The organism is Thermonema lapsum, from assembly GCF_011761635.1.
Classification (GTDB): Bacteria; Bacteroidota; Bacteroidia; order Cytophagales; family Thermonemataceae; genus Thermonema; species Thermonema lapsum.
In genome coordinates this window covers 346029-461371 of record NZ_JAASRN010000001.1, presented here as the reverse complement: position 1 = coordinate 461371, position 115343 = coordinate 346029, and the positions used below count along the sequence as shown (strand labels likewise).

Genomic DNA, 115343 nt, shown 5'->3' with positions numbered 1-115343 from the left:
CTTGTTAGGCAGAACCTATTACTACCGGGTGTATGCCTATAACGACACAAAGGGTATTCGGTCAGACTATACGCCCGTGCAACAAGTAAGAGTATCGGAAACAGTTACGGGTGTTGAAGACGAACTGTCTGCTAAAGTGCAGCTGTATCCCAATCCTAACAATGGTACTTTTACTGTTACTTTACCACAAGCACAAAATGCGACCTTGCGGGTGTTGAACCAACTGGGACAAGTAGTATGGCATGGCACCATGGCAGAAAAGCAACGGGAGCTTCTGCTTGATTTGTCGCGAGGGGTTTACTTTTTGCAGATACAACTAAAAGAAAGTGTGGAAACCATGCGTTTGGTGATTGAATAGTCCAACTATTCTTTTCTCTAAAAAAAGGAGGCGGGGTTTAGTCCTGTCTCCTTTTTTTTTTTTATTTATTGAAAACATCGATAGGCACACGTTTACAGAAGCTTTCGATTAGCTGCTTGTAAAAAGGAGAAAGGCAAAGGATGGAGGCTGCCCCCAGCAATATAAACTGCTCTTTTGCCCTGCTTATGGCTACGTTCAGTTTTCTGTCCACTGTGCCGTGTATATCCAACGCTTCGATGCTCTGCAGATGGCGTGGATGATTGACCGCCGCACTCATGATGATAAGGCGTCGTTCACTTCCTTGGAAACGCTCTACAGTATCGATGGTAATATGGCTTGCCAGCGACGTCGGCAGTTTGCTTTTGATATGAGCAATTTGTGCTCGAAAAGGAGCAATTACTCCGATGTCTTCAGGTAGGCAATCGGGATGTAGGCGCAAGTAGTCCTCAATCAAGCGTACTGTCAGAGTAGCCTCTTGTTCATGTACTTTGGGCTGCTCTTCGGCATCGGTGGGGATGAACACCAAGCGACCGCTGTCAAAAATTGGGTGCCCTGTGGCAGGCAATGGTGTCTTCTGTTGGGAAGTGGCAGCCTTGAGCTGTTTGTAGAAAAGCGTATTGAATGCGTGCATGATGTCTTCATGACAACGGAAGTGTTCTTTTAACATGCCGTAAGCCTCTGTCCAGCCTTTTTGTTGTGCATTGTAAAGCAGCCGCTCAAACAGAGAGAGGTGTAGGGGATAAAGACCGTTTTCTTGGAGTAGTTCTTTATCTTTGTTTTTTGATTTACTTTGTTTTTCAAAGTTAGTATCCTCTTCTTGTGTTTCTTGCATTACTACAGCCGGCAGTTGTTTTTCATCTCCAATTAGTATGAAGCGTTTGCAATGGGCAATCAGTCCACAGAGATGAGCTTCTAAAAGCTGAGAGGCTTCATCGACAATGAGGGTGTCGATGTTGCCACAAAGAGGCTTGTATCGGGCAAAGGAGCTGACAGTGGATACCCATACTCTGCAGTGGCGCAAACGTTCAAGCAATGCGTGTGCGTCTTCTTCTTTTTGATGTAGCCGATAGGGTATCAACTTTTCTTCATTAGAACCCATGCCCAGCCGTACAAAGGGGATTTCTGCTTGATGCAGCTTGAGAGCAATCTCATCGGTTGCCCGATTGGTGAAGGCTATGAGTGCAATGGTTTCTGTTGTGTAGTGATATAAATATTCAGCCATTTTGCGAAGCAGGGCTGAGGTCTTACCTGTGCCGGGTGGTCCTTGAAGCAGATAATAATCTTGGGCAGCGAGTGCTCGTTGCAGCTCCGCTTTTTGTGTGGAAGTAAGTTCTTGAAAACGCTCACTTAATTGAGGTAGAGGAGCGAAGCGGGGGCGTTCCTGTCCGTAAATCAAGGCTTTTTTGCGTGCATCGGCTTGCAAGAAAGCGCCAAGTGATTGGAATAAAGGCGTAAAGGTGGTTTCAATCCAATCGCTTTCCATGCACCAATAAGGGCGTTGTTTGAAGATAGCGGGGTCCACAAAGCGGTTTCGTAATTTGACTACAAACTGTCCAGCATCGACCTTGTCCAACATGCCACGCAAGATGGGGTGCCCGGTGGGGTTGTCTCGGTAGTCTTCGGGATAAAGCAATACTATATCCCCTTCTCGAAAAGCTACGGTGTTGTGTTTATCTTGGCGACTTTGTAAGCAAAGGCGAGCGGTAGCAAGCTCCCATTGTTTGACCATCAGCCCTTCGGCAAAATTGAAATCGTTGGTTTTGCTACTGGCAGGTTCCTGCCATAATGCAGCGAAACCTTTTGAGGTATGGTTAGAAGCAAAGCTTCCAATTTTGGCAGTACGCAGTTCGCGCGCAAGAAAAGCGCTGTGGGCGGCAATGTATGCTTGGTCGAGAGTAGAAGCTGCCTGCCATGTATGGATAAAATTGCGTATTGGTTCCTGTAAAAAATTTGGCAGGCTGCTATTGCGGATTTGCTCCAGCATGCGCCCCATAGTGTCCGAAGTCATTCTACACAAAAGACGCTCATAAAAAACAATGTGATTGCGTATTTGCAAAAGCAGTTGCTTTTCATAGAGTAGGTCGCCGCAGTCGCGTAGTCCTTCCTTATCCATGCGTACATAGAATACGGCACTATTGCCACGCCGTTGGGGGGTGGCATCTTCAAGCAGCAAATTGTAAGCCGATACTTGCAACAAGTGATTATCCCAAATGTGGTATGAGGGAGGTTTTCCGCTTTTGAGCTCTATGATGTTTTGATGCTGTGGTGTTTTTTTGTCTATCAAAAGCAGGTCTATGCGTCCCTGAAGTCCATAAAAAGGGGCGTAAAAGTGCGGTTCGGTGAGGGTATGCCATTTGCCGGAGGTATATTGGGGGATGATATTTTTTATATTTTTAAAATATCTTTGGAGTTCAGAGTAAATATGTGCTTCTGTTATTTCTTCTTCCTTTAATTGCCTCTGCAAAAGCACGAGTTCGGTTTTTTTGCTGTCAAGTACTTGCCGAATGGCATCATTTTCTTCTATATCTGGATTGCTTATGAATAAATCGAAGAGTTCGTTGGTAAGGTTTCCTAAAAAAGCAGCCAATGAGGGCGGTTGATTAAGGAAACGGTTTACAAGTGCAAGAAGGGGTAGTGTGCTAAAGCGGTGATAGCATTGCGCAATGGTGGATACATCTACGAGGTAATCGGGCTCTACAATAAGCAGGGATTCGTCAGTGGTTTGCCAGCCTTCGGGGCTGTGTATCAGCTGCGTGAGGTGAATGGATTGGTTGGGAGAAACAAATTTAATGGTTTCGGTGAGTTTGAATGTGTAGCGGCGGGTGCCGTCGGGAGATGAGTAGGGTATGTCTCTTATTAGAATGCTTGTTTCGCCAAGTTCCGGACTGATGCCTTCTACTTTCCAGAAGGTGTTGTTGTAAGGGGTAGGGCTTTTGGTTACGAGCAAGCGCACTTTTGACGAGTGTTCATGTGAGCTGGGGAGTTGTGGTGATAGTACATGCTCCTTAAGCTGCTCTTGCAGCTTAGGAGGTACAGGAGTGCCAGAACAGGTTTTTATCCATTGGGTAATGATAAAGAGAGCATCTTGCCAGTCTTCGGTGGAGATGCGCTGCCCGCTTGTTGCTTTGAGAAAAAGGTATTTTAGTCGATTGAAATGACGGTGCCATATTTGGGGTAGCCGGCACGCTTCGATGATAAAATTGAGGCGGTCGTAGAAATGGTAGAAGAAGCGCCTGTTTTCCATGTTTCGACATAGGGTAATGGCAAGCTCTTCGCTGATGTTTTTGTAGTCCCATAATTTTTGTGCGTCGGAGGTGGTGGTATTTCGGATTACTTCGTGGCAACTTTCGTAAAAATATTGGGCATCTACGGGGCTAAGCATAGAATGTTTTGGAGTTTGTTTTTGTTTTACCAATAATAGCAATAAAATAAAGCGCTTTCATCATGTGTGGGATTCATTTTAGAGTGGACCAATTTGAAAACCGCTGCACACGCTGTGGCAAGTTGCTTATGGGGGAAAATACTTATTTTGAAGAGGAGCAGTTGTGTGAAAATTGTATGTTGCTGGAAGGGGAGGAGATTATCGAAAATGTAGATAATGTAGAGCGTGAAGATGAAACTAAAACAAAGCCGGAAAAATAATTTCCGGCTTATTCGGCTTTCTTTTCAGAGGTGTTTTGCTTTTGCTTGTTTTTGCGGGGACGGCTTACGCCATAGGTTCCACGCCAAATTTTACCTCTTTTAGTTCTTCTATCGCCTTTTCCCATGATGAAAATTGGTTTTAGAAGTAAAAGCTACGGCAAAGATAAGCTTTATTTTTGGGTTTGTCAATCTTATTTATTTAAAAATACTTTGACTTTAAAAGTAAATAAACAATAAAACACAAAACAACACAATCACAAGCCAACGAATTTTTTTAATATTGCATAAAAAGCAGTTGTATGCTACAAATCATAGAATGCCCACGCGATGCTATGCAAGGGATAAAAACTTTTATTCCTACAGAAAAGAAAGTTCAGTACCTTAATTTGCTGTTAAAAGTAGGGTTTCATACGTTAGACTTCGGCAGCTTTGTTTCTCCGAAGGCAATTCCTCAAATGAGCGATACACACGAAGTGGTCAAGCAGCTGGAGGGTGGAAGCAATACCAAGTTGTTGGCTATTGTAGCAAATGAGCGAGGGGCAATTGAAGCCTGTCAGTATCCCCAAATACAATATTTAGGCTTTCCTTTGTCGGCTTCGGAGACGTTTCAGCAGCGCAATACCAACAAATCAATTCAAGAAGCTCTGCAAACTGTTGCGCGTATCCAACAATTATGTGAGGAACACGGGAAAAAAGCTGTGATTTACATATCTATGGGTTTTGGCAATCCCTATGGTGACCCTTACAGTCCGGAGTTGGTATGTGCGCTCATCGAGAAAATTAAAGTCATGCAAATAGATACAGTATCACTGGCAGATACTGTAGGTAGCGCTTCTGTAAAAGACATAGAAGAGCTTTATAGCTTGGCAGCCCGTTTGTTTCCCAGTATGACCTTAGGTATACATTTACATTCGCGTCGTGAAGAAGTAAAAGAGAAGGTACATGCAGCTTATGCAGCCGGCTGCCGCCGCTTCGACGCCGCGCTCCGTGGATTTGGTGGCTGCCCCATGGCTAAAGACGAACTGGTGGGAAATCTGGACACAGAATTGTTGATAGAAGCACTTCGGGAGGTAAAAGCGCCTTTACCACCGATTGATGAGGAAGCTTTGGCAGAGGCAAAACGCTATTCCTTAGAAATTTTTTAACTTTTTTGTAGCTTTATTTTTTGAATATTGAGTATTATGCAAGTAAGTGTTGATTTATTTATTCCTTGTTTTGTGGACCAAATAGCCCCCGATATTGGGTTTAGCATGATTAAAATACTGGAAAAAGTGGGATGTTCTGTGCACTACAATCCCAATCAGACTTGTTGCGGACAACCTGCTTTCAATGCTGGTTTTTTTTCAGAGGCAGAAGAGGTAGCCTCAAAATTTGTAGCTGATTTCCGTCAGGCATTAGAGCGTGAGCATCATTATATAGTAGCGCCGTCGGCTTCATGCGTGGGTATGGTGCGTAACCAGTATGAGCGGCTGTTGGCAGGCAGCTTACAAAAAGAATATCTTTTTGCCCTTGAAAATAAGATATTTGAATTGTGCGAATTTCTGGTAGATGTATTGGAAATAGACCGTGTACCCGGAGCCTATTATAAGGCAAAAGCCGTTTATCACGACAGCTGCAGTGCTTTGCGGGAGTGTATGATTTATGATGCGCCTCGTAAGCTGCTTGCTAATGTGGAAGGGCTCGAGCTTTACTCCTTGGAGTACGCTCAGGAGTGCTGTGGTTTCGGCGGCACATTCTCTGCCAAATTTCCCGCTATCGCTGCCGGAATGGCTATGCAAAAGGTAGAAGATGCTCTAAAGCAAGGCGCAGATGTAATTATTTCTTCTGATTTTTCCTGCCTTCTTCATCTTGACGGCTATATTCAAAAACATCAAAAGAATATACAAACGAGACATATTGCCGATATTTTGGCTTCTGGATGGTGATAGCAGTTGCGCAATAAGCACAAAATTGTGTATCTTCAAAGAAGGAAGCCCGAGACTTTAATTTCTGTAATGATGATATCTGGCAAAACAGTCCTGCCCTTTTTAGCAAACATGAAAATAGAGCAAGTGATTCTCTATTTTCATGGGAAATTGAGCAATGAAATGCTTCAATATTTCATTAAAATCATGGATTTGGAGCTTATAGCGCGAGATGTGCAAAAAAACCAAAGGAAGCGTATTATCTCTGTGATGATTGAGAGTTTGCAAAATGTCATTCACTATAATTCCAGATTACATCAAGAGGGGCAAAATATAGAAAAAGATACTTATTTTGTGTTTTTTGAACCAGTACAGGGGAGTACAGACTATTTTCTGTTGGTGGCAAATCCGATAAAAATAGGTGATGCTTCAGAGCTAAAGCAACGCTTGGATACTATTAAAAACAAGACAGAGGAGAGTCTGCATGAAGAACAGCTACGCATACTGGAAGAAAAGAGCGTGCCAGCAGATGGAAACCAAAAGCAGGGAGCCGGCATAGGTTTGATAGATATGGCTCGAAGATGCAATGGTAATTTTGATTATCATTTTTATGATTTTAAAGATAATTTTAAGTATTTTACTATACAATTTGTGTTTAACGAGCGGTAAAAAAACTAATAGCCTATGGAAGACTTATACTTCGAAGCTACCAATAAAACTCCCAAAGTGAGCTTCTGTGCATCTGATGGAAAGCTGGCAATCATAGGGCGTTCAATCCCTGAAAACTCGTATAAGTTTTATGAGCCTATACTTCAATGGCTGGATGAGTATATGGACAATCCTGCCAAAGAAACAGAGCTTACGTTTAAGTTGGATTACTTCAATACCAGCTCTTCGATGTACATCCTAGGTATATTGAAAAAGCTGGAGTTTCTGTATGAAAAGGGGCACCCTGTACAGGTGAAATGGTATTACGATATTGAAGACGAAGATATGATGCAAACAGGGGAAGACCTCAAGCAAATCGTCAAGCTGCCTATAGAAATACTGGAGATAGACCAGAAGGAGGTATAATCACTTTTGATAAAGAGCTTTCATTCCTTTTGCAAAGGGTGCTCGAGGGTTGGGGTAGTGTATCCATCCATATGCCGAATTCTGTTCCATCAAGTAGTCGTTCATTATTTTCTGTGCCAAAGGTACGTTGCCTTGCTCCATGGCAATGATAGCCAGAAAAAGGTCTTTGTGCATCGATTGCAGAATGATTTGGTAGTCTTTTATAAAAGGGCTGCTAACGGGTGTTTGCTTCTTGTGAAGTAACCATACGGTGGTGGAATCAAATTTATTTAGTTCAATGGCATATCTATCTGGGTGTCCGGGTGCAGGCAAGTATATTCGTTGCTTGTCGCTTATATAAAGCAAATCACCGTCTGCAAACTTGGCTTGTTGTTCTTTCCATTCTTTTTCCTTGCTTTTTTTGTCTAACAAGTAAATGAAGGGGCTACATATGATGAGATTGAGCAAAATGATAATTAGTGCCAAAAAACCCATTTGTTCGCCATACTGCCTTCTGACCTTTTCTTGATTTGCTTGTTTTTCAAAGAAAGCACGCCATGCTTTTTGTTTGTTTTGACGTTCTTGTTCTATAATGTGTGCCCATTGAACGTATAAGAAATCCTGCTGGTAATTATATTGTGCACGTAAATGCTCATTAGAGAGTACTTTGTATGCCTCGTTTATTTTTTTGAACTGTTCTGTCCCTTGCGGGTTGACATCTGGATGATACTTTTTTGCCAGCTTTCTGTATGCTTGTTTGATTTCTTCCGGGGTGGCATCGCGTCTTACTCCTAATATTTTGTAATAATCGTCCATTGATAGATAAGGCTTTAAGCAAAAAGATACGCAATACAGCGATAATAAAAAAGGAGACCGAAGTAAAAAACGGTCTCCTTTGGAGTTGAAATGTGCTGTGTGTATGTTTAATGGGAAAGAAGAAGCTTCTTTATCTTGTGATAAATTTCGGTGTTGTGGTAAAAGCCTTGAAACTCCTCAGCACCGGGACCAAAAGCGAATACAGGTACTGGCTCTGCCGTATGTTCAGTAGTGATGAATTTACCTTCGACGGTTCTTTTCTCCAGAGAACCATTGACCAAAGCAAAGCCCCCTGTTTCATGGTCGGCAGTAATAATCACTAATGTATTACCGTCTTTTTCAGCAAAATCGAGCACAGCCTCTATTGTATTGTCAAAATCAAGCATTTCTTCTACAATATATTGCGTGTCGTTATTATGACCGCCCCAGTCTATTTGAGAGCCTTCTATCATTAAAAAAAAGCCTTTGGGGTTTCTATTCAGTGTTTCAATGGCTATTAAGGCAGCTTTTTTCAGTAGGTCGCCTCGTCCTTGGCTGTATCGAGGCAAGCTGTTTTCTGCCAGTAGCGCTGCCAAGGGCTGTGGCGCACGATATTTAAGCAAATCTTCTTTGCTTAAAGCTACAAAGTAACCCTTCGCTTTTAGAGAGTCGATGAGATTGCGCCCATCTTTGCGTTTCATAAAAAACTTTTGCCCGCCGCCAATGAATACATCCACCGGGGTTTTCAAAAAATCGAGTGCTATTTCTTCTTCCATCTTGCGGGATTTTTGATGGGCAATGAAAGCAGCGGGGGTGGCATGCGTAACGCTGGAAGTGGCTACCAGTCCGGTTGCCAATCCTTGTGCTTCGGCTTCTTCAAGGATGGTTTTTACGGGTTTTCCTGTGCTGTCAACGCCTATGGCGCCATTAAAGGTTTTTTGTCCTATAGAGAAGGCAGTGGCACCAGCAGCTGAGTCTGTTACATAGTCATCAGCAGAGTTGGTCTTTGATAAACCAATTATGGGGCATCGTTCTAAGGCAAGATGACCACCTTTTGCTGTCATGCCCGCATATATTTGGGCAAGCCCCATGCCGTCGCCAATCATAAGAATTACCTTGCGTGGCTTTTGCTGTGCATAGGTATTGAGGAGTGTAAAAAGAAACAAAAAGGGTAGTAATCGTTTCATAAGGTTTTTGTTTTGATTACCGTTGCAATTTTAAGAAATAAAGTTAAGAATCAAAGGAGATAACGTTTAAGCATTGGCAGCCATTGTGGTATAATTTGATAATAATTTCCAGCCTGTACTTGCACGATGCCTTTGACTTCCAATTGCAACAGTGCAGTATAGAGTTCTGGCAGTGCACATTCGGCATGTATGTTAAAAGCTTCCATGTTCATCCGGTAGTCTGTTGCTTCCAGTAATAACTTGACAATATGGCGTTCAATTGTCGATAATTCTGGCAGATTTGTTTCTCTATGTGCAGCAGTAGCCTCGTCCCATCCCATGAGACGGACCAAGTCGCTGGCTTCTTCAATTAAGTGAGCTTGTTGTGTTTTAATCAGAAAGTGGCAACCTTGTGAAGTGTCGTGAAAGATAGAGCCTGGCACCGCCATCACTTCTCTATTGTAGTCATTTGCTAAGCGGGCAGTAATCAGTGCCCCGCCTTTTCTTCTTGCTTCGACCACTACCACTACATCGGCAAGACCGGCTATGATGCGGTTACGGGCAGGGAACAAAGCTGGGTGTATTGAGGTATGGGGAGGAGATTCACTGAGCAGTAAACCGCCATTTTTTAAAATAGCTTTGGCTATTTTCACATGTTCGGGAGGATATATTTTGTCCAATCCGCCTGCCAGAACTGCTACCGTTGGTATACCGTTTTCAATAGACTTTTGATGTGCATAAACATCAATGCCATAGGCAAGCCCACTTAACGAGACAAAAGAATATTTTTGTAAATCTTTAAAAAAAGAATCTATGAAGTAATACCCATACGTGGTCGGTTTTCGAGTGCCTACTACTGCTATGGCGGGGCGGTTCAGTACATCAATGGCGCCGATGTAGTATAAGACCAAAGGAGCATCAGGGATTTCCTTTAGTCGATAGGGGTAAGCAGGCGAAGTGATGGTAGTGATTTGAATGTTTAGCTTTTGGCAATGCTTTATGATTTCATTTGCTTGATGCAACCATTTTTCTTTATGACGTAGCTCGGCTACTATACGATTGCCTATGCCTTGTACACTCTTTACTTTGCCTGGAGGAACTGAGAATACATTTTCTGCGCTTCCAAATGCTTGGATTAGCAGGCGTCCCAAAATATTCCCTACCTTTGGAATGAGAGTTAAAGCAACTTCATAGATTTTAGGGGAGTTCATTGCGCAGCATTTGAAGGAAAGACTTTACTTTCTTCAATGACTCAATAGCCTCTGCTTTTTTCTTTAGCTCGTTTTTGTGCTCACACAAATACTTGTTAGCACCCTCTATAGTAAAGCCTTTGTGCTTAAGCAGATAGTAAATAAGTTGCAAGTCTTTGATATCACCCTCGGTGAAACGACGCTCACCGTTGGCGTTTCTTTTGATTTGCAAAAAGGGGAACTCTGATTCCCAGTAACGAATCACAGAAGTGTCTACCCCTAAGAAGGAAGCTACTTCTCCAATGGAGTAGTAATGTTTCCTCGGTAAAGAAGAGGTGCTTTTGAACAAATGTTCATCTGCATTTATAGGGGAAGACATGATGAGGATTTTTAAAATCTTTTGAATAGATGCTTAAACAAAGCTAATAAAAACTTAGTATAACAACAAATATATTGCAATATTTTTTTAGGAAGGCATTCGCCTTCCTAAAGTCTATAAAACAGAATGTAAATAAATTCTATTGAATCTTTTCTATGAGCATAAGTGTAGATTCTCCTTCTCTATACTTATATCCGATACCAAAGGGCAAGGGCTTTACCTTTTCGTTACTATGGTACAAGTCGTAGAGGTCTTTTTGATACCAGTCTTTAAATAAAGCAATGGGGCGGGTATAGCTTCCGTACAGTTGAATGTGCCAATGTCCGTCAGTAAAGAAGCGCAACGGTATGCCTGAGTCATCTTGAAGTACAAATTGTGACTTCTCTAAAATAAAACTGCGTATATGGGAAAAGTAGTTTTTGTGCATTAAATAAGAAGCTGACTTAAGGAAAGTGGTAGAGATGGGCTGTTTTTGCAGCCACTTGTAAAGGGGAGCATTTGGGGTGAAGTGGCTGTCGGATAAGTCAGCTGAAAAATAAAACAATTCTTTTTCGGCTTGTGCATTGCCCTGCGGAGCAAATACGATGCGCACTGCTTGGGTATTGAAAGTGTCAGAGGGAGTGAGTGTACCATCCGAAGTGAGTACCATCGGTTGTATATCCTTGATTTTATAATCAAGCTGTTTGAGAAAGACCAGTAATAGGTGTATGGTACCATTTAGCTCTTCGACACGCTTGCCGGTCAGGTCTACTTTCATGCTAAGTGTGCGAAAGAAACTAAGATTCAAAATATGATACATGGACTTTTCCAAAGAAATGAAGTACTCCTTCATCTCTTCCTCACTCATCTGTGAAAAAGGAGGTAGAGAACCCACTGGTTCAAGCCCTATCATATAGTAGCTTTCAAAAGCAGGGAAGAAAAGTGCCGCATGAAGGATGTCTGCGCCGGCAAAAGGATAAAAACATCCACCATCTATTTGATTGGCTTTTTTTAGCTCCTCTTTTGCCCATTCTTTTAAGATATAGAATTTGCTGCTTTTATCTTGCCATGTTTTTTGTATGTTCTTACTGTATGTTTGCCATGCTTGTGATTGGATAACTTCTTTAAGTGTATCGTTAGTTGGCGTAATACCCGACATGACGGAAGCTAAGGCGTCATAATAAGTATTTTTGTATTCTTTTTTTTCCTCTTTTTTGATTTTTACTGTGTCTTTTTGAACGTTTAGTTCTTTTTCATCCTTTTTAGAGTTATCGCATGACACTAATAGCACTAAAGAGGTAAGAAACAAATAAACAATCTTCTTCATCATAGTTTATTTTTTTTACTAAAACGATAGACAATATACCCTATAAATAACCATAATAATGAAGCCATAGACTCATAAGTACGGCTCTTGAGTAAGAAATACATGGTCCAGCCGGTGCCAGCGAGAAATATAAGCGGCACAAAAGGGTAACCCCATGTTTTGTACGTAGGAGTATGGTCATAAAGACCTTTGCTTTTGGCGAGTATCAGTCCCAGTACTGTAAGAAAGGTGAATGTGTCTAATATAAAAGCAATTGCATAAAGTATGGATTCGAAAGATGCTGAAAGAATCAAAATCAATGCAACACTTGATTGAAAGAGAATTGCATAGGTGGGTACTCCCCCTGGGTTTTTGTAGGCAAAGAAATGAAATAATTGTAAGTCTTCACCAATTACTTGGGATACTCTCGGACCTGCCCACGTCATGGCACTGATAGAAGAAACCAAAATGATGGCTATCATGAAAGCCATCATTTTGGCACCTGCGTCGCCTAAAAAAACCTTGGCAGAGAGGTAGCCTACATCTATGGGTTCTGGGTTGGCTGCTTGCATGCTTGCCAGTTCCTCTAAATTGAGTGTCGTTAGGAATACTATATGCAAAAGAAGGTACAGTGTGGCAACCAAACCGGCACCGATAAGCAGAGAACGCGACACGTTGATATGTGGCTTGTTTACCTCATTGGCAATGTAAGCACTGGCGTTCCAGCCCGAATAGGCAAATGACACAAAGGCAAGCGAGATAGCAAAGCCACCGCTAAATACCAAATCCCAATCGCCGTTTCGAATTTTTAGGGTATGGATAAGTGGCGCCGGTGCCAGCCAAAATCCAAGCCCTATAAAAAACAATAAGAAGCCTACTTTGATGCCGGTAGAGTAATTTTGAAAGATGCCGCTCAGCTCCACACTGCGCAAATGGATGAGGGTTATGAAAATAAGTACAACTACTGCATAGGTTTGTATGCTTGCCCAGGGAAAGACACTAAAAAAATAGGTTCCAAAAGCTACGGCACTTAAAGCCACTGGTGCGGCAAAGCCCACTGTCATAGATACCCAACCGGATAAGAAACCGATTACCGGATGATAAATTCTTGATAAGTAGTGATATTCGCCGCCGGAACGCGGAAAACGGCTTGCCAATTCTCCGTAAGAGAGGGCTCCACACAATGCAACAATACCTCCTACCAGCCACAACATGAGGATGGGAAAGGCTGAAGGCGTTGCTTTAGCTTGGTATCCTAAGCTGGTAAAAACGCCGGTGCCAATCATGTTGGCAACTACTACAGCAATAGCTGTCTGCAAACTGACTTTTGCTTTTTTGATTTGATGGGGTGGATTTGTGTCTTTCATGTAGAGTTTGCCTTATTCCAAAGATTGGTTCTCTATGGATGCAAGTTCTAAAATTTTATTGTATTCTTCATCGCTAAGTTCGCTAAAGAAGTAGTAAACAGGATTCACGGGTTCACCTTTGTAGTGCACCTCATAGTGCAGGTGAGGAGCTGTGGACAATCCTGTGCTTCCTACATAGCCAATACATTGCCCTCGCTTTACTTTTTGCCCGGGCTTGACATTAAAGCGCGACAGATGCGCGTAAAGTGTTACGTATCCGTATCCATGGTCTATACGCACCTCTTTGCCGTATCCTCCGTAGGAGCTTGCTACTACCGACACGACCCCATCGGCAGTAGCATAGATGGGAGTACCTGTAGGAGCGGCGAAGTCTATGCCACTGTGAAACTGAAGTACCTTATAGATGGGATGATAACGATAACCGAAGCCGGAGGTTAAGCGCGTGAGCTGTTTGTTGGATATTGGCTGTATGGCAGGGATATGCGCCAACATTTTATCCTTCTCTTTGGCAAGCTTTACAAGTTCATCATACGATTTGCTTTGTATGTAAACCATTCTCTTGAGGCGGTCCACTTTTTTGCGCAATTCCAAAACGCTCTCTGTCGTAGGAGTTTTGCGGCTAAATAGCTCTTTGTAATGGTCTGTGCCACCAAAGCCTGCTTGTCGCACAGTAGAAGGTATGGTATCAACAGCAAAGATAACTCGATATATTTTGTTGTCTCTTTCTTCGAGGCTTGCCAGCACCTTATGCAATTGTTCCACCTCTTTATGAAGGGCTTCAAACTGCACGCGCAGCTCTTCGTTTTCTTGTTCTAACTGACCTTCTCGGAAGGTTTTATAGTATTTACTGTAAAAAATGGATATGAAAATGCCAAGTACAAAGGCAAGTGCCAAAAAGCCTAAGGCGTTCAGTATGTAATCAATAGGTCTTGTTCTTACACGCTCATACTTGCAGGTTTGAGTGTCGTAATAGTACTTAATCTTTGCCATACAGCTTTTTTCTGTTAATTTATTCTATCGCAAAAGTATAAAATATTACACTGTCCCTAAAGTAGATTTGCTTTATATCATACGCAAAAGCCATCCGGCAGTTGTTGATAGGTGCTTTATCTGCTAATTTTACATAAAATTGCGCTTTCATTGAAAGAAACTAAATTTGCATATTCAACTTTCATAACTGATTGAAAAAATGATGAATGCTAACGAAATCAGAGATAAGTTTTTAAAGTTTTTCGAGTCGAAAGGACACTTGATTGTGCCTTCTGCCCCCATTGTAATGAAAGACGACCCTACTTTGATGTTTATGAACTCGGGCATGGCTCAGTTCAAAGATTATTTTCTCGGATATAAAACTCCACCAGCACCACGTATCGCCGATACTCAAAAGTGCCTGCGTGTAACAGGCAAACACAATGACCTTGAAGACGTAGGGCACGATACCTACCATCATACCTTCTTCGAGATGCTCGGCAACTGGTCTTTTGGTGACTACTTCAAAAAGGAAGCCATAGAATGGGCATGGGAATTACTTACGGAAGTGTATCATCTGCCCAAAGAGCGTCTTTATGTAACTGTTTTCGGAGGCGACCCGGAAGAAGGGCTGGAGGCAGATGAAGAAGCCAGAGCACTATGGAAAAACATTGTACCAGAAGATAGAATACTATACGGGTCAAAAAAAGATAATTTTTGGGAGATGGGAGACACCGGTCCTTGTGGTCCCTGCTCGGAGATACACATAGACCTGCGTGATGAAGAAGAAATAGCACAGCTGCCCGGTAAAGCGTTGGTCAATAAAGACCATCCGCTGGTTATAGAAATATGGAACCTTGTATTCATGGAATATGAACGCATGAGCAACGGGGAGCTGCGCCGCTTACCTGCCAAACATATAGATACAGGCATGGGCTTTGAACGCTTATGTATGGTTGTGCAAGGCAAGAAGTCAAATTATGATACTGACCTCTTCCAGCCCGTCATTCAAGCAGTAGCAAAAAAATCAGGCTTTGTCTATGGCAGCGATGCTAAAATAGATGTTGCCATGCGTGTGATTGCTGACCACGTGCGGGCAATTACCTTCACCATTGCCGATGGGCAATTGCCCGGAAGTACCGGTGCTGGTTATGTCATTCGTCGTATCTTGCGTCGTGCAGTGCGTTATGGTTATACTTTCCTTGGCTTCCAAGAACCTTTCTTGTTTGAGCTGGTGGATGTCCTCGCCAGTATGTTCAAGGATGTATTCCCTGAGGTGATGCAACAAAAAGAGTTTGTCAGCAATGTGATAAAAGAAGAAGAGCGCTCTTTCTTACGCACACTGGATACCGGCTTGAAGCGTTTGGAACAGTATTTTGAAGCTCATGCCAATGAGCAGGTAGTAGATGGCAAAACCGCTTTTGAACTGTATGATACCTTTGGATTCCCTATTGACCTTACCGCCCTTATAGCCAGAGAACGCAATTTTAGGGTAGATATGGAGGGCTTTGAAAAAGAAATGCAAAAGCAAAAAGAGCGTTCGCGCAATGCTACCGCTTTAGAAACTGGCGATTGGGTGGTGCTTCACCCCGGCAACGAGGTCGATTTTGTAGGCTATGATACGCTATCCTGCGAAACTAAATTACTGAAATATAGAAAAATAAAAGAAGGCAAAAAAACTTTTTACCAATTAGTGTTCAGCCGAACACCTTTTTACCCCGAGGGGGGAGGACAAGTAGGCGACCGTGGTGTAGCCCGCATTATGGGAGAAAATATCCAAATCCCTATCATCAATACCAAAAAGGAAAATGACCTTATCGTGCATTTTACAGATGATGAGCAATGGTTGTCACTTGACGATATCGCCGGAAAGTTGTTTGTATTGGAAGTAAATAAAGAAAAACGTTTGGCTGCCCAGCGCAATCATTCGGCTACTCACTTACTGCACGCTGCCCTCAAAAAAGTGCTGGGCGAGCACGTGGCACAACGTGGTTCGTTGGTTTCTGACGAGGTATTGCGCTTTGACTTCTCTCATTTCTCTGCGCTCACTCAAGAAGAAATTATAACTATAGAAAAAATTGTAAACGAAAAAATTAGAGAAAATATACCGCTTGATGAACGCAGAAATGTGCCCATTCAAGAAGCATTGGCAATGGGTGCTACTGCACTCTTTGGCGAAAAATACGGTGATTATGTGCGGGTGATTACCTTTGATGCAAACTACTCCAGAGAACTTTGTGGAGGAACGCATGTACAAGCTACCGGTGAAATAGGCTACTTTGTCATTGTTTCGGAAAGCTCGGTGGCAGCCGGAGTACGCCGTATAGAAGCCTACACTGGTGGTCAAGCGGTTATTTATGCCCGTCAGCATATAGATGCCGTACAGGAAGCTAAGCGTATGCTCAAAGCCAAAGAGCTGAAAAAAGCAGTTGAGCAGCTCTTTACTGAAAAACAAAACCTAAGTAAAGAAATTGAGCGCCTCAAGGCGGAGAAAGTAAGCACTATCAAGAAAACGCTTTTAGATAAAAAACAAGAAGTTGATGGTGTTAATTATATAGTAGCAAAAGTGGAACTTCCCGATGAAAATGCCCTAAAACAACTGGCTTTTGAGTTGCGCAATCAAGTGGAGAACTTAGCATTGGTCCTTGGTGCCATTGTAGGAAGTAAAGCATTGTTGGCTATCATGCTTTCGGATAGCTTAGTGAAAGACAAGGGGTGGCATGCCGGTAACATAGTAAAAGAAGCTGCCAAAGAAATCAATGGTGGAGGTGGGGGACAACCGTTCTTTGCTACCGCTGGTGGTTCTAAAAAAGAAGGGTTGGAGCAAGCCATTCAAAAGGCTAAAGATTTGTTGAAATAAGCAACCAAAACAGACTTTGAAATGATGAGCTTAGAAGAAGTATTAAAAAAATATGAACCAGTGATTGGGCTTGAAGTACATGCCCAGCTCAAAACCCAAAGTAAAGCTTTCGCACCGGAAGAAGCGATTTATGGCGCGCTGCCTAACACCAGCGTCAGCGTGATAACCTTAGCGCATCCGGGGGTACTGCCCAAAGTAAACAAACGCGCCTTCGATTTTGCTATTAAGATGGGTTTAGCCTGTGGATGCCGTATTACCGAATACAATTATTTTGACCGTAAGAACTACTTTTATCCTGACTTACCCAAAGGGTACCAGATATCGCAAGATAAAACCCCCATTTGCCGTGGGGGAAGCCTTCGTATTAAACTGCAAGACGGCTCAACCAAAAACATTGGCATTACACGCATCCATATAGAAGAAGATGCGGGGAAATCCATGCACATCGAAGGTGAAGAAGAGAGCTTTGTGGATTTCAACCGCGCAGGTGTCCCCCTCATTGAAATTGTGAGTGAGCCGGACATCAGAAGCGCCGAAGAAGCCTATGCTTATTTGGTAGAGATAAGAAAGCTGGTCCGTTACCTCGACATCTGTGACGGCAATATGGAAGAAGGTTCTTTGCGTTGCGACGTAAACGTATCTATTCGACCAAAAGGAACTGAACGCTTCGGTACTCGTGTAGAGGTAAAAAACCTAAACTCTTTTGGTAATGTAAAGAGAGCCATTGAGTTTGAGATTGTCCGGCAGGCAGAACTCATAGAAAAGGGTGAGTCTTTTACACAAGAGACACGCATGTTCAATGCCGAGACAGGACAAACTTACAGCCTGCGCACCAAAGAGTCGCTGAACGATTATCGCTATTTTCCGGAGCCAGACTTAACACCAGTGTATGTTACTCAAGAATGGATTGAGCGTATCAAACGGGAAATGCCGCCATTGCCTTGGGAGCTATTCGAAAAATTTACCAAGCAATACGGCTTGTCGGAATATGATGCAGAAGTATTGACTTCCGAAAGAGATATTGCTCTCTACTACGATGAGGCATGCCAATACACTAAAGAATATAAAGCAGTAGCCAACTGGGTAAGTGTACAGGTGAAGGCTTATCTAAATGAACTGGCATATACGATTGAGGAATTTCCGCTGAAACCCAAAGCTATAGCAGAGCTGGTCAACCTCATTGCAGAAGGGAAAATTACTCATAACATAGCATCCAAACAGTTATATCCTCTGATGCTTGAAAATCCACAAATAGCACCCGAGGTTTTAGCACAACAACATCAGTTGATAGTAAATGCCAATACAGATGAGCTGCTTGGAATTGTAAAGGAAGTAATTGCTCGTTTCCCTGACAAGGTAGAGGAATATAAAAGCGGAAAAAAAGGCTTATTAGGTATGTTCATGGGACATGTGATGCGTGCCACACAAGGGAAGGCAGACCCCAAGTTGGCAACGCGCCTGCTGCAAGAAGCTCTGGAACGCTCGTAATCACTAAATAAAAAAATATTATGTTAAGTAATATAAAACCCATAGCCCTATACATCCTTCTAGGAAGCGTAGCGGCTTGCTCTTCGAAAGAAGGAGCAGAAGCGCCGAACAAAGTGCAAATTACAGGGAAGGTAATTACCGGGCGCTCACAAGATACTTTGCGACGAGTAATTTTAGATGTCGTAAAAAATAATGAATACAAAGCCGTAGATACCGCCGATATTGATAAAGAAGGGTACTTTGCTTTTGATGTGGAACGTGTAGAGGACTTCGGAAGGCTCAGATTTGAAAACAGTGCTACCATTCCTGTGTATATCGACAGCTCTTTACACTTGGAAAAGATAGACCCCTATGCTCCCATCGTTTCCTATTCTATAAAGGGAGCTTCGAAGGTCAACCGCGAGATTGCGCTCTTCCTTGATATCCTACGAGAATTTAATGTGGCGAATGACTCTTTAAGTAAAGCATACATAGAGGCAGAGCAGGCGGGAGATGAAGCCCGTAAAATGGTATTAGAAGAGATATTTCGCGAATCCTATTTTACTTCTGTAAATAAAACCAAGGAACTCATCAATACTTTGGTGCCTTCTGTATCTGTGATTTATGCAGCTAGCTTGCTCAACATGGCAGATGATGCTCTTTTCTTAAAAGAGCTGGCGGAAAAAATCAAAAAAGCTTATCAAGATAAACCAATGCCTTCTGCTACCAAGCGTTTCGTCGAGTATATGTCGCAAGTAATCTTGCCAGAGGAAATGTCAAGCGGGGGACCAGAAATAGGAAGTACAGCCCCTGATTTTACACTTCCACAACCAGACGGCAATCTGTTGAGTCTCTCACAGTTAAAAGGTAAATATGTGCTTGTTGACTTTTGGGCAAGCTGGTGTGGTCCTTGCAGGAAAGAGAACCCACAAGTAGTGTCTTTGTATCAAAAATACAAAGGCAAGGGGTTTGAAATACTTGGTGTTTCACTCGATGATAAGAGAGAAGCTTGGTTGCAGGCTATAGAAAAAGATGGACTCGGCTGGCGGCATGTATCAGACCTGAAAGGATGGCAAAACGAAGCGGCACAGCTTTATGGTGTCAATGCCATACCGATGACCTACCTTTTAGACCCCAACGGTACCATCATTGCCAAAGGGCTGCGTGGTCCTTCACTCGAAGCGAAGCTCGAAGAGCTTTTCGGGAAGAAATAAGTTTCTCTTTTTTACTTCAATAACTCCTTAAGCGCCTTCCAAAAAAGGCGCTTTTTTTCTGCATCCTCGTAGATATCGCTTAGAGCGTCTGCCCATAATAGGCTCACTCCCTCCACTTTCTGCACTTGATATTTGGTTGTGGTGGGTAGGTTGGAAAAGTGTGTCGCCGGAGAAATGCCAAAGAAAATGGTCCATCGATTATGCAAGTCGTAAATACAGTCTTCCGGCAGGTCTTCGATATGCAGAAAGGTTACTTCACTTTGTGGCAAGCCATGAGGGAGTAATTGCCCCATGGCTTGAACTATTTTTGTAACGAAAAGTCCTTCTTGGTCCATCAATTTAAAATTGGCTTGTTTACCAACAAAAACCATCGGTTTTTCAAAGGTAACAAGCGTGCTTAAGCGTACCCTGTTTCTTATTAAATAAATAGGGGTGCCATCAAAAAACAGCTTCAACCATTCTTGTTGTTTCGTCATTTTATTCGGCTGTGGGGTATAAATTTTTAGAAAGCAGTTCTTTCAGCTCAGTAGCGTCTTGAATTTGCATCCTGCCGCTTAGTATTAAACGTAACTCACGGCGATGTATGGCACTTTCATAGAGTCGTTTCTCTTCTTCTGTCTCTGGTATTACCTCAGGCACGTCGATAGGGCGTCCTGTTTGGTCCACAGCAACAAAGGTATAAAACGCTTCATTGGTTTTATGCTTGGTTTGTGCAGGAATGTCTTCTGCCCATACCTCGAGATGTACTTCCATGGAAGAGTTGAAGGCTCGGGTTACCTGTGCTTTTATGGTTACTACATTTCCCAGTTTGATAGGGTGTCGAAAGGATACATTATCGACAGACGCTGTTACTACAATCCTGTTAGAATGTTTCTGAGCTGCTATAGCAGCAGCTATGTCCATAAAATACATCAACCTTCCTCCCATGAGATTGCCCAAAGTGTTGGTATCGTTGGGCAGTACCATCTCGGTCATAGTAGTAAGTGATTCCTTTGCAGCTTTTGCTTTTCTTGCCATTGCTTAGTTATTTTTCCATCCGTGTTTACCTAAGAGAGGTACAAATTTAAATAAATCCCCTGCTACTTCTTCGAAAGTGTTTTCACTTTTGCGTATGATACAGTACATGCGTTGGATACGTAAGTCTCCAATAGGAGCTACAAGGCGTCCCCCTATGGTCAACTGTTGTTTTAGCTCTTCGGGTATGGAAGGCGCAGCGGCGGTAATCAATATACGGTCGAAAGGTGAATGCTGGAGCATTCCTCGGCTGCCATCGCCACAAAAAGCTTTTATTTGCTTGTCGAGTCCTAACAGGACAAACATTTTTTGGGCTTTACTGTATAGTTTACTGTGATATTCTATTGTAAACACTCTTGCGCCCATCGCTGCCAACACACAAGCTTGATAACCAGAGCCTGTACCTATCTCCAATACCTTCATCCCGGGAGCAACTTGCAAGAGTTCCGTCTGATAAGCAACTGTATAAGGCTGTGATATGGTCTGCCCCTCATCTATGGGGAAGGCTTTATCTTGATAGGCATGCTCAAGAAATACTGAATCTAAAAACCAGTGGCGGGGAATTAGCTCTATAGCCTGTAATACACGCTCATCCCGAATACCCTTTTTACGCAGCTGGTTTACCAATCGACGGCGCATGCCTTTATGTCTGTAGCTATCTTCATACATCGCAGAGGTGATGCTTTTTTTAATAAAACAAAAATACTACTTTGTGGCGTTAAATCACCAAAATGTGCATTCAACTATGTTTACAGGCATTGTCGAAGCTGTTGGAAAAATCATTTCGATAAATAAGCAGGGTAATAATCTTTTATTCACAGTAGAAGCGCCTTTTGCACAAGAGTTAAAGATAAACCAGAGTGTAGCTCACGATGGCGCTTGTTTGACGGTTATAGAAGTAAACAAAAGCAACTATGTAGTAGAAGCAATCCAAGAAACTCTTGATAAGACAAATTTAAGTACATGGAAGAAAGATTACATCGTCAACTTAGAGAGGTGCTTGCCTGTCAATGGACGATTTGACGGGCATATTGTGCAAGGACACGTCGATACAACTGCCGTATGTGTGCAAAAAAAAGAGGAAAATGGAAGCTGGCGTTTTTGGTTCGAGTATCCTGCTGAAAAAGGAATTACCGTAAGTAAAGGTTCTATTACCGTAAACGGTATCAGTCTGACGGTAGTGGATTCGGAAGAAGGGGCTTTCTCAGTAGCCATTATTCCCTATACATATGAACACACCAATTTTAAATACATGGAAGAGGGGAGTAAGGTAAATATAGAATTTGATATTATCGGCAAGTATGTTCAGCGTCTTATAAAAGGGTATCAATAAAAAAGAGCGCGAACTTGTTTAGCTTTTCTTGTCCGCGCTCACTTACTATTCGAGTGATAGCCAATCTATTCCTTTCTTTAAAAGGGCTTGTGTGTCTGCTTCGAGGCTACCCGGTTCGGGCTGATAATTATACTTCCATGCAGCCAAAGGAGGCATGCTCATGAGTATTGATTCTATGCGTCCTTGAGTTTCGAGTCCAAATTTGGTGCCCGCATCATACACGAGATTGAATTCTGCGTAACGACTTCTTCGGATGAGTTGCCACTCTTTTTGTCTTTCTCCAAAGGGCAATTGGCGTTTACTTGATACAAGCAACTTGTAAGCAGGTACAAATGTGTGTCCTACCTCTTTGACAAACTCCCACAAAGCCACCTTACTCATTTGCTCATCTTCGGTCAGGCGGTCAAAGAATATGCCGCCAATGCCACGAGTTTCTTGTCTATGGGGAATAAAGAAATAGTTGTCTGCCCAGTCTTTAAATTTAACATAATAATCTTTATTGTGTTTATCACAGCAGGCTTTTAGCATGCTATGGAAGGCGGCAGCGTCTTTCTTATCGATATAATGAGGGGTGGCATCGATGCCACCACCAAACCAGTATTGACCATTAGAAGCTTCAAAATAACGCACATTCATATGGATGATGGGAACCCATGGATTGAAAGGATGCAGCACTATTGAAACACCGGTAGCAAAAAATTCTCCTTCTGGCAATACACCCTTCTTTACCAAAGGAGAGGGGGCACTGCCATACACCGCTGAAAAATTAACACCTCCTTTTTCTATCAATTGCCCGTTCTGAATGATTCTTGTTCTTCCACCTCCACCGCCCGGGCGCTCCCAAAGTTCCTCCTCAAATGTTGATTTACCATCTAAAATTTCCAGTTCTTGACATATGTGGTCTTGTAGTCCACGAAACCAATCAGCAATTATTTTTTTGTCTAATTCATTCATACAAGTTGATATTTTAAACTTTTGTTTAAATCAAGACTAAAATGGATAGCCTATACCTATGTTTAAAAGAGCAGCGTTGCTTCCACTGAAAGGTTTTCTGATAGACAATTCATTTAGTACCCATCGATTACCGATGGGGCGAGCTGGGTCTATTGCTTTAATACCTAAATCTAAACGAAGTAACAGAAAAGTAAAATCGAAACGAAGTCCAAAGCCAGTACCTACGGCTATTTCCTGCCAGAACTTTTCTGTAAACTGAGCACCGGGGCGGTCAGGGTCTTTACTTAGCGTCCATACGTTGCCCATATCTACAAATAAGGCACCATTGACAATCCACCAAATTTTAAATCTATACTCTACGCCACCTTCTAAAATGATATTTCCCGGTTCTTCAAAGCGGTATGAAATGTTGCCATTGTTATCTATATGATTGTAACTACCGGGACCCAGACGTCTTGGAGGCCATGCCCTTATACTGTTGCTCCCACCGGCAAAAAAGAATTTTTCGTAAGGAACCGTAGTAGAAGTTCCATAAGGCCACACTGCTCCTCCAAGAAAACGCATGGCAAGTGTTGTTTCTTTAGATAGCGGATAGTGATAACGAAGGTCTGTGTAGAATTTTAAATACTTAAAATAGTTTAACCCAAAGAAAGTATTGTCTCTTTTTAGTATTGTATTGTTAAATAAGTTCAGTATAGCACCACCTGATTCGCCATAAAATCGAACAAAGCGAGATATGGTGTTGTCACTTGAAATATCGTTGTAAGTCCAGCTTCCGTGTGAGCTGGTGATGAATGCATTTCGAAAACTTTGTTGTATAGTTGGCGATGACAACTGTGCTAAAAAAGCATCGAGGGCAGCGGTTTTTTCTGTGTTTACAATATTGATATCAAGCGGAGAAAAATCATAACGGTAATAAGGAATTCTGCGCCATTGGTAGTTGATATACAAGTTTGAGTTTCTTCTGGTATATTCTGGACGGTTGGTAAAGTTAAACGATAAACCAATAATTGTTTTGGGCTGCTTTTGAAGGAATTTGTATTGCCACTTCTTTGGTAAAAGAAAATGAGGGATACTAAGACTGCTGCTGTAGTTCACTTCCGTAGTAGAATACACCTGTGATTGGTCGGTAAGGCTGGTTTGTCCATCTATAGCGAAGCGAAAGCTATTTTCAAATACTTCAATGCCCCCAAATGGGTTTCTGTTTTTTAAGCTGAAGTTAACAAAAGGACCGGGTAAACCTTGCACTACGTTTAAGCCGGTTTCACTGGTAAACGAGAACTTTTCCATAGGGGCAGCACTAATGATGGGAGTCAAGTTGGTGGAGTCGTTATCTTGCAAAGTAATGTTGACGAACTTAAACATATCAAGGGAGGAGAGAGCTTGTTGCGTCTTGCGTATGCTTGATTCTTGAAACCAATCGCCTTCATGGAGATAAATCTGCTGTGCCAATATATTGGAATTGAACTTCCTGTCAGCGAGGTATATACGCACATGCCTGCCGTCGTATGTTTGTAAATACTGGGCTCTGGCTGTGTCTATGCGACCACCGTTCTTGTTAGAGGGTACGACCAGAAAATAAGGTGCCGTGAGTTTATAGCGTAGATGCTTCCCTTGTAAGTTATCAGGGGCTATTTGCCCTAACTCCCTGCCCAAAATCTTTACATTTAGCTTGCTGGTGTCTATCCGGCTGGGGACATTGATGACAAAGCGTATGGCTGCACTTTTCCGGCTTTGAGAAGTATCTACTTCTATGGTAATGTAGTCGCGGGTAAAGCGAAAATATCCATTTTCACGCAAATAAGATTCGATACTTGCTCGCATGTTGTCCAAACGGTCTCTGTCATAGTGATGCAGCACTTTGCTTTGCCGCTGTATGAATGATGAAAGAAGGGTGTTAAGGTCTTCTTGTGCACTGATTACTTCTATGCTGTCCACCCTGTAGGCGACGCCTTCATGAATTATGTATGTAACCTTGGTCAAACGCCCCTGTTTAGAAATGGTATCTGTTTTGAAAGTTACTTCGCATTCAAAAAAACCCTTAGTATGTAAAAAATTGCGCAGGTTTCGTACCGACTCGTATGTTTTACTTTGGTTTAGAATAACTGGAGGTTCCCCCACCACACGCATGAGAAAGTTGCCTTCTTTTAGCTTTGTTTCTAGCTTTTTTAGTTTCTTGTCCCGTTTGTAAATCAGCTTATTTACCTTTGTATTGTTGCCGACATGTTTTTCTATCTTTTTTTGGTATTTTTCCCTGTTTTGGTTGATTTGCTGCTTTACACGTTCGGGATTGAAAAACTGTTTTCCCAGATAGTAAATCTCCACATAAGGCATGAAACCAAAAATTTTCCGATTGGGGCGCTGCATGAGATACGGTTCGAAGAGCTCCCTGTCCAATGAATCTGTTTTAATTTCTTGACGATACAATATGTATTCATTCTCTTTAAGGGAAAGTATGCTAAAGCAGCTGGGTAGAAAAAACAGCGACAGAAGTCCAAAAACTGCTACTTTTGCTTTTGAATACATACGTGCCTTCATCGGAAAATCTATGTGCAATGATAACGAATAAATGGAAAAAGACCTTATGGCAATTGCAACAGAAGAAGTATAGAAAACAGTTAGGGCTTTTTGTGGTAGAAGGTCGCAAGATAATAGAGGAGTGCTTGCGTTTTGCGCCGAAGCGCGTGGAACGGGTTTTTGCAAATAAACAATTGTATGCACTATGGCAAGACGCTTATCCGCAAATTTGTATAGAAGCAGTGCCGGAAAGCGATATTCAGGCATACAGTGCCTTGGAAAACAACAAAGAAGCTATTGCCATCGTACGTATCGAGCCTGTCGCAAACGAGACGCTTTTTCAAAAGCAGCAGAACTTGATTGTATATCTGGACCACGTACAAGACCCCGGTAATCTGGGCACTATCATGCGCATCTGCGATTGGTATGGGCTGACTTATTTGCTCGCCTCTGAAGATACCGTAGATGTATGGAATACTAAAACCATACAGGCAAGCAAAGGGAGTTTTTTGCGTGTCAACGTACATTATTGCTCCATAGAAGATGCTTTAAAAACTATGAATCAAAAAGCAGTTGTTTGGGGGGCAGACCTCGAGGGGCAGAATATTCATCTTATTGAAAAAAAGGAAGAGGCAGCATATGAAAGTTTGCTGTTAGTCATGGGAAACGAAGCCAATGGAATACGACAAAATACACGGGCGTTTATTGACAAGTATGTAACCATTCCTCGCTATGGCGAAGCAGAATCATTAAATGTAGCTATGGCTACAGCCATTCTTATAGATAACCTTAAAAGAGTGGGCTATTGATGGCTTCATCTTTAAGCCGCTTGGCAATATCATGCCCAAGATACCTCTCTACAGCATAATGAATTATATAAAGAAGAGGTGTGGTAAGTATGGCGATTAGAAACTTGTAAGAATAGTTGATGATGCCAACAGATATAACTTCTTTCAAACTCCAAGGTCCAAAAATATAAAAAGCTATATAAATAACCACAAAGCTATCTATGAATTGGGAAATAATTGTTGAGCCGGTAGCTCTGAGCCATATGTACTTTTCGCCGGTTCGTTTTTTAAACAAAGCAAACACAGTTGCATCTATCAACTGACCAATCAAGAAAGCAGTAAGCGAGCCGATGATAATTCCCAAGCCTTGGCGATATATGGTGTTGTAAGCATAGTTTATATCTATGGGGGGGACGACTTTCTCTTTGTATATGGCAATCCAGAAATCGGCAGCAGGCAACTCGGTTGTTATGCTAATGCCTACAAATGCGTAGGCGATAAGGGCTGCCGTAAGGATGGATAAATAACGAACACCGCCTTTACCGAAATACTCATTCACGATATCTGATATGATAAATACAACAGGCCATATCACAACACCTGCAGAGAGGTTAAAATCCAGACGGGTTCCCATAATTGGAATTTGAGCAGGAGGGAGCCCCAACAACCCTTCGAGAGAAAATATTTTTACGCCTATCATTTCTGCCAGCAGAGCATTGCTGATAAAAATACCACTTAATACAAGAAGCAAATGAGTTCTTTTCCGGTAATATTGCTGTTCTTTATGCATGTGTCTTACTGTGATTCAGTTGGTTGAGATTAAGTTGCATGCCTTCTTTAGCTATATATACAGAGGGAAATATGCGTTCTGCTTCTTCGCGGAAAACGCTACGGTTGGGGTAGCGGTAAGAAAAATGCCCAAGCAAAAGATGCTTTGCGCCGCATTTTTGTGCGATGGTAGCCGCTTCTTGCGCCGTTGAGTGAAAGGTTTTTTCTGCAAGTACTCGGTCTTGCTCCAAAAAAGTAGCTTCATGGTAAAGCAGCGTTACTTCTTTACAATACTCTATGATGCGTTCATCATAGGCGGTATCGCTACAATAGGCAAATGATAGTTTAGGTAAAGGCTCTGTATAATCGTCGCAGTGGTACAAGAGAGTACCATCTTCTGCCAAGATATTTTCACCTGCTTTCATGCGACGTATGTATTCGAATGGAATGCTGCTGGTATGCTCATTTGCCAGAAACCGGCGCTCTTGCTGAATCTGTGTTATGCGGTAGCCTACAGTAGGAATTCGATGCTTTAAGGGAAAAGCAACAACCTCCCAGCGGCTATCTTTATACACTGTAGAAAGGGTGTCCTCGGGCACAGTGTAGTATTCAATAGCATACTTCAATTGCGTATCGGAAGCCCTTAGAATAGCTGTTAGTATCTCTGCCAAACCATGGGGGGCATATATAGTCAAGGGCAGCTTGCGTCCATGCATGTGCATGCTCATGATGAGACCTACCAAGCCTATATAATGGTCTGCATGCAAGTGAGAGATAAATATGCGTCTCAATTTATTGTAGTTACCCCCATAGCGGAAAAAGGGAACTTGTATGCCTTCACCGCAGTCAATAAGCCATTGCTCGTCGTTCAAGTTGCTTAGCAGCAAGCCAGAGGTGTAATACTCAAAAGAAGGCACAGCGGCTGCCGTGCCCAGTACCGTCAACCATATGGGGTTCATATTGTCTATTCTTGTTCTTGGTCGTGATTATTGTTCAGTTCACGTTCTATCTCATCCATAAAAATAGCCTCTATGGCTTCGTGTTGGGTAGGAAGGATGTTGATGATGCGGTCTAATTGTGAAATAGAAAGCAGTTTGGCTACATGCTCATTAACCTCACACACCACAAAAGAGCCTTGGTGCTCGTTACTGAGTTTATTGCCTACTAATATGGCGCTAAGCCCCGAAGAATCGATGTATTTTACTGCTGATAAGTTGAGTACAAAGTTTTTAAAGCCTTCTTTTTCTACTAAGTCGTGAAATATAGATTTTAGCTCGGAGGTATTGATTGCATCCAGTTTGTGCACCTGCGGTGCTATAATGGCTACTTTTTCGTTTTTTTCTATATGAAAATTCATAGTTTTACATGGTTTTATGTCAATAATAACTGTTCTGTTTCCAGATAGTTGTTAACATTGCTTTCTATCCGCTTCATAAGCGCTTCGGTAGTGAGGGAGGGGTCTGGTTCTATGGTTTCACCTGTCATAGTGGTATATAACTCCATGTAGCGGCGCATAATATCTTCTACCACTTCATTGGTCATGGTAGGCACACGCTGTCCTTCTTTGCCTTGAAAGCCATTCTCTATGAGCCACTGCCGCACAAACTCTTTAGACAATTGTTTTTGAGGCTTTCCCTCTTTTTGAAGCTGCTCATAGGTGTCCCAATAGAAATAACGGGAAGAGTCCGGCGTATGTACTTCATCTATCAGGTGTAGCGCTCCGTTATGTAAGCCAAATTCATACTTTGTATCCACAAGAATGAGATTACGCTCTCGCGCCATTTGAGTACCTCGTTCAAAGAGCTTCAATGCAACTGCTTCTATTTGCTCATAAAGAGGTGCTGGCACAATTCCTCGCTTGATAATTTCTTCTTTGCTTATATCTTCATCATGCCCGCTGTGTGCTTTGGTGGTAGGGGTGATGATGGGAGTGGGGAGCGGGTCGTTCTCATGAAGCCCTTCAGGCAAGGGCACTCCACACAACATACGATGACCAGCCTTGTATTGACGCCATGCGTGTCCTGCCAAGTACCCTCGTACGACTATTTCTACTGGAATGGGCGCACATATCTTCCCGACGGTAACATTTGGGTCAGGCGATGCTAAAACCCAGTTCGGGACAATATCGGCAGTCCTTTGCAGGAAATGCAGCGCTATACGGTTAAGTATTTGCCCTTTGTAAGGTATGGCGCGCGGAAGAATGACATCAAAGGCAGAGATGCGGTCTGTAGCGACCATAATCAGGCGGTCTTTGAGGAAATAGAGGTCGCGTACTTTGCCGCGTTGCTTCTTTTCTACATTGGGAAAAGAAAAATCTGTGTATTGAATGGCTGCTAACATAAACTTAATTGTAAGTTTCTTTTGGGCAAGCAAGTTACAAATTTTAAGCGTATGCAATCCTTTTTGTCAAGGTTGTAGCAGCTCTTCTTTCATGATGACTCCATGTTGATATAGCATCTTCTTGCTGCCTTCTTTAGTGTGCACTATCCACTCGCCATGAGGTAGTCCATTGGCAAAGCGACCGATGCGTTTTTCTTTGCCCTCCGGACTGTATTCTATGTAAGCGCCATGTTTATAACCGTACTTGTAGGTTATCTTCTCGTGTATTTTTCCGTTGGGGTAGTAGTATATGGCTTCCCCTTCCAGCCTCCCGGACTTGTAAGGCTCTTTCTTTTGCAATTGTCCCAATTCATCGTACGTTTCCAACCAACCCTCCAGCACACCTCCTTTATATTCTCTTTTCTCTTTTACATTTCCGTTGGTATAATACTCCAACCACTTGCCGAGCGGTTTGTTTTTGTATAATTTATATTCGCGTAGCTTATTGCCCAGAGAATCAAATTCTACAACAGACTGCTCTATTTCTCTGTTTTTGTATTGAATCATCTTGGCTATTTGTCCGTTTTTATGATAATGGGTAGCTTGTCCTATGCGGTGTCCCATATCATAATAAATTTCTCGGCGTATCTTCCCATCGGGGTAGTATTCTTTATATGGTCCATGAGGTAGGTTTTGCTTAAAGAATCCTTCTTCCAGTAGTTTGCCTTCTGGGTTATAGCGCCTGAATATTCCTTCTCTCATGCTTTTTTTGACCTGCATTTCTATAGCTAAGGCACCTTTGGGTGTGCCTGTTGTATCGAAGTAAGTTCTAATCCATCCATCTTGAAAGCTATCTATATAACTCTCTTCTGACTTCAAAGCCCCCGAAGGGTAGTAGAGTAGCGCCGTGCCGTGTTGTTTTCCTTCTTTGTATTCAATTTTGCTTTTTAATACACCATTAGGGTAATATTCGAGCACTTCACCATGAAGTTTACCGTTTTTGAACTGGCTCATGTTGCGCAACACACCGTCATGATAAAAAGATTTAGTAAGTAGCATCGTGTCATTACGGTATATGGTGTATTGCAATGTATCGCCATTCGGATAGAAAACGATGTAGTCTCCATCTAATCTTCCAAAAGAGTTGTAATGTGCAATGGCTTTGATAGGGGAGCCAGTGCTATCGTAATATTGATAAAATACACCAACACGTAACCCTTTTTCATAAGTACCTTCAACGGCTTTTCTGCCACTCTTGAAATAAGTACGGTACTCTCCGTGCAGTAGTGTATCTTCTGGAAATATCAGTACCCCAAAACGAGCTTTTACTACATTGGTGTCTGGATACTCCAATACAAAAACATCTTTTATTTGAGCAGTCGAATAAAAGTTGACACCCACAATTAACAAACCTATGACAAGGCGTTCGAGCCCATATAAGTGAGTTGGTCGAGCTTGCAAAAGAGCCCGTCGAACTCGTAAGTAAGCTCGTCGAAATTCAATACTTAACATAATGTAACTTATTTTACAAATTATACAGAGCGTTTAGGCGAGCCATCATGCTCAAGAGACGCATGAAAAAGTTCGAAAGTTTGATCTGAATAAAAAATAATAATCTTGTCAATGCGCTTACCTGTTATTTTTTCATAATCGCTAACAGGAAACGAAGGCAGTATCTGATTAGTTTCATCTTTTTGGGCATTCCTAAAAATAGGAAGTTCTCCAAAGAGCAGCCAGTTGATGTTGATGTGCGGATATGTTTCATGAAGCTTGTTGATAAAATCAATACTGGGCTTATTGCGCCCGGCTAATAGGTGTGAAATAGTTGCCCGAGGCACTCCCATACCGTCCGCAAACTGAGAAGGTGTTACGCTTAATATTTTTAACAAATGCTTTAAGCGCTCGTTAATTAAATTAACATTTTGAGTCATATTAACAAATGTTTTTAATAGACTGTTTCAATATTGATAACAAATATAACAATTAACTTTTGTTATCAGCAAGTTTTTGTATAATATTTAACATTTGTTAATTCTTTTTGACAAAAAAACAATGAGATTCATTTCTCTTTTTTTGCTCACATTTAAGTTATATTTGCCAATATAAGGCAACAACAACCAAACATTAAAAACTATGGAGATTAAAAATGCAGTAATAATAGGTGCCGGCACTATGGGAAATGGCATCTGTCATATATTTGCCCAGCACGGTTACACCACCACGATGGTTGATATTCGTAAAGAAGCGCTTGAAAAAGCCCTTTCTGTCATATCTAACAATATGGACAGGCAAGTAAAGAAAGGAATTCTAACTGAAGATGAAAAAATAGCTGCGCTTGCCCGCATAAAAACCTCTACTGAACTTACAAAAGCTGTAAAACAGGCAGATATTGTGATAGAAGCCGCTACCGAACAAATAGACATTAAAAAAGAATTATTTCGTCAAATAGACACTCACGCACCGGCTCATGCTATCTTGGCGAGCAACACCTCCTCTATTTCGATAACTACCTTGGGAGCGGTTACACAACGTCCAGAAAAAGTAATCGGCATGCACTTTATGAACCCGGTGCCAGTTATGAAATTGGTTGAAGTAATACGCGGCTATATGACTGATAATGAGACCACTAAGGCAATCATGGACTTATCTATTGCTTTAAACAAAGTGCCTGTAGAAGTAAACGATTATCCGGGTTTTGTCTCTAACCGTATTTTAATGCCCATGATAAATGAAGCCATTGAAGCACTCTTTCAGGGGGTTGCAGGTGTGGAAGAGATAGACCAAGTAATGAAGTTGGGCATGGCACATCCTATGGGACCTTTGCAATTGGCAGACTTTATAGGGCTTGATGTTTGTTTGTTCATCTTAAAGGTGCTTTATGATGGCTTTGGAAGGGATAAATATGCTCCCTGCCCCCTATTGGTAAATATGGTAGAAGCCGGCGAGTTAGGTGCTAAAAGCGGCAGAGGCTTCTATGACTGGAGCGACCACAAAAACCTTAAACCTTCACCACGTTTCAGTAAATAAATAATGCAGAGTACATAAAAAAGCGCTGTACCACTCTACAGCGCTTTTTTATGTAAAAATACTGATGTAAAAGTTACACTATATGACTAATACGCAGTATTTAGAATACATAAGCTCGTAACAGCTACTTCCGATTTGCCACAAGAGCCCAAAACTACAATAAGAAAATACCAGCATATCCCACTGCCTAAAAAAAGTAGTCCAACTATTCATTAACACCTTGGGGGCTTCTTTTTGTTGATCTGTTCCGGATACATGATTGGCTTTCCTTTCTATCTTTCCGATGGGAGTACCGTATATGACTCCACCTTGTACTTTTTCTTTGGATTCTGTACTACTTGTATCATTTAACGAAGCTCTGTTTTTTTTTTCGCTATCCTCGCTTGCAGGATAGCGGACCGGCATTACAATAGTATTTTGTGAGTTCCCTTCTTCTATGCCTTCTAAAATAAGGTTAAATACTGCGCTCCAATCAGGGATTACAATAATATCCGTACGTCTATTGATACGCCGCCCTTCTGGGGTGGAATTGTCTGCCAGTGGATACCGGTCGCCCTTTCCGGAAATAGCCACCTTGTCTTGGGGAAAATTACAACTTGCCATATAACGCCCTACTTCTGAGGCACGTGCCAAACTCAACTCCCAATTATTTTTGTAAAGCGGGTGCCCACGAAGTGGGATATTGTCTGTATGTCCTTCTATGGTAATATTAATACCAGCTATTTCATTAAGTGTTTCACTCAAATACTTGATAGCTCTTTGCCCTTCCGCACTAATACGAGCACTACCGGTCGGAAACAACAGCTCATCCAAGATAGTTATACGCACCCCGTCTTTCTCTTTGATTACTTGGATGTTGTCTATTTCATGAGTAAGCAAAGTGTGGACTATCTGGCGGCGTATATACTCCAGTTGTTGCTGATAAAGCGTTGCTTTGTCTATAATCTGAGAATAGCGGTATAGTTTTTGTGCATTGCGTCGCTCCTTCAGCTGAGACTCTCCAAGCATACGCACCAATTCATCTGCTTGGCGTGCAAGCTCCATAGAGTCTTCTTTAAGCCGTAGTAATTTGGTTTGGTACTCTCTAAGTAGCTGCTCTTGTTGAGCCATTCTCTCTTTTTTGCTTCCCTTCATTGCCTGCTTATAGGGTGAACATGCAGCAAAAGGCAATGAGAACAGAAGTAATCCCATTGCCCAATAGCGAGAAGAAGTCCATAGCCTGCGCATAGTATAATTACTTTTCGTATTTCAAACGTTTGATAACGCATTCAAGTTACTAATATAAATATATACGAAAAGTAACAAAAAAAGTTACATCTTACACGGTTAGTTCGAATTCTCTAAGCGCTTGATTTAAAGATGTTTTAAGATCTGTACTCTCCTTTCTTTTTCCTATAATCAAGGCGCATGGTACATGGAACTCACGATTTCCAAACTTTTTGGGATAAGAGCCGGGAATAACTACCGAGCGTGGTGGAATGTAACCGCGAAGTTCTTTTACCTCACCTTCGTTAGAGACATCAAATATCTTGGTACTCATGGTCAGAGTTACATTCGCCCCCAGTACGGCTTCTTTTCCCACCCTTACGCCTTCTACTATGATGCAACGGGAGCCAATGAAAGCGCCGTCTTCTACGATAACAGGTGCCGCTTGTGGTGGTTCCAATACACCACCTATGCCAACCCCTCCACTTACATGGACATTTTTGCCTATTTGAGCACAACTCCCCACCGTAGCCCATGTGTCAATCATAGTACCACTATCCACATAAGCACCTATATTGATATAAGAGGGCATAAGAATGACACCTTCGTTTACAAAAGAACCATAACGGGCAATGGCATGGGGTACTACTCGCACTCTTTTCTGTGCATAGTCTGACTTCAAAGGAATTTTATCATAAAACTCAAAAGGACCAAGCTTAATGCTTTCCATTGGCTGAATTTGAAAATACATGATAACAGCCTTTTTTACCCATTCGTTTACTACCCATGTGTCATTTTCTACCGGTTGTGCCACACGCAACTGCCCCTTATCCAGCAAGTCAATGGTTTGCCGGATAGCGTCTTGCACTTCTTTTTCTTGCAAAAGTTCGCGTTGGTCCCAAGCCTTTTTTACTAAGTTTTCTGCATCCATATTAAATAAAGTTTTACTTTAATATAAGTTGTGTAAACGTTTGAATAACAATTAATTACAATTAAATAAAAAATAAAATTTGGCACAACAATAAATGATGTACACTTAAGCGTGAATATAGAAGAATATTGTCGTAATAGCAATTACAAGAATGTATCCGATATGGCAAAGAGCCAACACCTTTCTTTACCTTCTCGATAGGAGACAACAATCCTAACTCCTAAACAAGAGTTAAGAAGTTCCTATTATTCTACCCTGTTATCCCCCCCCCTTTTTTTTTCTAAGAACCTACATAGGAGAATCACAATGACAGGAAAGCCTTGTTTTCAAAACTTTCCAACAATATGTGTTTGCTTAAATCACAAATAATTTATTCTCAATTTTTTGTTAAAATTTTTAACAAAAAATTGAGAATAACCTAAAATTTGATTTTTACAAATCTTATTCTTACATTCGCTTATTATTCTCTAACAACCATAAAGTATGTCTAAACTATCGCTGACAGAGGAGAATTATTTGAAAACTATTTATATGCTAACAGAAAGAAGTGAGGCGGTACATAATCAGAGTATAGCACAAGCCCTTCAAAATACACCTGCATCCGTGAGTGATATGTTAAAAAAATTAACAAAAAAGGGACTTATTCAGCATGAGCCATATAAACCTATACAGTTAACTTCAAAAGGCAGGGAAATTGCAATAAATATTGTCAGGAAGCATCGTTTATGGGAGACTTTCCTGGTAAAATGCCTTGGTTTTACTTGGGAACAAATTCACCCTATTGCCGAACAACTGGAACACATAGAAAGTGATCTGCTCATTAGTCGCTTAGACGAGTATTTAGGCTATCCAAAATATGACCCTCATGGCGATCCTATCCCCTCTCCTAACGGTGATTTTCAGCCTGTTGAGGGTTTTCCTTTGTCACAAGCTCCCACTGGGAAAAAACTAAAAGTAGTAGCTGTTAAGAATGATAAAAAAGACTTTTTAAACTATTTAAATAAGATAAACCTATTCATTGGATCACATATTTATGTGATAGACAGAATTTCTTTCGATTTAAGTATAGAAGTTGATATAAACAACAAAGTATTGAACTTATCCCATTTGATAGCTTCCCAAATTATTGTAAATCATGAAGACAATATTCAATAGAACTTTTGTTTACATAACAATATTTATAAGCGCTTGCATAGTGCTTGCCTGCTCCAATGATAGACAGCAAAGTTCCCAGCGTTACAAAGCGCGCATTGTAGTTACAACCAACATTATGGCGGATGTTGTTCGTAACATCGTGAAGGATTCAATGGAAGTGACGAGTATTATGGGTCCCGGTGTAGACCCCCACCTATATAAAGCTACACAAAAAGATTTTACCTTGTTTAAAGAGGCAGACATCATCTTTTACAATGGTTTACACTTAGAAGGAAAACTAAGTGAAGCCTTGAACAAGCTTTCTCAACAAAAACCCTGTTATGCATTAGGTGATGCTCTACCGAAAGAACAATTGATTCAGGTAGGTAGCTCTACCTATGACCCCCATATTTGGTTCGATCCATTGTTAATGAAAATAATTGTGGCTGAAGTAGCCTCCAAGTTGTCGGTACATTATCCTACAATGGCTGCTTACTTTAAACAAAATGCAGCTTCATATAAAGAAGCGATTGATAGTGTGCACGCTATGATAAAAGAAAAATTTAAAGAAGTGCCTACTGAGCGCAAGATATTGGTTACTGCTCATGATGCATTCGAATACTATGGACGACGTTACGAAATTCAAGTAAAGGGACTGCAGGGAATCTCTACTATATCGGAAGCTGGTTTGTATGATGTGGCAGCGTTGGTCTCTTTCATTATAGGAAATGATGTAAAAGCCATATTTGCAGAAACTACGGTTTCCCCAAAAGCCTTACAGAGTGTGGTAGAAAGCTGTCAAAACAAGGGGCATAAAGTGAAATTGGTTCCCGGTCTATACTCTGACTCTTTGGGAGACGCTTCTTCCCCTGCAAGCACTTATTTAAAAATGCTTGTTTTTAATACAACTTTAATAGTTGATAATATAAAGTAAGTAATGATACAACAAGTAGAATTCCCCATCTTGGAGGTACACGATTTGAGTGTACGTTATCATAATAAAACAGCACTTTGGAATATTGACTTTACACTTCCTTACGGAGTGTTGGCAGGCATCATAGGTCCTAATGGCGCAGGTAAGTCAACGCTTATCAAAGCCATTATGGGTTTGGTTCCTGTGCATAGCGGATATGTCAAGTTGTTTGGCGAATACTTGAAGAAGGTAAAGCAAAGAGTAGCTTACATACCTCAAAAAGAAGAAGTAAACTGGGACTTTCCTATCACTGTGAAAGAAGTTGTTGAAATGGGACGTTTCCCTTACTTAGGACCATACAAAAAATTAACGACACAAGACTACGACATCGTAGCGCAAGCAATGGAACGTGTAGGTATTTCTACATTAGCCAACCGCCAAGTATCTGAACTTTCAGGAGGTCAGCAACAAAGAGTGTTTTTAGCAAGAGCATTGGCACAAGATGCAGACATTTATTTCATGGATGAACCCTTTACCGGTATCGACATTGCTACTGAGCACGCTATTATTTCTCTTCTAAAAGACATGAAAGCACAAGGCAAGACCATAGTAGTTGTTCATCACGATTTATACTCAGCATATGATTACTTTGATTGGGTGGTATTGCTAAACGGACACTTGGTAGCTTCAGCACCTACTGAAAAAGCTTTTACTCCAGAGTTACTACAAAAGACCTACGGTGGAAAGTTGACTACATTAACCAAAATTGCGCAAATTATAAAGCAAAGTTTATGATGGAGTTTCTTCCTTCTACTTGGTATATCCTCATTAGTGCCTTGTTCTTAAGTATATCCTCCTCTATATTAGGTAGTATATTGTTTCATCGCCGGCAAGCACTCGTTGGCGATGTGATTGCTCACTCTGTGTTGCCAGGGATTTGTATTGCTTTTCTTCTGTTTCAGGGAAAAAATTTGTTTTGGTTTTTGGTAGGTGGCAGCAGCACAGCCTTTTTAGCTACTTACTTCATACAATACCTGCATAGAAAAAAGGTTTTATCGGAAGACGTATTATTAGCAAGCACCTTATCTGTATTTTTTGGAATAGGCGTTTTGTTACTATCCTATATACAACAACTGCCTTGGGGCAATCAAAGCGGCATTGACCGCTTTATCTTTGGACAAGCTTCTACTCTATCCTCTCTTGATGCACAAGTGATTGCTATCATAAGCATTGTGGTGCTTGCTTTATTTATAAGTAGTTTTCGCGCCATCAAGGTATGGGTGTTTGATACCCAATTTGCCAGTGCCTTAAATTTTCCATTTAAAATGCTTGAAGGTATTTTGGTTGTCCTACTTTGTGTACTGGCAATGGCAGGACTGCAAAGTGTAGGTATCGTACTGATGTCTGCTATGTTTGTACTTCCGCCTTCGATAGCTTATTTCTGGAAACGCTCTTTCGTTGGCGGCATAGTTGCTGCAAGCTTTGTTTCTTTTCTGGCAAGTGCAATCGGCATCATGCTTTCTTTAATTATCCCTCATATACCCACTGGACCGGCAATTGTTGTGAGTCTGTTTTTCATCCTAATAATAAGTGTTGCTTTCGGGAAGCATAATAGTTTATACAATAAACTAAAAGATAAAAGAAAACACGCCAGTAAAATAGATGAAGAACACGTGTTAAAATCCATCTATAAACTTATTGAGGCGAGTGGAGAAAACCGAACAGATATTTACGCATTGCATAAGCAAACGAAAATGCCTTTCTATAAAATAGAAAAGATTTGTAATAAATTTCAAAAAAGAAAGTTGATAAAATTTACCAAAAATGAAATAGTGCTTACTCCTGCTGGGAAAGCTGCATCGAAACGTATCGTTCGTTTGCATCGTTTGTGGGAGTTATACCTTAGCGAATACTTACAACTTCCGGAAGACCACTTGCACGAAAGTGCCGAAGACATAGAACACTATATTACGCCGGAGATAGAAGCACATCTGCTTACTATTATGAATTTTCCTAAGAAGGACCCACACCAAAAAGATATACCATGATGAGTGATTGGTGGATTATTGTTAATTCTGCATTGACTGCTGCTTGTTGTGGCATACTGGGTTGTTTTATCATCCTGCGCAGGATGAGTATGCTCGTAGATGCGATTTCTCATGCCGTATTGCCGGGCATAGTAGTTGCCTATTTATTCACTGAGTCACTTCAGTCTGTATGGTTACTTATTGGTGCCGGCTTGTCTGGTTTTGCTACCGTTTGGTTGATAGAGTCTATTGCTCAAAAATTTAACTTGAGCGAGGATGCTTCCATAGGTAGTATCTATACTTCAATGTTTGCTTTAGGTGTCATACTTATTTCATCGCTTGCTTACAAAGTAGATTTAGACCAGGAGTGCGTGCTCTATGGCGAGGTATCTCACACACTGTTTGATACACTCATTATCAGCGGGCATAATTTAGGTCCTAAAGCTTTTTATTTACTTTTAGCTCTGTTTGTTGTTAATGCCTCTTTTGTTATCTTTTACTATAAGCAGCTTAAGGTAATGAGCTTTGACGCTGTATTTGCGTCTACTATCGGCATTGCTACTGGAACTTTGCATTACCTGCTCATGGGATTCATTTCTTTGACTACCGTTGCTTCCTTTGAAATGGCAGGCTCCATTCTTGTAATCGCCTATTTCACGGCACTACCTGCCACTGCCTACCTACTGAGCTACAGCCTCTCTGCTATGATAAGCTATTGCTTATTGCTTGGAGGAGTTAGTGCAGTATCTGGTTATTTTATTGCTTCTTGGTGGGGAGTATCCATAAGTGGGGCAACCGTTCTTAGTATAGGTTTGTACCTCCTTCTAGCTATTTTTGTGTCTCCTAAAAAAGGACTGCTTAAATCTTGGTTATATGCAAAATCAAAATAATTGGGATACAATAGTAGCACCGGCGACACCTCATGGGCAATCGGCAGTGGCTGTGATTAGAATTTCTGGAAAAGAAGCTTTTCAGATTGTAAAAAAAATATGGAAAGGAAAAGAGTTAGATAATGCAAAAACGCACACATTGCACTTTGGTAAAATAGTTGATTCAAACAACGAAGTTGTCGATGAGGTACTTTTGTCGATCTTTAGAGCCCCTCATTCCTTCACAATGGAGGACAGCATAGAGATTTCGACACATGGTTCACCATATATAGTACAGCGCGTGCTGAGCCTATTGGTCGAAGCAGGTGCCCGCATAGCAGAACCGGGCGAGTTCACCAAACGGGCTTATTTGAATGGGCGCTTTGACTTGGTACAAGCCGAGGCGGTTGCTGACTTGATTGCTTCCCAGTCTTCTGCTGCACACAGGGTTGCTATGCAACAAATGCGCGGACGTTTTTCTTCTAAGATAAAGCAATTGAGGGAACAGCTGATTCATTTTGCATCCTTGCTTGAGCTTGAATTGGACTTCTCAGAAGAAGACGTAGAGTTCGCAGACCGCACTCAACTGCTTTCTTTGCTAAGTGAAATAAAAAAAGTGGTTCATCACTTAAAAGAATCTTATAAATACGGAAATGTACTAAAGCGGGGGGTACCGGTTGCGATAGTAGGAAAACCCAATGCCGGCAAATCTACTTTATTGAATGCACTTCTTCAGGAAGAAAGAGCCATTGTATCCGACATAGCCGGCACCACCCGTGATGTAATAGAAGACGAAATAACCATTGAAGGAATCACCTTCCGCTTTATTGACACTGCGGGTATACGCGAAACTTCCGATACCATAGAGGCAATAGGTGTGGAGCGTGCCCGACAGAAGATGAAAGAAGCTTCTATTATTCTTTATCTTTTTGATGTCAATACAGCCAATATTGAAGAGGTGCAAGATGCCATTCAAGAGATAGAAAATCTTAATGTATCTTATATCCTTTTAGGTAATAAAATAGATATGCTTTCCGAACACTCCAAGCTTACTGCAATACAAGAAGCCTTGAAAAAAGAAAGTCAGGCGCCTTTCATGTTTATATCCGCTAAAAATGAAAAAGATGTAGAAAATCTAAAAAGCGAATTGCTGAAAAGAGTACAACAGTGGGAAGCTTCACTTCAAACAGACATTATAGTTACGAATGCACGACACTATGAGTTTTTGGAGAAAGCAGAACAAGCGCTGAGCCAAGCTGAGCATGGTCTTTTGTCGCAGTTGCCCAGCGACTTGGTAGCCATGGATGTAAGGGCTACACTGCACTTTTTGGGTGAAATTACCGGCGAAATAACTACCGAAGACTTGCTTGGTAATATATTCTCGAAGTTTTGTATTGGCAAATAGCTTTCTTTTTTTGATAGTGAAAACAATATTGGTTGCCCCCTTAGAGGGCTATTGCTATGTTATTGGATTGGAATGTTTATGCAAAAATAGAAGTTAGAGGCTATGAGCCGTCTCTTCCTCTCCCCCATGCCAGTGAGTACAAGCAGCTTAGAACGTATGCTCTCTTTTCTGTTCGTTAACTTGAACTTTTATGTTACTCATGATTTTTATTCGGAGTAAAGTGGATATTTCGCTACTGCAAGTGGAAATACTAATGAACTCTTAGAAGACACTTTGCTTTTTCATAATAAATATTATGTTAAATAAGCTCATTTTTAATGAATCGTTTCAATATTGATTTTTACATAAATAAAGCGTCTTTTTTTACCTTTTACTTAAATTTTTCTAATTTAGCTGAGGTTTTTTTGAGAGGTAAAACATAAACAAATAATTCCTATGTCTGAATACGCTGAACTTCATTACAACGGTCAAGTGTACCAAATACCGGTTCTTACAGGAACCGAGGGCGAAAAAGCTTTAGATATCAATAAATTACGTGCAGAAACAGGAGGACTGATTACCTTAGATTTAGGCTTCAAGAATACCGCCTCCACCAAAAGTGCTATCACCTTCCTTGATGGAGAAAAAGGAATACTACGCTACAGAGGCTATCCTATCGAGCAGCTGGCAGAAAAATCTACTTTCTTGGAAGTAGCCTATTTGCTTATATATGGGGAGCTACCTTCCAAGAACGAGTATGAAACCTTTGTAAACAAGGTAACTCGTCACACACTCATAAACGAAAACATACGTAAAATTTTTGAAGGGTTTCCTGCCAATGCTCACCCTATGGGAGTGCTCGCGGCTTTAGTTTCTTCTTTGTCGGCTTTCTATCCCCGCCCCGAAGAATCTTCCATGAGCTTCGAAGAGCAAACAGACTTAAATATCATTCGCTTGCTTGCTAAGGTTCCTACTTTGGCTGCTTGGTCTTATAAAAACTCACAAGGGCATCCGTTAAATTATCCGAAAAACAATCTTAACTATTGCGAGAACTTCCTGCACATGATGTTTGCCCTGCCGGTAGAAGACTACGAAGTGGACCCAGTGATAGCTCGCGCTTTAGATGTTCTATTGATTCTGCACGCCGACCACGAGCAAAATTGCTCTACTTCTACCGTGCGCATAGTGGGCTCTTCTCATGCAAGCCTGTATGCTGCTATTTCTGCAGGTATAAGTGCTTTGTGGGGTCCCTTGCACGGTGGTGCCAACCAAAAAGTAATTGAGATGCTGGAGATGATTAAAGCTGACGGCGGCAATGTGAAGAAGTATGTGGAGTTGGCAAAAGACAAAAACTCCAATTTCCGTCTCATGGGCTTTGGGCACCGTGTGTATAAAAACTTCGACCCGCGGGCACGCATCATTAAACAGCAAGCAGACAATGTGCTGAATAAATTAGGTATTAAAGACCCACTTTTGGATATAGCCAAGGAGTTGGAGCATGCTGCACTCAATGACGACTATTTCAAAGAACGCAAGCTATATCCCAACGTTGACTTCTATTCTGGCATTATCTATAGAGCCATGGGCATACCTGTGAACATGTTCACCGTCATGTTCACCCTGGGACGTTTGCCTGGTTGGATTGCTCAATGGAAAGAGATGCGCGAAAATGACGAGCCCATTGGTCGTCCGCGTCAGCTCTACATAGGCGCCACCGAAAGAGAGTACGTACCTATGGAAAAGAGATAGAATTACAAACGGTTATCCTGAAAAAAGGGAAGGCGTAAAAGCTTTCCCTTTTTTATTACTTTGATAGAAGAAAAAGCGCAAAGGAAAAAACGTTTTACACTTGGTAGGAAACAAAAAAGAGTCTCGCTTGATTGAAGGGCGGGACTCGAAAGCGATCCCGGCAGGACTCGAACCTGCAACCGACTGCTTAGAAGGCAGTTGCTCTATCCGGTTGAGCTACGGGACCAAAAAAACAGAGAGAAAAATTTAATAAGAAACAAAAGTCGGGGCGGCAGGATTCGAACCTGCGACCCCCTGCTCCCAAAGCAGGTGCGCTAACCGGGCTGCGCTACGCCCCGAACTCGTTTGAGGAGAGGACGGGATTCGAACCCGCGGTACCGCTTTGGGCGGTACGACAGTTTAGCAAACTGCTGCCTTCGACCACTCGGCCACCTCTCCTTTTCCTTGAAAAGCAAGGCAAATATAGAGCAAAGCTCCCTATTGTCCAAATAAATTGCAGTATTTTTTTTAAAAGAAAATTTAAAATATTGAAAGTTAGACTATTAAAAGTGATGATTTTAAATATAAAAAAACAACTATACTTCCATATATTTGTACAAAGCATTAAATTCATAGGCATTTATGCATTTCCTGTTTTCCCCTTCCTACTTTGAAGTGGCTTCATTGTTGATTTTTCTACTCATTGTACTGTTCACATGGTATAAGCTGTATAAAACAGAAAAAAACTATGTTTTTCTTTCTTATCATCGCAGGACTTTTTTATTTAAGAATACACTTCGTCTCTTGGTAATGGTATCGGCAATACTCGCCCTGTTGGCACCATTCAAGCGAATCATGAAGCAACAAGTAAATGCTGACAATCACCACATGTATTTTCTTTTAGACCTGTCAAATAGTATGCGTGCGCAAGACACACCGCCGGGGCGTCTCGAACGTGCTAAATACAGCATATCCAAAATTGTACAGAAAAGCCAGGGTAGCTATTGCATCATTCTTTTTTCTAATGAAGCCATTGTTTACTGCCCTCTGACCCGCGACAAGGAAGCTATATTGGACTTATACCTGCCATCATTGACATTTGGAATCACTTCTGGCGGTGCTTCTAACATAGGCTCAGCCTATACGCTTGCTATAAAGAAAGTAGTAGAAAATCATAAAAAGGATGTTAAAAATTCCATCATATGCTTCAGCGACTGGGAAAGTAACAACCTTCCTGCTACTTCTTTGTTCAAGGATGCGGATATATATAACTTGTCTTTTTACCACGTAGTCATAGGATCTTCTGCCGGCGACCACATCCCATGGAAAACAGGCATACTAACTAAGGATGGCAAAGCTGTATTAACTAAAGCTATGCCCGAAAAGGCATCTGCATTGTGCAAAAGAACAAACAACTGTTCTGTTTTCCGTATCTCAAGAGAGATAGATGATACAGCGGCTTTAATCAAAAGTATCAATGAAAGTGGTGCTACAATTACCAGTGAGCAGCATGTTGCTGCCGAAAACATCTATTACCTCCCTTTGATGGTCTCCATCTTATGCTTAGTTTTAGACCTGCTACTCCCCTTGCCTCTAATATACATTAAACCATGATAGCTTTACTGTTGTGGACGCAGTTGTTGTATTCTTATTTAGTAGCCCCCTATTACAACTATTTGATAGAGGGAACGCAAGAAGCTTTTGCCAGTGGACAATACGACGTAGCAGCCAAAAAGGCATGGAATGCCTATAGCGTATTACCTACACCAGAAGCTTACATCTTCTGCTTGTTTAGTTATTATCAAATAAAAGCATGGGGACGAATAAATAGTTTACCACTTCCATCGTCAGATAAGTGCACAAAGAAAGAGTGGGCATACATCCAGCTCATCAAAGGAGTAGCCGCTTATGAAGACGGGCAACAGGCGGTGGCAATCGAACATTTTCGACAGGCTCTTATTGCCTATCCACTACCCGATGCCGCTTATAATTTAGAATTGCTACTGCGTAAGCAAAGCATCCCTATCCCTCAGCAGAGTGAGCGCCCTACTTCCTCTAATCCACAAGTAAGCAATTTTAAACAGATACTACAATCCATTCAAAACAATGAAAAGCATCGCATACAAAGGAGAAAAGGCAAACAACAAGATGCCGAAAATATAGAATGGTAGTGTATATTTGTACCAATCAAAAAAATATTCTTATGGGTAAAGAAGTTTACATCGTCTCAGCTGTTCGTACTCCTTTAGGTAGTTTTGGAGGTTCCCTTTCAAGCCTATCAGCCACTGAATTAGGGGCAATAGCCATCAAAGGTGCCGTAGAGAAAGCAGGTATTGCTTTCGATTCCGTTGAAGAAGTATTTATGGGAAATGTGGTGAGTGCCAATTTAGGGCAAGCACCCGCGCGCCAAGCTGCCCTTTATGCAGGGCTTTCCAAAGCAACGCCTTGCACTACCATCAACAAGGTGTGTGCTTCCGGCGCTAAAGCCATTGTTTTTGCAGCTCAAAGCATCATGACCGGCAATGCTGATATTGTGGTAGCTGGTGGCATGGAAAGTATGAGCAACATACCTTACTACGTACCCAAAGCCCGCTTTGGATACAAATATGGGCATGCCGAACTCATCGACGGCTTGGCTAAAGATGGATTAGAAGATGCCTATGATAAAGGTGCCATGGGCTGCTATGGTGATGCTACTGCCAAGAAGTATGGCATCAGCCGAGAAGAGCAAGACGAGTACGCCATACGCTCCTATAAGCTGGCAGCAGAAGCCACCGAAAAGGGTTATTTCAAAAATGAGATAGTACCTGTAGAAGTGAAAAGTCATAAGGGTAGTGTAGTTGTTGAAGAAGATGAAGAATATAAAAAAGTAATCTTCGAGAAGATACCTTCATTGCGTCCGGCGTTCACACCCGACGGAACAGTGACAGCAGCTAATGCCTCAACCATCAACGACGGAGCCGCTGCCTTGGTGCTTATGAGTAAAGAAAAAGCAGAAGAACTGGGGGTAAAGCCCATAGCCAAGGTAGTTGCCTACGCCGATGCTGCGCAAGAACCTCAGTGGTTCACTACTGCTCCGGTAGCTGCTGCCAACAAAGCGCTTCAGCGTGCTGGCTTATCAAAAGACGATATTGAGTACTTTGAAGTGAACGAAGCTTTTGCAGTAGTAGCCCTTGCCTTCAGTAAACTCATGGAGGTGCCTATAGACAAGATGAATATCTTTGGAGGGGCTGTATCTATCGGACACCCTCTGGGCTGCTCTGGTGCCAGAATCATGACTACTCTACTCAATGTATTGCAACAGAAGAATGCCAAATATGGACAAATAGCGATTTGTAACGGAGGAGGAGGCGCTACTTCTATCATCGTGGAGCGTGTGTAGAACAAAACATCATAAAAGATAAGGGGGCATTTAGCCCCCTATGCTTTGGGTTAACTTTTATTTTATCAATTCGCTCCCAATGCTTTCAATTTAGCATCCATCGCTTTGCCCTTGTCTTCCATTTTCAGGCGGTAGTAAATTTTGCTCAAAACCGTGATAACATCTTTGTTTTCAGAATTGGCTTTGTGGGCACGTTCCAAATAAGGCAGTGCTTTTTTCAGCAATTCATCCATTTGCTTTAGTTTTGCTTCCGTCTCTTCTTTCTTTAAGCTTTTACTCATATTTTCGACTTCCTCTGCCACCAAAACAGCTTGGTTGTAATAGGCAAAACCTGTATTGGCATTGAGTACAAAGTTATCAGGAAACAGGTCTGCACCTTTTCTGTAGTATTCAAATGCCTTTTCTGCATCTCCTTGCTCATCGTATATAGCAGCTGCCAGTTCGTATAAGCGTGCATCCTTAGGATTTTCTTTCAAGCCCATTTCTATAATGGCGATAGCTTCTTCTGGCTTCTTAAGCTCACTATACAGAACCAAAATCAGATTATAGTAATGCTCAGCCTTACGCCCATAAGACACATCGTCTAATTCAAGAAAGCGCTTAGTATAAGCTACATACTTATCTTTTTTGTCAGCTTCATAAGCCATGGCTGCAGAATAGATAAGTGCAGTAGTGTCTTTGGGCTGTATATTCAAAGAGAGTTCAAGGTTTTTCAAAGCATTATCAAGGTCTTGTTCTTGGTAGAAAGCAACTGCACGGTTCAATGCGATGGCATACAGCTGCTCCATTTCTGCCTTAGCGTCATTATAATACCCCTTCTTCTCAGGCTCTAATTCCATGGCTTTCTTGAAGCCTTCATAAGCTTTGAAGGTCGCGTCTTTGTCTAAGTTAATGAACAAGCCAGTGGGGTCAGAAGCAATGCCTGCGTATATCTTGCCATAATAATACCAGGTCTTTGATTTCGTCGAGGCTTTTGGGTTTTTGATAGCCTCATCGATGGCTGCTTTTGCCTGGTTCAGTTTACCAGCTTCGTAAGCCATAATGGCATTACCCAGACCTCCTTGGGCATGTACAACAACGATGCTCACAAGGAAAAGAAAGATAGATAAAGCACTTTTTTTCATCTTTGTTCGATTTTTTATTTAAACTATTCTACTGAATCCTGCAGTGTATTCTCTTGTGAAAAGCTTTTGGGTGTATCCCCTTCTTCGTTGTCTTTATCGACTTTTGCAATAGAGGATATATCGTCTTTTTTTGTCAACTTAATAAGACGCACCCCTTGGGTGGCACGTCCCATTACACGTATATCACTTACTCGCATTCTGATAGTGATACCCGATTTATTGATAATCATAATTTCATCCTCATCACTTACGGCTTTAATACCAACCAACTTACCGGTTTTTCCTGTAATATTCATGGTGCGCACCCCCTTACCACCACGGCGGGTAATGCGGTAGTCGCTCACTTTGGAGCGTTTACCATAGCCTTTTTCTGAAACGACCAACAAATCTTCCTCTTCATTAGACACACAAACCATACCTACTACGACATCACCTTCGGCAAGGCTTATCCCCCTCACCCCGGTAGCGGTTCTTCCCATGGGGCGCACATCCGACTCATGAAAATGAATTGCCTGTCCTTCACGGGTGGCTATGATGATATGAGCATCGCCATCTGTAATTTCTACATCCAACAGGCGATCGCCGTCCACTATATTGATGGCATTGATTCCAGTTTGGCGTGGACGAGAATAAGCTTCGAGTGAAGTTTTCTTGATTGTGCCCTGCTCAGTACACATAATCACATAGTGATTATTTATGTAGTCTTCATCATCCAAGCTGGGGACATTCAGGATGGTTCTTATCTTGTCGTCCGGTTCTATTTGTATCAAGTTTTGAATGGCTCTACCTTTAGATGTTTTGCTACCTTCCGGTATTTGATACACCTTCAGCCAATATACCTTACCAAACTCGGTAAATATAAGCAGGTAGTTGTGATTGGAAGCGATAAAAAGGTGTTCTGTAAAATCATCATCTTTAGTAGAAACCCCTTTGGCACCTACTCCTCCCCGGCTCTGTGTCCTGTACTCTGCAAGCGGTGTTCTTTTTATGTATCCTTGATGCGATACGGTAATGACCATCGCTTCGTCTGGAATCATATCTTCGATAGAGATATCTCCGGCGGCATGGACAATATCCGTACGGCGTTCATCGCCATATTTTTGTTGTATTTCACGCAACTCTTCCTTAATGATGTCCATGCGTTTGGATTTGTTATCCAAGATTTCTTTCAGCTCTTTGATTTGGGCTGCTACCCTGTCGTGCTCTTCTATGATTTTGTTGCGCTCTAAGCCTGTCAAGCGCTGCAGACGCATGTCCAAAATAGCTTTGGCTTGTATTTCCGACAAGGCAAAGCGCTCTATAAGCTGCTGTTTGGCAGTATCGGGGTCCATGGCTGCTCGAATCAGTTGAATGACCTCATCGAGATGGTCGAGTGCTACCAAATAACCTTTCAATATATGAATGCGCTTTTCTGCTTCGTTTAGGTCATAACGGGCACGACGCACTACCACTTCATGTCTATGTTCCACAAAGTGATAAATCAAATCTTTGAGATTAAGCACTACGGGGCGCCCTTTTACTAAAGCCACGTTGTTGATGCTAAACGAAGACTGAAGTTGGGTGTGTTTATATAAGTTATTAAGTACCACTTGCGGAATAGCCCCTTGTTTTAATTCATAAACAATACGCAAACCTTGTCGGTCCGATTCATCGCGCAAATCTGAAATTCCCTCAATTACTTTTTCATTGATAAGCTCCGCCGTCTTTTCAATCATAGAGGCTTTATTGACCATATAGGGAATTTCTGTAACGACGATTTGCTGCTTTCCGTTTTTGGTTTCTTCCACTTCGGCACGCCCACGAATCACCACACGCCCCTTACCTGTTTTATAGGCTGATTTCACTCCTTTATAACCATAAATGATACCACCCGTAGGGAAGTCAGGAGCGGGAATATGTTGCATCAGCTCTTCAATGGTAATATCGGGGTTATCTATGTAAGCTAAAATACCATGAACCAATTCTGTAAGGTTGTGTGGTGCCATGTTGGTAGCCATACCAACGGCAATACCAGATGCACCATTCATGAGCAGGTTAGGTATTTTGGCAGGCAAGACAGTGGGCTCTTGCAAGGAATCGTCGAAATTGGGCTGAAAGTCAACCGTATCTTTGTTGATGTCAGCCAAAAGCTCCTCTGCTATGCGTTTTAGCCGTGCTTCGGTGTAACGCATAGCAGCTGGCGAGTCTCCATCTATAGAGCCAAAGTTACCTTGACCATCCACTAAAGGGTAGCGCAAAGACCACTCCTGAGCCATACGTACCATAGTGTCATAGACCGAGGCATCGCCATGCGGGTGATACTTACCCAGTACTTCTCCCACAATACGCGCAGACTTTTTGTAGGGTTTGTTATGGTACAAGCCCAGTTCTGCCATGCCATATAATACACGGCGGTGCACTGGTTTAAGTCCATCACGCACATCGGGTAAGGCACGCGACACAATCACCGACATAGAGTAGTCGATGTAAGCCGTGCGCATTTCATCTTCTATATTGATAGGAATAACATTGGGTTGCTCATTCATAGAAATACTACTTTTCATAAGTCCTATTGAAAACGGTCATAGCCGGGGCAAGATACGAAAAAAGGGCTGTTTCTCCTATCAAAACAGCCCTTTTGTTGGGTAAGGTACTTCTTACTTATCGAAACCTCCCTTCTGTTTTTGCAGCGATATTTTGTTTATCTGATGCTTATCCAAACCCGTGTTTTTTTCTTTATCAAACACTTTGTAGCGTTTTCCTTCGTCGGTTCTATAGCTTTTTTTGAATATCCTCCGCCACCAAACGGTGCCACTATAAACTTTCAAATCTTTGGTATTCACCTTTGACCGATCAACCAAGCTACCATCTTTAGCATTTTCCGCACCAAAGAAGTGCGTGTGATCGTCAACAATCATGCAACCGCTCACTTGACACCGCTTGGCACAAGCACTCGTCCCCGCCAATAGAATACAAGTTAACAGTATGTTTATATTTTTTTTCAAAAGTAGTTTCATGTTCAAATATCTAATTTAGTTAAGCAAACGTAAAAATATGGGCAAAAGTTATACTTTTTATTTAGTTGTATAGTACACATGTAAACATCTTTGACAGATAATTTCTATAATTTATTGCAGCATACTTTTGACTTTCTTGCTATGGTCGTTACAAACACAAGTAAGTGCCATATCCACTCGTCATCAAAGAGAGGCATGATATTGTTTGTTTGAAGTGTGTTTGAAGTAATTGCTCCCAACATACTTTGCTTTGATGGTATCGCTTATGCTGGAAGTCGGGCATCTAAGCCTCTAAGTATCTGGATTTAGCAAAGTTACTTAGATAAAAAATATTGCATGGAAATAAGAGGAAAATAAACAAAAAGAGAGACCAAATGCTCGGTCTCTCTTGCTTGGTGTATTCATTGAACTAAATACTGTTTATCAGCTCCAGCTTCTTCTCGAGCACATGAAGTTGCTCTTGCGCTTTGGCAATGCGCTCTTCGTAGGCTTCGCGCATCTTGGCGGCTTCGGGCGAATCACCAAAAAACTCAATGTTATTACGCAAGGTGTCTATTTCCTCACGTATACTGCGTATCTTTTGTGCGATTTGATTACGCTTTTGGTGCAGCTTACGTTCACCGCCTGCTTTGTGTTTGGCAAGACGTATAGTGATAGATAAATCAAGTTCTTCGCGTCTTTCTTCATCCAAGCCGGGGAAGCGCAATACCAGCTCATGCATTGCTTTGATGAAAGCATTTTGGATGCGAGAGATATCCTTGTGCGGCACATGTCCTATAGCAACCCATGCTTCTATCCATTGCTCTATTTCTTCTTCCGGATTTACTTCCGCTAATGCTTCCTCTGTGCGTGCCTTAATTTGCTCTATGAGTGCCTCTTTCTTTTGAAGGTTCTCTACAAAAACCTCTTCTTTTTTGTTATGCAGGGCTCTTCGCTTATCGAAGAACTCATTCATGAGCTTGCGGAAGCCCTCTTCTATCTTTTTACGGGCTTTCTCGGGTACACTGCCTATCTTGCGCCACTCATCTTGCAGTTTCTTCAGTTTTTTAGCTGCTTCTTCTATGGTTTCTTCGGTGGCTCCCTCTACAATGGCTTTCGCTTGCTCAAAAAGGTCTTGTTTTTTCAAAAGATGCTCTTGACGCTCGGCATCCAGTTTTTGGAAGAACTCCCCTTTGCGCTTGAAGAATTGTTTGAATTTACTCCAGAACGCCTTCGATACCTCCTTGCCTTCTTCTTGAGGCACTGGTCCTACTGCCTCCCATTCCTGCTGAATGGCTTTGATTTCATCTGTTTTAGCATTCCATTCTTTGATACGGTCGGAGTCAAATTCGGCAAAAGGTGCAAGCTTTTCAACCAGCGCTTTCTTCTTGGCAAGATTTTCTTGCAACTGCTGTTTGAATAACTCGTCTTCACGGCGTCGTTTTTCATAAATGGCATTTACTGCCTTTTTGTAGCGCTCCCAAATAGCAGCTTTTGCTTCTTGCGGTACCGGTCCCACATGGCGATATTCCTGCTGAAGTACTTTCAGCTGACGGAAAGCCTCACGGACAGGCAACTCCACCAACGCCTCTATTTTGGCACATATCTCTTCCTTAGCTTCCAGATTTTTCTTTCTATCCAGCTCTTTCAGTTCGTGGAAGATTGATAAGTTATTGTAAAACATGTCGATGAGCGCGTTGTATCGCGCCCACAAATCGCGCGCAAAACGCTTAGGCACTGGTCCGGTTTTTCGCCACTCAGCCTGCAAGTGTTTTACATGTCGTATGGTTTCTTCCGTCTCTATGCTTTCTACTATGTGGCGCAGCGCTTCAAGTATTTCTTGCTTGCGCTTCAGGTTGTTTCGCAGTGCTTCCTGCAGTTCTTGCCGTATGGCTTGCCGGCGTTGGCGCAACGCTTTGGCTATTTCAAAGAAACGTTTGGTTTTTTCGTCCGGACGGTATTCGAACCCATCAGCCTCTCCACCGTCGGCGAGGAATTTTTCTAGCGCCTGCTCGCGCTCATCTTGCACGATGGACTTGAAGAAGGGTTCTATTTTGGTAAGTAGACGGTAATATTGCTCTACTTCTTCTTTCGATAGTTTATTGACCGGATGAGCTGCGCGCAGCGCTTCATAAAGCTCATCTTTTGAGTAGGTGGAATAATCTTCTTCCGGCAGCTCGTCCTCTTCGTGGCTTACCTCTTCTTCCATTTCTTCTTCCACCTCTTGGTTCTCTGTTTGATTAGTCAACACATCCTCTTGACTTTGAGGGGCTTCTTGAGCCGCTTGCTCCATTTTCGGGCTTTTCTCTTCGTAGTTCATATGCTCCGTTTTTTAAATGACGAAATCCCTTTTATATGCCTGTTAAATTTAGCAATTTTAACGCAAAGTTAATAATTATGGATAAAATAGCTTCAATCAGACGAGAATACAGCAGTCGAGCATTGTCCGAGCACGAAGTACATAAAGACCCAGTCAAACAGTTTTTGCAATGGTTTGAGGAAGCCCTCCGTTCGGAAGTGCTCGAACCGAATGCCATGCATGCCTCCACTATCGGCTTAGACGGGCGCCCCAAAGGACGCGTTGTATTATTAAAAGGTGTGGAAGACAGCCGATTCATCTTCTTCACCAATTACATGAGCAATAAAGGCAAAGAATTGGCTAAACACCCTTGGATTGCACTCACTTTCTTTTGGGCTGAACTGGAGCGCCAAGTGCGCATAGAAGGGAAAGTGTCGAAGCTATCGGAAGCAGCTTCCGACGAATACTTTCACAGCCGTCCACGAGGCTCGCAGATTGGCGCTTGGGTATCTATGCAAAGCGAAGAGATACCAGGGCGTCAGTTCCTTGAAGCTCGTATGGAAGAAGTGAGCAAACAATACGAGGGGGCAGATATGATACCACGCCCTCCTTACTGGGGTGGTTATGCTGTGGAAGCAGACTATTTTGAATTTTGGCAGGGGCGTCCCAACCGTCTGCATGACCGCATTTGCTATCATTTAGAAAATGGTGTGTGGCATATCGCCCGCCTATCGCCTTGATAAACATGTTTATGCAGCTACAAAGCCTGAAGCCCTCATGCCGATAGAGTGAGGGCTTTTTCTTTACTTTGCAAAAACAACCCAAAAGAAACATGAAACACATAGCCAACTACCGGGCATTGTTTCTTCAGCACCTTGCTCAAACAAGCCCTGCACCGCTTATGTTGGAAATAGAACGTGCCGAAGGCATTTACCTCTACGATACAGATGGTAAAAAATATATAGACCTGATTTCTGGCATTGCTGTAAGTAATGTGGGGCATGGACATCCGGCAGTCGTGAAGGCTATTTGCGAACAAGCACAAAAATATCTCCACACAATGGTATATGGCGAGTATGTGCAGGCGCCGCAAGTGTGTTTTGCACAGGCACTCACCTCTACCCTCCCCCCTGCTTTGAATACAGTTTATTTTACCAACTCCGGAGCCGAGGCAGTAGAAGGCGCTATGAAGTTGGCAAAACGATATACTGGCAGGTATGAAATCATTGCTGTTAAGAATGCTTATCATGGTTCTACGCATGGTGCACTGTCCCTACAGAGTAGTGAAACATATAAGCGGGCGTTTCGTCCTTTATTGCCTTTTGTGAAATATATTAACATTGAAAGTCAAAGTGATTTAGAAAAAATAACACAAAAAACCGCAGCCATCATCATCGAGCCAGTCCGTGCGGAGTGTGGTATACAGATTCCAAGCAAAACATGGATGCAACAACTGCGCAAGCGCTGCACAGAAACGGGAACACTCCTTATTTTCGATGAAATACAAACCGGCATGGGACGCACAGGCACTTGGTGGGCGCTGGAGCATTACGAAGTAGCACCTGATATCCTACTCTCTGCCAAAAGCTTAGGGGGCGGCTTACCTTTAGGTGCATTTATAGCGCCACAGGAAATTATGCACACTTTATCACACGACCCTATATTGGGACACATCACTACCTTTGGAGGACACCCTTTAAGTTGTGCTGCTGGCTTGGCGGCTTTTCATATCATCAAAGAAGTACTGCCAGAAGTAGAAGCCAAAGGGCAACTCATAGAAGACCTACTAAGCAACAACCCGCATATCAGAGAAATCCGACGAAAAGGACTTATGATGGCAGTAGATATAGGCTCATGGGAAAAACTACAAAAGACCATTCAACACGCTCTTCAGTCAGGCATCATTGTAGATTGGTTTTTATTCAACAACCAATCCATACGCATTGCTCCTCCTCTTACCATCACAGAAGAAGAGATAAAAGAAGCTGGTTATTTACTCAATCAAGCAATTTATCGTGCATTTAAGTGAGTAAAACAATGTTAGGGAAAACTTTTTTTCTATATTATATCGTGTAAGCATAGTGTTTTTATTTCCCAAAATACACACCTATGGAGATTCTTAGAGATGTAGCCATCATCCTTTTTTCTTTTTATTTCATGTCAGAAATCGTGGACGTACTTTTCATTAAGAGCCTTGACAACATTGCTGCGCGCCTAAAGTTATCGGAAAGTGTATCCGGTGCTACCCTCTTGGCTTTTGGCACCAGTGCCCCGGAAATAGCTACTGCCCTTTTTGCCCTATTTCTTGCTGAAGCACACCCCGCCACGGGCGTAGGTACCATTGTAGGTTCCGCTATTTTTCAAATATTGGTAGTCATTGGCTTTGCATGCATAGCCAACAGAAGCAAACTAAGCTGGAAGCCCATTTTACGCGACAGCGCCTTCTATGCCTTTTCTGTCATCTTGCTGCTTGTTTTTGTTCAAGACAACAAATTAACACTGCTCGAGGGAGCAATATTGGTCGGCTGCTACATCCTTTATCTGACATTTCTCAATCTATGGATGCGATATATTGACAATGAAAGCAAAGCAGCTGAAAACGAAAGTTATATAAAAGAAGAATATGCCATAGAAGATGTTTTGCCTCGGAGAGGTCTCCTGCGTAAGACAATAGACATAGTAACAGCCCCACTACGTTTGTTGATACGTATCATACCCGACCCTGCGAAATCCTCCCAATGGACTTACCCCGTCTTTATATTGTGCCTCGGATTCATAGCACTTGCCTCTTACTGGATGGTGATGGCTGCCGAACGATTGGCATTACAAATAGGTATTCCTACTGAAATCATCGCCCTGACGATTCTTGCAGGTGGCACCTCTATGCCCGAAATCATCTCTTCCTATATTGTAGCTAAGCAGGGTCGGGGCGATATGGCGATTGCCAATGCCATTGGTAGCAATATTTTTGACATACTCATGAGCCTTGGGCTACCCGTACTCATATATACCCTCATGCATGGCGACATCAGTGGTATAGGCAGCGCCAACATCACTTCCTCGGTGATACTGTTGTTCGCCTCTCTGCTTTTGGTTCTCTTAGCTTTTGTTCTCACCCGTTTCCATGCTACCCGCCTGCTGGGTTACACCCTCATAGTTATCTATGTAGTATATGTATGGGGAGCCTACGCCGGGTGGCTGGAAGTATAAAGCCTGCAAAAAGCTTGTACATATAGCCGGAATGCTTTATTTTTGCTGCACAAATGGCTGCGTAGTACAATGGATAGTACGTGGGTCTCCGGAACCCAAGATTCAGGTTCGATTCCTGACGCAGCCACGCAACAAGCAAAGAAGCGACCTTTTTGGGGTCGCTTCTTTGCTTTAGCTTACTTGCACTCTACTACGGGCTGTGCATTGGCATTCATCTGAATGGCGGGGCTCCACCATCCGCCTTGCCCCAGCCCTCTGACTATTAAAAAAACAGCCAATACCACCATCATGAAGCGCTGCAAAAGCACTCCACTCCCTAACTGCTTAAAACGTTGCAACAACCAATGCCACAAACGATGCGCTCCCAGCAATAAAATCGTAGTAATCAAACCAAAAATAAACATATTGCTTACTGCCCGGACCATATCCCCTTCTGCCATCGACAAGAAGGCTGCTCCATAAACTAGTCCACAAGGCAACAAACCATTAGCAATTCCAAGAAAAAAGCCACCTCCTTGTTTGTTGTATCGTTGCCCCAATTCTCGGAAGAAGTTTGCCAATCGAAAGCCAGCTTTATTTGCCCCCCGCCACTCTATCCAAACATAAACCAACAACAAAGCCCCTGACAAAACAGACAACTGCTGTTGAGTAAGAAACAGAGCTCCGCCCATCCCGATACTACCCAGCAAAAGCCCCAACAAAAGATAGGCAAAAATGCGCCCGCCATGATACAGCAACTGCCAGCTACGAGAACGCCCGGCATGCAAGGCAGCAATCAAGGGAGAGCACATGCCTACACAGTGAAAAGCTCCGCCCAAAGCCAATAAGACAACTCCTATCTTTATCATAATGCTACAAATGCAGTTTTTGCTCCATGTAGTAAGACTGTCCATCCATGCTCCACTGCATTTTTACTTCCCAGTAGCCGGGCAAAAGCCCAGACATATCCAGCTCATATTCCTGCTGGTCTTGTCGAATAGGTACTTCTTTATCGAGGCGCGCATCCGATGGGCGATAGAGCTTAATTTTCCCTTCCTGAATACCGCTATATGGCAACTTTATATACAACTTCTTCGCCGTCTTGTGGTACTCCACCACAGGCTGCTGTTCCAGTGCCCTTGTACGTGTAATGGCATCTATACGTGCCTGATATGCCAGCTCTTCTTTATAGTAGTTTTTATCCACCAAATGAATATCGTCTTGTGCTACACAAATAAACACCAAGTAGCTCATAAAGGCAATAAAGCCTCCGAGCAACAGCGCTATTTTATATCCCCAACTGATTCTCATAGCTTTTACATTTTTAATAATTAGAAAAGAAGCTTGCTTCTACCGTTTCGATGGTTTCATCGGTATTTGCGTTTTTTACTCTGAACTTTAAGAAAGTTTTTCTTCCTGTTATGTTCTTCCTATCCAAAAAAACGAAGAAAATCAACTCTCTTTTTTCTGCTGGCTTTAACGATATCGTCGAGCTTTTTTCACCTTCAAGCTGTACTCGCCCACGAGGCTCTATTAGCTCCAACTGAACCTGCAAGGTGTCGAATGATTTATTCACAATAGAAGCGTTGAATAGATTGCTGATTGTGCCGTCTTCTTGTAGTTGAGCCAATTGCCCCGGGGTACGCAGTATCACGGTCTCTGTGCTGCTTCTACCAAACACCAACACAGCGATAACCCCCAGCAGTATCAGCAGCACCGCCGAATAAGCCCATGCTCTTTTGGTCAGATGGAAAGGTACGCCTTCTTCTATGCTGCGCACAGAGGCATAGCGTATCAATCCCTTGGGTTTGCCCACTTTCTCCATGACTGCATCACAAGCATCTATACAAGCAGTACAACCAACACACTCCATTTGAGTGCCATTGCGGATATCGATACCAGTAGGACATACCTGTACGCAGAGGGTACAATCCACACAGTCGCCTTTGGGTTCGGTAGCTGTTTCTTGATTTTTTTTCAGTTTGCCACGGGGCTCCCCTCTTTTATAGTCATAAGCCACGGTCATGGTGTCGTTATCGACCAGCACCCCTTGCAGACGCCCATAGGGGCAAATCAATATACAAGCCTGCTCGCGCACGTAGCTAAACACAAAATAGAAAACAGCACTAAAACCCAAAACACCCAAAAAACCTGCCCAATGCTTCGTTGGTGGCTGGGTTACTATTTGAATTGTTTCTTTAAGTCCGATAAGATATGCCATGAAGGTATGCCCTATAAGAAGGGCTATCAAGATAAAAATACCGTGCTTGGCTACCTTCTTCAGTACCTTTTCTTTAGTCCATGGTTGCTTTTCGAGCTTCAACCGTTGGTTACGGTCTCCTTCTATCCAGTATTCTATTTTGCGGAACACCATCTCCATGAACACTGTTTGCGGGCAGACCCAACCACACCATATGCGTCCATAAATCACTGTAAAAAGAATAACAAACACGAAGAAGGCAAGCATGGTAAGCCCAAATATGATGAAGTCTTGTGGGAAAAACACCTGCCCGAAAATGATAAAGATGCGTTCAAACACGTTGAACATCATAAACGGGTGTCCATCTACATAAATAAAAGGCATAGCGAAAAAGACAGCCAACAGCAGCCAACTCACCCAAGTACGATATTTATAGAAACGCCCTTGGGGCTTTTTGGGGTGAATCCACACCCGCTTTCCCTCTTTATCTACAAAAGAGACATGGTCCCTATACAGCTCTTCGTATTCTACGTCAGTGAGGATGTTGTTACTCATAGTTCTATTATTTTTAAAAAGCGGTGGAAAAGCACGTTCTGGCTTCTCCACCTGCTACTATTCATACAGATTACTCACACTTTTCACCTTGCGGTTCTTTCGGATTAGGCGGATTGGTTCCGCGTAGGCTCAACACATAAGATGCCACCTGTTGTATTTCTTGAGGCTTTAAGCTATTTTGCCAAGGCACCATCCCTTTTTGTGGCACGCCGTATTTCACCACCTTGAATACATCTTTAATATTGCAGCCGTGTAGCCAAGCGTCATCGGTCAGGTTGGGACCTACCCCGCCTTGCCCTTCGTTGCCATGGCAAGCAGCACAGTTTTGCACAAAGATGGCTTTGCCTGCTTCCAAGGCAGCGGCATCGCTAAGCAACTCCACGTTGCTTTCATCTATGAGGTTGGCTTGGGTTTTCTTATATTCCTCAATGGCAATGGTTGCTTGTTGCATTTCTATTTCAAACTCTTCTTCTTGCAAAGGTGCCCACTCAAATACATGATAAGCCAGCAGATAACCTACCGAAAAGACTACAGTGGCAAAATACAGGAACTTCAACCATGGCGGCATGTGATTGTCCAGTTCACGGATACCGTCATAATTGTGGTCCAACATGAGCACTTGCTCTTGCACTTCTACAGGCTGCTCGGTTCCTCCTATTTTTTTGAGCCAGCGGCTCCACAGTGATTCATGTACTTCTTCGCCGCTTTGTTGTTTAAGGATGATACGCAACACGGCAGCCACATATACCCCGGTCAAAAGAACCAGAATGGCAATAATTCCTATCAAAATCAGGATGGCAAGCAGCATCCAGTCGGTTTGTGTCATATTCGCAAAATCCATATTTCTTATTTTTTTAGTTGTTTTTTATGCATGCACTAAGCATCCTTAGAATCTTCCAAGGGGATACGGCGTATTTCCTCTACGACTTCTTTCTTCATAGTAAATACCCGGATACCCAAGGCTACAAAGAAGACAAAGAAGACAAGCAAAGAGAAGATGGGATAGTTAGCCACGCCGTCGATGAGTTCAAAATAATGCTTAAACATAGTATGGTAGGGTTTAAAGGGTCCTATTTATTATTTACATTGACCTGTGTCTGTGCTTCGGCATCCACATTCTTGATATCTGTACCCAAACGTTGCAGATAAGCAATGAGCGCTACTATTTCATCGTCGGGCGCTACATTTTGAATACCGTCTTTATTCAGACTCGCAACTATACGCTTGGCTTGCTTGTCTATATCCTTCAATGCCATTTCTTGTTCATAGCCTTCTGGATAAGGCACACCCAATGTGCGCATAGCGGCTATTTTGGCTTTCACTTCTTCTTTATCGTACTTCTGCTCGAAAAGCCAAGGATAAGGCGGCATGATGGAACCCGGCGACATACTGGTGGGGTCATACATATGGTTGTAGTGCCAGCTGTCGGGATATTTGCCTCCCAGTCGCATCAAATCGGGTCCTGTGCGCTTCGAGCCCCACAAGAACGGATGCTCATACACGTATTCGCCTGCTTTGGAGTATTCGCCATAGCGCACTACCTCCGAGCGAAAAGGACGTATCAGCTGAGAGTGGCAGTTGTTGCATCCTTCACGGATATAAATATCGCGCCCAATCAGCTCCAGGGGAGTATATGGCTTCACTGCGGCAATCGTCGGTATGTTGGACTCGACCAGAAAGGTAGGCACCATCTGAGCTATACCGCCAATCAAGATAGCCACCAAGCTCAATACAGTAAACAACACCGGTTTGCGCTCCAAGATAGCGTGCCAATATTCATTTTTTACATACACAGGCTTCAGAGCAGGCGCCTCGGCTGCTTCCTCTGCCACAAAATTCCCTCGGGCAGCTGTCTTCCACAGGTTATACACCATGATAAAGAAGCCAGTCAGGTACAAGGCTCCACCAATCGAGCGCAGTATATACATGGGCACGATTTGGCTCACAGTAGTTATGAAGTTGGGGTACTGCAGCATGCCATCCGGGGTAAACTCCTTCCACATCAGGCTTTGTGTGATACCTGCCCAATACATAGGCAGTGCATAGAAGATAATCCCCAAAGTACCCAACCAGAAGTGTGTATTGGCTAAACGCTTCGAATAAAGCTCTGTATTCCACATCTTAGGCACCAGCCAGTACAGCATGCCAAAGGTCAGGAAGCCATTCCACCCTAAACCACCTATATGTACGTGGGCAATCGTCCAGTCAGTAAAGTGAGAAATAGCATTGACATTTTTAAGCGAAAGCATCGGACCCTCGAAAGTTGCCATACCGTAGGCGGTTACAGCAACTACCATAAACTTCAAAATAGGGTTTTCACGCACACGGTCCCATGCCCCACGCAAGGTAAGCAGCCCATTGAGCATACCTCCCCACGAAGGTGCAATCAGCATCACAGAGAACACGGTACCCAAGCTTTGTGCCCAGTCGGGCAGCGTGCTATACAGCAAGTGGTGCGGACCCGCCCAGATGTAAATAAAAATCAGTGACCAAAAGTGTACGATAGATAGACGGTAAGAATAAATCGGACGGTTCGCTGCCTTGGGTAGATAGTAATACATCAAACCAAGGAAGGGAGTTGTCAGAAAGAAAGCCACAGCATTGTGACCATACCACCATTGCACCAAGGCATCTTGCACACCGGCATACCATGAATAACTTTTAAAGAAGCTAACCGGCAGCTCAAAAGAGTTGACCACATGCAATACCGCCACGGTAACAAAAGTAGCTATATAAAACCAAATAGCCACATACATATGACGTTCGCGACGGCGCAGAATGGTACCCAGCATATTCCAGCCAAACACCACCCAGATGATGGTAATGGCTATATCGATGGGCCATTCCAACTCGGCATACTCCTTAGAGGTGGTAATCCCCAATGGCAAAGTGATGGCTGCCGACAGAATGATTAGCTGCCACCCCCAGAAATGAATCCAGCTCAGCGTTTTGCTAAACATGGGGGTTTTCAACAAACGGGGCATAGAATAATAGACCCCCGCAAAGATGGCATTACCCACAAATGCAAAAATCACTGCGTTGGTGTGTAAGGGGCGAATACGCCCGAAGGTGGTGTAAGGTAGCCCCAAGTTCAGCGCAGGATAATAGAGCTGAATGGCTACTATCAAGCCTACCAGCATACCTATCGCCCCAAATACAATGGTGGCGATGAGGAAGGCTCGCACAATCTTGTTGTCATAATAAAACTTTTCAGTCATAATTCCGTTTGGTTTTAGCCTTTTTCTATGCATAAAAGTAGCACATCGGCTATCTCTACGGAATGACTGCAATTACCCAGCTCATTGATTGTTGTCATTGACAGCAAAAAGAAAAGGGCATCGCCTTGGCGAGCCCTTTTTAAAACAGTAATAGACAAGCGGCGAACGCCTACTCATACCGTAATAGCAGACAACTTATGAGGCAAAAACTTACACAAAAGCATGTTTATGCCTACGTAAAGGAAAGGATGTCCTATAAAGAAAAGGACAAACAGATAAGGAATGGTAGCTGCGCCTCCGTAAGTAGCCAGCAGATTAGTAAGCAAGCCCAACACATCGTTCATGCTTACCAGCCACTCCAGCCCATAGGCAAAGAAAACAAACAACACTATGGAGACTACTTCAACGAGTATCCCTACCAACAGCACCCGGAAAAACAAACGGCGCCGAGTATGATATTTGGCAAGCATTACTGCTACCATCCAAGCACACAAAAAACACAGCAAAAACCATCCACCCACGAGTATCCATTCTGTGTTGAGCAACAAAAGCGTAAACACACTATCATTCTCCAATACAAGCATCACCTTTATTACAGCCAACGCAAACATAGAAAGTAAAAAGAGCACAAGGCTGTACAAGTACGCTTCGCGAACAGTTCCAATAAAGTTCATAATTCCCTTTTTTATCGACGATAAACTTTCTTCAATTAAAAAAATAAGCAATAGTTTTCATAAAACCGCCAAGTTAATTTATAGAAAATGTAAAAACTTTTAGCTCCCTAAGCTGTTTTTTTATTTTAGCATCAATTTTTAGTCCATTCTGTCTTCACCACAAGATAAACATGTTAAAAGTTGCTTGGTCACCTTTGTATTGCCACCCTCTACCCAAAGGGCACAGATTTCCTATGGAAAAATACAACTTATTGCCCGAACAACTCCTTTATGAAGGAACTCTTACAAACGAAAGCTTTTTCACGCCTTCGATGCTCGACGAGCCGCTCATTCTCCGGGTGCATACAGCTGAGTATTGGGAAAAACTAAAGAAACTTGCTTTGACTCCCAAAGAAATTCGAGCAACCGGATTTCCTATTTCAGCCCGCTTGATAGAGCGCGAACGGCTCATCGCGCAAGGTACCATTCAGTGCGCCGAATATGCCCTACAATATGGCATTGCCATGAACATAGCTGGGGGCACCCACCATGCCTTCACCAATCGCGGCGAGGGCTTTTGTTTACTGAACGACATTGCCCTGGCAGCTCGCTATTTGTTGGACCACCAAAAAGCGCAGCGCATCCTGATTATTGACTTGGACGTACACCAAGGCAACGGCACCGCAGAAATCTTCCGCCAAGAGCCCGCCGTATTCACTTTTAGCATGCACGGTGCCAACAATTACCCACGCATCAAAGAGCAGTCCGACTGCGATGTGCATTTGCCCGACGGCACCGGCGACCGCCTCTATCTGTACGAATTGGAAAAGCATTTAGACTTTTTATTCAGCCACTTCGAGCCGGATTTTGTGTTTTTTCAAGCAGGCGTGGACGTATTGGCTACCGACAAACTGGGGCGGCTGGCATTAAGCATCGACGGCTGCCGCCAGCGCGACGAACTGGTTTTCCAATATTGCCGTCAGGGACAAATACCTGTAGTAGTAAGCATGGGGGGTGGCTATTCTCCCCGCCTCGCCGATATTCTCGAAGCACATGCAAATACCTACCGCACTGCTCAATTTTTATTCTTCTAAAAAAATTTTTTACCAAACATTCTATTGCGTGTATTTTTCGGCAAAAAAACACGCATCAATCTTCTCTTGCCCAGGGGCGGCGGTCAGGCTCTGCCATGCGCACTATTTTGGGGTAAAAAGCTGCCAAAGGCTTTACTATGTTTTTTTGCACTTTCATGAGGTCGGTCAGGTTTTTATACACCATAGGCGCCTCATCCAAATCACCGCCTATAAGTTCTACGCCGTGCTCTTGCAACACCTGCCGCAGCTGTCCGGGTGATAACTGCTGAAATGCCGCTTTTCTTGACATCAAGCGCCCTGCACCATGCGAAGCCGAATTCAAAGAAGCCGCCGCGCCCAAACCTTTGACCACAAAGCCGGCTTGTATCATAGAGCCGGGAATAACGCCTAAGGTACCAGCATGTGCCGGTGTAGCCCCTTTCCGATGCACAATCGCCGTGCGCCCGTCGGGAAGTGTTTCTTTCCACGCAAAGTTGTGATGGTTTTCGACCATCTTCACCGGCTGCAAGCCCAAAGCTTTTGCTATGCGGCGATGTATTTGGTGATGATTGGCAGAAGCATATTCACCAGCAAGGTGCATGGAAATCCAATATTCCTGTCCTTCTTCGGTGTCGAGCGACAACCACGCAAGGTGCGCCAACTCTTTGGGCAAGCGGGTGCGCTCTTTTGCCAGCTTCGAATAGTAATTGGCAATAGAAGCTCCAAAACCACGCGACCCTGAGTGGCTCAATAGCGCCAAATATTGCCCTTTGGGAATTCCCAAAGCTTCGTCTTCTTCATACACATCCAAGATACCCCACTCTACAAAATGATTTCCCGTGCCACTGGTTCCTATTTGCTCTTCTGCCTTTTTGCGCAACGAACGAATGAGCTTGGTTGCCTTCCACTCGGACTTATCCCATATGTCATCGGGCAGAGGGTTCGGATTAGAAGCGTTGATACCAAAAAAGGTGTGTTCACCCAAGAGTTTCTTCAGTTTGTCTCTTGTTTTCTCTACATAAGTCCCCTCCACATCCCATATCGACAGGCACATGCGGCAGGCGATGTCCACCCCTACAGCATAGGGAATCACCACGTTTTGACGCGTAGCCAGCACTCCCCCTATGGGGATGCCATAACCTACGTGGGCGTCGGGCATTAAAGCGCCGGCTTCCGCTATAGGCAAGCGCATAGCATTGTTCATCTGACGTATCGACTCTGTGTCTATGTATTGCTCTCCGAATACAGCATAAGGTAATGGCTGATTGCGCAACACCTCCAACGCTTCGTCTTGAGCTGTCTTTTGTGCAGCAGCTGCCTCAACAAGCAAAGCAGCAACGCTTCCCCAGTACTTGTGGTTTGTGTACTGCTGGGGGTGCTCCTGTAAGGCTTGTAACTCCTGCAATAGAAGCGCTTCCGTTACCCCTTTTTTCAATAGCTTTTTAAGCACGCGATGCGCCTGTTTAGCTATGTTGCGGTCGCCCAGTTGCAAAGTAAGGGTTTTAATGTCCAAGCTCATGATGTTCTTTTTTTTAAGCTTACTCATAGTCAAATGACAATACCGATACTTTCTTTTCCCAAATAGCCATGCAAAAGTTGGCTTTGCTTTTGGTAGTCCCTTCATTGTTCCGGGACAAGCGCCTCCGCTCTATCCGGTGAGCGAGCAAGGAGGTCTGAGCTCTCTTTTAACTTTAAACAAAAGACATTCAAAAAGTAATAGATGCAAATACGAATAAACACAGAACATTTCTTTCGTTTCCCAGTATGTGTTTTCAAAAATAAATTTTTTACTTTGAATTACAAAGTTATTTAAATAAATACTGATAAAAAAATAAGAAAAGCCCTCATTTGAGGGCTAAGACATGAAAACCATATACGATACACACGGGGATATAGACACTTAGCCTTGTTTTTGCCCAGCAGATGCCAAGTCTTCATAGCGGATAAAGCGCAGGTAATTCCCTTTAAACAAAGAGGCATTGAGCCTTAGGGGTTGGTCTTTAGGGTTAGGGTATTTGTTCAACCCCAACAGCACCTGCTTTCCTGTCTGCAACTTTTCTTTCAACTTACTTACATTCTCATTTACTTCTTGCTTCAAGTGCTCTATAGCTGCCACTTCAGTCAACCAGCCATGAGCTTGCAATTGCTGCAACTGCTGCCAAGTCTGCTTGCAGAAATCGCTGGTAACTGCCTCGACAAAGTAGCTGCCCGATGCCGGCAGCTGCACCTTATTTAAATAACTCTCGTCTTTCAACATAATCGGCAAGTTGCGACTTATGCGTCTCGAAAAGGCTGTGTGCTGCCCGCTGATGTAGTCATAAGGGTCGGCAGTGAGTACATCGGCACCCCCTACTACTGCTGCGGTCATTTCTATGGTTGCGCGCAACATATTATTGTGCGCATCGGCAGTGGTTTTATTATACAAAGCCGTACGTGCTTGTATGGGCAATCTTTCTGGTGCATTCATAAGCTGCGCCAGACGATACCAAATCAAGCGGGCGCTACGCAGCTTGACAACTTCCATAAAGTAGCGACTTCCTACCGAGAAACACAATTCCATACGCTCGTAGGGGTCTATGTCATACTTGCGCAGCTCAATGCCGTAAGTAATGGCAGCTGCCATGGTGTATGCCAAGGTGTGAGTCAAAGACAAGCCAATTTCTTGAAAATTGCGCCCTTGTATCGACAGGCGCAATTGGGGGTTTGCCTTCATAAGCGCTGCCAGCTGCTCCCATTCTTTCTCACTCAACGGAGCTCCTACGGCAATTATCTTCTCAGTCAGGGGGTCAATACAATAAGCGGCTGCTTGTTTTGCTTGCTGCCAGTCGAGCAAGTAAGCAGGTGCAGGCGTTGGCGTAGCGCCGGGCAGTTGCTCCCAATAAAACTCATCTGCCCCCCACTCTTTTGCTTCTTTTTCAAGGTCTTGGGCATCTTCGAGCGGATACAAAACTACACGGTTTTTCCAGCCGCGTGGCGTTAGGCGTTTCAGCAAAGCATGGCGGCGGTGCACTAACGCATCGTCAATATCTTCTTTCGTATAAATCGGTTCTATGGCTATTCCTTCCTCCGTGTGGCTTATCAGGTCTGCATACTGCTCTCCCTTCAAAGACTTTTCGATGAGCGCCACCCACTGTTTTTTGTCATAGGCAGGAAACTCGTTCAGCAAATCCTGTATGTCTTTTTCTACATTCATATGGATATAGCATTTAGTCTATCAATTGTGTTCCCCACTTCGATTTTTCCTCTTCGTTCCACAAGTTGGGAAAGAAAATGATTTTCTGAAAACGAGGAGGCAAATATTGGGTCCAGTTGGTGCCGCCGGTAGATGCCACTGCTTCACCCCGCTTTTTCATGAGGAACTTGGCTGCTGCTCGCAGGTGAGCCAAACGCCAACCCACATTAAATAAGTTATCGAAGCGGCGGTACTCTCGATGCAAGGCAGCCCGCTCCTCCTCATTCAACACAGTGCTCTTCTCCTGCAACAAAATGTAAAGGTTGTTTTGAAGGTGCCGCTGCGCCAGCTGCATCAGATGGGCGTCGTACTTTTCTTCGAAATGCTGCAGAGTGATGGTCTTCTTGCCGCTTTCCGATTCAATAGCCCCGCGCTTCCAATAGATAGAGGTATAAAGAGCTTCAATTGGCTCACTACGTTGTTGATGCTGCTGCTGGTCTTTGTCGAGCAGATGCCACAAGGTGGTAGATTTCAATTCTATTTCACGGAATTGTACCGACTGAAAACCACTTGCCGGCAACAAAGCCATACGGAATTTAAGAAACTGCTCACGCTCCATCCCCTCACTCATAATATCGGAAGAGCGCACCAATATATCCATGTAACGGTTGATGCGCTGCATTTTGTCTATCCAAAGAGGCAAGGGCAATTCATCTGCCTGAAGCAGTTGGTCTATCTCCCACTGAATGAGCTTAAAAAAAAGCTCTGTAATTTGGTGATACACCACAAAAATCATTTCATCGGGGAAAGAAGTACGCGGACGCTGCAGGGTCATCAAGGTATCCAAGGCGATATAGTCCCAGTACTTCAAATAGTCTGTATAAAGCAAGCCTTCTAAGTTGGAAGCCAGGTCCTGCCCTGTCTGGGCATAGCGACGGGACAATTGGCGCAGCTGCTCCAATACTTTCTCGTCTAAATCTTGATAAGTCATAATGAACAATGGTTTTTCATACGAGCAATTTTAGTGCAAAAATAGATATCGTACAAAAGAAGCTTGGATAAAGTAAAAGCATTTGCTTGCGTTTCATTCTTTCTTAGAAGACATTCAAAAACAAAAAGCGCCCTGGAGGGCGCTTTGAGAGTTCAACCAAAAGAGTACACTCTGCTATTTTACCCTGTACCAAGTTTGAGTTCGATAGAAGGGTCCCAAATAACCGCGCACTTTTAAGGTTTTTTCATCTTCCAGCCACATCTTGCAACGATACACCTTTCCCTTTTTAGGGTCGAGAATCTCGCCGCCGGTGTATTCATTCCCATCTTTTTTCATGTCCATTACAATGACCATGCCCATGACGGGTTTGTCTTTGCGCCAATCAGTACACTTGTCGCAAACAGCATCTTGACGGCTGGGGTCAAGGATTTTCACGACCTTGCCGGCATATTTGCCGCTTTTGGTCTCGTAAATCTCAACATGAGACTTCGGCTTGCCTGTTTCATCATCGATGGTTTCCCAAACCCCGGTGATGTCTTTTTGAGCAAACAGCAAGCCGCTGCTCAGCAGAACGCTCAAGAGTGAGAGGAGTGTTTTTTTTAGCATAGCTTTACATTTTTGTTTTTGTACTTAGCACATAAACGCTTGTACAAAATAGAATATTCTACTAAAAAATGCAATGCATGCATAATATTTTTTTTCCGAACCAAAAAATAAGTTAAAGAAATAGAAGGCAGTATCTTGGCACCATACTACACGGCATATCGCAGTTCACCGGTCTATGCTTCAGCAAGTTGCTGTGCAGAATATGATTAAAGAGATTACTATCCCCTCACTTTGAGAGCCACCTTTTCTACAGTTCGTAACCCAAAAGGCGAGTGGTTCCAATTCAATAAGTCAGAGAAAATGTAATAAAGCAAATAAAAAGGCACTCCCTTACGAGAGTGCCTTTTTGATTGTTACTGTTACAATTATTCTGTGGTGAAAGTAATGGTTACTTCATTAGGAATACCTTTGCTGGGGTCGGCAATGTTCTTCACCCATATCATTTTGTTGTTACTGAAGGTAACCTTATACTCGCTGTCACCGCCGCTGTAAATATCAGGGTTCAAAACAACTTTACCGGGATTGTTGTTTTGCCCAGGGGTGTAGGTGTAGGTGCCCGATGCACTACCTATGGTGAACTGAGTATCGGTGAAAGCAGCAGGCTTCCCTTTGATAGCTTGATACTCAGCAGGCAAGCTACCGGTCTGCACGGTCACGTCCGATACCCTTTTATAGGATTTGAACGAAGGACCGCTGTCGCCTTTGTCTTTTTTGCAAGAAACGGCAAACAAAAGAATAGCAATCAGTGTGAAGAAATTGAAAACGTACTTTTTCATAACTTGTATCGTTTAGTACTTTTTGAAACTTAACTTATTTTCTCTTTTTTTGGAAGAATAAGATTTATTTTTTTATTAATTACTTCTTTAACGTAAAGGTAAACACCCGAGTTGGTACAATATTATTTCTTGCTGCCCTACTTCCCTTACGTTCAAAAGTAAAGCTAAAAGTGTCGGCATTCAAAGTAGTTACCTCAATAATTGTACCATCTCCAAGGCGGATTTGCTTGTACGTCTCATCTACAAAGCCCCACTCCCCTCTGTCTTGCGGAAAAGCTTCATTGCCATTATTTACATAGTACTTGAAACCCTCTATTTTCAAAAGGAAGCCATTGTAGGCAGTTACGTCTTGCACAGGCAAACCATTTTCGGTAATGCTCACTGAGCCCAGTAACCAAGTCCCTTGAATCAGGTCTTTGGGAGTAGGCGATGGCAAGGGGTTGGGTTTGTAGCAGGCAGTCAGCCCAATAAGAGCTGCCCACAGGAGTGTATATAGCACTTTTTTCATCATGGTTTTCTATTTTTTGTCTTAACGTTGAATCATTATTTTTTGAACAAACTGCTTTCCATTTTGCTCTATCAGAAGCAAGTACAAGCCTTCTTGCAAGGCTGCTTCCACTTCCATGGAGGGGGAGGCAGCTGTAGCATTCCACAACACGCGCCCTTTCATGTCATAGAGCATCAGATGGGCACCCGACTGCAAATGCTGAACCGTAAAACGCCCCCTTGCCGGGTTAGGATATACTTCTACGGTTACTGCCTGCAGGTCTTCTGTGGGCGTCAGATAAGCATCGCGAATACCCGTCACTTCAAAGTAACGCTGACCAAACTCCTGTAAGAAGTGGTTGGCAACCGTCGCATCGTGAATGATGAGTGTGTTTTCGTCATTGCTAGTATTAGCAGTGTTGCTCCAGTTATAAGAACCGACGACCACCAAGGGGTCTGAGGAAGGACGCGCCGCATCTACAATCAAATACTTATGGTGCAGCTGAGCAGCATTGAGCAGACTGTAGCGCTGTACGTTCACATTGCGAGTTATCAGCCAATTCACCATACTACCGGTCACAGGCTGCCCAGTATCTTCATTACGGTCATCTACCACACCTTTCACATCCCATCCTACGTTTTGCATAGAATCGATGGCAGCTGCCAGGTCGCTGTCAGTGATAAGCAGAAGCCCAAAGCGCAAGTCGTTGTTGCAAGAATAAATAGCGTTTTGAATTGCCGATTTGGTATTGTCGGTAGGTGCAAAGTAAACTTCTATTTTTTTACCTCCTACCATTACTTGTGAAGGTGTGTTTTTTATTTTTTTAGAGCCGAAGCGTGCTTTAGAGGCATCTGGAGTGGCAGTAGCACTGCCCCACATCTCCTCGAACTCAGCACGATAGACGCGTGCCAGCGTCTGGTCTTGAATAAACAAAAAGTGGTTGGGGTCAGTGGAGAGGTTATTGTTGGTCCAGTTACCCGAGCCGGTAATGACGTAGCTGTTGGTGCGGCTGTCGGCATCGATAACCACGAACTTATTGTGCATAATGCCTCCGCTGCGGCTGTTATCGCCCAAACGGGGAATAGCGGGATTTAAGTTGGTCAAAGCGGAGTTGGGACGGCTGTGGTCATAAATATAGCGTACCTGCACGCCGCGCTGATATGCACGGTTCAGGGCATTGATGATTTGAGTTGCCCCAGCAGTATTGGCGTTATACATAGCCACATCTACCGATACCTGCGCCATGTCTATATAGGAAGCTATGATATTGGCTATATTGCTGCTGACTTCGGCATTGCTACCTCGACTAAGTTGGGTATCTACGGCTTTGTTGAAGACCACACGAATGGTACCGCTTGACTCCGATGCCGTAGCGAAGAAATCATAAATAGTTACCTTTTTGCCTTCTTCTGTTTCGTTGAGTATGCTAAAGAAATAGAAAGATGCCGGCGACAAGCCAGTAATTTCTACGCTGTGTTGTTTCACGAAGTTGGTACCTTCAATAGTGCCAATAAAGGTAGTATCGTAGATAGCCACGTCATTGGTTACAGAATTGAGGGTCAGTCTGCCCCATTTTACGGTATGCTTGGCAGAGATGTTGGTTGTCCATGTAAGAGTAAAGCGGGTGGAAAACACATTTTTCTGCTGCAAGTTGGTTACAGCCAGCCCCACTTTATAGTCCTTGATTCCACGCGGTACTATTTGATATACGCCGTCGAAAGAGCCCAAAGGACCGGAAAGCGTCACCAAACCGCTGGCTATCTCTACCCCCACTAAGCTGTTGCCCGGATTGATACGGTATACAGGACCACAATCGGAAGAGATAGGGAAACAGTTACCGGGTATGGGGTTGTTAGGGTCGTCGATGTCGTAGCTGCGCCCCGACGAGCCCGAACCAAAAACATCGTCACTGGTATCGAGGATTACATCTTCGACTTTCACCAACATACCTTCATACTGCTCAGCTACAGCGGCATTGCTCAGGTCACTCACAGTCAACACGACGGGGGCAGGTAAAGGCTCGCCAGTAGCGATGACCTCTATTGCTGAAGGGTTCACAATTTGCAGGAGGGTACGAAAGTCGCCCAACTCACCGGTGATGCGTATTTTGTCGCCTTCCTTCAGAGCTTGCAGGGTGGCATTGCCCGGAGCGAAAATCCAGATACCGCCGGTAGCATCTTGTATTGCCCGGCTGCGGTTGCGGTTGTCGTAGTTTTGGTCGTTGGTAACGACCCCTTCCACGGTCACGACCGTACCCAACGACTGTTGGCGTGCCTCGGCAATGCTCATGACAGTTTGCGCATAGCCGGCACATGCCCAAAGTAGCGATACGATAAGAAGTGTCAATCGTTGTTTCATAGTTGTTGTGTTGGTTTAGGTAAAAGCCGGTGGTGCATAGGCAGCACCCACCGGCTGACAAAGATAGCTTATTCCACTAATAATTTCTTCACAGCTACGCGTTCATTTTGGCGTATTTGCAGGAAGTAAGCCCCCGCAGGCAAGTTCATTTGCATGTGGGTAGTACCTTCGGCTGTTCCGCCTGCTATGCGTTTACCCTGCAGGTTGAAGAGCGACCACTCCCATGCGCCACGCAGGTTGTCCACGGTCCAGTTACCGGATGTTGGGTTCGGATATACCTTCACTTGCGCGCTGAAAGCGGCATCTACGGCTGTGGCAGGGTCAACTTCAAGGTCGGCAGCTCTGCGCGGCATGATTTGATAGCCTTCATCATAAGGTGCGGTGGGGTCGTCCTGCATCACCAATCCGGTCAGAGAAAAAGTATATGTCGGCGCTTCGGTGCCAAACAAGTCGCTGTCATTATCAATACGCATCACGTAGTCACGATTACCATCGGTAACCACTACTGCCCAATAGTCTTTACCACTGACTACTTCACCCCAACCTGATACTACTCGCAACTTATTGAGGCGCACCAGTTGAGATTCGTACCTTTCTTCAAGCAGACTGGCAGCAGACAATTCCACGGGCGTCATGGTGGCAGCAGTACCCTTTTTCTGTATAGAAGAAGGTACTACTACGGTCATTCCATTGATATTATCAACTACTCCTTGCACGTGTAGCGAATCACCTTCAGCAACGGTGTAACCCAAATTGGTAGCACCGTTGTAAAATACTTGCAAGCCAGCTAAAGGTCTGGTATCAATCAAAGCAAATTGCAAAGAAGTAGCTGACACTCGGTTGATGTTGATACCATGCACCACGCCACGCACTTCCACAGTGGCACCGTCAAAGATAGATACCCCCATATTGTCAAGGGTTTGTACTTCGGCTATTTCGCGCACTTGCAGTTCGTCGTCAGCAATGGTAAGGGTATATACAATGTCTTTTCCGGTATCGAGTTTCAAACCACCCGTTGCCGAAGTGATGGTAAAGGTAGCGATGCGGTCGCCGTCGTTGTTGGAGTTGTTGACAGCCAAGACATTGAACTCTACATAAGTATCCCCTGCATTCACAGACAAGGAAACCACACCAGCATTAGCTGCTGGCGTAGTGCTCACGCCTACTGCGGCTGTGCCCCCTAAGGTTACTTTTACAGTAGAAGCAGCAGCGGCAGGCTCAGAGAAGTTTATACGAAGGGTTTTGGTTTTGCCTTCTAACACGGTGCCCGACACCGTAGCGTAGTATACATACGGTGCTACAATTTCGAAGTCGGCGCTGTTGCGGGCAGTGATGTATTTACCATCGCTGCGCTCGTTCAAAATACCTGTGATAATCACAGGCGTTGAGGGCACCGGCTGACCAATGTAATTCTCATTGAAGAAAGTAGTCCGGAATCTACCGGTCAAAGTACCGTTGGTAAAATTATATACTTGCCCATTGGCAAAATTGCCCAAAGTGGTAAAGGTTACCTGCTCGTTGATACGCACCACGCGCGCCTCATACTGCTCAAAGTTGTTGATAAAATCATTCATCGTGATGTTTGTGGGCACGATGGGGTTGCCCGTAGAAGTGGCTGGACCCGGGTCCGCAACGGGCACAAACTGAAGCATACCGCCAAATACGTTCAATCTGCCCTTCAAACCGGTGATGCCGTCGCCTACGTTATAGGATGTAGTAATGATACCCCCATTATCATCTATCAGAACAGCAGCCGTGTTGTCCTGCACAAACTTCTGGTTGCGGAAAGTCTGCTTGTAGGTCAGCACCACCTCGCCCATTACTTCATAAATAGTACTGTTGTCAGCGTTTTTGCTGCGCAGCTCTGCCAAGTTTGCTACCTGAACTATATTGCCCCTCTCTTCTCCACTAACTGCCACATTCACGGTAGTGGCGCCCGCGCTGCTGTGTGTGATATTACCACTCTTTACACCATCGGTACCCGACGAAGGCGCAAAGCGTACATAGATAGTAGTAGCATTCAAAGTAGGCAAGGTAAAATCAGTACCTGCCACCAAAGTGATGCTGCTGCTGAAGTTCGTGTTGTCTAAAGACACTTGAAAATTGGCAGGTGCCGTGATAATTACATTTCCCGTTAAGCCACTGCCCGAAAGGGTATAGCTCTGCGAAGCCGATACCTGACCATTATTCACCTGCCCAAAACTAGGCAAGCTGCTCACCGAAGTAGTAAGAGTGGGAAGTGTTACACTGGCGTTTGTTACTACAAAATTATCGATAGTCCAGCGAGCAGCCCCACCCGAAGTAGAAGAGGTATATACAAAAGCAATCACTGTGTTGGTGCTAGCATAGGCACTTATATCAATGGGAGACTGTGTAACCCAAGTATCAGAATTATTAGATGGAAGGGTTACCAGGTCCGTCCATGTAGCACTCGAAGGGGCACCGCCACTATAATTTGTAGATATCTTCACTACTAAATCAGGACCGGAAAACTTAGTTCTATACGCAAACGAAAGTGTAGATGAGGCAGAAGTGTTCAAAGCAGGTGAAAGCAACCAGTCCTCATTATCTTGAGGAGCACCACCAGCATACCCATTCATCTGAACACCATCCCCAGTTTGTCCAAATGTAGTGCACCCCCACGTCTGTGCACCCAATACATTATAAGCCGAGAAGCTGTTTAAATTGTTGCACCCAGTGAAATCCTCTGTGAAGTTCTGCGCATGCGCTTGTCCAATAGTGGACAAGACAAAGAGCGCCCAAAGGAAAAAGCGTAAAGATTGTCGTTTCATAGGAAGAAGCGTTTTGGTTCTAATTTATTTACTCAATGATGACTTTTTGCGTATTCCATTGATTCATAAGCATATAGCGCACAAAATACAACCCCTTGGTATAGTGCAACAGCCAGACCGCTCCAAGACGATGCTGCCATATGGCGAGCACCTGCCCCTGAGCATCGAGCAGTTGCAAAGTAGTACCTTCAGGCAAGCCTTCCACATAAAGAGCATGGCGAGCAGGGTTCGGATAGAAGCGTACGCTGTTGTCCGTAGCAGTGGTGATAGCAGTAATATATTCGCTATTTTCGAGAATAGTAAGCGTAAAAGAGGTTTGGCTGCCAGCTTGCAAACCATCGGGTAATTGACGCAAGTGGAAAATAATAGTTTCACCATCATCAAGCACATTGTCTTTTGCCAGACGCACACCCAAGCTGTAGGTCTGCACGCCTGCGGGCAGGGTCAGGCTGATTGTTCCTGAATTGGCAGCGGGCAGGGTTTCATAATCGACACCGTAAACGGCGGTACCATCAAGAGTAAGAATTAGTTGCTGGGGCTCGGTCAAGGGAGCACTCAGGCTAAACAAGAGCGGGTAGTCAAAGCCTTCTTTGAAACTGTCGCTGCTTTTGGCAAAATTTAGTGTGGGGCGTGCCGTTGCATCCTTGAGCGTAAGTGTGAAGGTCGCGGGCTGCCCCACGTTCAGCCCGTTGGTCGGGCTTGTAAGGGTCAAGACGATGGTCTCATCTGCTTCGATGATGGCATCCTCAAGTAGAGTAATGGTCAAGGTACGCCTTGTTTGACCGCCCGAAAAAGTGAGTTGCGTGGTGCTGAGTGTGTAATCGATGCCAAGGGTAGCAGTGCCCGCGGTCTGTATGTCTACGCTACAATTATTTAACAAGTCATTGTTGAGCAATACCTCTACGGTGTAGGTAGCTGGGCTGCCAATCGCTTCGTAGGCAATGGCAGCTGCTTTTGCCCAATACACATGCGTGGGTTGGGTAATTCCCCATACGGCTGACACCCATTCAGGATGGTCTATATAAGGATTGCGATTGCCTTGAATAGCATAAATAGCATTGTTACGATCTATTTCTTTCTGAGAGACAGGGTCCTGCACATGCCAGCTATAAAGTAGGTTCAGCGCCCAATCTTCAAACACTTTGTCAGAAGACCCATCCAAGACGGCGTCGCTATAGCTGGTGTAGTTCTCCCATGAGGCAATGATGTCTTGGTAGCGAGTAGCCATGTAAAAATAAGTGCGGGCAAAATCGCCTTTGTATTCGTCTATAGGCTCGAATACCTTACCCGAATAGCCCGGAAAGCTGCATGGACCTAACTTAGAGCCATTGGTAGATACCCACTCTGGATTGGCTACTTCACCAAAAGGATAATTGCCGCGCTTTTGGTTCACATAACCATCGGTCGGATAAAGATGGAAGAGGTCACTATACATGGGCGAGGCATTGTTGAACCAGCTTTTTGGGAAAGAATGCTCTCGGTTGTAACAATCTCCCTCTTTAGAGTAGCTACCACATTGGTCACTACCAAAACTATATTCATAAGCAGGGGTACCACCCGGCACGTCGGAATACATATCCCATACTTTGCCATTGGGCTTTTTGTCGGTGCTTTGGAAATGGTTCCACAAGGAGCTGTAGCTTTGCACTTGGTGGTTTTTTATAATGTTATGCAAAGCTGTTTTTAACGCATAACCTGTTTTGCCTTCGGCAGAGCTGTAGTAGTTGGCAGGTTGTGCCCCTGCCACACTGTTTGCCCACAGAAATACGGCAACAAGGATAAAGAAAGAGCGATAAAAATGCCTCATTAAGTAATAAATTATTAGAAAGCGGCTACAATTATAAGTACGTTTCTGCAAAGAAAGTAATTTTCTCTATTATCTTTATGTTAAGCGATTTATTAACAGTTTCTTAACATAAGGTAGCTTGGCATTCAGGTAAGTATGTTGTAGCTTTGAACGCTATTTTGGTAATTTCGTTCCAGTTGTCATAACCAAAAAACAAATACTTATGAAAGTAACGTTTACTTACTTATGCACGCTGTGTGTCTTGTTTTTGGCGGGCATCACGGCGCAAGCACAGGTAACCACCGCTTCGATGAGCGGAGTAGTGCTCGATGACCAGAAACAGCCACTCCCAGGAGCTATGGTGCTAGCCGTACACTTGCCCACCGGCTCTGAATATGGTGCAATAACCGAAGAAAGTGGCGCCTTTCGTCTTGTAAATCTTCCGGCAGGTGGTCCTTACCGTATCGAGGTAAGCTTTATCGGCTATCAAACTCAGCGCTTGGAAAATATCTACCTATCACTAGGGCAAGACTTGAAGCTAAACATAAAGCTATTACCCGAAGACATGCAGCTGGGAGCCGTAGAAATCAGCGCCGAGCGTGACTTGGTATTTGATGCCTCACGCACCGGAGCTTCTACCAACATTACCCGCGACCAGGTAGAAAACATGCCCACCCTCTCACGTGGTCTGCAAGACTTCGTGCGACTGACCCCTCAATTTGCTCCTCAAAGCAATGGCGGTCTTTCGTTTGCCGGGCAAAATAACCGTTATAACAATGTGATGATTGACGGTGCGGTAAACAACGACGTCTTCGGATTGAACGACCAAGGCACTCCCGGCGGACGTACCGGCTCACAGCCTATCAGCTTAGATGCTATCCAAGAGATTCAAGTGCTTATAGCCCCCTTCGATGTGCGTCAAGGTAATTTTGTAGGTGGCGGCGTGAACGCCATCACCCGCAGCGGTAGCAACAAAGTGGAAGGCTCTGCCTATTTTTATGGGCAAAACAGCGATATGGTAGGACGTAAAGTGGGGGACAATAAAGTAAACGTTACACAGTTTACCTACAACCAAGCGGGTTTCCGCATAGGTGGTCCGGTCATCAAAAACAAACTGTTTTTCTTTATAAACGGTGAAATAGGACGCCGCACCCAACCTTACACCTTCAACTTAGGTAGCTATGTAAACAACGACCCCACTCAACTGCAGCAACTCACCAATGAGCTGAACCAACTACGGCAGCTGGTCATCAACAAATTTGGCTACGACCCCGGCGACCCTACCCAAACCTACAACAACATACAGAATAACGACAAAGCCTTTATACGTTTCGACTACATCCTGAACAAGAAGCACCGCTTAACGCTGCGCCACAACTTCATCCATGCCTATTCGCAAGAAATCTTCCGAAACAGCAGCAACTTCTCCTTCCCCAGTTCAGGATACGATATCACCAACTATACCAACACTACTGTGTTGGAATTGCAAAGCCGATTCAATAACCGCATGAGCAACGAGTTTCGCTTGGGCTACAGTAATATCTACGACGTACGCGATAACAAAGCACGCCCCTTCCCTCAGTTGCGTGTGCCCAACAACAGTATTGGTACGGTCATTATCGGCACTGACCGCTTTGCCGGTTTGAACAGCCTCAAACAAGATTTGATTGAAATTACCGACAACTTTACCTACGTGCGGGGCAAACACACCTTCCTTGCTGGTACCAAAACTGAAATTTACTTTTTTGACAACAAATTTATTCCTTCATTTACCGGCGAATGGAGCTTCAACAGCGTATTTGCCCCCACTGACCCCGAAGCACCTGACTACAGCCTTGAATCGGGAACACCTACCTTTTATGTAAAAGAATATTCACGCACCAGTGACCCCAAACAAGGAGCTAAGTGGGGTGCTATCAACCCGGCTATTTATATTCAAGACACCTATGAGCCCACTGCCAACCTGCGCCTGACAATGGGCTTACGTGCCGATATACCTTTCATGGTCAATGACATCGACTATAACCCCATTTTTGAAGAGGTGTTTGGCTTTCCCAACAACGAAAAACCCAAAACAAGGGTGTTGTGGTCACCACGCTTTGGTGTAAACTGGGATGTAGCAGGCAAAGGCAAGACACAAGTGCGCGGCGGTGCAGGTATTTTCACCGGACGCCCGCCCTTCGTATGGCTCTCCAACCAGTACAGCAACACAGGGGTTACTTTCGGTGCCATCCAGCTAGCACAAGCCGAGCTCAACGCTATCTTCGCAGGCTTGAGCCCACAACAACGGGATGCCATCATTTCGAACCCTGCCTATTTACCTCCTAATGCCGGTGGTAACCAAGGCACCTCGCTCATCAACATCAGCAATCCCGACCTGCGCCTACCGCAAGTGGCACGCTTCAATGCAGCCGTGGATCAAAAACTGCCTTATGGCATTGTGGCTACTGCCGAATTCATATACTCCAAAACACTAAACGACCTGTATGTGCGTAATCTGAACTTGGCAGGTAAGCAAGGGATACTCAACAATGAAGGGCGCCCAGTATATGGTACCCCCGGTCAAGGTCCCGTATTGGTAGCCCCCAATCAATTCACCGGCGTATATTCGCTCGAAAACACTGATGGCGGCTATCAGTACAGCCTCACCGGTCAGCTACAGAAAAGAGGCAAGCACTACTTTGCCAATGTGGCTTATACCTACTCTATTGCCAAAACCATTGCCAGTGGGGGCGCTTCACGCGCACAGTCCAACTTTGCGAACACCCCCATCTCGAGCGACCCTAACAACCCCACTTTGGGCTTTAGTGAATACAACTTGAAACACCGCCTCATTGCCGCTGGCGGCTATACTTTCAATTACAGCAAACATGCCTCTACCCAAATCACTTTATTCTACTCAGCACAATCAGGAAGTCCTTACTCCTTCACCGTAGGTAATGGAGGTTTGCAAGACATCAATGCCGACGGTGTGATTGGTAACGAGCTAATTTACATACCGCGCAATGCTAATGAAATAGAATTTGCGAATTATACGACCACCGTTACCAATGCCAACGGGCAAAGGGTAAGCTATACAGTAACAGCTGCCGAGCAGTGGGAAGCATTCAACGCATTCATAGAGAACGAGCCTTCCTTGCGCGACCGCCGCGGTCAGTTTGCCGAGCGCAACGGCGCTAATGCCCCGTGGAATCAAAGCTTAGATATGCGCATCACCCAAAACTTGAACACCCAAGCATGGGGTACTAACCACCGCCTGCAGCTCACCTTGGACATATTCAATATGCTTAACTTGTTAAATCCTGATTGGGGAAAAATACGCTTCGGGCGTGGCAATGTGTTACTTGCCAATTCGTATAACAGCACCACCGGTAATATACGCTACCGCTTCAATCAAAGCCGTGCCATACCCGTAGAATACGACAACCAAGGCAACGTAACCAAAGTGCGCTTGGAGTTTGACAAATATGGCACTGCGAACATCAGCTCGCTGTGGCGTATGCAAATAGGCGTGCGCTATACCTTCTAACCCTCTTGTTTACTAAAAACATCAAGCGGCTGTCTTTTATAGAACAGCCGCTTTTCTTTTTTGAGGTATCTCAATAAGCAAAAGTAGCGGCACGCAAGAAGCTACTCAGGTGATTTTACTCTTTGAAGCTGTTAGGCAAAAGAAGGTCTGCTTTTTAGGTTGCTAACTTATTGAGCGTATAAACAATCAACTCTTCCACCAGCTCTTGGGGCTTTGCTGCAAATATGCCATTGATACGGTCTGCTAAGATGGCATTGAGCGAAATCATGTCGTGCCCTAACATATGCGCCATGGCATAATAGCCAGCAGTTTCCATTTCGAGGTTGGTCAAGCGCAAGCCTTCATACTCAAAAGATTGCAGGCGCTGTAACCAATCTTTCAAGCGTGCCGGCGCACGCAACTCCCGCCCTTGAGGTGCGTAAAAACCGGGGCAGGTGAGCGTAACCCCCTGCAACAAATCAGAAAAAAGCTCGCGCAGCTTAGGCGAAGCAGTGGCGGCATAAGGCTCGAAAGGCAATGACAAATGTTGCTTCAGCTGCTGCATCGCTGCTTTCAAGCCTTGTTCTTGCGGTGTATCGTAATCGTAAAAACACATGAGCGTATCGATACCCACCCCCACTGCCGATGCCAACAGGCTACCCACTGGCACCCCGGCATGTATGCTTCCCGACGTACCTACACGCACAATACGCAGGCGCTTCGGACTTGACTTAGGCAGCCGTTTTTCCAAGTCTATGTTTGCCAGAGCATCCAGTTCAGTCATCAGAATTTCTACATTGTCGGTACCCATACCCGACGAAATCACGGTCATGCGAGTGTCCCGGTAAGTACCCGTATGCGTTACAAACTCCCGTTTGTGCAAGCGGTATTCCACATGCTCAAAATAGCGGGAAATCATAGGTACCCGCTCAGGGTCGCCTACTACAATCACGGTATCTGCCAATTGTTCAGGACGCAAGCCCAAGTGATAAATGCTACCATCAGAATTAACTATCAGTTCCGAAGGTAGATAAATGGTGCTGTTCATCTCTTTTTGCTGCCCAAGATACGTAAGAAAAAAAAGACACTCAATGAGCAAAGGCACTTCAGGTACACAAAGCCTTCATGATTAGCTCCGCAATATGCGATTGTTGCGGTGTGGTGAGGGTGTAGCCCGAAGGTAAACACAAACCATGCTCGTAGAGGTATTCAGCGCTGTTACCATCTTGGAAAAACAGACTGCCGGCGGCAAGGGGTTGTTGGTGCAGCGGCTTCCATAAACGGCGACACTCTATGCCTTGACGCATGAGCTGCTCCATGACGCGCGCACGCATGGCGGGAGTGGCAAAAAGCAAGCAGTTAAGCCAATACGTGGGCTGTACTTCGGGCAGCAGGGGCTGCCAGTGAATATAGCCCTTTTGCTCCGCCTCTTTGAGCAGTTGCCGATAAAGCTGGGCTATTTCATATTTGCGCACAATGAAATTGGGTAGATACTCCATTTGTGCACATCCTACTGCTGCCAGCAAATTGCTCATGCGGTAGTTGTAGCCTACCTCTTCATGATGCCAGTCTCCTGCTGCTGTCTGTTTGGCTTGAGTCGCCCAGTAAAGCGCTTTTTTTGCCAAGTTTTCATCTGCCGATAAAAAAGCCCCCCCTCCGGAAGTGGTTATGATTTTGTTGCCGTTAAAAGAAAGGGCAGCACAACAGCCGAAGGTACCTGCCAGTTGCCCCTTCCATCGTACGCCCAAAGCTTCGGCAGCATCTTCTACCAGAGGTACCCCATGATTTTCTGCCACGCTGCGTAGCTCTTCCATTGGTGCCATGGCACCATACAAATGAACACAAAGCAAAGCACCTATGCGCCTACCTTGCTTTTTGAGTGTGTCCATGGCATGAACCGTTGCCTTCACACTCATATGCCAATGGGTAGGGTCGCTGTCTATGAACACCGGCTCCGCTCCCAAATAGCACACGGCATTGCAGGTAGCCACAAAAGTAAAAGAGGGCAACAAAACCACATCGCCGGCACGCACGCCGGCAGCTTTCAGCGCCAGATGCAAAGCAGCAGTGCCACTACTGAGCGCCACCGCTGCTACTCCGTGATAAGCACGCAAGAGTGATTCGAAGCGGTCAACAAAAGGACCAGCAGGCGCCATCCATCCGCTGTCTATGGCTTCTTGCACGTAGTGCTTGGTGTTGGGGGCAGAAAACGGAGGCGACAAATAAATTTTATATGTACTCATGACGGTTCATCCATTGGCGCAATACAAAGAAGGGAGTGCGCCATAAAATATACAAATCGAAGCAGAAACTTTGGTGCTGCACATACTCTATGTCGTAGTGCATCTTTTCATTCCAAGCCAAGACTTTGCCTCCTTGTATTTGCGCCCAGCCGGTAATACCGGGCTTGACAGCATGACGCCGCCTTTCAAGAGAGGTATAAAGCGGCAGGTATTCCGGCAATAAAGGACGTGGTCCTACAAACGACATCTCACCTCGCAATATATTCCACAATTGCGGTAGCTCGTCCAAGCCGGTATAGCGCAGAAAGCGTCCTACTGCAGGCGCTCTTGTCTCGTCATGCGGGTCCTCGCCGGCACGTGGCGGGCGCATGGTCTTAAATTTCCAAAGATAAAAAGGGCGTTCCCCTTTACCTATGCGCAGTTGCTTGTAAAAAGGGTTTCCTCGCCAATAGAGGGTCAAGAAAAAGGCAAGCAAAAAAAATAAAGGCATCAGCATAAAGACCAATGCCCCTGACAGCAAGTAGTCGAAGCATGTTTTGCCCCAACGGCTGTAGAAACTCATGAAACGGATTATTTCAAAAAGACCCGTTTGGTGGTACTGTATTTTGTGTTGCCTACCTCCACAATATACACGTCGGAGCGGGCATGCGACATATCAAACTCTTTGACGTAATTGCCTTTTTTCGTTATCCGTTCTTGGTACACCAAGTTGCCAATCACGTCGTAGATACGCAAAAAAACCCCCTCTGTATCATTGTAAAAACGTACAATAAAACGACGATTTCCTATAGCCTGCACTTCAAAATCCACGGGGTCAAAAATATCGAGCGTTTCGCCGGCATTTTTTTCTACCCACACATTGGCTAAAACCGGCGGCAAGTGTTTGATATGATTACGCACGATGACACCCCCCTGCGCCACACCAGCTAAACCAATGACCAATAAAAGATATGTAGAGAACTTTCCCATAAGCGATGTATGCTTCCTTTTTGTTTTCAATATTTCAAATTTCTTGCCATTTTCAATTTTGGAACAGCCAAAAGAACAGTTTTGTTCCGTCCCATGATAGAAACGAAGGAAACAAGCATAATATTTTCAATATTCTGCTTGTTTGCTCAAAGTACACATCAAAAGCCTGCAGACGGCTGGGCAATCGCACCCCACGCAAACGATGGTTTTCATACAACCAGTACCCTTCCTGCCAAAAGCCTATTTCCACCGGTTCGTGAAAATAAATCTTGTCTATATAATTTCCAAGCAAGTCAAAAAATAAAATATACGTTTTTCCATCCGTAAGCAACAGATAGTTTTGCACAAAATGCATTTGCCTGACGGGGGGCAAGTTTTCCTGCATATAGTAAAGCTGCTGCGGTGCTGTTGAACTCATATCCCATGCCAGCAGACGGCGGGCTTGGCTGTCCCACAAACGCAGGCTGCCATCAGGCGCCCAAGCCAAAGCAGTGATATTACCAAAAGCGAAGGGGATTTGCAGTTGGCGGGTAAGACGCAAGAAACGGTCGATAAAAAAGAGTTGTTGAGCATCTACAGAGAACAAAAGCGTTTGCACTCCTCCCCTGCTGTGCACCTCGCTCAGCACGACACGAGACGGTAAACTTTGGGCACTTAACCGCTGCCCTTGATGGTCGATAAGGTATAGATTAGCGTCTAAGTCGGCAAGCAGCAGCTGTCCCGGGCGCAGGCTCCCCCAGGCAGCAAGCGAGCCAAAGGGTAGTTCGGCAAAAAGCTTTAAAGTGTCTTGGGCATGCAGTCGGGGGGCTAATAAAAGCAGCAATACCAGTAAACTACAATACAGGCTGCGGTTCATAGGTTTCCAAAGACAAAGACTCACCATCAAAGACGGCAAAGGTATAATCGCTCAGCCACTCGCCCGTATTGACATAGCGGGCGCCGCGGTCCCCTACGGGCAAGTCAAGCGGCAAATGACGATGCCCGAAGAGGTAATAATCGTGCGGGTTGTGCTTTTCTATTTCTTGTGCATACTGCCACAGCCATTCATCCTCTCCCAAGAAATGTTTGTCGTCGGCGGCATGTTGTGCCCGACTGCGCGAAGAAAAATAACAAGCCAGTGCGATGCCTGTGTCGGGGTGTATCTGGCGAAAAATCCAACGCCCCCAACGACTCTCAAACACCTTTTTCAGTTTTTTATAGGTTTTGTCGCCGGGTCCCAAGCCGTCGCCGTGTGCTATGTAAAAGCGCTTGCCAGCTATTTGCAAAGACAATGGACGGCGATGGATGCGCATGCCCAACTCCACGCTGAAATAGTCGTCCACCCACATATCATGATTACCGGGGAAAAACCAAAGTTTTACGCCTTTGTCGTTGATTTCAGCGAGTTTTCCAAGCAAACGGACAAAGCCTTTGGGCACTGCCCGGCGGTATTCAAACCAAAAGTCGAAAAGGTCGCCAAGTAGAAACAAATAATGAGCTTGGGGCGCCACCACTTCGTCAAGCCAGCGGACAATCAGCTGCTCCCGCTTGCGGCTTTCAATATAAGAAGGTGCCCCCAGGTGGAAGTCAGAAACAAAAAAGGCTTTTTTGCCACTATCCAGTGTCAACGTCAGGCTCATACAGGACTTTCAATCAAAAAGACATACAAAGCCATAGGACCGTGTGCCCCCAACACCAAAGTTTTTTCTATGTCGGCGGTGCGGCTGGGTCCGGTAATCAATGAAAACATGGATGGCAGCTGTTGGTTGTAACGCTTGCGCATGAGCGCAAAAGCATCGTGTATATCATAAACCAATTGCGAAGTAAAAGCCACCACGATGTGCACTTCGGGGAAGACAGAAAGCGCCCGCCCCCCTGCCTGCCGCGAAGACACAAGCACACTACCGGTGCGTGCTACCAGTGCCTCACAGGTGGTGATGCCTACCTTGGCATCCATAAGAGCGTGCCGCCCACTGCTAAAAGGCAAGTCGGCAACTTTCAGCACCTCCTGCAAATGCGGGTCTTCCACACATATTTCACCGGCAAAGTATTTTTCCAGCACGGGGCTTAGCTCCCTAATGAACTCTTTTTCGTCTATGCAAAAACTAAACTTTGCCCCAGATTTTACCAAATTTTGGGCAAAAAGCACTGCCAAGTCATTCTCTTCCACTGCATGATAAACAGACGCAGAGAAGTCCGGTTTACGAAGGGACTTCTCTGCAGGCTGTGCCAAAGCTTTACGTATTTTGGCTAAAATCTGTTCTCGCATGTACCGCTTTGCTTATGAGGTCTTATCTTCTTTTTCTGCCGTCGAAGCCACATCCTCCGGTGAAGCTGTCTCGTTGCCATTGAGAGGATATTGCTCGTGTTTGTCAGCGGCGTCTGTTTTCTCTTTGTTTTTTTCGAGATAACTCTGATAAGTCGTCGGCTTATTGAAAGGACGTTTGCCTATAAGCTCTTCCAAGTCAGTTTGGAACAATATTTCGCGCTTGAGGAGCTCTTGAGCTATGGTTTCCAATTCTTTTCTGCGCTCCTGCAGCAAGTTTTTCACGCGCTCGTAGGCTTGGCGCACGATTTTTTGCACCTCCTGGTCTATAATCTGCGCCGTGGCTTCGGAATAGGGCTTGGTAGCCATTATTTCCGAGGGCTGAGAATCATAGTAGGAAATATGTCCTAAGGTGGGGTTCATGCCGTAGATAGTAACCATGCCATAAGCCATCTTGGTTACGCGTTCCAGGTCACTGAGGGCACCTGTCGATATTTTACCAAAGACGATTTCTTCGGCGGCACGCCCACCCAATGCCATACACATCTCATCCATCAATTGGTCGGTCTGGTAGAGGTATTGTTCTTTGGGCAGATATTGCGCATACCCCAGCGCAGCCACGCCACGCGGCACAATGCTCACTTTCACCAAAGGGTCGGCATGTTCGAGGAACCAACCCGCAATGGCATGCCCCGCTTCATGATAAGCTACTATTTGTTTCTCTTCGGGTGAGATGATTTTGTTTTTCTTCTCCAAGCCGCCTATCACGCGGTCTATGGCGTCTTGGAAGTCCTGCATGTCGATGCGGTCTTTGTTTTTGCGGGCGGCAATCAAAGCAGCTTCGTTACATACGTTGGCGATTTCGGCACCGGCAAAACCGGGAGTTTGCGCTGCCAATTTCTTGGGGTCCACATCCTCAGCCAAGCGCAGGGGGCGCAAATGCACTTTAAAAATAGCTTCACGCCCTACGATATCGGGCTTATCAATAGCTATTTGACGATCGAAACGCCCGGGACGTAACAAAGCAGGGTCCAAAATATCGGGACGGTTGGTCGCTGCCAAAATAATTACGCCGGAGTTGGTCGTAAAACCGTCCATTTCTACCAACAAAGAGTTAAGCGTATTTTCGCGCTCGTCGTTGGCTCCGGGTATAGAAGCCCGGCTGCGCGAACGCCCGATGGCATCTATTTCGTCTATGAAGATGATACAAGGCGCTTTTTCTTTTGCTTGCTTAAAGAGGTCACGCACACGCGCAGCCCCTACCCCTACAAACATCTCCACAAAGTCCGACCCCGACAACGAGAAGAAAGGCACCCCCGCCTCGCCTGCTACGGCTTTTGCCAGCAGGGTTTTGCCAGTACCGGGAGGTCCTACCAGTAAAGCCCCTTTGGGTATTTTTCCACCCAAACGAGTAAATTTAGCAGGGTTCTTCAAGAACTCCACTATTTCTTTTATTTCTTCTTTGGCTTCGTCGAGCCCTGCCACGTCATCGAAAGTAACATTCACGCGGTTATCGGCATCGAAGAGTGCTGCACGCGAGCGCCCGATATTGAAAATCTGACCGCCACCGCCAACGCCACCCGACATGCGGCGCATCAAGAACCAGAATCCGAAAATCATTAAAAACAGCAGCAGCCAGTTAAGAAGGGTGCCCACCCAATCGGAGCGCTCTTCCACACGGTAGTCTATGCGCTTGTCGGCAGGCAGTTCTTTTTGAAGCTGCTCATAACGCTCAAGGAAGTTGTCAATGGAGGCTACCCGCAAACGTATGTGCGGACCACCATAAGACAAAGCTGAGCGCTGATTGAGCAACTTGGCATATTTACCGCTTTCGATGGCTTCTTTACTGATTGTTGCTTCTACTATTTTTTCGTTGGATATAACCACCACCTCGACGAGGTCGCCCTCGCGAAGCATCTGTTCAAACTTGGAATAGGTTACTTCTACCGTAGCCGGTCCTTGTGAAAGGTAGGTAATCAGCAAAATGCCGAGAATGAAGGATAAGACCCACCAGAACTGCATGCCTCCGTCGGAACGACCGGGTTTGTTTTTTCTTTGATTGTCTTGCATCGATTTTCAATTGTTTACTTATAAAACCACTTATCGAACAAAATGGTTGTTAAATTTAAGGTTAGTCTTCGACAACTATCATAGGGGCATCAGCCCACAACTCTTCCAAGGCATAATATTCGCGGGTTTGCCGCTGGAAGAGATGTACAACCACATCGACATAGTCCATCAGCACCCACAGTTTGCGCTCCCGCCCCTCGATGTGCCATGGGGATTGCCATACTTCTTTTTGCACGATTTTTTCTACCGAATCCATCAACGCTTGCAAATGTGTATCCGAAGAGCCTGTGGCAATCACAAAAAAATCGGCTACTGCTTGAGGTACCCCCCGAAGGTCTAAAATCACGATGTCTTCACCTTTCTTTTCTTGCAACCCTTTTACTACGACTTGAGCAAGTGTTTGAGAATCTACATCCACAGGTTTTATACTCATGCGCCTTTTCTATTTAGAATACTTCTTTACTTTTGTAAACACAAAAGTATAAAAAAGCATTTCACAAACCTAATGCCATAAAGCCCCAGAACGCCCCTATGTCATACATCTATCTGCCAGAATGTCGCTCTACCAATAGCGAAGCCTTGCGACTGATTGAAGAACAAGGCGTTAGTGAAGGCACCTATGTTTACACCGACTGCCAGACTGCCGGGCGCGGACAGATGAACACCCGCTGGGAGGCTGCTCCCGGCTTGAACATCACGGCATCATTGATATTGCGACCTGTTTTTTTGCCTCCCTCCCAACAATTCATGCTGAGCATAGTGGCAGCCTTAGGGGTGTATGACTTTGCTGTCGATTATCTGCAAAACGAAGGGCTCTATATCAAGTGGGCAAACGACTTGCTATACCAGGGGCGCAAGCTAAGTGGCATCTTGGTGCAATGTGTATTGCAACAGGGTATTAAAGCCGCCGTTGTGGGGGTGGGCTTCAATGTAAACCAAGCCCATTTCGAATCCCCCGGTGCAGTATCATTACACCAAATCACCGGGCGTTTTTACAACTTGACTCCACTGCACGAACGCCTACGCCAATGCCTGCTTCAGCGCTATGAACAGCTACGTCGCGGCGAAATGGAAGCACTGCAACAGAACTACCTGCAACGCCTGTGGCGCCTGCACCAACCGGCATCTTATCGCGACAAACAGGGGATTTTCGAAGGCATCATCCGGGGGATAGACCCCTACGGGCGCTTAATTGTGGAACATGTCGCTCGGGCAAAAGCCCATTTGTACAACATCAAGGAAATAGAGTTTCTTTAGAAACGGCATGTGCTACTTTTTTTTATTAGCTTTGTTAAAAGCAGTGTCTTATCTTCATTAAAGCACCTTGCTTATGAGTCGATTAAAACCCATACTCAGCCTTCTGCTGCTTTGCTTTTGTTGCATGAGTGCCCTCGCCCAATATGAGGAGGGGGATAAGCTGCTTTCACAAGGACTTATTGACGACGCCTTAAAAAGCTATCTCCGACAATACAAGGGCAATCAAAAAAACGACGTACAGCTGCTGCTGCGCATAGGGAAGGCTTTTTTGATGCAATACGAAGCAAACAAGCAACAGAAGGCGCTTGAATATCTTGAAACTGCCCACCGCATCGCCCCACAAGAAGCCAACGTGGCATATTATTACGCCGAAGCGCTGATGAAACATAAACGCTTTGACGAGGCAGCACAGATAGCCAAAGAAGGGGTAGCACATGCCAAAGAAGCACGTCTGCGTGAACAGCTACAAAAAAGACATGAAGGCGCCTTGCTTGCAAAAAAATGTTATGCCTCTCCTGAAGAAATTTTTATAGAAAACGCTGGCAAGCCCATCAATTCCAAAGAAAACGACTTGGCACCGGTAGTTGCCACCGACGACAACCACCTGATATACAGCCGACAAGTTTTCAATAACCGCCTGCGCGTATGGGAAGAACAAGTATATATGGCGGTAAAACAAGAATATGTATGGAAACAGTCCATACCCCTTGCATTTCCGGGTATTAGCGGCAGTGTACGCACAGCGGCACTTTCACCCGACGGACAGCACCTTTATCTTTACATTTATGACTTAGAGCGCAAAGGCGAACTGTATGAATGTCGTTTCGATGGCAGCACTTTCACAACCCCCACCCCACTACCCGAACCCATCAATTCGCCTTATGAGGAAAGCAGCATGAGCATCACCGCCGACGGCAACTGGCTCTTCTTTGCCAGCGACCGCCCCAGTGGCTATGGTGGAAAAGACATTTATGTATGCTACAAAAACCCAGACGGCAGCTGGAGCGAGCCTGAGAACTTAGGTCCCCAAATCAATACCCCCTTTGACGAAGAAGCACCTTTTATCCATCCCGACAAACGCCATTTGTATTTTACCAGCAATGGTCATCCTACACTCGGTGGCAAGGACATCTTCCGCGCCGAGCGTTCCGGCAATGTGTGGGGCAAAGTGCAAAATATGGGATACCCGCTCAATACCCCCTTCGACGATGGTTATTTTGTTCTCTCTGCCGATGGCAAAAAAGGCTACTTCTCTTCTAACCGCCCCGAAGGCATAGGACAAGCCGACCTATATATCGTAGGCTTTCCGGATGAAAGCAAACAGGTCATTCCCCTGACCATGATACGCGGACGTATATTGGCAGGCGACCCGCCCCTTCCAGTAAAGGCGCAAATCAAAGTCATAGACAAAGAGAAGAATGAGTATCTGCCTTGGGTTTATAATCCCAACCCCGGCACAGGCTACTATTTGATGATATTCCCTCCCGGGAAAGACTATGACATGGTCATCGAGGCAGAAGGTTACTTGCCCTATCTGGTCAATATCAATGTACCCAATCAAGAGTATTTCTACGAGCTGTACCAAGAGATTCGCCTCTCAAAAAAAGTAGTAGATGACAGGGAGATAGCCGAGCAAATCTCCATCACCAACGTATTTAAAGACGTTCCGGAAGAAAAACGAAACCCCGATGAGTTTGGTGAACAAAAGCTGGACCTCTACGACCTGATGGAAGATATCATTGCCTCGGAAGATAGCGTAGCGATGAACTACCTCTTGTCTATCATGTATAAAGATGCCCCCCTGATGGAGCCCGTTCAGAATGAAAAAGTCGATAAAAAGTCTGTGGAGGTGGTTTTCTTTTACGAAGACGCCAAAGGGCAAATGCAAGAGATAAAAGTAGGCGACGAAACACTAAAAACCATGCCACGCATACGCACCGATGTCGCTTCGCTTGAAGAGGACTACTCCGGCAACCAAGGCAAGATAGAGTTGAAAAAGAAATATGTGGCGTACTTCCCAGTGGGCGAAGCCCGACTCGACAACCGTGCCAAAGCCGAGCTACTCAAATTCATTGATTATGTAAAAAAACACCCCGAAGTGGGTGTATGGATTGAGGGCTATGCCTCACCGGAAGGTGAAAGTGAGAAAAACCAAATTCTATCGGAAGAGCGCGCAAAAGCCGTATATGACTTTTTTGTGGAATTCGGCGTAGAACCCAAGCGTATTCGCTACAAAGGTATGGGTAACCAGAGACAAGACAGCAGCGTGGCGCGCCGTCTGATGCGCCGTACCGACGTGATGTTACTTCCTTTAAACGAACTGAAAAACCAAGAATAAAGTCATGCAAAAAGTTGTAAAGTTACAGGTAGAAGACCATATCGGTCATGTGATTATTCAGCGTGTCGACAAAGCCAATGCTTTTGATTTGGCTACCTGGCACGCCCTGCGCGATGCCTTCCGCGAAGCAGACCGCACCGCAGAAGTGCGCTGCGTATTGCTGCGTGCCGAAGGTAAACACTTTTCAGCAGGTATAGACCTTAGTTTACTCATGCAAATCAAGCAGGAAATTGATGCCATGGACTGCCCCGGGCGTGCACGCGAACACCTGCTTGCATTTATCAAAGAGTTGCAGGCTTGCATACAAGCCATCGAAGACTGCCGTAAGCCGGTGATTGCCCTCATTCAAGGAGGATGCATAGGCGGCGGCGTCGATATCATCTCGGCATGCGACATTCGCCTGTGCAGCGCACAAGCTTACTTTTCGGTCAAAGAGGTGGATTTAGGCATCGTTGCCGACCTGGGTACCTTGCAACGCCTACGGCACTTGGTGGGCGAAGGCATTGCCCGCGAATGGGCATTCACTGCACGCAACATCAGCGCACAAGAAGCCTACGAATGCAAGCTGGTCAATCGGGTGGAACCAGATAGCGAACACTTACTGCAAGCCGGCATAGAGATGGCTCGCTCCATTGCCGCCAAATCGCCCTTGGCTGTACGTGGCACCAAGCAAGTTATGAACTACAGCCGAGACCACAGCGTAGCCGAAGGACTGGAGTATGTGGCGCTGTGGAATGCTGCTCAACTACTTTCCAAAGACATAGAATCAGCTATGATAGCTGCTTTCCAAAAACAAACGCCCTCTTTCCAGAATTAAGGGTTACTGCCTATTGGCAACTGTGCTCAGTGATACGCACTTTCTTTTCCAGTATTGCCCTTCATTTATCTCTTTTGCAAACAACAACTACCGGCTTCCTTTGCTAAAAAAGCAAAGGAAGCGTTATTTTATCTTTTCAAATCGCTCTCCCAAAGTGTAACTTTTATGCATGCGTGGATAGTTTACAGCTTGCTTGCCGCAGCGGCAGCGGGTGCATATGTTTTAAAAAAACTAACTGCCGGTGGCAGCATCGCCGGATGGCTCATTGCTTGCTTGCTTTTTTATGCCAGCGGTTGGAGCGGGCTCGGCTGCATGGCACTTTTTTTCCTTATAGGCACAGCTGCCACTGCCCTGCACGAGCGAAGAAAAAAGCAAAACAAAGTACATGAGCAAAGAGGCATAGCCAATGTGGTGAGCAATACTGCCGGCGCTTTAGTTGTTGCAGTGCTGCATTTGCTGCTTCCCGACTTTTTTTCTTCCGAAACAGTCATTTTGTGCATAGCTACATCGCAAGCCACAGCCCTCAGCGATACCCTGTCGTCAGAACTGGGACAGTGCTACGGCAAAAGTTGCTACTCTATTCTTACTTTACAACCAATCCCTCCGGGCAGCGACGGCGGTATCAGCTTCATGGGCTTGCTTGCCGGCTTGGGCGGCAGTTTAGTCATAGCCATCTACACTGCTTTTTTTGTACCTGCACCTTTCAAAATAGCACTGCTTGTACTCCTCAGCTGGGCGGGCAACCTATTAGACTCACTGCTGGGCGCTACCCTGCAAAAAAAGGGATTGCTTGACAACCACGGCGTAAACGCTGTGAGCAACTTAATGGCTACCCTTTTGTACATGAGTGTATTGCGATTCACCACAGGGTATTGACAGGCACAAACCATCATAAGCCAAATGCACATTTGGGGGCAACTCAGCTTCCACCTCGCGATGCAACCCCATCTGGTGGCTGATATGAATCAAGTATGCCCGCTGCGGTTTAAGTTCTTCTATAATTGCTAAAGCTTGTTCAAGTGTAAAGTGAGAGATATGCTCTTTCCTACGTAAGGCATTCAGTACCAACACATCCAAACCTTTAAGCTTCTCTTTTTCCTCTGGAGCAATATAATTGGCATCGGTAATGTAGGCGAAATCACCTATGCGATAGCCTAAAACCGGCAGCTTATAGTGCATCACTTCAATAGGGATAATTTCAACGCCCTCTATTGTAAAGGGTTGGTTATCGATAACATGCACTTTCAGCTGTGGCACACCCGGATATTTGTGTTCGGCAAAGGCATAAGCAAACTCACGCTTCAACTGCTCTATTACATGTTGACGGGCATACAAAGGCATGTCGCGCTGTTGCTTAAAGTTAAACGGACGCACGTCGTCCAAGCCTGCGGTATGGTCTTTATGCTCATGAGTAAACAAAACGGCATCCAATCGACGTATGTTGGCGCGCAGCATCTGCTGACGAAAGTCTGGTCCGGTATCTATGACTATGCTTAAATCGCCTACTTGTACATGCACCGAAGAACGCAGCCTTTTATCCCTGAAATCCAAAGAGCGACATACAGCACAATCACAGCCAATCACAGGCACTCCCTGCGAGGTGCCCGTTCCCAAAAAAGTTACTTTTATATCCATAGTTACAGTCAATCTTACATGATTGTTTACAAACACTGCCTAACACGTAGCCTATAATAACGTATTTATTTAAAAAACTTGTTTATTATGCCCTATTTGGATCCTATTACGGGGAACTTAGGCGAGCGGCGCGCACGCCATCTGTTGCGCCGCCTTACCTATGGCGCCAATCAGGCACGAATTGCTGCCTTTGCCGGCATGAATGCCCCTGCGGCATTAAACCAATTGTTCAGCTTTACGCTTCCGCCACCCCCAGTAAATGAAAGTGGCACCCCATGGGTCACGCAAGCCCCTCAAATCGATGAAGACGAAGACCGCCAACGCCACTTGATTAAGTTATGGTGGCTGGGACGGATGTACGAAGAAGATACTGCCCTGGAAAGGCTTACCTTTTTTCTGCATACAGTATTGACGACCAAAGCTGAAACGGTAGGCAGCAGTCGGGCTATCTATTACCAACTGCAATTGTTCCGCACCTACCTCTACAACGACTTTAACAACGTCAACCCCAACTTTAACCGCTATACCCAACTCATCAAAAAAATATGCATAGACAATGCTATGCTCGTATTTTTGGACGGGCGGCTGAATGAAAAAGGCAATCCCAACGAAAACTTTGCCCGAGAGCTGTTCGAGCTGTTCACCATAGGCAAAGGCTATAGCATCGCACCAGGCAATTACACCAACTACACCGAAGACGACATACGGGCAAGCTCATTTAAGCCCTCTCTCCAAAATAGCGTATATAAGTAGCCAAGTCTTTGTCGCCTCGCCCCGAAAGGCTCACAACCACCACCTCACCCGCTTCGAAAGTCATCTTTTTGAGGGCAGCCAAGGCATGTGCCGACTCTATGGCGGGGATGATGCCCTCTAAACGGCTCAATTCCAAGGCTGCTTCCATGGCTTCGTCATCGGTGGCAGCCAGAAAGCGGGCGCGCCCAGTATCATGCAAATGAGCATGCAAAGGACCGATGCCAGGGTAATCCAAGCCAGCTGAAATAGAGTAAGGTTCTACTACTTGCCCATCGGCGGTTTGCATCAACAAGGTCTTGCAACCGTGTAATATACCTATGCGCCCTCGGGCAATGGTGGCGGCTGTTTCGCCCGAATCGATGCCCTTACCCGCTGCCTCTACTGCCACCAGCTGTACCTGCGGCAGGTCAAGAAAATGATAAAAAGCCCCCGCGGCATTGCTACCTCCTCCTACACAAGCCACTACGTAATCGGGATACGCACGCCCTTCTTTTTCCTGCAGTTGCTTACGTATCTCCTCGCTGATGATTGCCTGCAGGCGTGCCACCATGTCGGGGTAAGGGTGTGGTCCTACCACCGACCCTATGATGTAATGGGTGTCGGTGGGATGGTTAATCCAGTCACGAATTGCTTCGTTGGTGGCATCTTTCAGGGTACGGCTGCCGCTCAGTGCCGGACGCACTTCTGCGCCCAACATGCGCATACGCTCTACGTTGGGCTTTTGTCGTTCCATATCTACGGCGCCCATGTACACCACGCATTGCATACCCATGAGGGCGCACACCGTAGCAGTAGCTACCCCATGTTGCCCCGCACCGGTTTCGGCTATAATCCGTTTTTTGCCCAAACGTTGCGCCAATAGTATCTGTCCTACGGTATTATTGATTTTGTGTGCGCCGGTATGGTTCAGGTCTTCACGCTTCAAATAAATTTTCACCCCGTAACGCTCCGACAAGCGACGGGCAAAATACAGAGGTGTAGGACGCCCCACATAATCGCGCAGCAGCGCCCGCCACTCTTGCTGAAAATCGGGACTCTCTATGATGGAAAGGTAGTTTTTTTGCAGCTCTTCCACATTTGGATACAGCAACTCCGGAATGTAAGCCCCGCCAAAGCGTCCGTAAAAGCCACGCTCATCTACGGCATAGGCGCTTTTGGTTTGTGCAATCATATTTGTTCACTTTTAAGTTCAAAGTATTTTAGCAAATCACAAACTTTTTGCATATCCTTATTGCCCGGCGACAACTCAAGAGCACTGTTAAAGTCAAGCCCTTCGACAGGCAAATGAGGATGTGCCCTCAAGAAATCGCACAAGGCAGACATGTTGTGCAAGCCCAGCCCCCCACTTATCCATAGGGGGGTAGGCAACGAATAGCCAGCCAAAAGCTGCCAAGAAAACACCTGCCCATTGCCACCCCGCTGCGCCCCTGCTGTATCGAAAAGAAAAGCATCGACATAAGGCACATAGGCTTGCAAGCTTTGCACAGAAGGCAAAGCCTCCCCCACCGGAAAGACTTTCCAAAGCTTCACCGACAGGCTCTGACGCAATGCCTGACAATAGGCAGGCGATTCATCGCCATGCAACTGCACTACCGACAAGCTATCGCGGCGCACCAGATACGCTACCTGCTCAAGGGATGCATTCACCACCACCCCCACTTTTTTTACCCTTTTAAGTGCAGGCATCACAAATTGCTCGCCCACAAAGCGGGGCGAACGGGGGTAGTAGATAAAACCCAGATAAGGCACTCCCAAGCGCTCACATTCTATAATCTGCGCCGTTTGGCGCATACCGCATATTTTTACTAAAGGCATCATAGCGCATTTACTTCTTGCAAACGACGCCGTGTAGCCTCTATCAAGCGGCGGCAGCTGTCGCCCGGTTGTGGGCTTATCATAAAGGCTTCACCTATTAGAAAACCGCGATAACCGCACTGTATAAGCTCTACCAAATCTTCGGCGCTACGTAAGCCGCTTTCAGAAATGCGCACGGTGTCTTCGGGGATGTAAGCTGCCAACTGTTTCGAATGTTCAAGGCTTACTTCAAAGGTCTTCAGGTTGCGGTTATTCACGCCTATGATGTCCACGGGGGCTTCCATGGCTTTGTCCAAATCCTCCATATTGTGCACCTCGCACAAGACCTCCAAGCCCAAATCGTGGGCTTGCTGTGTAAAGAATTGTATTTCTTTTGTGCTCAATATGTTGGCAATCAGCAGCACCACATCGGCACCATATGCTTTGGCTTCGTAGAGCTGATATTCGTCTATGATGAAATCTTTGCGCAAAATAGGCAAGGCGGTGGCGCTTCTGCCCACCTGAAGGTCAAGCAATTCGCCATCAAAAAAAGGCTTGTCGGTCAGGATAGAAACACCCGCTGCCCCTGCTTGCTCATAAGCCAAGACAATTTCTTGTGCATTGGCTTTGGGCTTCAAAGCACCCTTTGAAGGCGAGTTGCGCTTAAACTCGGCAATAATGCCAAATGGCTGCGCCAGTAAGTTCTTTTTCAGAGAGAGGGTTGCTCTACCAAAGAGCGGCTTTCGACTCAGTTGCTCTATGGTTTGTACTTTGCGACGTGCCTGCACTTCGGCACGCTTGTTCATGACAATCAAATCTAAAATCGTGGAGGTCATAGCTGGACAGTTTTAGTATTGTTTTGATTTAAAGATTGAATTTTTTTAAGCCGGCGCAGGGCTTCGCCACTTTTCAGGGCTTCGAAAGCGGCTGCGCGGCAATCGTCGAGCGAGGCATACAAACCTGCTACATGCAGTGCCACGGCGGCATTGGCAACCACGGCGGCTTCTTGCGCGGGCGTGCCTTCGCCTTTCAAAATGTGTAAAAACAAAGCTGCGGCTTCTTCGACGGTAGCCCCTCCATGTAGCTCTTCGGCTTGCAAGCGGGGAAATCCCAGCATTTCGGGCTCCATAATCACTTCGGTTTCATGGGTCATCATTTTGAAGGCAGAGGTCAACGACACTTCATCATAGCCAGCAAGGCTGTGTACAATGGCAAACTGCTTGCCGCTACGCTGATAGAGATAGGCATATAAGCGCAGCAGCTCCATGTTGAATACCCCCACCATCTGTTTGGAAGGAAAGGCAGGATTTACCATCGGTCCCAGCATATTGAAAAAGGTCTTCACACCCAACTCGCGCCGCACCGGCGCTACATTTTTCATAGCCGGATGAAACAAAGGGGCATGCAGGAAACAAATGCCAGCTTCTTCTATCTGACGGCGCAGCTGCTGCTCATCGTTGGTAAACTGCACACCCAAGGCTTCCAGTACATTGGAAGAACCGCACACCGACGATACTCCATAGTTGCCATGTTTTGCCACGGGCTGTCCGGCAGCTGCCACCACCAAAGATGCCAGCGTAGATATGTTGAAAGTATTTTTACCGTCGCCGCCAGTGCCACATAAATCTATCACCTCGTATGCCGACAGGTCCACAGGCACACACAGCTCCAGCATGGCATCACGAAAACCCTCGAGTTCTTCTACCGTAATGCTTCGCATCATGTAGATGGTCATGAAAGCTGCCACTTGGGCAGGGGCATAATGCCCGTGTGCTATGTTCTTGAGCACTGTTTTGGCTTCTGCTTTGGTAAGGGTTTTATAGTCGAGCAAATAAGAGAGTATTTCTTTCATTGTTCAGTGGAGTTATTGAAAAGTCGTTGATTCACAATAGCATAGCTGGATAAGTAAACACACATTCAAACCGGAAGTTTACCGGCAGACACATCCATAGCTTTTAAGGAAGAAGGATTGAGAGACAACCAATTGTGCAGCATTTGCTTGCCGTATTCGGTCAGAATAGATTCGGGATGAAACTGTACCCCACGCACATCGTACAGACGGTGGCGCACCGCCATGATATGCCCTTGCTCATCTTGGGCAATCATTTCCAGCTGCTCATGCGGAAAGCCTTCCCGGTCAATGACCCATGAATGGTAATGCGCCGCTTGGAAAGGGGCAGGTACGCCCTCAAACAAACGGTCGGCAACTAAGGGATGCATAGCTGAAGCTACCCCATGCAGCACTTCAGGTAGATTCAACAGACGGGCACCAAAAGCCTCTCCAATGGCTTGATGTCCCAAACAAACCCCTAAAATGGACTTTGTGGGTGCATAGCGTTGAATGAGCGCCGGCATGATGCCTGCTTCGGAAGGCAAGCCCGGACCCGGCGACAACAGTATTTTGTCGTAGGCGTCCACGGCTTCCAATGAAATTTCATCATTGCGAAACACCTCCACGGCTTCTTCTAAGCCCAGCTCATAGAGCAAATGCACCAGATTGTAAGTAAAAGAGTCGTAATTGTCTAGTACAAGGATTTTCATAGCGGTTTATTTTTTAAATATTTCTTCTGCATAATGAATTGCCTGTTTCAAAGCTGCCAGTTTGTTGTTTACTTCCTGCAGCTCACTTTCGGTTGAGGACTTCGCTACGATACCCGCCCCCGCCTGTGAATAGAGGCGATAGTCCTTGCTCAGGAAAGAGCGAATCATAATGGCTTGGTTGAAATCACCATTAAAGCCCAAATAGCCAATACAACCGCCATAATAGCCGCGTGCCCCTTTTTCATAGGTATCGATGAGCTCCATTGCCCGGTATTTGGGGGCACCGCTCAAGGTCCCTGCTGGGAAGGTGTCAGCCACCAGCTGCAAAGAAGGCACCCCAGACTTCAGACGCGCACTTACCTTCGATACCAAATGAATCACATGCGAATAGTATTGTATCTCCTTGAATACTTCTACTTTTACGTCTTTGCCATGGCGACTAAGGTCGTTGCGTGCCAAATCGACCAGCATCACATGCTCGGCATTTTCTTTGGGGTCGGCAAAAAGGCGCTTGGCTTGCTCGTAGTCGGCTTGGTCGTTGCCGGTGCGGCGGAAAGTACCCGCAATGGGGTAAATGGTTGCCTCGCGGTTTTTGATGACAATCTGTGCTTCGGGCGACGAACCGAACAGCTTAAAAGAACCGTAATCAAAGAAAAAGAGGTAAGGCGAAGGGTTGATAGAACGCAAAGTGCGATATACATTGAACTCATCGCCACGGAAGGGCTGTTCAAAACGGCGCGACAGCACCAGCTGAAACACATCGCCCTTTTGACAGTGCTCTTTTGCCGCATCTATGACCGCCCGAAATTCATCGTCGGTAAAGTTGGAAAGCTCCTGCCCTACCGTATAAAACGGATAACTCGGTACATTGCGATTCTCTATGATATCGAGGAAGCGTTCTAAGTCGCTCTCTTCGCCTTCGGGGCAATGCTCCAGCACATACATCTCATCTTTAAAGTGATTGATGACTATCATAAAACGGAAGCTCTGATACAGTATCAAAGGGATGCGGCGGGCTTCTTCTAAAGGCTGCCGAAAGCGGATGGTTTCAAAAAACTGCACGGCATCATATGCCATGTAGCCAAATAGACCGTCTGTAACGAAGGGTAAATTAAAACTTTGAACTTCAAAGCTGTTTAAAAAATCTAATAGAGACTGCAGTACCTGCTCAGGCTGCTCCACTACTTGCCTGTAACTGCTACCATCGGGATAGGTGGTTTGTATTTCATAGTTGTGCACGGCAAAGCGGGCAATGGGTGCCACGCAGATGTAGGAATAAGAGTTTTCGCCGCCGTGATAATCCGAGCTTTCGAGCAGCAAGGTATTCACAAACTTGTCGCGCAGTTTAAGGTACAAGTTCACAGGGGTGTGTGTATCTGCCAGCTGACGGTGTAGCCGCGTGCGCAAACGGTGTTTTTTGGGGGTGTTGACTGATGAAAGAGGCATCATAACTTTTGATTTTTTACTTTCAAAGAGGGGTGTAAACGAAAACGGCTCGTTGCTGTGAGCAACGAGCCGTTTTTTGTGCACCAAATCCGTAATTTCTTATTTGGTCAGCTGTTCCATAAACATAGCACGTCGTTGCCCACAGCTTTTTTAGTGCTGTGCCACCACCAACGTGCTACGATATGAACAAACTGCTTCTGCATACAATGAAAGAAATAAACAAAGTTTAATGCAAGCGTGCCGTAGTAGGCGTTGTTTAATTGTTACCGAAACAATGTTTTCTGTTTACCTGTTGCAATGCTAAGAAATACATTTCTTACATGCAAGAAAACGAGTGTATTTTTTTACAAAAAAGCATTTACAGGCTGATTATCAATGTTTTTTTACTTCCACGATTGGCGCCCATCCTTTCCTTAAACGCACTCAGTCCCTCGTTTATGATGCCTTCTACCGAAGAAATTCCCAAATCCAAAAAAGAAATTCCTTCTTGCTGGGCATATTCATACATAGCATTCAAAAGCGGCACCATAGGACTAAAGACGTAGTAGTGCGGATGGTTGCAAGGTAAAAAATAGTAGAGTACCTGCGGATGCACCCAAAGGGCAATGCATGCTGCCAGCAGGGTGCCTTGGGTGTCGCGCAATTCAAACAGTTGCAATGCATCGCCTGCTATAGTAACCGAACGGCACAGACGCTCAAAAGAGATGCTTAATGGAATATTTCTTGTCTGCCTGTTTAGTTGCAGTAGAGCATAAAACTCTTGCCAGTCCACTTCGGTGGCAGGTCGCCTACGCAACTGCCACCCCTGCCGGCAAGGTATGCTCAAATAGCGACGCTGCCCACGGCTCATGCGTACGCGCAAAGGTGTGTTCTTCACCTCTATATAGTGGCATACATCTTCTATTTCTCTAACTTCTTTGATTCCAAGGGACAATTTGCGCCATATCTGTTGCGGTGGCGTACATATAGGATAAAAGTCTGGGGGCAAGCTTATTCGTAAGCATGACGCCTGTTGCTGTCTCAGGAAGCGTATAGTACACTCAAGCAATAGCCCCCATTGCTTGGTAGTGAACCAACGACTTCCTTCCCAACCTCCAAAGGTAAGGAAGCGAGGGCTAAAAAAACATCTTTGCTCCCCTTCATATAAGTAAATCAGAGCATGTATTTGCTTTGTGTCATGTGCAACACCTACAAACACATTGCCTTCGGTATAAGAATGTGCATATGCTTCCTTGCAGAAAAGTGAAGGCAAGAAGGCAATGGGCATGGTGTGCAACAAAGGGCGCGCTTCGTTCAGTGGCAACAACTCAACCCTCATCGGGATAGGCTCTTTTTTTAAAGACCACTGACAAAACGTAGAAGACTGCATAAGCCGCCAAGCTTCCTACCATGGCGCCCACTATCACATCGCTCAGGTAGTGCTTGCCTAAGTACACCCTGCTAAAAGCCACTACTGCAGCCCATAGCCACAAGCCGTGCACCCAGGGGGTTTGCTTGTGCCAAAGCAACACAAAAAAAGTAGCAACCCCAAAGGTATTGGCTGCATGAGAAGAGGCAAAACCAAAGCGCCCTCCGCAGCCGTCAGGTAGCAAGAGGTAAGGCTGCAAATCGGGGTGATGGCATGGACGCAAACGCTCAAAAAAAGGCTTCATCAGCGTAGAGGTCAATTGGTCTGCCAAAAGCACCACCAAGGCTACTGCTACAACATGCCAAAGCAGCTTTACTGTGGCACGCTGCTCTTTCCATAACCCCCACAACAACAAAACATACAGTGGTAGCCAAGTCCATGTGGCAGAAGCGGCAGTCATCAATACATCTGCCCAAGGATGGTGGTGGCGATGCACCCACAAGATAAAGTGAACATCCCACTCTTCTATTGGTTGCCAAAAAGCATTCATCTTATGAAAAAACGTCTTCGAAGTGTTCAATCAAATGCTGCCCCGAAGATACAAGCTTTATGGCGATTATATCGAAGCGAATATTTCCACACCACGCTCGTTCGAGGATGTAGGCTTCTGCCGCTTCCATGATGCGCGCTGCCTGTGCATGGCTGACAAACTGCTCGGGGAAGCCAAAAGCTGTACTGCGCCGGCTTTTTACCTCCACAAACACCAATAAATTGCCCGTGCGAGCAATGAGGTCTATTTCATAATGCCCATAGCGCCAATTGCGTGCTTCAATACGGTAACCTTTTTGCTGCAGAAAAGCAGCAGCCAAAGCTTCGCCTCTGTGCCCATTCTGGCGGCTTGTTTTTTTCATTTTTCCCGTATATTTGGTAAACTTTATTGAATTTAAAACAAACAACGATGGCTACAAACTCTATGAAAGCGTTGATTGAAGGCTTTGCCTCTCAGCTGCAAAAAGCCTTGGCTATAGCACAAAAGGTAAATTTCTCGTTTAAGCCCGACAGCATACAGCAAATAGTGGTTACCGGCTTGGGAGGCTCAGGTATTGGGGGCAACCTGCTACAATTTTTTGCACAAGATATACTTCAGGTACCCGTATTGGTCAATAAGACCTACAATCTACCCACTTTTGTGAATAAACAAACCCTAGTAATTGCCAGCTCTTTTTCGGGCGATACAGAGGAGACCTTGTACGCACTACAAGAAGCCATAGAGCGCCAAGCGCAAATATTGTGCATCACCTCGGGCGGTAAACTGCTGAATATAGCCAAAGAAAAGGGCTTTGATTACATACAAATACCACAAGAATCGCCCTGCCCGCGCGCCTTTTTAGGCTACTCTTTGATTCAGCTCATGGCTGTACTCAAACACTTTGCACCGAACTTTGACCTTGAACATGAAGTGCTGCATGTATGCCGCCAATTGGAGCTTTACCGCACACAGATACAGGAAGAAGCCCAGCAATTGGCAAAGCTTTTCCATAAGCGCCTGCCCATTGTCTATGCCGATGAGCGCTGGTATCCTGCCATCTTGCGGTTGCAACAACAAATCAACGAAAATGCCAAACAGTTGTGCCATGTGAATGTATTCCCGGAGATGAACCACAACGAACTGGTGGGCTGGGGACTGGACAAAGCACAATACCGGAACATAGCCGTGCTGATGCTGCGCAGCAATCTGGACCATCCGCGTGTCAAAATACGCATGGATATATGTAAGCCCATTTTTGCGCAGAAAGCCGCGCAAGTATATGAGGTAAGTACTCATGGGCAAAGCTACTTCGAACAGATGCTGTATGTCATACACCTCTTTGACTGGGCATCGTTCTATCTGGCGGAACTGAACGGCGTGGACGCTTTCCCTGTTGATGTAATAAACTACCTGAAAAGCAGCTTAGCCAAATATGAAAGCCAGGCAAAATAGAACCGTAGAATTTCGTCATTTGGGCAATATCGACTACCAAGAAGCATGGAACTATCAAAGCCACCTTTTTGACGACATCGTAGAACAAAAAAAAGCGAATTATTCTCTACCCGTCGAGGAGCAGCGGCTTTGTCCCAACTACTTGCTTTTTTGTTCACACCCTCATGTCTTTACCTTAGGCAAAACGGGCAGCCTTCAGCATTTGTTGCTCAACGAGCAACAGATGAAAGACAAAGGCATCAGCTTTTACAAAATCAACCGGGGTGGCGATATCACGTATCACGGTCCGGGGCAGATTGTAGGCTATCCTATCTTGGACCTCGACAACTTCTTCACCGACATAGGACGCTACATCCGCAGCATCGAAGAAGTCGTCATACGCACTTTGGCAGAGTATGGACTGGATGCCGGGCGTATAGAAGGTCTCACCGGCGTATGGCTCGGCTACAAAGCCGGAGAAGTGCCCCGCAAGATATGCGCTATAGGCGTGCGTACCAGCCGCTGGGTAACCATGCACGGTTTTGCTTTCAACATCAATACCGACCTGCAGTATTTCAATTACATAGTACCTTGTGGCATCAAGGATAAAGCTGTTACCTCGCTTGCCAAAGAAATGGGGCATGAGGTGGACATCAAAGAAGTAGAAGAAAAACTAAAACGCCACTTTGAAACAGTCTTCGAATGCCATCTGTATGAAAGTCATAGCATGAGCATCGGTGCCCAAGCACAATAAAACTTTTATGCCAAGAGAAGATGTTTTTACCTAAAAAACACAAACCATGAAAAAAGATATAGAATTCCCAAGTGTAGAAGGAGTCAAAGTAGCCATCGTAAAAAAAGAGAACCTCACTTCCGAAGACGAGTGGTATGTCTATATTCTGAATACCAATCCCTACCCTATTCATACCATCTTGATTACAGCAAAAGGGTATGGTGAAATAGATGGCGAGAAAAAAAAGACCTCTACCTTACGCTACCACATCGAAGAGCTGCCCGCCGGCAGCTATGCCATGATAGAGCCCATCCACCCGGATGTATTCCGCCTATATAGCGAATACTGGGTGAGTTATTATGTAGACAAACAGATATTTGACAAAAAGTACATTTTTCCGCCTGATTCCATACAAGATGCCCACCTTACCCTCATCAAAGCACTGAACATGCCCGGTATTTTGCACGAATAATGTAAAAATATGACGTCATTTTGCCGGCTGTTGTTATTTTTTCCTGTATCATTTTTGCGAGTATCCCGTATAAAACGTATGTTTTTTAGCAGCATAAACAATTAAAAATTAAACTCAACTTGCCGTACTATGGAACAAAACAATAAGTCAAAAGAAAAACGCCAGGCGTGGCTCATTGGCATTATAGTAGTGCTCACTCTCACCAATTTGATTTTGCTTTATCTCTTTGTTCAACGTAACAAAGATGTCAACCAACAAGCGGTGGTCATTGAAGAATACAAAGAAGAGATAAACCAAACCTCTGCCAAGCTTGACTCCATCTCGCAAGAGCTCGACAAGCGCATCGAGGAAGCCAAAGCCCTGAATCAGGACTACGAAGCCCTGCTCAAGGTAAAAGAGCAGCTCGAACGCGACAAAGAGCAGCTCAAAAATGCCAATGCCCGCATGCTGCGCGAATATGAGGCAAAAATTAAAGCCTACGAAGAGCTGCTCATAGCTAAAGACAAAGAGTTAGAAAAATGGCGCGAAATAGCCAATGAGCTGAACGAAGAAGTAGTAGAAACCAAGAAAGAAAAGATGAAGCTGGTGGACTCCATCAGCAGTGTGCAGAAAGAAAAGCAAAAGCTTGAACAAACCCTTGCACAAGCCGCCATCCTGAAAGCCGAGAATATCCGCATTTTGGCAATCAACTCACGTGGGCGCGAACGAGAAGACGATGTCTACCGCGCCCGCCAAATAGACAAGCTGAAAATAGTATTCAATTTGGCAGAAAATAAAGCCGCTAAACCCGGAACCCGCCAAATTTACCTGCGCCTAATAGAACCCTCCGGGGCGGTGCTCGTAGGACCCGACGGCGGACGCTTTCAAGATGCACAACAACAAAACCTCAATTACACAACCATCAAGCAAGTCATGTATGACCAAAACAGCCAAGAAGTGAGCATCATCTACGACAAAGGCAGCGAGTATCGCGAAGGAACCCATGTCGTTGAGCTCTATTGCGAAGGACACCTAATTGGGCGAGGCTCTTTTGTGGTAAAATAAAAAATCACACAACAAAATATTTCCAAAAGAGGGGCTAATGCCTCTCTTTTTTATTTGCATTAGTAAAACAGAATCTTTAAATTTGCGCCTTGTCAAAACAAAAAAGGATTTTTAACCTATGGAATTCAAAAATCAGTACGAAACGGTATTCATTTTAACTCCCGTCTTGTCTGAAGATCAGATGAGGGATGCCGTTGACAAGTTCAGAAAAATCCTGACTGATAACGGTGCGGAGTTGGTACATGAAGAGAATTGGGGGCTGCGCAAGTTGGCTTACCCCATTCAAAAGAAAAAAACAGGTTTTTACCAGCTTTTCGAATTTAAAGCCGGTCCCGAAATTGTCAATATTCTGGAAACAGAATATCGCCGCGATGAGCGCGTGATGCGTTACCTGACCGTCAAACTCGACAAATACGGTGTAGAATATAACGAAAAACGCAGAAAAGGCGAACTGAAACGAGTAGAAGAACCCCAAAACGAAGAATAAGCTATGACACTCATAAACGAACCTATCCATCAGGAAAAACGCAAGAAGGTAAAGAAATACTGCCGCTTCCGTAAATACGGCATTAAATATGTAGATTACAAAGACCCTGACTTCTTGCTGAAGTTTGTAAATGAACAAGGGAAGATTTTACCCCGCCGTATCACTGGCAATAGCCTGAAATATCAGAAGAAAGTAGCACAAGCTATCAAACGTGCCCGTCATTTGGCTCTGTTGCCGTTCGTAGCAGATAACTTAAAATAAAAAACCGTAAAGCGTCATGGAAATTATTTTAAAAGAAGATATTGCCGGATTGGGCTATAAAAACGATGTGGTGAAAGTAAAAGACGGTTATGCCCGCAACTACCTCATCCCGAAGGGCTATGCTGTGATTGCCAACAAATCGAATCTTCGCCAACTGCAAGAACAGCTCAAGCAAGCAGCACACAAAGCCGAAAAAATCAAAGCCGATGCACAGGCTATCGCCGATAAAATCGGTAATTTGGTGCTTGAAATCAAGGCTAAGGCAGGTGAAAGCGGGCGTCTATTTGGTTCTGTAACCACCGGTCATATTGCCGAAGCACTCAAAGAAAAAGGCTTTGACATCGACCGCAAGAAAATATTGATTGTGGGCGAAGCCAAAGCTTTGGGTGAGTACAAAGCCATTATAGACTTGCACAGAGAAGTGAAACACGAAATCACCTTCAAAGTAGTAGCTGAATAAACACCGTCAGCTACCATACAATATAAGAGGCTGCCTGATAGCAAGCAGCCTCTTTTTCATTGCTCCCTTGCTTAACACATTAAAATTCCAGCATAAAAACTTTGCATACAGTTGCATAGTTTTTGTGCATTCCATATTTTGTTTAAGCTCCATCAAATATGAACCAATATGCTAAGCACTTTTCAGAAGCAAAAGATAAAGCACCTGTTCTGCTTTTATGACCAAGACGAAAGCGGTTTTATTGAAGCTCATGACATAGACAGCATTGCCAACCGATTTGCCGAAGAGTTCAGGTGGCGTATCGGCGAAGAGCAAGACAAGAAGTTTCGCGCTCTTTTTCGTCAGGTATGGCGCAGGCTGGTGCTTCGCTTCGACGAAGATGAAAACGAAAAAGTAAGCCTCGAGGAGTTTTTGCAAGCATACACTCAAAACCTAAGCAGTGAAGAAGCATATCAAGAAAACGTTTTTCCTTTCATAGAAAAGCTTTTCCCCATTCTTGATGGTGACCAAGACAATGCATGGACCCGGAAAGAGTTCCGACGTTTTTACCGCTGTTTTGGACAAAGCAACGAAGAAGCGGATGCGGCTTTTGAAGCTATGGACCTCAACAGCGACGACAAGCTGCAAAAAGACGAAGTTTTTACTCATTTCAGAGCGTTCCATCTGAGTAATTCTTCCGAAGAAATAGGCAACCACTTCTTCGGAAAACTACGCCCATGAGGCAGCAACTTACAAGAGAAAAAAGAGATAATCATGTGCAGACGACCATGGTTATCTCTTTTTTTATTATCATTGTTATCCTAACGGAATACATTTTTATGATTGTAGATGCCCATCCGTCTGCCGTAAAGCACAAATACGACCAAATCATCCATGCTGTTATCATCGAGATAAAAGAGCGAGCAAGCAGCCCTGAGCTCAAAAAAGCTATCCGTTTCGTTGTTACTTTGTATTTACCCACCGACCCCTTCCGCTGGTTAATTGACGTACGCCATGCCCAAAATCTGCCCACCGATTTTTTCTATTGGCTGCCGGAGTGGTGGCAAAAAGAGCTCCCTGAGATGCTGCCTCACCCTCATTTCATCGCTTATGTGCTCAACCCCAAGATATTTAGCGATACCGGGCTGCAAAGGGTAAATGCCAAGATAGAACAAGCTCAGGAAAAAAAAATCGCTAAGGAACGCTACTTTGCGTCTTTATTAAGTGCGCGTGCGTGGCTTTTTCAGCAGCAAGCCTAAAATCATATACCTGTACGGGGGTAACAACCAAATGAAGCGGGACATCATGTGGCTCTATGTCCTCTATTTTTTCCAAAGGTGGCAATAAAGATAAGCCTACGCGCAAGGCGTGGGGCAAAGAGCTCAAAAAAGTGTCATAATAACCTTTGCCATAGCCTACCCTTCTGCCGCAGCGGTCAAATGCCAACAAGGGTACCAATACTAAGTCTATATTTTCTAATTCGGAAGGAGCAACCAAAGGTGCCGTATCGAGTGGTTCTGGTACTCCCCAAGGGCTCATTTGCAACTCCATACCGGGCAAAAGGTAGTAATGCTCCAGAGAAGCATCTTTTACCTTCGGCACCATTACCTTCAAAGCGGGCACCTCCTGCCTGATAAAATCAAGCAAAGGGCGCACGTCGGGCTCGCGCTGACGTAGAATAGGCAAAAAAACGTGTATATAAGTGATGGATTGCCAGTTGAAAAGTGCTTTCAGTCGCTCTAAAAGGGCTGTATTCAGGCACTCGTACTCGGCTTCTGTCAAAGCCCGGCGTTGCTGTTTTGCCCATTCACGGGCTGCTTGTTTCGACAGTACTCCTCTCATCGGCATCAGGTGTTTTCTTTTAGCAGCAATACTTCTGTTTCAAATGGTTTTAGCAAGGAAAGTAGTTGCTGCCAGTAGTTTCTTTCCGGATGATACACAAAAAAGGTAAACAAAGACTCGTGGCGTTCTTGCGGCACTCCGGCAGGAAACAGACTTTCATGTACAGAACGAATTTGCCGTATGGCTGTTTCTTCGCGTTGCTTTACGGCTTTATAAAAACGTTTCTCCAACTCGTCTATTTGCTTCAGCGCTTGGGTTTCATAAGCTTTTACTTTTTTATCCAAGGACGCATCCACAGCACCTACTTCCGGAAGCAACAATGCATAGGCTTCTTTAGTCTTGACTTTGGCTTGGTCAAAGACAGCGGTTTCGTGTACATGGGTCTGTAACCATGCTTTTAGTAATTGTTCTATCGGTTGAAAAAAATGAATAGGCTGCAAAGCATTTTTTTCAATCTTGCGCAAATCCGCTGGCGTAAGTACAAACAAAGAGTGGCGTAAGCCAAGCACTGGCATTTGTATGTGTTCGTCGAAACGGCGCCAATAAGCAAACGCACGGCGTAATTGCAGCCAATAAGACAACTCGCCGGGACCGCCTATATACACCGCATTGGGTAATATTGCCTGCTGATAAACCGGACGTAGAATCACATTGGGGCTCCACCTCTCGGGCTGCTGCTCCACTGCTTCGCGCAGCTCAGTCAAAGACCACTGCAACTCCCCCCCTACGGTTTGCCAACGACCTTCTGCCGTACGCTCTACACGCAAGCGCTCGCCATCAGTTATGTAGAATAGATTGATATTGCGCGCATGTGCCTGCACAATGCCGTTCATTTGGCTTATCTTCTCGCTTTGAAGAGCCACAGCCGCTTGGGTGGGCATTTGGGTCAATTCCTGCCATATGACGTCTTTCCATAGCGCCTTCAAGCAAGGGTCATCGCCATCGATGATGACAAGCCCCAGTTCACCAAAAAGCTGGTGCAAGAGTCGGCGTGTCGCCATAGCCCAAGTATCGCCGGAGCGATATGCCGCCGCCCATGAGCGTATTTCTTCGGGAAGCTGCTCTACAAAATGTTGCATGTCGGGCAACACGTAGCGCCCCACGGCACCCGCATAATCCGGCTGCCACTCATAACGCTTCCCACGAAAATAAAAGTGATTTACCTCTTCCCAATCGTGGTCTTCGCTTGCCATCCAAAAGACAGGCACGAAGTGATGGTTTGGCATGAGGGCATTCAACTGCTCTGCCATACGAATTACCGACAGAATCTTGTACGCCACAAAAAGAGGACCTCCCATCAGCACCAATTGATGCCCGGTGGTAAGTGTAAAGGTATTGGGATGCGCCAATTGCTCTATGTTCCGTCGTACATTTGCGGGCAGCTCCATGCCGCTGTATTGCTGCATGATAGCTTGCGACACAAGACGCCGGCGCTGCTCGGTAAAACGGCTGTCTTTGATAAACTGCCGCACACCTTCTACAGTAGGCTCATATTCGTAAAGGGAGCGTAGGGCTTCGTCTTTTTCAATGTATCTTAGTATCCAATCGTGATATAAGCCGCTGCTACGCGGCGACAAACATTCGCAATCATAGAGCTTCTGCTCTTCTTGACTAATATTCATGTTCATCCTCCTCTTTTTGTGTGCGTTTTTGGAATGAGTACATATAAGCTTTACCCAAATCGAAAAATCCAAATACATTACGGTAAGCATTGAATATATGCCCCGTATTGTCGGCATACATGCTAGCAAGCGCTTCCATCAACTTGGCTTTCATTGCCGTTTCTCTTCTGAATACCTCAAGGATATTTACTTGTGGCAGAACCAGGATTTGGGCTTCTTCTGATGCCACAATGGCATTGTAAAGACGGCGTTTTTTTGGCAAAAAGGCTTCACTACCCAAAGTAATCCCCTCTTCGGCATAAGCCAGTACTTCAAAAGTATCTTGTATGTCAATATTTAATTCCACACGCCCTTCCCTGACGATATATACTGCCTGTGCCGGGTCTTCACGAAAGAAAATCACTTCGTTTTTCTTAAAGGTGCGGTGGTAAAAATAAGGATAGAGCTCTGCCAGCTCTGCTTCATCCAGACAAGAGAACAACTGTGAACGTCGTAAAAAACGAAACAAGTTGCGTTCGGCAGCAGAGTATGTTTTTTTAAAGGGATTGCGCAATTTCATCGCATATCTATGGTTTGGGGGTCCAGCTTAAAAATAACACATTTTGCGTAGATGCATTCAAAGCAAAGCGTTCATCGATGCGGCGCCCAAGCACCCAAGCAATACGCCCTTGCGCATCAGCAAGCACATATTGGCGCTCCTTTTCAAAGCGTGATAGCTTTATGTTTATCAAGAAGTCGCTTACTTTTTTGCTTTTGCCTTTCATACCGAAAGGACAAAAGCGGTCGCCAGCTTGCCATAGTCTTACCTTCAGAGGGAAATTCAGCTTATCTGCATCCAAATAAGCCTGACAAGGGTCAGCCGAGAGCAATGAAGGACGCCCTGGCAACAACTCCCAATACAAACTGCCGAAGCAAAGCGAAGCATTCCCTTTTGGGGAAGACAAAAGCAGCTCCTCATGGCATAAAGCGGCGTTTTCTGCCTGTGCACGAATCAGCAGCTCTCCCCTGTCGAGCAACAAGCAATGCGTAGCGGTATAGAAAACGGCGCCGGCTTGCGATCGACCGCAAGCCTCTATCAATTGCTCTGCCAAGTCAAAAGAAACTCCGTAAGGTGCCAAAAGCGCTTGCCAAAGCGCCACCTTGCGAGGCAAGTGCTCAAAGGCAAAATGCAAAGTGGCTGCCTCGTCTTCGTAAAATACATTTTGGCGCCAACGGGTAACATACTCTTCCCACACTTCTTCAACCTCCCGGATACGGCAAGTCGTCGCCCATACTGTTGCCTCTATCTTAGGATTGATTTCCCGCAAATGAGGCACCACATGGTGGCGGAGGTAGTTCCGACGGTATTTGTCTGTTGCGTTGGAACTGTCTTCGCGCCATGAAAGGGCATGATGCCGGGCATAATCCATAATTTGTGCACGGGTAGCAAAAAGCAGGGGACGCACCAAAAAAGCCTGTTTGGGTAAAATACCATGCACTGCGGCAATGCCTCCACCACGACACAAACGAAACAAAACCGTTTCCAAAACATCATTGGCATGATGAGCCGTTGCCACGTAATCGTAGCCTTTTGTTTGCAGCAGTTGCTTGAACCAATCATAACGCAGCTTTCTTGCCCATGACTGTATGTTACCGGCAGCCGGCGGGCTTGCTTCATGCAGAAAGAAAGGCACCTTCAAACTTTCTGCCCATTGCGCCACCCAAGCGGCATCTTCCTGCGACTCCCTGCCACGCAAAGCATAGTTTATATGGGCAATGGCAAACATAAAGCCTGCTCTGGCAAACAGATGGCTCATCACTACCGAGTCTATACCTCCACTTACGGCAAGCAGTATTTTATCCTTTGGGGTGAAGAGTTTATTTTTGTCGATGAAGCCTAAAAAATCGTCAATAAGCATACGTCGGATAAGAAAGGATGCGGTTTCTTTAACAGCAAAGGTAAAAAATATGTTCACATACGACACCAAGCTGCGGGTGCGCTATGCCGAAACAGACCAAATGGGATATGCCTACTATGGCAACTATCTCGAATATTACGAAGTAGCACGTGTGGAAACACTCCGCGCTTTGGGCTATCAATACAAGCGCCTCGAAGAAGAAGAGGGCATTATGATGCCCGTACTGGAAGCATATGTGTACTACCGCAAACCCGCTTTTTACGACGAAGAGCTCACCATACGCACCCATATCAAGGAGATGCCCACAAGCCGTTTCCGTTTCGACTATGAAATATTTAACCCAAAGGGAGAGCTCATCAACGAAGGATACACAACACTGGTCTTTGCAAAAAAAGAAAACGGACGCCCCGTGCGTTGCCCCTCTATATTGCAGGAATTACTCCTACCTTATTTCCAACCTAAACCAGCATAGAAAGCCCACAAGAGCGGGTTAATAAAAAGGGATTTCTTTTCCATTTGAAGCGAACGAGACATTCCTTTGAAGAAATCAGATTTTTTACTACCCTGTGCCCTGTGCTTCGTACAAGATGACAGATTTTACAAAATTTAAAATAACACACGGTATCGACTTTTGAGTAACACTTTCGAAGTAGCCAAATAAGCAAAAAGGGGGCGCATTCCGTAGCCCCCTTTCCTTTCTTTATAGTTTTTGCTCTACTCTATCACTACACGTTGCGGAATAACGCCTTCGCTGCTTTCGAGCTGAATCCAGTACATGCCTCTGCCGTAAGCAGACAGGTCAATGTTCATCTTTTTGCCCTTCACGGGGATGCTCGTCAGGGTTTTACCGCTTACGTCCAGCACATGCACCTTATACACTTCAGCTTTGAGGTTGCTTATATCCAGCATAAAAGCGCCTCTCGACGGATTAGGATACAACTTCACCTCAGTAGAGAGGGGCGATTCCAGGGCTGTTACTTCTGCCACCGTGGTGAAAGTTCTCTTCACAGGCGAAGCCTGTAGCACATTTGCATTGCTTTCTGCCACAAAATACACGTCATAGGTGGTACCCGGGTTCAATCCTCTTACATTCATCACAGCATCTTGGTTGGCAGTCATCGACACCGAAGCCGCCCTGATAGGCGCACTGCCACCGGCTGCCTGCCCAGCTTTTACCTCGGCGGCTGTGGGAGCGGTGGCTCCTGCACTGAGTACTACCAAGTAAGCAGTTCCTGACTTATTGGTTCTCACCACTCCGTCAAAGGCTTCATAGGTTACATTGGTAATTGTCGGATAACCATTGCTAAACACAGGGGGCTGAGGCGGCAAAGTAGTAAAATCTACTTTGGTTGGTGATGGTTGCATGGTGCCGCCGCTGCTTTCGGCTACTACATATACATCATAGGCGGTATTGCTCGAAAGCCCACTGAAAGCAATGCTTCCCTCTAAATTTTGTATCAGCGAAGTATTTCTACCGCTAGCTACGGGCGCGGCGCCACCGGCTGCCTGCCCAGCTCTTACCTCGGCGGCTGTGGGGGCGGTGGCTCCATCGGGCACCACCACGGCATAGGCAGCGCCATTGCGGTCTATTTTTACCAGCAAAGTAGCAGTTTCATCGGTGACAGTTCCCATCTTAGGATAGGTACTTGCCCAGTTGGGGGTGTCGGGTGCCAAAGTGGTTACATCCAGCTTGGTGGGGTTGCTCTGCAAACCGCCACTCGACGCCCGCAGCACTACATACACATCGTAGGCGGTGGTATTACTCAAGCCTATAATGTCTATATATGCCACTGTATTGGCAGTAATAGAAACACTCCCAGAAGCAGATGGTGCACCTCCCCCACTTGCCTGTCCATTCATTGCTTCTTGTGAAGTAGGTGCGGGAGCTCCATCAGGCACCACTACAGCATAGGCGGTGCCATCAACATCGGCGCTCACATTGATACGGAAAGAAGTTGTACCAATATTGGAGATATTGGGATATCCACTGTTGAACTGAGGCTCGGGAAGTGCCCGCACCACGATATCGTCAATGGTGAAACCATCGGTAGCTATTGACGTGTGCCGAATGGCTAAGTAGATGTTCTGCCCGGCATAAGTCGACAAATCAACCGAGAATTTTTTGAAGGTACCATCTCCCGATATGTTTGTTTGCTCAAGCAGCGGGGCACCGGTAAAATTCCCCACCGTATTGCCTGTAGTAGAGACGTATACGCGTATAGCATTGGTTGAAGCCCCTGAACCTAAGGTCATTCCCCAGAAGAGCAGCTCTGCCCCGCTCGGGGGTATAGTAAGCTGAGGGGTAATGAGCCAGTTGTCACTATTATTAACCCCCCCATCCCCTACGCTCACAATGGTGATAGTGTCCCGCCAGTTTACGTCTGAACCTTTTATTGCCGAACCCGAATAAGGCACATTGCCCCGCATCACCTCCCAGGGGGTATTGTCGCTATTACCAGCAGTATTATTGTCCACATTGTTCCAGCCGGAAATTGACAGAGCACCTACTTGGTTGTAATAAGCCTCAAATCCTTCCCGCAACACAAATGGTTGCCCATTGTTATACACATCGGTCAGTACCCGCACAATGCTGGTTCTACCCACCTCGGTGCCGCTTCCATTGTAGGCAATCACGCGGTAGTAATATTCAGTGGCTTCTTGCAGATTGTTGTCGGTATAAGTGCCAGCAGCAGTAGCGCTGTGTACCTCTGTAGAGTCATTGCCCAGGAGGTCATCCGACGGATCGTTGGGCGTTCCGCCGTCGTTCATAGAAGTAGCCCGGTAGACTTTGTAAGTAGCCGCTCCGACGGCTGCGTTCCACTCGATGTCCACGCTGTTGTGGGTGATGTTGGAGGTAGTAATGTCAAAAATTTCTCTGAGCTCCCATGTAAAATCCCCCGGTGCACCAAACTCATCGGTCCATTGTATATAGTATGTCTTACCCGCCTGTGCATAAAAGCGCCGATAAGCTCTATACCCATCGGTTGTGTTGCTGCTACAGTTGTAGTCATAATTATACTGCTCATTGCCACTGCCGTTCTCAGTATTTTCCAAATATACTCTACTGTCATTTACAGGATCGTACTCGTAAAGGAAGAATATATTGTAAATACTACCATCAGATACGTTTCCTGTCCCGCCACATTCGTCTATTTCCACCCACACACTTTTAGTAGCCGTATATTTAAACCATCTGGCGCAAGTAGGGGCATCGCCTCCGTCAGGATTATCCAAGTCGGCTTCCGAACAACCCCCATCAGAAAAAGAGCCACACGTATGCGTGCCCGCTGTGATGAGGGGCGCATCGGCTGCCTTGAAACTTCCTTGTGCCCGGGCACCCCAGGCAACAAAAAAGCCCAAAAATGCACTCCAAAGCAGTGGAGCCAAGGCATGATTTGGGAAGAATTTCGTTTGTTTCATAACC

Annotated in this window: 107 protein-coding genes, 4 tRNA genes and 1 pseudogene (1 of these 112 only partly in view); 43 read left to right on the top strand and 69 right to left on the bottom strand. The window is 44.8% G+C overall.

From position 1 onward, the window contains the following. Positions 1-358, top strand: partial view of a M43 family zinc metalloprotease gene (locus tag FHS56_RS01970; protein WP_166918201.1) — the final stretch only. Its footprint begins 2465 nt before the window's first position; the window shows 358 of its 2823 coding nt (coding positions 2466-2823); its start codon lies off the left edge, out of view; the stop codon is at positions 356-358. Positions 359-419: 61 nt separating this feature from the next. On the opposite strand, the gene FHS56_RS01965 is transcribed toward FHS56_RS01970, so the two are convergent. Then, on the bottom strand, positions 420-3740 hold the full coding sequence (locus tag FHS56_RS01965) for a DEAD/DEAH box helicase (RefSeq protein WP_166918200.1): 3321 nt from the start codon (positions 3738-3740) through the stop codon (positions 420-422). A 62-nt stretch (positions 3741-3802) separates the two neighbouring features. On the opposite strand from FHS56_RS01965, the gene FHS56_RS01960 reads away from it, so the two are divergent. Further along, positions 3803-4000 (top strand): hypothetical protein, encoded by a 198-nt coding sequence (locus tag FHS56_RS01960; RefSeq protein ID WP_166918199.1) that lies wholly within the window; start codon positions 3803-3805, stop codon positions 3998-4000. A gap of 44 nt (positions 4001-4044) precedes the next feature. On the opposite strand, the pseudogene FHS56_RS01955 reads toward FHS56_RS01960, so the two are convergent. Next, positions 4045-4125: pseudogene (locus FHS56_RS01955) on the bottom strand (30S ribosomal protein THX); the annotation flags it as partial. 174 nt (positions 4126-4299) lie between these two features. On the opposite strand from FHS56_RS01955, the gene FHS56_RS01950 reads away from it, so the two are divergent. From FHS56_RS01950 to FHS56_RS01935, 4 genes are all read left to right on the top strand, one after another. After that, complete coding sequence (locus FHS56_RS01950; protein WP_166918197.1) at positions 4300-5145, top strand: hydroxymethylglutaryl-CoA lyase; 846 nt, start codon at positions 4300-4302, stop codon at positions 5143-5145. Between the two features lie 36 nt (positions 5146-5181). Further along, positions 5182-5925, top strand: coding sequence for a (Fe-S)-binding protein (locus tag FHS56_RS01945; RefSeq protein ID WP_166918196.1), 744 nt, complete (start codon positions 5182-5184; stop codon positions 5923-5925). 111 nt (positions 5926-6036) lie between these two features. Then, a complete protein-coding gene (locus FHS56_RS01940) occupies positions 6037-6573 on the top strand; it encodes a SiaB family protein kinase (RefSeq protein WP_166918195.1) in 537 nt (178 codons plus the stop codon). 15 nt (positions 6574-6588) lie between these two features. Further along, positions 6589-6978 (top strand): DUF1987 domain-containing protein, encoded by a 390-nt coding sequence (locus tag FHS56_RS01935; RefSeq protein ID WP_166918194.1) that lies wholly within the window; start codon positions 6589-6591, stop codon positions 6976-6978. Here the strand turns inward: FHS56_RS01935 and FHS56_RS11965 are convergent, their stop codons facing one another. The 7 genes from FHS56_RS11965 to FHS56_RS01900 form a co-directional block, all read right to left on the bottom strand. Next, a complete protein-coding gene (locus tag FHS56_RS11965) occupies positions 6979-7773 on the bottom strand; it encodes a DnaJ domain-containing protein (RefSeq protein WP_166918193.1) in 795 nt (264 codons plus the stop codon). 107 nt (positions 7774-7880) lie between these two features. Beyond that, entirely contained in the window at positions 7881-8939 is a 1059-nt protein-coding gene (locus FHS56_RS01925; protein WP_208409613.1) for an alkaline phosphatase, read from the bottom strand. Between the two features lie 50 nt (positions 8940-8989). Continuing rightward, on the bottom strand, positions 8990-10129 hold the full coding sequence (dprA, locus tag FHS56_RS01920; protein WP_166918192.1) for a DNA-processing protein DprA: 1140 nt from the start codon (positions 10127-10129) through the stop codon (positions 8990-8992). After that, entirely contained in the window at positions 10116-10487 is a 372-nt protein-coding gene (locus FHS56_RS01915) for a MerR family transcriptional regulator (RefSeq protein WP_166918191.1), read from the bottom strand. The genes dprA and FHS56_RS01915 overlap by 14 nt, the downstream gene beginning before the upstream one ends. A 139-nt stretch (positions 10488-10626) precedes the next feature. Continuing rightward, positions 10627-11796 carry a hypothetical protein gene (locus FHS56_RS01910; RefSeq protein WP_166918190.1) on the bottom strand — a complete coding sequence of 390 codons (1170 nt, stop codon included), beginning with the start codon at positions 11794-11796 and terminating at the stop codon, positions 10627-10629. Further along, positions 11793-13139, bottom strand: a complete 1347-nt coding sequence (locus tag FHS56_RS01905) for an APC family permease (protein WP_166918189.1) — start codon at positions 13137-13139, stop codon at positions 11793-11795. Before FHS56_RS01905 ends, FHS56_RS01910 begins: the two co-directional genes overlap by 4 nt. Before the next feature lie 12 nt (positions 13140-13151). Next, positions 13152-14129 carry a M23 family metallopeptidase gene (locus FHS56_RS01900; protein WP_166918188.1) on the bottom strand — a complete coding sequence of 326 codons (978 nt, stop codon included), beginning with the start codon at positions 14127-14129 and terminating at the stop codon, positions 13152-13154. 202 nt (positions 14130-14331) lie between these two features. On the opposite strand from FHS56_RS01900, the gene alaS reads away from it, so the two are divergent. Genes alaS through FHS56_RS11915 form a run of 3 tightly spaced genes read left to right on the top strand, consistent with a single transcriptional unit; the run spans position 14332 to position 19649 of the window. Further along, positions 14332-16968, top strand: coding sequence for an alanine--tRNA ligase (alaS, locus tag FHS56_RS01895; RefSeq protein WP_166918843.1), 2637 nt, complete (start codon positions 14332-14334; stop codon positions 16966-16968). A 21-nt stretch (positions 16969-16989) separates the two neighbouring features. Then, positions 16990-18456: an Asp-tRNA(Asn)/Glu-tRNA(Gln) amidotransferase subunit GatB gene (gatB, locus tag FHS56_RS01890; RefSeq protein ID WP_394352624.1), complete on the top strand. Its 1467-nt coding sequence runs from the start codon at positions 16990-16992 to the stop codon at positions 18454-18456. A 20-nt stretch (positions 18457-18476) separates the two neighbouring features. Beyond that, positions 18477-19649 (top strand): peroxiredoxin family protein, encoded by a 1173-nt coding sequence (locus FHS56_RS11915; RefSeq protein WP_243844124.1) that lies wholly within the window; start codon positions 18477-18479, stop codon positions 19647-19649. A gap of 11 nt (positions 19650-19660) precedes the next feature. On the opposite strand, the gene FHS56_RS01880 is transcribed toward FHS56_RS11915, so the two are convergent. From FHS56_RS01880 to FHS56_RS01870, 3 genes are all read right to left on the bottom strand, one after another. Further along, complete coding sequence (locus FHS56_RS01880) at positions 19661-19942, bottom strand: hypothetical protein (RefSeq protein ID WP_166918187.1); 282 nt, start codon at positions 19940-19942, stop codon at positions 19661-19663. A gap of 184 nt (positions 19943-20126) precedes the next feature. Next, complete coding sequence (locus FHS56_RS01875) at positions 20127-20666, bottom strand: acyl-CoA thioesterase (protein ID WP_166918186.1); 540 nt, start codon at positions 20664-20666, stop codon at positions 20127-20129. Between the two features lie 3 nt (positions 20667-20669). Next, positions 20670-21332, bottom strand: a complete 663-nt coding sequence (locus FHS56_RS01870; protein WP_166918185.1) for a protein-L-isoaspartate(D-aspartate) O-methyltransferase — start codon at positions 21330-21332, stop codon at positions 20670-20672. 76 nt (positions 21333-21408) lie between these two features. Between FHS56_RS01870 and FHS56_RS01865 the strand changes: the two genes are divergently transcribed. After that, positions 21409-21996 carry a riboflavin synthase gene (locus tag FHS56_RS01865; protein ID WP_166918184.1) on the top strand — a complete coding sequence of 196 codons (588 nt, stop codon included), beginning with the start codon at positions 21409-21411 and terminating at the stop codon, positions 21994-21996. Between the two features lie 45 nt (positions 21997-22041). Here FHS56_RS01865 and hemF read toward each other — a convergent pair whose 3' ends face one another. Beyond that, complete coding sequence (gene hemF, locus FHS56_RS01860) at positions 22042-22950, bottom strand: oxygen-dependent coproporphyrinogen oxidase (protein WP_166918183.1); 909 nt, start codon at positions 22948-22950, stop codon at positions 22042-22044. A gap of 36 nt (positions 22951-22986) precedes the next feature. Continuing rightward, positions 22987-25476 carry a translocation and assembly module lipoprotein TamL gene (gene tamL / locus FHS56_RS01855; protein WP_449441500.1) on the bottom strand — a complete coding sequence of 830 codons (2490 nt, stop codon included), beginning with the start codon at positions 25474-25476 and terminating at the stop codon, positions 22987-22989. A 29-nt stretch (positions 25477-25505) separates the two neighbouring features. Here tamL and FHS56_RS01850 point away from each other — a divergent pair, with 29 nt between their 5' ends. After that, positions 25506-26276, top strand: a complete 771-nt coding sequence (locus FHS56_RS01850; protein ID WP_166918181.1) for an RNA methyltransferase — start codon at positions 25506-25508, stop codon at positions 26274-26276. Here FHS56_RS01850 and FHS56_RS01845 read toward each other — a convergent pair. The 6 genes from FHS56_RS01845 to FHS56_RS01820 all read right to left on the bottom strand — a co-directional run bounded on the left by FHS56_RS01845 (position 26257) and on the right by FHS56_RS01820 (position 31273). Beyond that, positions 26257-27045 carry a queuosine precursor transporter gene (locus FHS56_RS01845; protein ID WP_166918180.1) on the bottom strand — a complete coding sequence of 263 codons (789 nt, stop codon included), beginning with the start codon at positions 27043-27045 and terminating at the stop codon, positions 26257-26259. The two genes, FHS56_RS01850 and FHS56_RS01845, sit on opposite strands and share 20 nt — an antisense overlap. Next, on the bottom strand, positions 27038-27982 hold the full coding sequence (locus FHS56_RS01840; protein ID WP_166918179.1) for a ribonuclease Z: 945 nt from the start codon (positions 27980-27982) through the stop codon (positions 27038-27040). The genes FHS56_RS01845 and FHS56_RS01840 overlap by 8 nt, the downstream gene beginning before the upstream one ends. Positions 27983-27987: 5 nt before the next feature. Beyond that, entirely contained in the window at positions 27988-28380 is a 393-nt protein-coding gene (locus FHS56_RS01835; RefSeq protein ID WP_166918178.1) for an STAS domain-containing protein, read from the bottom strand. A gap of 14 nt (positions 28381-28394) precedes the next feature. Further along, entirely contained in the window at positions 28395-29363 is a 969-nt protein-coding gene (locus FHS56_RS01830) for a phosphoribosylaminoimidazolesuccinocarboxamide synthase (protein ID WP_166918177.1), read from the bottom strand. A gap of 66 nt (positions 29364-29429) precedes the next feature. Next, complete coding sequence (locus FHS56_RS01825) at positions 29430-30695, bottom strand: toxin-antitoxin system YwqK family antitoxin (protein WP_166918176.1); 1266 nt, start codon at positions 30693-30695, stop codon at positions 29430-29432. Between the two features lie 179 nt (positions 30696-30874). Then, positions 30875-31273: a helix-turn-helix domain-containing protein gene (locus FHS56_RS01820; RefSeq protein WP_166918175.1), complete on the bottom strand. Its 399-nt coding sequence runs from the start codon at positions 31271-31273 to the stop codon at positions 30875-30877. Positions 31274-31481: 208 nt separating this feature from the next. Here FHS56_RS01820 and FHS56_RS01815 point away from each other — a divergent pair, with 208 nt between their 5' ends. Next, the gene (locus tag FHS56_RS01815; protein WP_166918840.1) at positions 31482-32369 is read left to right on the top strand and encodes a 3-hydroxybutyryl-CoA dehydrogenase; all 888 of its coding nucleotides are present in this window, start codon (positions 31482-31484) and stop codon (positions 32367-32369) included. A gap of 78 nt (positions 32370-32447) precedes the next feature. On the opposite strand, the gene FHS56_RS01810 is transcribed toward FHS56_RS01815, so the two are convergent. Then, positions 32448-33596, bottom strand: coding sequence for an OmpA/MotB family protein (locus FHS56_RS01810; protein ID WP_166918174.1), 1149 nt, complete (start codon positions 33594-33596; stop codon positions 32448-32450). A gap of 91 nt (positions 33597-33687) precedes the next feature. Beyond that, positions 33688-34506: a 2,3,4,5-tetrahydropyridine-2,6-dicarboxylate N-succinyltransferase gene (locus FHS56_RS01805; RefSeq protein WP_166918173.1), complete on the bottom strand. Its 819-nt coding sequence runs from the start codon at positions 34504-34506 to the stop codon at positions 33688-33690. A gap of 483 nt (positions 34507-34989) precedes the next feature. Here FHS56_RS01805 and FHS56_RS01800 point away from each other — a divergent pair, with 483 nt between their 5' ends. From FHS56_RS01800 to FHS56_RS01770, 7 genes are all read left to right on the top strand, one after another. Then, positions 34990-35661, top strand: coding sequence for a metal-dependent transcriptional regulator (locus FHS56_RS01800; RefSeq protein WP_166918172.1), 672 nt, complete (start codon positions 34990-34992; stop codon positions 35659-35661). Beyond that, positions 35642-36574, top strand: coding sequence for a metal ABC transporter solute-binding protein, Zn/Mn family (locus tag FHS56_RS01795; protein ID WP_166918171.1), 933 nt, complete (start codon positions 35642-35644; stop codon positions 36572-36574). Before FHS56_RS01800 ends, FHS56_RS01795 begins: the two co-directional genes overlap by 20 nt. A gap of 3 nt (positions 36575-36577) precedes the next feature. Further along, positions 36578-37348, top strand: a complete 771-nt coding sequence (locus FHS56_RS01790; RefSeq protein WP_166918170.1) for a metal ABC transporter ATP-binding protein — start codon at positions 36578-36580, stop codon at positions 37346-37348. After that, positions 37345-38601: a metal ABC transporter permease gene (locus tag FHS56_RS01785; protein WP_166918169.1), complete on the top strand. Its 1257-nt coding sequence runs from the start codon at positions 37345-37347 to the stop codon at positions 38599-38601. Before FHS56_RS01790 ends, FHS56_RS01785 begins: the two co-directional genes overlap by 4 nt. Then, the gene (locus FHS56_RS01780) at positions 38598-39470 is read left to right on the top strand and encodes a metal ABC transporter permease (protein ID WP_166918168.1); all 873 of its coding nucleotides are present in this window, start codon (positions 38598-38600) and stop codon (positions 39468-39470) included. The genes FHS56_RS01785 and FHS56_RS01780 overlap by 4 nt, the downstream gene beginning before the upstream one ends. Next, positions 39454-40854: a tRNA uridine-5-carboxymethylaminomethyl(34) synthesis GTPase MnmE gene (mnmE, locus tag FHS56_RS01775; RefSeq protein ID WP_166918167.1), complete on the top strand. Its 1401-nt coding sequence runs from the start codon at positions 39454-39456 to the stop codon at positions 40852-40854. Before FHS56_RS01780 ends, mnmE begins: the two co-directional genes overlap by 17 nt. Positions 40855-41289: 435 nt before the next feature. Continuing rightward, positions 41290-42582 (top strand): citrate synthase, encoded by a 1293-nt coding sequence (locus tag FHS56_RS01770; RefSeq protein ID WP_166918166.1) that lies wholly within the window; start codon positions 41290-41292, stop codon positions 42580-42582. Between the two features lie 152 nt (positions 42583-42734). Here the strand turns inward: FHS56_RS01770 and FHS56_RS01765 are convergent. From FHS56_RS01765 to FHS56_RS01755, 3 genes are all read right to left on the bottom strand, one after another. After that, a tRNA-Arg gene (locus FHS56_RS01765) sits at positions 42735-42808 on the bottom strand. Between the two features lie 37 nt (positions 42809-42845). Then, positions 42846-42920, bottom strand: a tRNA-Pro gene (locus FHS56_RS01760). 10 nt (positions 42921-42930) lie between these two features. Continuing rightward, positions 42931-43020: transfer RNA gene (locus FHS56_RS01755), tRNA-Ser, on the bottom strand. Positions 43021-43416: 396 nt separating this feature from the next. Between FHS56_RS01755 and FHS56_RS01750 the strand changes: the two genes are divergently transcribed. The 3 genes from FHS56_RS01750 to FHS56_RS01740 are packed head-to-tail and all read left to right on the top strand — an operon-like array spanning position 43417 to position 45943. Beyond that, positions 43417-44175, top strand: coding sequence for a VWA domain-containing protein (locus tag FHS56_RS01750; protein WP_166918165.1), 759 nt, complete (start codon positions 43417-43419; stop codon positions 44173-44175). Continuing rightward, complete coding sequence (locus FHS56_RS01745; RefSeq protein ID WP_166918164.1) at positions 44172-44732, top strand: hypothetical protein; 561 nt, start codon at positions 44172-44174, stop codon at positions 44730-44732. The genes FHS56_RS01750 and FHS56_RS01745 overlap by 4 nt, the downstream gene beginning before the upstream one ends. A 32-nt stretch (positions 44733-44764) precedes the next feature. Further along, complete coding sequence (locus FHS56_RS01740; RefSeq protein ID WP_166918163.1) at positions 44765-45943, top strand: acetyl-CoA C-acyltransferase; 1179 nt, start codon at positions 44765-44767, stop codon at positions 45941-45943. A 65-nt stretch (positions 45944-46008) separates the two neighbouring features. Here the strand turns inward: FHS56_RS01740 and FHS56_RS01735 are convergent, their stop codons facing one another. The 4 genes from FHS56_RS01735 to FHS56_RS01720 all read right to left on the bottom strand — a co-directional run bounded on the left by FHS56_RS01735 (position 46009) and on the right by FHS56_RS01720 (position 52362). Further along, complete coding sequence (locus FHS56_RS01735) at positions 46009-47067, bottom strand: tetratricopeptide repeat protein (protein WP_166918162.1); 1059 nt, start codon at positions 47065-47067, stop codon at positions 46009-46011. 23 nt (positions 47068-47090) lie between these two features. Continuing rightward, positions 47091-49592, bottom strand: a complete 2502-nt coding sequence (gene gyrA / locus FHS56_RS01730; protein ID WP_166918161.1) for a DNA gyrase subunit A — start codon at positions 49590-49592, stop codon at positions 47091-47093. Between the two features lie 111 nt (positions 49593-49703). Further along, entirely contained in the window at positions 49704-50063 is a 360-nt protein-coding gene (locus FHS56_RS01725) for a hypothetical protein (RefSeq protein ID WP_166918160.1), read from the bottom strand. A gap of 409 nt (positions 50064-50472) precedes the next feature. Beyond that, positions 50473-52362: a DUF349 domain-containing protein gene (locus FHS56_RS01720; RefSeq protein ID WP_166918159.1), complete on the bottom strand. Its 1890-nt coding sequence runs from the start codon at positions 52360-52362 to the stop codon at positions 50473-50475. 77 nt (positions 52363-52439) lie between these two features. Here FHS56_RS01720 and pdxH point away from each other — a divergent pair, with 77 nt between their 5' ends. From pdxH to FHS56_RS01700, 4 genes are all read left to right on the top strand, one after another. Continuing rightward, a complete protein-coding gene (pdxH, locus tag FHS56_RS01715) occupies positions 52440-53081 on the top strand; it encodes a pyridoxamine 5'-phosphate oxidase (protein WP_166918158.1) in 642 nt (213 codons plus the stop codon). A gap of 92 nt (positions 53082-53173) precedes the next feature. Further along, positions 53174-54370, top strand: a complete 1197-nt coding sequence (locus FHS56_RS01710) for an aspartate aminotransferase family protein (RefSeq protein WP_166918157.1) — start codon at positions 53174-53176, stop codon at positions 54368-54370. An 80-nt stretch (positions 54371-54450) separates the two neighbouring features. After that, positions 54451-55551, top strand: a complete 1101-nt coding sequence (locus FHS56_RS01705; protein ID WP_166918156.1) for a calcium/sodium antiporter — start codon at positions 54451-54453, stop codon at positions 55549-55551. A gap of 55 nt (positions 55552-55606) precedes the next feature. Continuing rightward, positions 55607-55678 (top strand) — tRNA-Arg (locus tag FHS56_RS01700). 49 nt (positions 55679-55727) lie between these two features. On the opposite strand, the gene FHS56_RS01695 is transcribed toward FHS56_RS01700, so the two are convergent. From FHS56_RS01695 to FHS56_RS01665, 7 genes are all read right to left on the bottom strand, one after another. Beyond that, entirely contained in the window at positions 55728-56399 is a 672-nt protein-coding gene (locus FHS56_RS01695; protein ID WP_166918155.1) for a sulfite exporter TauE/SafE family protein, read from the bottom strand. A gap of 4 nt (positions 56400-56403) precedes the next feature. Further along, on the bottom strand, positions 56404-56841 hold the full coding sequence (locus FHS56_RS01690) for a FixH family protein (protein WP_166918154.1): 438 nt from the start codon (positions 56839-56841) through the stop codon (positions 56404-56406). 13 nt (positions 56842-56854) lie between these two features. Continuing rightward, a complete protein-coding gene (ccoG, locus tag FHS56_RS01685) occupies positions 56855-58285 on the bottom strand; it encodes a cytochrome c oxidase accessory protein CcoG (protein WP_166918153.1) in 1431 nt (476 codons plus the stop codon). A 70-nt stretch (positions 58286-58355) separates the two neighbouring features. After that, positions 58356-59126, bottom strand: coding sequence for a cbb3-type cytochrome c oxidase N-terminal domain-containing protein (locus FHS56_RS01680; protein WP_166918152.1), 771 nt, complete (start codon positions 59124-59126; stop codon positions 58356-58358). Between the two features lie 35 nt (positions 59127-59161). Further along, positions 59162-59332, bottom strand: a complete 171-nt coding sequence (locus FHS56_RS01675; RefSeq protein WP_166918151.1) for a CcoQ/FixQ family Cbb3-type cytochrome c oxidase assembly chaperone — start codon at positions 59330-59332, stop codon at positions 59162-59164. 23 nt (positions 59333-59355) lie between these two features. Then, positions 59356-61503, bottom strand: a complete 2148-nt coding sequence (gene ccoN, locus FHS56_RS01670; RefSeq protein ID WP_243844123.1) for a cytochrome-c oxidase, cbb3-type subunit I — start codon at positions 61501-61503, stop codon at positions 59356-59358. A 173-nt stretch (positions 61504-61676) separates the two neighbouring features. Further along, positions 61677-62177, bottom strand: coding sequence for a hypothetical protein (locus FHS56_RS01665; RefSeq protein WP_166918150.1), 501 nt, complete (start codon positions 62175-62177; stop codon positions 61677-61679). 170 nt (positions 62178-62347) lie between these two features. On the opposite strand from FHS56_RS01665, the gene FHS56_RS01660 reads away from it, so the two are divergent. Then, positions 62348-63250 carry a histone deacetylase family protein gene (locus FHS56_RS01660; RefSeq protein ID WP_166918149.1) on the top strand — a complete coding sequence of 301 codons (903 nt, stop codon included), beginning with the start codon at positions 62348-62350 and terminating at the stop codon, positions 63248-63250. Between the two features lie 55 nt (positions 63251-63305). On the opposite strand, the gene FHS56_RS01655 is transcribed toward FHS56_RS01660, so the two are convergent. The 9 genes from FHS56_RS01655 to FHS56_RS01615 all read right to left on the bottom strand — a co-directional run bounded on the left by FHS56_RS01655 (position 63306) and on the right by FHS56_RS01615 (position 76218). Continuing rightward, positions 63306-64748, bottom strand: coding sequence for an RtcB family protein (locus FHS56_RS01655; RefSeq protein ID WP_166918148.1), 1443 nt, complete (start codon positions 64746-64748; stop codon positions 63306-63308). A 381-nt stretch (positions 64749-65129) separates the two neighbouring features. After that, positions 65130-66422, bottom strand: a complete 1293-nt coding sequence (locus tag FHS56_RS01650; protein ID WP_166918147.1) for a methylmalonyl-CoA mutase family protein — start codon at positions 66420-66422, stop codon at positions 65130-65132. A 13-nt stretch (positions 66423-66435) separates the two neighbouring features. Further along, complete coding sequence (locus FHS56_RS01645; RefSeq protein WP_166918146.1) at positions 66436-67392, bottom strand: tryptophan 2,3-dioxygenase family protein; 957 nt, start codon at positions 67390-67392, stop codon at positions 66436-66438. A 174-nt stretch (positions 67393-67566) separates the two neighbouring features. Next, complete coding sequence (locus FHS56_RS01640; protein WP_166918145.1) at positions 67567-67998, bottom strand: DUF2147 domain-containing protein; 432 nt, start codon at positions 67996-67998, stop codon at positions 67567-67569. A 365-nt stretch (positions 67999-68363) separates the two neighbouring features. After that, on the bottom strand, positions 68364-68774 hold the full coding sequence (locus FHS56_RS01635; protein ID WP_166918144.1) for a hypothetical protein: 411 nt from the start codon (positions 68772-68774) through the stop codon (positions 68364-68366). 79 nt (positions 68775-68853) lie between these two features. Then, positions 68854-69285, bottom strand: a complete 432-nt coding sequence (locus FHS56_RS01630) for a hypothetical protein (RefSeq protein WP_166918143.1) — start codon at positions 69283-69285, stop codon at positions 68854-68856. 18 nt (positions 69286-69303) lie between these two features. Beyond that, a complete protein-coding gene (locus tag FHS56_RS01625; protein WP_166918142.1) occupies positions 69304-71619 on the bottom strand; it encodes a phospholipase D-like domain-containing protein in 2316 nt (771 codons plus the stop codon). 68 nt (positions 71620-71687) lie between these two features. Continuing rightward, on the bottom strand, positions 71688-74411 hold the full coding sequence (locus tag FHS56_RS01620) for a T9SS-dependent choice-of-anchor J family protein (RefSeq protein ID WP_166918141.1): 2724 nt from the start codon (positions 74409-74411) through the stop codon (positions 71688-71690). 28 nt (positions 74412-74439) lie between these two features. Beyond that, positions 74440-76218: an endonuclease gene (locus FHS56_RS01615; protein WP_166918140.1), complete on the bottom strand. Its 1779-nt coding sequence runs from the start codon at positions 76216-76218 to the stop codon at positions 74440-74442. Between the two features lie 202 nt (positions 76219-76420). Here FHS56_RS01615 and FHS56_RS01610 point away from each other — a divergent pair, with 202 nt between their 5' ends. Beyond that, positions 76421-79726 (top strand): TonB-dependent receptor, encoded by a 3306-nt coding sequence (locus FHS56_RS01610; protein WP_166918139.1) that lies wholly within the window; start codon positions 76421-76423, stop codon positions 79724-79726. 154 nt (positions 79727-79880) lie between these two features. On the opposite strand, the gene FHS56_RS01605 is transcribed toward FHS56_RS01610, so the two are convergent. From FHS56_RS01605 to rsfS, 9 genes are all read right to left on the bottom strand, one after another. Beyond that, entirely contained in the window at positions 79881-80753 is an 873-nt protein-coding gene (locus FHS56_RS01605; protein ID WP_166918138.1) for a nucleoside phosphorylase, read from the bottom strand. Between the two features lie 58 nt (positions 80754-80811). Beyond that, on the bottom strand, positions 80812-81948 hold the full coding sequence (locus tag FHS56_RS01600; RefSeq protein ID WP_166918137.1) for an aminotransferase class I/II-fold pyridoxal phosphate-dependent enzyme: 1137 nt from the start codon (positions 81946-81948) through the stop codon (positions 80812-80814). Beyond that, a complete protein-coding gene (locus FHS56_RS01595; RefSeq protein ID WP_166918136.1) occupies positions 81935-82510 on the bottom strand; it encodes a sugar transferase in 576 nt (191 codons plus the stop codon). Before FHS56_RS01595 ends, FHS56_RS01600 begins: the two co-directional genes overlap by 14 nt. Before the next feature lie 8 nt (positions 82511-82518). Then, positions 82519-82917 carry a T9SS type A sorting domain-containing protein gene (locus tag FHS56_RS01590; protein ID WP_166918135.1) on the bottom strand — a complete coding sequence of 133 codons (399 nt, stop codon included), beginning with the start codon at positions 82915-82917 and terminating at the stop codon, positions 82519-82521. A gap of 52 nt (positions 82918-82969) precedes the next feature. Beyond that, on the bottom strand, positions 82970-83773 hold the full coding sequence (locus tag FHS56_RS01585) for a hypothetical protein (protein WP_166918134.1): 804 nt from the start codon (positions 83771-83773) through the stop codon (positions 82970-82972). Then, positions 83751-84536, bottom strand: a complete 786-nt coding sequence (locus FHS56_RS01580; RefSeq protein ID WP_166918133.1) for a UDP-2,3-diacylglucosamine diphosphatase — start codon at positions 84534-84536, stop codon at positions 83751-83753. The genes FHS56_RS01585 and FHS56_RS01580 overlap by 23 nt, the downstream gene beginning before the upstream one ends. Then, positions 84533-85165, bottom strand: a complete 633-nt coding sequence (locus FHS56_RS01575; protein WP_166918132.1) for a LutC/YkgG family protein — start codon at positions 85163-85165, stop codon at positions 84533-84535. Before FHS56_RS01575 ends, FHS56_RS01580 begins: the two co-directional genes overlap by 4 nt. A 12-nt stretch (positions 85166-85177) precedes the next feature. Next, entirely contained in the window at positions 85178-87232 is a 2055-nt protein-coding gene (ftsH, locus tag FHS56_RS01570; RefSeq protein ID WP_166918131.1) for an ATP-dependent zinc metalloprotease FtsH, read from the bottom strand. Positions 87233-87293: 61 nt separating this feature from the next. Beyond that, complete coding sequence (gene rsfS / locus FHS56_RS01565) at positions 87294-87665, bottom strand: ribosome silencing factor (RefSeq protein ID WP_166918130.1); 372 nt, start codon at positions 87663-87665, stop codon at positions 87294-87296. A 98-nt stretch (positions 87666-87763) separates the two neighbouring features. Here rsfS and FHS56_RS01560 point away from each other — a divergent pair, with 98 nt between their 5' ends. From FHS56_RS01560 to FHS56_RS01545, 4 genes are all read left to right on the top strand, one after another. Further along, positions 87764-88489, top strand: a complete 726-nt coding sequence (locus FHS56_RS01560; RefSeq protein WP_166918129.1) for a biotin--[acetyl-CoA-carboxylase] ligase — start codon at positions 87764-87766, stop codon at positions 88487-88489. Positions 88490-88562: 73 nt separating this feature from the next. Then, the gene (locus FHS56_RS01555; RefSeq protein ID WP_166918128.1) at positions 88563-90827 is read left to right on the top strand and encodes an OmpA family protein; all 2265 of its coding nucleotides are present in this window, start codon (positions 88563-88565) and stop codon (positions 90825-90827) included. Positions 90828-90831: 4 nt separating this feature from the next. Then, on the top strand, positions 90832-91644 hold the full coding sequence (locus FHS56_RS01550; protein ID WP_166918127.1) for a crotonase/enoyl-CoA hydratase family protein: 813 nt from the start codon (positions 90832-90834) through the stop codon (positions 91642-91644). 165 nt (positions 91645-91809) lie between these two features. Beyond that, positions 91810-92520 (top strand): DUF92 domain-containing protein, encoded by a 711-nt coding sequence (locus FHS56_RS01545; protein WP_166918126.1) that lies wholly within the window; start codon positions 91810-91812, stop codon positions 92518-92520. Here the strand turns inward: FHS56_RS01545 and FHS56_RS01540 are convergent. Next, the gene (locus FHS56_RS01540) at positions 92467-93273 is read right to left on the bottom strand and encodes an MBL fold metallo-hydrolase (protein ID WP_166918838.1); all 807 of its coding nucleotides are present in this window, start codon (positions 93271-93273) and stop codon (positions 92467-92469) included. The genes FHS56_RS01545 and FHS56_RS01540 overlap by 54 nt on opposite strands. Positions 93274-93366: 93 nt before the next feature. Here FHS56_RS01540 and FHS56_RS01535 point away from each other — a divergent pair, with 93 nt between their 5' ends. Further along, positions 93367-94032, top strand: a complete 666-nt coding sequence (locus FHS56_RS01535; protein WP_166918125.1) for a DUF1800 family protein — start codon at positions 93367-93369, stop codon at positions 94030-94032. Here the strand turns inward: FHS56_RS01535 and trpB are convergent. From trpB to FHS56_RS01490, 9 genes are all read right to left on the bottom strand, one after another. Next, positions 93998-95203, bottom strand: a complete 1206-nt coding sequence (gene trpB, locus FHS56_RS01530) for a tryptophan synthase subunit beta (RefSeq protein ID WP_166918124.1) — start codon at positions 95201-95203, stop codon at positions 93998-94000. The genes FHS56_RS01535 and trpB overlap by 35 nt on opposite strands. Beyond that, positions 95200-95850, bottom strand: a complete 651-nt coding sequence (locus FHS56_RS01525; protein WP_166918123.1) for a phosphoribosylanthranilate isomerase — start codon at positions 95848-95850, stop codon at positions 95200-95202. The genes trpB and FHS56_RS01525 overlap by 4 nt, the downstream gene beginning before the upstream one ends. Then, on the bottom strand, positions 95847-96662 hold the full coding sequence (trpC, locus tag FHS56_RS01520; protein ID WP_166918122.1) for an indole-3-glycerol phosphate synthase TrpC: 816 nt from the start codon (positions 96660-96662) through the stop codon (positions 95847-95849). The genes FHS56_RS01525 and trpC overlap by 4 nt, the downstream gene beginning before the upstream one ends. Further along, the gene (gene trpD, locus FHS56_RS01515) at positions 96659-97678 is read right to left on the bottom strand and encodes an anthranilate phosphoribosyltransferase (protein ID WP_166918121.1); all 1020 of its coding nucleotides are present in this window, start codon (positions 97676-97678) and stop codon (positions 96659-96661) included. Before trpD ends, trpC begins: the two co-directional genes overlap by 4 nt. 65 nt (positions 97679-97743) lie before the next feature. Continuing rightward, on the bottom strand, positions 97744-98367 hold the full coding sequence (locus FHS56_RS01510) for an anthranilate synthase component II (protein ID WP_166918120.1): 624 nt from the start codon (positions 98365-98367) through the stop codon (positions 97744-97746). 6 nt (positions 98368-98373) lie between these two features. After that, on the bottom strand, positions 98374-99816 hold the full coding sequence (locus tag FHS56_RS01505) for an anthranilate synthase component I family protein (protein ID WP_243844122.1): 1443 nt from the start codon (positions 99814-99816) through the stop codon (positions 98374-98376). Between the two features lie 355 nt (positions 99817-100171). Continuing rightward, positions 100172-101131 carry a GNAT family N-acetyltransferase gene (locus FHS56_RS01500; RefSeq protein ID WP_166918119.1) on the bottom strand — a complete coding sequence of 320 codons (960 nt, stop codon included), beginning with the start codon at positions 101129-101131 and terminating at the stop codon, positions 100172-100174. Further along, complete coding sequence (locus FHS56_RS01495) at positions 101121-101711, bottom strand: phosphatase PAP2 family protein (protein WP_166918118.1); 591 nt, start codon at positions 101709-101711, stop codon at positions 101121-101123. The genes FHS56_RS01500 and FHS56_RS01495 overlap by 11 nt, the downstream gene beginning before the upstream one ends. Before the next feature lies 1 nt (position 101712). Continuing rightward, entirely contained in the window at positions 101713-102072 is a 360-nt protein-coding gene (locus tag FHS56_RS01490; RefSeq protein ID WP_166918117.1) for a YraN family protein, read from the bottom strand. Between the two features lie 47 nt (positions 102073-102119). Between FHS56_RS01490 and FHS56_RS01485 the strand changes: the two genes are divergently transcribed. The 9 genes from FHS56_RS01485 to FHS56_RS01445 all read left to right on the top strand — a co-directional run bounded on the left by FHS56_RS01485 (position 102120) and on the right by FHS56_RS01445 (position 107816). Then, positions 102120-103142: a bifunctional phosphoglucose/phosphomannose isomerase gene (locus FHS56_RS01485; protein ID WP_166918116.1), complete on the top strand. Its 1023-nt coding sequence runs from the start codon at positions 102120-102122 to the stop codon at positions 103140-103142. Further along, positions 103123-103875, top strand: a complete 753-nt coding sequence (gene lipB / locus FHS56_RS01480) for a lipoyl(octanoyl) transferase LipB (RefSeq protein WP_166918115.1) — start codon at positions 103123-103125, stop codon at positions 103873-103875. The genes FHS56_RS01485 and lipB overlap by 20 nt, the downstream gene beginning before the upstream one ends. Positions 103876-103921: 46 nt before the next feature. Next, complete coding sequence (locus FHS56_RS01475) at positions 103922-104326, top strand: hypothetical protein (RefSeq protein ID WP_166918114.1); 405 nt, start codon at positions 103922-103924, stop codon at positions 104324-104326. A gap of 129 nt (positions 104327-104455) precedes the next feature. Beyond that, the gene (locus tag FHS56_RS01470) at positions 104456-105370 is read left to right on the top strand and encodes a hypothetical protein (protein ID WP_166918113.1); all 915 of its coding nucleotides are present in this window, start codon (positions 104456-104458) and stop codon (positions 105368-105370) included. 118 nt (positions 105371-105488) lie between these two features. After that, positions 105489-105857, top strand: coding sequence for a 30S ribosomal protein S6 (rpsF, locus tag FHS56_RS01465; RefSeq protein ID WP_166918112.1), 369 nt, complete (start codon positions 105489-105491; stop codon positions 105855-105857). 3 nt (positions 105858-105860) lie between these two features. Continuing rightward, positions 105861-106118, top strand: a complete 258-nt coding sequence (gene rpsR, locus FHS56_RS01460; protein ID WP_166918111.1) for a 30S ribosomal protein S18 — start codon at positions 105861-105863, stop codon at positions 106116-106118. 16 nt (positions 106119-106134) lie between these two features. After that, complete coding sequence (rplI, locus tag FHS56_RS01455) at positions 106135-106578, top strand: 50S ribosomal protein L9 (protein WP_166918110.1); 444 nt, start codon at positions 106135-106137, stop codon at positions 106576-106578. A gap of 168 nt (positions 106579-106746) precedes the next feature. Next, complete coding sequence (locus FHS56_RS01450) at positions 106747-107298, top strand: EF-hand domain-containing protein (protein ID WP_166918109.1); 552 nt, start codon at positions 106747-106749, stop codon at positions 107296-107298. After that, a complete protein-coding gene (locus FHS56_RS01445) occupies positions 107295-107816 on the top strand; it encodes a hypothetical protein (protein WP_166918108.1) in 522 nt (173 codons plus the stop codon). The genes FHS56_RS01450 and FHS56_RS01445 overlap by 4 nt, the downstream gene beginning before the upstream one ends. On the opposite strand, the gene FHS56_RS01440 is transcribed toward FHS56_RS01445, so the two are convergent. Genes FHS56_RS01440 through tilS form a run of 4 tightly spaced genes read right to left on the bottom strand, consistent with a single transcriptional unit; the run spans position 107752 to position 111919 of the window. Continuing rightward, positions 107752-108399 carry a 5-formyltetrahydrofolate cyclo-ligase gene (locus FHS56_RS01440; RefSeq protein WP_166918107.1) on the bottom strand — a complete coding sequence of 216 codons (648 nt, stop codon included), beginning with the start codon at positions 108397-108399 and terminating at the stop codon, positions 107752-107754. The two genes, FHS56_RS01445 and FHS56_RS01440, sit on opposite strands and share 65 nt — an antisense overlap. Positions 108400-108404: 5 nt before the next feature. Next, positions 108405-110021, bottom strand: coding sequence for a bacillithiol biosynthesis cysteine-adding enzyme BshC (bshC, locus tag FHS56_RS01435; protein WP_166918106.1), 1617 nt, complete (start codon positions 110019-110021; stop codon positions 108405-108407). After that, positions 110011-110580, bottom strand: a complete 570-nt coding sequence (locus FHS56_RS01430) for a Crp/Fnr family transcriptional regulator (protein ID WP_166918105.1) — start codon at positions 110578-110580, stop codon at positions 110011-110013. Before FHS56_RS01430 ends, bshC begins: the two co-directional genes overlap by 11 nt. Positions 110581-110587: 7 nt before the next feature. After that, entirely contained in the window at positions 110588-111919 is a 1332-nt protein-coding gene (tilS, locus tag FHS56_RS01425) for a tRNA lysidine(34) synthetase TilS (RefSeq protein ID WP_166918104.1), read from the bottom strand. Positions 111920-111968: 49 nt separating this feature from the next. Here tilS and FHS56_RS01420 point away from each other — a divergent pair, with 49 nt between their 5' ends. Continuing rightward, positions 111969-112391 (top strand): acyl-CoA thioesterase, encoded by a 423-nt coding sequence (locus tag FHS56_RS01420; RefSeq protein WP_166918103.1) that lies wholly within the window; start codon positions 111969-111971, stop codon positions 112389-112391. 242 nt (positions 112392-112633) lie between these two features. On the opposite strand, the gene FHS56_RS01415 is transcribed toward FHS56_RS01420, so the two are convergent. After that, positions 112634-115339, bottom strand: coding sequence for a T9SS-dependent choice-of-anchor J family protein (locus FHS56_RS01415; protein ID WP_166918102.1), 2706 nt, complete (start codon positions 115337-115339; stop codon positions 112634-112636). Positions 115340-115343: the final 4 nt, after the last annotated feature.

Bases quoted from the DNA above. Each gene is read 5' to 3' on its own strand.
- FHS56_RS01965 (WP_166918200.1), bottom strand. From the start codon at position 3,740: ATGCTTAGCCCCGTAGATGCCCAATATTTTTACGAAAGTTGCCACGAA.
- FHS56_RS01960 (WP_166918199.1), top strand. From the start codon at position 3,803: ATGTGTGGGATTCATTTTAGAGTGGACCAATTTGAAAACCGCTGCACA.
- FHS56_RS01950 (WP_166918197.1), top strand. From the start codon at position 4,300: ATGCTACAAATCATAGAATGCCCACGCGATGCTATGCAAGGGATAAAA.
- FHS56_RS01945 (WP_166918196.1), top strand. From the start codon at position 5,182: ATGCAAGTAAGTGTTGATTTATTTATTCCTTGTTTTGTGGACCAAATA.
- FHS56_RS01940 (WP_166918195.1), top strand. From the start codon at position 6,037: ATGAAAATAGAGCAAGTGATTCTCTATTTTCATGGGAAATTGAGCAAT.
- FHS56_RS01935 (WP_166918194.1), top strand. From the start codon at position 6,589: ATGGAAGACTTATACTTCGAAGCTACCAATAAAACTCCCAAAGTGAGC.
- FHS56_RS11965 (WP_166918193.1), bottom strand. From the start codon at position 7,773: ATGGACGATTATTACAAAATATTAGGAGTAAGACGCGATGCCACCCCG.
- FHS56_RS01925 (WP_208409613.1), bottom strand. From the start codon at position 8,939: ATGAAACGATTACTACCCTTTTTGTTTCTTTTTACACTCCTCAATACC.
- dprA (WP_166918192.1), bottom strand. From the start codon at position 10,129: ATGAACTCCCCTAAAATCTATGAAGTTGCTTTAACTCTCATTCCAAAG.
- FHS56_RS01915 (WP_166918191.1), bottom strand. From the start codon at position 10,487: ATGTCTTCCCCTATAAATGCAGATGAACATTTGTTCAAAAGCACCTCT.
- FHS56_RS01910 (WP_166918190.1), bottom strand. From the start codon at position 11,796: ATGATGAAGAAGATTGTTTATTTGTTTCTTACCTCTTTAGTGCTATTA.
- FHS56_RS01905 (WP_166918189.1), bottom strand. From the start codon at position 13,139: ATGAAAGACACAAATCCACCCCATCAAATCAAAAAAGCAAAAGTCAGT.
- FHS56_RS01900 (WP_166918188.1), bottom strand. From the start codon at position 14,129: ATGGCAAAGATTAAGTACTATTACGACACTCAAACCTGCAAGTATGAG.
- alaS (WP_166918843.1), top strand. From the start codon at position 14,332: ATGAATGCTAACGAAATCAGAGATAAGTTTTTAAAGTTTTTCGAGTCG.
- gatB (WP_394352624.1), top strand. From the start codon at position 16,990: ATGATGAGCTTAGAAGAAGTATTAAAAAAATATGAACCAGTGATTGGG.
- FHS56_RS11915 (WP_243844124.1), top strand. From the start codon at position 18,477: ATGTTAAGTAATATAAAACCCATAGCCCTATACATCCTTCTAGGAAGC.
- FHS56_RS01880 (WP_166918187.1), bottom strand. From the start codon at position 19,942: ATGGGGCAATTACTCCCTCATGGCTTGCCACAAAGTGAAGTAACCTTT.
- FHS56_RS01875 (WP_166918186.1), bottom strand. From the start codon at position 20,666: ATGGCAAGAAAAGCAAAAGCTGCAAAGGAATCACTTACTACTATGACC.
- FHS56_RS01870 (WP_166918185.1), bottom strand. From the start codon at position 21,332: ATGTATGAAGATAGCTACAGACATAAAGGCATGCGCCGTCGATTGGTA.
- FHS56_RS01865 (WP_166918184.1), top strand. From the start codon at position 21,409: ATGTTTACAGGCATTGTCGAAGCTGTTGGAAAAATCATTTCGATAAAT.
- hemF (WP_166918183.1), bottom strand. From the start codon at position 22,950: ATGAATGAATTAGACAAAAAAATAATTGCTGATTGGTTTCGTGGACTA.
- tamL (WP_449441500.1), bottom strand. From the start codon at position 25,476: ATGTATTCAAAAGCAAAAGTAGCAGTTTTTGGACTTCTGTCGCTGTTT.
- FHS56_RS01850 (WP_166918181.1), top strand. From the start codon at position 25,506: ATGATAACGAATAAATGGAAAAAGACCTTATGGCAATTGCAACAGAAG.
- FHS56_RS01845 (WP_166918180.1), bottom strand. From the start codon at position 27,045: ATGCATAAAGAACAGCAATATTACCGGAAAAGAACTCATTTGCTTCTT.
- FHS56_RS01840 (WP_166918179.1), bottom strand. From the start codon at position 27,982: ATGAACCCCATATGGTTGACGGTACTGGGCACGGCAGCCGCTGTGCCT.
- FHS56_RS01835 (WP_166918178.1), bottom strand. From the start codon at position 28,380: ATGAATTTTCATATAGAAAAAAACGAAAAAGTAGCCATTATAGCACCG.
- FHS56_RS01830 (WP_166918177.1), bottom strand. From the start codon at position 29,363: ATGTTAGCAGCCATTCAATACACAGATTTTTCTTTTCCCAATGTAGAA.
- FHS56_RS01820 (WP_166918175.1), bottom strand. From the start codon at position 31,273: ATGACTCAAAATGTTAATTTAATTAACGAGCGCTTAAAGCATTTGTTA.
- FHS56_RS01810 (WP_166918174.1), bottom strand. From the start codon at position 33,596: ATGCGCAGGCTATGGACTTCTTCTCGCTATTGGGCAATGGGATTACTT.
- FHS56_RS01805 (WP_166918173.1), bottom strand. From the start codon at position 34,506: ATGGATGCAGAAAACTTAGTAAAAAAGGCTTGGGACCAACGCGAACTT.
- FHS56_RS01800 (WP_166918172.1), top strand. From the start codon at position 34,990: ATGTCTAAACTATCGCTGACAGAGGAGAATTATTTGAAAACTATTTAT.
- FHS56_RS01795 (WP_166918171.1), top strand. From the start codon at position 35,642: ATGAAGACAATATTCAATAGAACTTTTGTTTACATAACAATATTTATA.
- FHS56_RS01790 (WP_166918170.1), top strand. From the start codon at position 36,578: ATGATACAACAAGTAGAATTCCCCATCTTGGAGGTACACGATTTGAGT.
- FHS56_RS01785 (WP_166918169.1), top strand. From the start codon at position 37,345: ATGATGGAGTTTCTTCCTTCTACTTGGTATATCCTCATTAGTGCCTTG.
- FHS56_RS01780 (WP_166918168.1), top strand. From the start codon at position 38,598: ATGATGAGTGATTGGTGGATTATTGTTAATTCTGCATTGACTGCTGCT.
- mnmE (WP_166918167.1), top strand. From the start codon at position 39,454: ATGCAAAATCAAAATAATTGGGATACAATAGTAGCACCGGCGACACCT.
- FHS56_RS01770 (WP_166918166.1), top strand. From the start codon at position 41,290: ATGTCTGAATACGCTGAACTTCATTACAACGGTCAAGTGTACCAAATA.
- FHS56_RS01750 (WP_166918165.1), top strand. From the start codon at position 43,417: ATGAAGCAACAAGTAAATGCTGACAATCACCACATGTATTTTCTTTTA.
- FHS56_RS01745 (WP_166918164.1), top strand. From the start codon at position 44,172: ATGATAGCTTTACTGTTGTGGACGCAGTTGTTGTATTCTTATTTAGTA.
- FHS56_RS01740 (WP_166918163.1), top strand. From the start codon at position 44,765: ATGGGTAAAGAAGTTTACATCGTCTCAGCTGTTCGTACTCCTTTAGGT.
- FHS56_RS01735 (WP_166918162.1), bottom strand. From the start codon at position 47,067: ATGAAAAAAAGTGCTTTATCTATCTTTCTTTTCCTTGTGAGCATCGTT.
- gyrA (WP_166918161.1), bottom strand. From the start codon at position 49,592: ATGAATGAGCAACCCAATGTTATTCCTATCAATATAGAAGATGAAATG.
- FHS56_RS01725 (WP_166918160.1), bottom strand. From the start codon at position 50,063: ATGAAACTACTTTTGAAAAAAAATATAAACATACTGTTAACTTGTATT.
- FHS56_RS01720 (WP_166918159.1), bottom strand. From the start codon at position 52,362: ATGAACTACGAAGAGAAAAGCCCGAAAATGGAGCAAGCGGCTCAAGAA.
- pdxH (WP_166918158.1), top strand. From the start codon at position 52,440: ATGGATAAAATAGCTTCAATCAGACGAGAATACAGCAGTCGAGCATTG.
- FHS56_RS01710 (WP_166918157.1), top strand. From the start codon at position 53,174: ATGAAACACATAGCCAACTACCGGGCATTGTTTCTTCAGCACCTTGCT.
- FHS56_RS01705 (WP_166918156.1), top strand. From the start codon at position 54,451: ATGGAGATTCTTAGAGATGTAGCCATCATCCTTTTTTCTTTTTATTTC.
- FHS56_RS01695 (WP_166918155.1), bottom strand. From the start codon at position 56,399: ATGATAAAGATAGGAGTTGTCTTATTGGCTTTGGGCGGAGCTTTTCAC.
- FHS56_RS01690 (WP_166918154.1), bottom strand. From the start codon at position 56,841: ATGAGAATCAGTTGGGGATATAAAATAGCGCTGTTGCTCGGAGGCTTT.
- ccoG (WP_166918153.1), bottom strand. From the start codon at position 58,285: ATGAGTAACAACATCCTCACTGACGTAGAATACGAAGAGCTGTATAGG.
- FHS56_RS01680 (WP_166918152.1), bottom strand. From the start codon at position 59,126: ATGGATTTTGCGAATATGACACAAACCGACTGGATGCTGCTTGCCATC.
- FHS56_RS01675 (WP_166918151.1), bottom strand. From the start codon at position 59,332: ATGTTTAAGCATTATTTTGAACTCATCGACGGCGTGGCTAACTATCCC.
- ccoN (WP_243844123.1), bottom strand. From the start codon at position 61,503: ATGACTGAAAAGTTTTATTATGACAACAAGATTGTGCGAGCCTTCCTC.
- FHS56_RS01665 (WP_166918150.1), bottom strand. From the start codon at position 62,177: ATGAACTTTATTGGAACTGTTCGCGAAGCGTACTTGTACAGCCTTGTG.
- FHS56_RS01660 (WP_166918149.1), top strand. From the start codon at position 62,348: ATGTTAAAAGTTGCTTGGTCACCTTTGTATTGCCACCCTCTACCCAAA.
- FHS56_RS01655 (WP_166918148.1), bottom strand. From the start codon at position 64,748: ATGAGCTTGGACATTAAAACCCTTACTTTGCAACTGGGCGACCGCAAC.
- FHS56_RS01650 (WP_166918147.1), bottom strand. From the start codon at position 66,422: ATGAATGTAGAAAAAGACATACAGGATTTGCTGAACGAGTTTCCTGCC.
- FHS56_RS01645 (WP_166918146.1), bottom strand. From the start codon at position 67,392: ATGACTTATCAAGATTTAGACGAGAAAGTATTGGAGCAGCTGCGCCAA.
- FHS56_RS01640 (WP_166918145.1), bottom strand. From the start codon at position 67,998: ATGCTAAAAAAAACACTCCTCTCACTCTTGAGCGTTCTGCTGAGCAGC.
- FHS56_RS01635 (WP_166918144.1), bottom strand. From the start codon at position 68,774: ATGAAAAAGTACGTTTTCAATTTCTTCACACTGATTGCTATTCTTTTG.
- FHS56_RS01630 (WP_166918143.1), bottom strand. From the start codon at position 69,285: ATGATGAAAAAAGTGCTATATACACTCCTGTGGGCAGCTCTTATTGGG.
- FHS56_RS01625 (WP_166918142.1), bottom strand. From the start codon at position 71,619: ATGAAACAACGATTGACACTTCTTATCGTATCGCTACTTTGGGCATGT.
- FHS56_RS01620 (WP_166918141.1), bottom strand. From the start codon at position 74,411: ATGAAACGACAATCTTTACGCTTTTTCCTTTGGGCGCTCTTTGTCTTG.
- FHS56_RS01615 (WP_166918140.1), bottom strand. From the start codon at position 76,218: ATGAGGCATTTTTATCGCTCTTTCTTTATCCTTGTTGCCGTATTTCTG.
- FHS56_RS01610 (WP_166918139.1), top strand. From the start codon at position 76,421: ATGAAAGTAACGTTTACTTACTTATGCACGCTGTGTGTCTTGTTTTTG.
- FHS56_RS01605 (WP_166918138.1), bottom strand. From the start codon at position 80,753: ATGAACAGCACCATTTATCTACCTTCGGAACTGATAGTTAATTCTGAT.
- FHS56_RS01600 (WP_166918137.1), bottom strand. From the start codon at position 81,948: ATGAGTACATATAAAATTTATTTGTCGCCTCCGTTTTCTGCCCCCAAC.
- FHS56_RS01595 (WP_166918136.1), bottom strand. From the start codon at position 82,510: ATGAGTTTCTACAGCCGTTGGGGCAAAACATGCTTCGACTACTTGCTG.
- FHS56_RS01590 (WP_166918135.1), bottom strand. From the start codon at position 82,917: ATGGGAAAGTTCTCTACATATCTTTTATTGGTCATTGGTTTAGCTGGT.
- FHS56_RS01585 (WP_166918134.1), bottom strand. From the start codon at position 83,773: ATGAACCGCAGCCTGTATTGTAGTTTACTGGTATTGCTGCTTTTATTA.
- FHS56_RS01580 (WP_166918133.1), bottom strand. From the start codon at position 84,536: ATGAGCCTGACGTTGACACTGGATAGTGGCAAAAAAGCCTTTTTTGTT.
- FHS56_RS01575 (WP_166918132.1), bottom strand. From the start codon at position 85,165: ATGCGAGAACAGATTTTAGCCAAAATACGTAAAGCTTTGGCACAGCCT.
- ftsH (WP_166918131.1), bottom strand. From the start codon at position 87,232: ATGCAAGACAATCAAAGAAAAAACAAACCCGGTCGTTCCGACGGAGGC.
- rsfS (WP_166918130.1), bottom strand. From the start codon at position 87,665: ATGAGTATAAAACCTGTGGATGTAGATTCTCAAACACTTGCTCAAGTC.
- FHS56_RS01560 (WP_166918129.1), top strand. From the start codon at position 87,764: ATGTCATACATCTATCTGCCAGAATGTCGCTCTACCAATAGCGAAGCC.
- FHS56_RS01555 (WP_166918128.1), top strand. From the start codon at position 88,563: ATGAGTCGATTAAAACCCATACTCAGCCTTCTGCTGCTTTGCTTTTGT.
- FHS56_RS01550 (WP_166918127.1), top strand. From the start codon at position 90,832: ATGCAAAAAGTTGTAAAGTTACAGGTAGAAGACCATATCGGTCATGTG.
- FHS56_RS01545 (WP_166918126.1), top strand. From the start codon at position 91,810: ATGCATGCGTGGATAGTTTACAGCTTGCTTGCCGCAGCGGCAGCGGGT.
- FHS56_RS01535 (WP_166918125.1), top strand. From the start codon at position 93,367: ATGCCCTATTTGGATCCTATTACGGGGAACTTAGGCGAGCGGCGCGCA.
- trpB (WP_166918124.1), bottom strand. From the start codon at position 95,203: ATGATTGCACAAACCAAAAGCGCCTATGCCGTAGATGAGCGTGGCTTT.
- FHS56_RS01525 (WP_166918123.1), bottom strand. From the start codon at position 95,850: ATGATGCCTTTAGTAAAAATATGCGGTATGCGCCAAACGGCGCAGATT.
- trpC (WP_166918122.1), bottom strand. From the start codon at position 96,662: ATGACCTCCACGATTTTAGATTTGATTGTCATGAACAAGCGTGCCGAA.
- trpD (WP_166918121.1), bottom strand. From the start codon at position 97,678: ATGAAAGAAATACTCTCTTATTTGCTCGACTATAAAACCCTTACCAAA.
- FHS56_RS01510 (WP_166918120.1), bottom strand. From the start codon at position 98,367: ATGAAAATCCTTGTACTAGACAATTACGACTCTTTTACTTACAATCTG.
- FHS56_RS01505 (WP_243844122.1), bottom strand. From the start codon at position 99,816: ATGATGCCTCTTTCATCAGTCAACACCCCCAAAAAACACCGTTTGCGC.
- FHS56_RS01500 (WP_166918119.1), bottom strand. From the start codon at position 101,131: ATGAGGGTTGAGTTGTTGCCACTGAACGAAGCGCGCCCTTTGTTGCAC.
- FHS56_RS01495 (WP_166918118.1), bottom strand. From the start codon at position 101,711: ATGAATGCTTTTTGGCAACCAATAGAAGAGTGGGATGTTCACTTTATC.
- FHS56_RS01490 (WP_166918117.1), bottom strand. From the start codon at position 102,072: ATGAAAAAAACAAGCCGCCAGAATGGGCACAGAGGCGAAGCTTTGGCT.
- FHS56_RS01485 (WP_166918116.1), top strand. From the start codon at position 102,120: ATGGCTACAAACTCTATGAAAGCGTTGATTGAAGGCTTTGCCTCTCAG.
- lipB (WP_166918115.1), top strand. From the start codon at position 103,123: ATGAAAGCCAGGCAAAATAGAACCGTAGAATTTCGTCATTTGGGCAAT.
- FHS56_RS01475 (WP_166918114.1), top strand. From the start codon at position 103,922: ATGAAAAAAGATATAGAATTCCCAAGTGTAGAAGGAGTCAAAGTAGCC.
- FHS56_RS01470 (WP_166918113.1), top strand. From the start codon at position 104,456: ATGGAACAAAACAATAAGTCAAAAGAAAAACGCCAGGCGTGGCTCATT.
- rpsF (WP_166918112.1), top strand. From the start codon at position 105,489: ATGGAATTCAAAAATCAGTACGAAACGGTATTCATTTTAACTCCCGTC.
- rpsR (WP_166918111.1), top strand. From the start codon at position 105,861: ATGACACTCATAAACGAACCTATCCATCAGGAAAAACGCAAGAAGGTA.
- rplI (WP_166918110.1), top strand. From the start codon at position 106,135: ATGGAAATTATTTTAAAAGAAGATATTGCCGGATTGGGCTATAAAAAC.
- FHS56_RS01450 (WP_166918109.1), top strand. From the start codon at position 106,747: ATGCTAAGCACTTTTCAGAAGCAAAAGATAAAGCACCTGTTCTGCTTT.
- FHS56_RS01445 (WP_166918108.1), top strand. From the start codon at position 107,295: ATGAGGCAGCAACTTACAAGAGAAAAAAGAGATAATCATGTGCAGACG.
- FHS56_RS01440 (WP_166918107.1), bottom strand. From the start codon at position 108,399: ATGAGAGGAGTACTGTCGAAACAAGCAGCCCGTGAATGGGCAAAACAG.
- bshC (WP_166918106.1), bottom strand. From the start codon at position 110,021: ATGAATATTAGTCAAGAAGAGCAGAAGCTCTATGATTGCGAATGTTTG.
- FHS56_RS01430 (WP_166918105.1), bottom strand. From the start codon at position 110,580: ATGAAATTGCGCAATCCCTTTAAAAAAACATACTCTGCTGCCGAACGC.
- tilS (WP_166918104.1), bottom strand. From the start codon at position 111,919: ATGCTTATTGACGATTTTTTAGGCTTCATCGACAAAAATAAACTCTTC.
- FHS56_RS01420 (WP_166918103.1), top strand. From the start codon at position 111,969: ATGTTCACATACGACACCAAGCTGCGGGTGCGCTATGCCGAAACAGAC.
- FHS56_RS01415 (WP_166918102.1), bottom strand. From the start codon at position 115,339: ATGAAACAAACGAAATTCTTCCCAAATCATGCCTTGGCTCCACTGCTT.